Annotated in this window: 93 protein-coding genes, 1 tRNA gene and 5 pseudogenes (1 of these 99 running past the window's edge); 40 read left to right on the forward strand and 59 right to left on the reverse strand. The window is 71.1% G+C overall.

What is annotated here, in order from left to right:
* From ABZ452_RS26635 to ABZ452_RS26655, 5 genes and pseudogenes are all read right to left on the reverse strand, one after another.
* Positions 1-939, reverse strand: partial view of a DUF58 domain-containing protein gene (locus tag ABZ452_RS26635; RefSeq protein ID WP_357948287.1) — the 5' portion only. The gene continues 270 nt to the left of window position 1, outside the view; 939 of the gene's 1209 nt are visible here — the first part of the coding sequence; it begins with the start codon at positions 937-939; its stop codon lies off the left edge, out of view.
* A 3-nt stretch (positions 940-942) separates the two neighbouring features.
* On the reverse strand, positions 943-1938 hold the full coding sequence (locus tag ABZ452_RS26640) for a MoxR family ATPase (protein WP_357948290.1): 996 nt from the start codon (positions 1936-1938) through the stop codon (positions 943-945).
* A gap of 28 nt (positions 1939-1966) precedes the next feature.
* Positions 1967-4531 (reverse strand): fibronectin type III domain-containing protein, encoded by a 2565-nt coding sequence (locus tag ABZ452_RS26645; protein ID WP_357948539.1) that lies wholly within the window; start codon positions 4529-4531, stop codon positions 1967-1969.
* Between the two features lie 203 nt (positions 4532-4734).
* Entirely contained in the window at positions 4735-5835 is a 1101-nt protein-coding gene (locus ABZ452_RS26650) for a fibronectin type III domain-containing protein (protein ID WP_357948541.1), read from the reverse strand.
* A 1959-nt stretch (positions 5836-7794) separates the two neighbouring features.
* Positions 7795-8154 (reverse strand): annotated as a pseudogene (locus ABZ452_RS26655) (tetratricopeptide repeat protein); the annotation flags it as partial.
* A 94-nt stretch (positions 8155-8248) separates the two neighbouring features.
* Here ABZ452_RS26655 and ABZ452_RS26660 point away from each other — a divergent pair.
* Positions 8249-8332: transfer RNA gene (locus tag ABZ452_RS26660), tRNA-Leu, on the forward strand.
* A gap of 725 nt (positions 8333-9057) precedes the next feature.
* Here ABZ452_RS26660 and ABZ452_RS26665 read toward each other — a convergent pair.
* A complete protein-coding gene (locus ABZ452_RS26665; RefSeq protein WP_357948293.1) occupies positions 9058-9462 on the reverse strand; it encodes a hypothetical protein in 405 nt (134 codons plus the stop codon).
* 356 nt (positions 9463-9818) lie between these two features.
* Between ABZ452_RS26665 and ABZ452_RS26670 the strand changes: the two genes are divergently transcribed.
* The 6 genes from ABZ452_RS26670 (at position 9819) to ABZ452_RS26695 (ending at position 13676) form a co-directional block, all read left to right on the forward strand.
* The gene (locus ABZ452_RS26670) at positions 9819-10088 is read left to right on the forward strand and encodes a hypothetical protein (protein WP_357948296.1); all 270 of its coding nucleotides are present in this window, start codon (positions 9819-9821) and stop codon (positions 10086-10088) included.
* An 86-nt stretch (positions 10089-10174) separates the two neighbouring features.
* Positions 10175-10678 (forward strand): hypothetical protein, encoded by a 504-nt coding sequence (locus ABZ452_RS26675; RefSeq protein WP_357948298.1) that lies wholly within the window; start codon positions 10175-10177, stop codon positions 10676-10678.
* Positions 10679-10804: 126 nt separating this feature from the next.
* Positions 10805-11023, forward strand: a complete 219-nt coding sequence (locus ABZ452_RS26680) for a hypothetical protein (protein WP_357948301.1) — start codon at positions 10805-10807, stop codon at positions 11021-11023.
* Between the two features lie 164 nt (positions 11024-11187).
* The gene (locus tag ABZ452_RS26685; RefSeq protein ID WP_357948303.1) at positions 11188-12069 is read left to right on the forward strand and encodes a hypothetical protein; all 882 of its coding nucleotides are present in this window, start codon (positions 11188-11190) and stop codon (positions 12067-12069) included.
* A gap of 500 nt (positions 12070-12569) precedes the next feature.
* Positions 12570-12881 (forward strand): hypothetical protein, encoded by a 312-nt coding sequence (locus ABZ452_RS26690; RefSeq protein ID WP_357948306.1) that lies wholly within the window; start codon positions 12570-12572, stop codon positions 12879-12881.
* Between the two features lie 348 nt (positions 12882-13229).
* On the forward strand, positions 13230-13676 hold the full coding sequence (locus tag ABZ452_RS26695) for an MmpS family transport accessory protein (protein ID WP_357948308.1): 447 nt from the start codon (positions 13230-13232) through the stop codon (positions 13674-13676).
* Positions 13677-14021: 345 nt separating this feature from the next.
* On the opposite strand, the gene ABZ452_RS26700 is transcribed toward ABZ452_RS26695, so the two are convergent.
* Entirely contained in the window at positions 14022-15380 is a 1359-nt protein-coding gene (locus ABZ452_RS26700) for a LacI family DNA-binding transcriptional regulator (RefSeq protein ID WP_357948310.1), read from the reverse strand.
* A gap of 238 nt (positions 15381-15618) precedes the next feature.
* Here ABZ452_RS26700 and ABZ452_RS26705 point away from each other — a divergent pair, with 238 nt between their 5' ends.
* Positions 15619-15888: a hypothetical protein gene (locus ABZ452_RS26705; RefSeq protein WP_357948313.1), complete on the forward strand. Its 270-nt coding sequence runs from the start codon at positions 15619-15621 to the stop codon at positions 15886-15888.
* 367 nt (positions 15889-16255) lie between these two features.
* Here ABZ452_RS26705 and ABZ452_RS26710 read toward each other — a convergent pair whose 3' ends face one another.
* Positions 16256-17179 carry a hypothetical protein gene (locus tag ABZ452_RS26710; protein ID WP_357948317.1) on the reverse strand — a complete coding sequence of 308 codons (924 nt, stop codon included), beginning with the start codon at positions 17177-17179 and terminating at the stop codon, positions 16256-16258.
* Between the two features lie 290 nt (positions 17180-17469).
* Here ABZ452_RS26710 and ABZ452_RS26715 point away from each other — a divergent pair, with 290 nt between their 5' ends.
* Positions 17470-17676: a hypothetical protein gene (locus tag ABZ452_RS26715; RefSeq protein ID WP_357948319.1), complete on the forward strand. Its 207-nt coding sequence runs from the start codon at positions 17470-17472 to the stop codon at positions 17674-17676.
* Positions 17677-18070: 394 nt separating this feature from the next.
* Here ABZ452_RS26715 and ABZ452_RS26720 read toward each other — a convergent pair whose 3' ends face one another.
* Positions 18071-18505, reverse strand: coding sequence for a hypothetical protein (locus ABZ452_RS26720; protein WP_357948322.1), 435 nt, complete (start codon positions 18503-18505; stop codon positions 18071-18073).
* A gap of 231 nt (positions 18506-18736) precedes the next feature.
* On the opposite strand from ABZ452_RS26720, the gene ABZ452_RS26725 reads away from it, so the two are divergent.
* The 3 genes from ABZ452_RS26725 (at position 18737) to deoC (ending at position 21602) form a co-directional block, all read left to right on the forward strand.
* Positions 18737-19684 (forward strand): IS481 family transposase, encoded by a 948-nt coding sequence (locus tag ABZ452_RS26725; RefSeq protein ID WP_357948324.1) that lies wholly within the window; start codon positions 18737-18739, stop codon positions 19682-19684.
* 488 nt (positions 19685-20172) lie between these two features.
* A complete protein-coding gene (locus ABZ452_RS26730; RefSeq protein WP_357948327.1) occupies positions 20173-20901 on the forward strand; it encodes a GntR family transcriptional regulator in 729 nt (242 codons plus the stop codon).
* On the forward strand, positions 20898-21602 hold the full coding sequence (gene deoC, locus ABZ452_RS26735) for a deoxyribose-phosphate aldolase (RefSeq protein ID WP_357948331.1): 705 nt from the start codon (positions 20898-20900) through the stop codon (positions 21600-21602). The genes ABZ452_RS26730 and deoC overlap by 4 nt, the downstream gene beginning before the upstream one ends.
* Positions 21603-21764: 162 nt before the next feature.
* Here the strand turns inward: deoC and ABZ452_RS26740 are convergent.
* Positions 21765-22070 (reverse strand): annotated as a pseudogene (locus ABZ452_RS26740) (transposase); the annotation flags it as partial.
* Between the two features lie 131 nt (positions 22071-22201).
* Here ABZ452_RS26740 and dmpG point away from each other — a divergent pair.
* Positions 22202-23007: pseudogene (dmpG, locus tag ABZ452_RS26745) on the forward strand (4-hydroxy-2-oxovalerate aldolase); the annotation flags it as partial.
* A gap of 147 nt (positions 23008-23154) precedes the next feature.
* Here the strand turns inward: dmpG and ABZ452_RS26750 are convergent.
* The 7 genes from ABZ452_RS26750 to ABZ452_RS26780 all read right to left on the reverse strand — a co-directional run bounded on the left by ABZ452_RS26750 (position 23155) and on the right by ABZ452_RS26780 (position 27880).
* A complete protein-coding gene (locus tag ABZ452_RS26750) occupies positions 23155-24780 on the reverse strand; it encodes an alpha/beta hydrolase fold domain-containing protein (protein ID WP_357948334.1) in 1626 nt (541 codons plus the stop codon).
* A 276-nt stretch (positions 24781-25056) separates the two neighbouring features.
* On the reverse strand, positions 25057-25470 hold the full coding sequence (locus ABZ452_RS26755; RefSeq protein WP_357948337.1) for a hypothetical protein: 414 nt from the start codon (positions 25468-25470) through the stop codon (positions 25057-25059).
* Positions 25455-25859, reverse strand: a complete 405-nt coding sequence (locus ABZ452_RS26760; protein ID WP_357948340.1) for a Clp protease N-terminal domain-containing protein — start codon at positions 25857-25859, stop codon at positions 25455-25457. The genes ABZ452_RS26755 and ABZ452_RS26760 overlap by 16 nt, the downstream gene beginning before the upstream one ends.
* Positions 25742-26029 (reverse strand): hypothetical protein, encoded by a 288-nt coding sequence (locus tag ABZ452_RS26765; RefSeq protein WP_357948550.1) that lies wholly within the window; start codon positions 26027-26029, stop codon positions 25742-25744. The genes ABZ452_RS26760 and ABZ452_RS26765 overlap by 118 nt, the downstream gene beginning before the upstream one ends.
* Positions 26030-26130: 101 nt before the next feature.
* Entirely contained in the window at positions 26131-27141 is a 1011-nt protein-coding gene (locus tag ABZ452_RS26770; RefSeq protein ID WP_357948343.1) for a mechanosensitive ion channel domain-containing protein, read from the reverse strand.
* The gene (locus tag ABZ452_RS26775) at positions 27141-27299 is read right to left on the reverse strand and encodes a hypothetical protein (protein WP_357948346.1); all 159 of its coding nucleotides are present in this window, start codon (positions 27297-27299) and stop codon (positions 27141-27143) included. The genes ABZ452_RS26770 and ABZ452_RS26775 overlap by 1 nt, the downstream gene beginning before the upstream one ends.
* Positions 27300-27367: 68 nt before the next feature.
* The gene (locus tag ABZ452_RS26780; RefSeq protein WP_357948348.1) at positions 27368-27880 is read right to left on the reverse strand and encodes an SDR family NAD(P)-dependent oxidoreductase; all 513 of its coding nucleotides are present in this window, start codon (positions 27878-27880) and stop codon (positions 27368-27370) included.
* A 373-nt stretch (positions 27881-28253) separates the two neighbouring features.
* Here ABZ452_RS26780 and ABZ452_RS26785 point away from each other — a divergent pair.
* A pseudogene (locus tag ABZ452_RS26785) lies at positions 28254-28358 on the forward strand (transposase); the annotation flags it as partial.
* Positions 28359-29041: 683 nt separating this feature from the next.
* Here the strand turns inward: ABZ452_RS26785 and ABZ452_RS26790 are convergent.
* The 5 genes from ABZ452_RS26790 to ABZ452_RS26810 all read right to left on the reverse strand — a co-directional run bounded on the left by ABZ452_RS26790 (position 29042) and on the right by ABZ452_RS26810 (position 32104).
* Complete coding sequence (locus tag ABZ452_RS26790) at positions 29042-29929, reverse strand: alpha/beta hydrolase (RefSeq protein WP_357948351.1); 888 nt, start codon at positions 29927-29929, stop codon at positions 29042-29044.
* 200 nt (positions 29930-30129) lie between these two features.
* Positions 30130-30402, reverse strand: coding sequence for a hypothetical protein (locus tag ABZ452_RS26795; protein ID WP_357948354.1), 273 nt, complete (start codon positions 30400-30402; stop codon positions 30130-30132).
* Between the two features lie 206 nt (positions 30403-30608).
* Positions 30609-30770, reverse strand: coding sequence for a cytochrome ubiquinol oxidase subunit I (locus ABZ452_RS26800; protein ID WP_357948357.1), 162 nt, complete (start codon positions 30768-30770; stop codon positions 30609-30611).
* A gap of 32 nt (positions 30771-30802) precedes the next feature.
* On the reverse strand, positions 30803-31690 hold the full coding sequence (locus ABZ452_RS26805; protein ID WP_357948360.1) for a hypothetical protein: 888 nt from the start codon (positions 31688-31690) through the stop codon (positions 30803-30805).
* 231 nt (positions 31691-31921) lie between these two features.
* Positions 31922-32104 carry a hypothetical protein gene (locus ABZ452_RS26810; RefSeq protein ID WP_357948362.1) on the reverse strand — a complete coding sequence of 61 codons (183 nt, stop codon included), beginning with the start codon at positions 32102-32104 and terminating at the stop codon, positions 31922-31924.
* Between the two features lie 253 nt (positions 32105-32357).
* Here ABZ452_RS26810 and ABZ452_RS26815 point away from each other — a divergent pair, with 253 nt between their 5' ends.
* Positions 32358-32543, forward strand: coding sequence for a hypothetical protein (locus tag ABZ452_RS26815; protein WP_357948364.1), 186 nt, complete (start codon positions 32358-32360; stop codon positions 32541-32543).
* Between the two features lie 481 nt (positions 32544-33024).
* On the opposite strand, the gene ABZ452_RS26820 is transcribed toward ABZ452_RS26815, so the two are convergent.
* The gene (locus ABZ452_RS26820) at positions 33025-34200 is read right to left on the reverse strand and encodes a zinc-dependent alcohol dehydrogenase (RefSeq protein WP_357948367.1); all 1176 of its coding nucleotides are present in this window, start codon (positions 34198-34200) and stop codon (positions 33025-33027) included.
* Positions 34201-34211: 11 nt separating this feature from the next.
* Entirely contained in the window at positions 34212-35159 is a 948-nt protein-coding gene (locus ABZ452_RS26825; protein WP_357948369.1) for an SRPBCC family protein, read from the reverse strand.
* A 449-nt stretch (positions 35160-35608) separates the two neighbouring features.
* Between ABZ452_RS26825 and ABZ452_RS26830 the strand changes: the two genes are divergently transcribed.
* Entirely contained in the window at positions 35609-36292 is a 684-nt protein-coding gene (locus tag ABZ452_RS26830) for a TMEM175 family protein (RefSeq protein WP_357948372.1), read from the forward strand.
* 74 nt (positions 36293-36366) lie between these two features.
* Complete coding sequence (locus ABZ452_RS26835) at positions 36367-36774, forward strand: DUF2267 domain-containing protein (protein WP_357948375.1); 408 nt, start codon at positions 36367-36369, stop codon at positions 36772-36774.
* A gap of 225 nt (positions 36775-36999) precedes the next feature.
* On the opposite strand, the gene ABZ452_RS26840 is transcribed toward ABZ452_RS26835, so the two are convergent.
* The gene (locus tag ABZ452_RS26840) at positions 37000-37842 is read right to left on the reverse strand and encodes an aldo/keto reductase (RefSeq protein WP_357948377.1); all 843 of its coding nucleotides are present in this window, start codon (positions 37840-37842) and stop codon (positions 37000-37002) included.
* 245 nt (positions 37843-38087) lie between these two features.
* Between ABZ452_RS26840 and ABZ452_RS26845 the strand changes: the two genes are divergently transcribed.
* Positions 38088-38669 (forward strand): type 1 glutamine amidotransferase domain-containing protein, encoded by a 582-nt coding sequence (locus tag ABZ452_RS26845; RefSeq protein WP_357948380.1) that lies wholly within the window; start codon positions 38088-38090, stop codon positions 38667-38669.
* A 785-nt stretch (positions 38670-39454) separates the two neighbouring features.
* Here ABZ452_RS26845 and ABZ452_RS26850 read toward each other — a convergent pair.
* Complete coding sequence (locus tag ABZ452_RS26850; RefSeq protein WP_357948382.1) at positions 39455-40114, reverse strand: DUF1345 domain-containing protein; 660 nt, start codon at positions 40112-40114, stop codon at positions 39455-39457.
* 1131 nt (positions 40115-41245) lie between these two features.
* Entirely contained in the window at positions 41246-41458 is a 213-nt protein-coding gene (locus ABZ452_RS26855) for a GntR family transcriptional regulator (protein WP_357948544.1), read from the reverse strand.
* Here ABZ452_RS26855 and ABZ452_RS26860 point away from each other — a divergent pair.
* From ABZ452_RS26860 to ABZ452_RS26870, 3 genes and pseudogenes are all read left to right on the forward strand, one after another.
* Complete coding sequence (locus ABZ452_RS26860) at positions 41378-41638, forward strand: hypothetical protein (protein WP_357948553.1); 261 nt, start codon at positions 41378-41380, stop codon at positions 41636-41638. The genes ABZ452_RS26855 and ABZ452_RS26860 overlap by 81 nt on opposite strands.
* A gap of 8 nt (positions 41639-41646) precedes the next feature.
* Positions 41647-41889 (forward strand): annotated as a pseudogene (locus ABZ452_RS26865) (deaminase); the annotation flags it as partial.
* A gap of 158 nt (positions 41890-42047) precedes the next feature.
* Positions 42048-43265 (forward strand): low temperature requirement protein A, encoded by a 1218-nt coding sequence (locus ABZ452_RS26870; RefSeq protein WP_357948384.1) that lies wholly within the window; start codon positions 42048-42050, stop codon positions 43263-43265.
* A gap of 291 nt (positions 43266-43556) precedes the next feature.
* On the opposite strand, the gene ABZ452_RS26875 is transcribed toward ABZ452_RS26870, so the two are convergent.
* Positions 43557-44087: a helix-turn-helix domain-containing protein gene (locus ABZ452_RS26875; protein ID WP_357948386.1), complete on the reverse strand. Its 531-nt coding sequence runs from the start codon at positions 44085-44087 to the stop codon at positions 43557-43559.
* Between the two features lie 58 nt (positions 44088-44145).
* Here ABZ452_RS26875 and ABZ452_RS26880 point away from each other — a divergent pair, with 58 nt between their 5' ends.
* The gene (locus ABZ452_RS26880) at positions 44146-45699 is read left to right on the forward strand and encodes an MFS transporter (RefSeq protein ID WP_357948389.1); all 1554 of its coding nucleotides are present in this window, start codon (positions 44146-44148) and stop codon (positions 45697-45699) included.
* Between the two features lie 202 nt (positions 45700-45901).
* On the opposite strand, the gene ABZ452_RS26885 is transcribed toward ABZ452_RS26880, so the two are convergent.
* On the reverse strand, positions 45902-46510 hold the full coding sequence (locus tag ABZ452_RS26885) for a DJ-1/PfpI family protein (RefSeq protein WP_357948392.1): 609 nt from the start codon (positions 46508-46510) through the stop codon (positions 45902-45904).
* A gap of 127 nt (positions 46511-46637) precedes the next feature.
* Here ABZ452_RS26885 and ABZ452_RS26890 point away from each other — a divergent pair, with 127 nt between their 5' ends.
* A complete protein-coding gene (locus tag ABZ452_RS26890; RefSeq protein WP_357948395.1) occupies positions 46638-47123 on the forward strand; it encodes a hypothetical protein in 486 nt (161 codons plus the stop codon).
* Between the two features lie 414 nt (positions 47124-47537).
* On the opposite strand, the gene ABZ452_RS26895 is transcribed toward ABZ452_RS26890, so the two are convergent.
* From ABZ452_RS26895 to ABZ452_RS26935, 9 genes are all read right to left on the reverse strand, one after another.
* Positions 47538-48275 (reverse strand): hypothetical protein, encoded by a 738-nt coding sequence (locus ABZ452_RS26895; protein ID WP_357948398.1) that lies wholly within the window; start codon positions 48273-48275, stop codon positions 47538-47540.
* A 144-nt stretch (positions 48276-48419) separates the two neighbouring features.
* Positions 48420-48701, reverse strand: coding sequence for a cytochrome c oxidase assembly protein (locus tag ABZ452_RS26900; protein WP_357948547.1), 282 nt, complete (start codon positions 48699-48701; stop codon positions 48420-48422).
* Between the two features lie 33 nt (positions 48702-48734).
* The gene (araA, locus tag ABZ452_RS26905) at positions 48735-50234 is read right to left on the reverse strand and encodes an L-arabinose isomerase (RefSeq protein WP_357948400.1); all 1500 of its coding nucleotides are present in this window, start codon (positions 50232-50234) and stop codon (positions 48735-48737) included.
* Positions 50231-50929, reverse strand: a complete 699-nt coding sequence (locus tag ABZ452_RS26910; RefSeq protein WP_357948402.1) for an L-ribulose-5-phosphate 4-epimerase — start codon at positions 50927-50929, stop codon at positions 50231-50233. The genes araA and ABZ452_RS26910 overlap by 4 nt, the downstream gene beginning before the upstream one ends.
* Positions 50926-52590: a ribulokinase gene (araB, locus tag ABZ452_RS26915; protein ID WP_357948404.1), complete on the reverse strand. Its 1665-nt coding sequence runs from the start codon at positions 52588-52590 to the stop codon at positions 50926-50928. Before araB ends, ABZ452_RS26910 begins: the two co-directional genes overlap by 4 nt.
* Positions 52587-54587 carry a beta-L-arabinofuranosidase domain-containing protein gene (locus ABZ452_RS26920; protein WP_357948407.1) on the reverse strand — a complete coding sequence of 667 codons (2001 nt, stop codon included), beginning with the start codon at positions 54585-54587 and terminating at the stop codon, positions 52587-52589. The genes araB and ABZ452_RS26920 overlap by 4 nt, the downstream gene beginning before the upstream one ends.
* An 8-nt stretch (positions 54588-54595) precedes the next feature.
* Positions 54596-55564, reverse strand: coding sequence for a carbohydrate ABC transporter permease (locus ABZ452_RS26925; protein ID WP_357948409.1), 969 nt, complete (start codon positions 55562-55564; stop codon positions 54596-54598).
* A gap of 7 nt (positions 55565-55571) precedes the next feature.
* Complete coding sequence (locus ABZ452_RS26930) at positions 55572-56378, reverse strand: sugar ABC transporter permease (RefSeq protein WP_357948412.1); 807 nt, start codon at positions 56376-56378, stop codon at positions 55572-55574.
* A gap of 221 nt (positions 56379-56599) precedes the next feature.
* Positions 56600-57898 carry a sugar ABC transporter substrate-binding protein gene (locus ABZ452_RS26935; RefSeq protein WP_357948414.1) on the reverse strand — a complete coding sequence of 433 codons (1299 nt, stop codon included), beginning with the start codon at positions 57896-57898 and terminating at the stop codon, positions 56600-56602.
* Positions 57899-58216: 318 nt separating this feature from the next.
* Between ABZ452_RS26935 and ABZ452_RS26940 the strand changes: the two genes are divergently transcribed.
* Together ABZ452_RS26940 and ABZ452_RS26945 are read left to right on the forward strand one after the other, a co-directional pair.
* On the forward strand, positions 58217-59248 hold the full coding sequence (locus ABZ452_RS26940; protein WP_357948416.1) for a LacI family DNA-binding transcriptional regulator: 1032 nt from the start codon (positions 58217-58219) through the stop codon (positions 59246-59248).
* A 291-nt stretch (positions 59249-59539) separates the two neighbouring features.
* Entirely contained in the window at positions 59540-64813 is a 5274-nt protein-coding gene (locus tag ABZ452_RS26945) for a PxKF domain-containing protein (protein WP_357948419.1), read from the forward strand.
* Between the two features lie 79 nt (positions 64814-64892).
* Here ABZ452_RS26945 and ABZ452_RS26950 read toward each other — a convergent pair whose 3' ends face one another.
* A complete protein-coding gene (locus ABZ452_RS26950; RefSeq protein ID WP_357948422.1) occupies positions 64893-66134 on the reverse strand; it encodes a hypothetical protein in 1242 nt (413 codons plus the stop codon).
* On the reverse strand, positions 66131-66652 hold the full coding sequence (locus tag ABZ452_RS26955; RefSeq protein WP_357948425.1) for a SigE family RNA polymerase sigma factor: 522 nt from the start codon (positions 66650-66652) through the stop codon (positions 66131-66133). Before ABZ452_RS26955 ends, ABZ452_RS26950 begins: the two co-directional genes overlap by 4 nt.
* A 175-nt stretch (positions 66653-66827) precedes the next feature.
* Here ABZ452_RS26955 and ABZ452_RS26960 point away from each other — a divergent pair, with 175 nt between their 5' ends.
* Entirely contained in the window at positions 66828-67445 is a 618-nt protein-coding gene (locus ABZ452_RS26960; RefSeq protein WP_357948428.1) for an SUKH-4 family immunity protein, read from the forward strand.
* A gap of 72 nt (positions 67446-67517) precedes the next feature.
* Here the strand turns inward: ABZ452_RS26960 and ABZ452_RS26965 are convergent, their stop codons facing one another.
* From ABZ452_RS26965 to ABZ452_RS26980, 4 genes are all read right to left on the reverse strand, one after another.
* Positions 67518-68045 (reverse strand): hypothetical protein, encoded by a 528-nt coding sequence (locus ABZ452_RS26965; protein ID WP_357948431.1) that lies wholly within the window; start codon positions 68043-68045, stop codon positions 67518-67520.
* Between the two features lie 103 nt (positions 68046-68148).
* Positions 68149-69273 (reverse strand): DUF4236 domain-containing protein, encoded by a 1125-nt coding sequence (locus ABZ452_RS26970; RefSeq protein WP_357948434.1) that lies wholly within the window; start codon positions 69271-69273, stop codon positions 68149-68151.
* Positions 69274-69458: 185 nt separating this feature from the next.
* Positions 69459-69647: a hypothetical protein gene (locus tag ABZ452_RS26975; RefSeq protein WP_357948436.1), complete on the reverse strand. Its 189-nt coding sequence runs from the start codon at positions 69645-69647 to the stop codon at positions 69459-69461.
* Positions 69648-69685: 38 nt separating this feature from the next.
* Positions 69686-70507 (reverse strand): hypothetical protein, encoded by an 822-nt coding sequence (locus ABZ452_RS26980; protein WP_357948439.1) that lies wholly within the window; start codon positions 70505-70507, stop codon positions 69686-69688.
* 247 nt (positions 70508-70754) lie between these two features.
* Between ABZ452_RS26980 and lysX the strand changes: the two genes are divergently transcribed.
* Together lysX and ABZ452_RS26990 are read left to right on the forward strand one after the other, a co-directional pair.
* Entirely contained in the window at positions 70755-74090 is a 3336-nt protein-coding gene (gene lysX, locus ABZ452_RS26985) for a bifunctional lysylphosphatidylglycerol synthetase/lysine--tRNA ligase LysX (protein WP_357948442.1), read from the forward strand.
* Complete coding sequence (locus ABZ452_RS26990; protein WP_357948445.1) at positions 74087-74755, forward strand: DUF998 domain-containing protein; 669 nt, start codon at positions 74087-74089, stop codon at positions 74753-74755. Before lysX ends, ABZ452_RS26990 begins: the two co-directional genes overlap by 4 nt.
* Positions 74756-74812: 57 nt before the next feature.
* On the opposite strand, the gene ABZ452_RS26995 is transcribed toward ABZ452_RS26990, so the two are convergent.
* From ABZ452_RS26995 to ABZ452_RS27005, 3 genes are all read right to left on the reverse strand, one after another.
* Positions 74813-75220: a VOC family protein gene (locus ABZ452_RS26995; RefSeq protein WP_357948448.1), complete on the reverse strand. Its 408-nt coding sequence runs from the start codon at positions 75218-75220 to the stop codon at positions 74813-74815.
* A complete protein-coding gene (locus ABZ452_RS27000) occupies positions 75204-75995 on the reverse strand; it encodes an ArsR family transcriptional regulator (RefSeq protein WP_357948451.1) in 792 nt (263 codons plus the stop codon). Before ABZ452_RS27000 ends, ABZ452_RS26995 begins: the two co-directional genes overlap by 17 nt.
* Positions 75996-76124: 129 nt before the next feature.
* Entirely contained in the window at positions 76125-76679 is a 555-nt protein-coding gene (locus tag ABZ452_RS27005) for a nucleoside deaminase (RefSeq protein ID WP_357948454.1), read from the reverse strand.
* A 253-nt stretch (positions 76680-76932) separates the two neighbouring features.
* Here ABZ452_RS27005 and ABZ452_RS27010 point away from each other — a divergent pair, with 253 nt between their 5' ends.
* Positions 76933-78225 carry a GAF domain-containing protein gene (locus tag ABZ452_RS27010; protein ID WP_357948457.1) on the forward strand — a complete coding sequence of 431 codons (1293 nt, stop codon included), beginning with the start codon at positions 76933-76935 and terminating at the stop codon, positions 78223-78225.
* A 124-nt stretch (positions 78226-78349) separates the two neighbouring features.
* A complete protein-coding gene (locus ABZ452_RS27015) occupies positions 78350-78919 on the forward strand; it encodes a DUF3592 domain-containing protein (protein WP_357948459.1) in 570 nt (189 codons plus the stop codon).
* Positions 78920-78921: 2 nt separating this feature from the next.
* Here the strand turns inward: ABZ452_RS27015 and ABZ452_RS27020 are convergent, their stop codons facing one another.
* The gene (locus ABZ452_RS27020; RefSeq protein ID WP_357948462.1) at positions 78922-79863 is read right to left on the reverse strand and encodes a beta-ketoacyl-ACP synthase 3; all 942 of its coding nucleotides are present in this window, start codon (positions 79861-79863) and stop codon (positions 78922-78924) included.
* A gap of 114 nt (positions 79864-79977) precedes the next feature.
* On the opposite strand from ABZ452_RS27020, the gene ABZ452_RS27025 reads away from it, so the two are divergent.
* From ABZ452_RS27025 to ABZ452_RS27035, 3 genes are all read left to right on the forward strand, one after another.
* Complete coding sequence (locus ABZ452_RS27025; protein ID WP_357948465.1) at positions 79978-80556, forward strand: TetR/AcrR family transcriptional regulator; 579 nt, start codon at positions 79978-79980, stop codon at positions 80554-80556.
* The gene (locus ABZ452_RS27030) at positions 80553-81209 is read left to right on the forward strand and encodes a lysophospholipid acyltransferase family protein (protein ID WP_357948468.1); all 657 of its coding nucleotides are present in this window, start codon (positions 80553-80555) and stop codon (positions 81207-81209) included. Before ABZ452_RS27025 ends, ABZ452_RS27030 begins: the two co-directional genes overlap by 4 nt.
* A 129-nt stretch (positions 81210-81338) precedes the next feature.
* Complete coding sequence (locus tag ABZ452_RS27035) at positions 81339-81605, forward strand: hypothetical protein (RefSeq protein ID WP_357948471.1); 267 nt, start codon at positions 81339-81341, stop codon at positions 81603-81605.
* A gap of 43 nt (positions 81606-81648) precedes the next feature.
* Here the strand turns inward: ABZ452_RS27035 and ABZ452_RS27040 are convergent, their stop codons facing one another.
* From ABZ452_RS27040 to ABZ452_RS27060, 5 genes are all read right to left on the reverse strand, one after another.
* Positions 81649-84522, reverse strand: a complete 2874-nt coding sequence (locus ABZ452_RS27040; RefSeq protein WP_357948473.1) for a right-handed parallel beta-helix repeat-containing protein — start codon at positions 84520-84522, stop codon at positions 81649-81651.
* A 4-nt stretch (positions 84523-84526) separates the two neighbouring features.
* On the reverse strand, positions 84527-85714 hold the full coding sequence (locus ABZ452_RS27045) for a hypothetical protein (RefSeq protein ID WP_357948476.1): 1188 nt from the start codon (positions 85712-85714) through the stop codon (positions 84527-84529).
* Positions 85715-85916: 202 nt separating this feature from the next.
* A complete protein-coding gene (locus ABZ452_RS27050) occupies positions 85917-87086 on the reverse strand; it encodes a hypothetical protein (RefSeq protein WP_357948478.1) in 1170 nt (389 codons plus the stop codon).
* On the reverse strand, positions 87083-87598 hold the full coding sequence (locus ABZ452_RS27055) for a SigE family RNA polymerase sigma factor (RefSeq protein WP_357948481.1): 516 nt from the start codon (positions 87596-87598) through the stop codon (positions 87083-87085). The genes ABZ452_RS27050 and ABZ452_RS27055 overlap by 4 nt, the downstream gene beginning before the upstream one ends.
* A 289-nt stretch (positions 87599-87887) precedes the next feature.
* Entirely contained in the window at positions 87888-88685 is a 798-nt protein-coding gene (locus ABZ452_RS27060; RefSeq protein ID WP_357948484.1) for an inositol monophosphatase family protein, read from the reverse strand.
* 118 nt (positions 88686-88803) lie between these two features.
* On the opposite strand from ABZ452_RS27060, the gene ABZ452_RS27065 reads away from it, so the two are divergent.
* The gene (locus ABZ452_RS27065) at positions 88804-89301 is read left to right on the forward strand and encodes a YcxB family protein (RefSeq protein WP_357948487.1); all 498 of its coding nucleotides are present in this window, start codon (positions 88804-88806) and stop codon (positions 89299-89301) included.
* Between the two features lie 102 nt (positions 89302-89403).
* Here ABZ452_RS27065 and ABZ452_RS27070 read toward each other — a convergent pair whose 3' ends face one another.
* Positions 89404-90246 (reverse strand): LysR family transcriptional regulator, encoded by an 843-nt coding sequence (locus ABZ452_RS27070; RefSeq protein WP_357948490.1) that lies wholly within the window; start codon positions 90244-90246, stop codon positions 89404-89406.
* Positions 90247-90318: 72 nt separating this feature from the next.
* On the opposite strand from ABZ452_RS27070, the gene ABZ452_RS27075 reads away from it, so the two are divergent.
* Positions 90319-91539 carry an MFS transporter gene (locus tag ABZ452_RS27075; RefSeq protein WP_357948493.1) on the forward strand — a complete coding sequence of 407 codons (1221 nt, stop codon included), beginning with the start codon at positions 90319-90321 and terminating at the stop codon, positions 91537-91539.
* On the opposite strand, the gene ABZ452_RS27080 is transcribed toward ABZ452_RS27075, so the two are convergent.
* Positions 91536-91961: a nucleoside deaminase gene (locus ABZ452_RS27080; protein ID WP_357948496.1), complete on the reverse strand. Its 426-nt coding sequence runs from the start codon at positions 91959-91961 to the stop codon at positions 91536-91538. The two genes, ABZ452_RS27075 and ABZ452_RS27080, sit on opposite strands and share 4 nt — an antisense overlap.
* Entirely contained in the window at positions 91958-92809 is an 852-nt protein-coding gene (locus tag ABZ452_RS27085; protein WP_357948499.1) for an LLM class flavin-dependent oxidoreductase, read from the reverse strand. Before ABZ452_RS27085 ends, ABZ452_RS27080 begins: the two co-directional genes overlap by 4 nt.
* 94 nt (positions 92810-92903) lie before the next feature.
* On the opposite strand from ABZ452_RS27085, the gene ABZ452_RS27090 reads away from it, so the two are divergent.
* Positions 92904-93362 (forward strand): Lrp/AsnC family transcriptional regulator, encoded by a 459-nt coding sequence (locus tag ABZ452_RS27090; RefSeq protein WP_357948502.1) that lies wholly within the window; start codon positions 92904-92906, stop codon positions 93360-93362.
* Between the two features lie 45 nt (positions 93363-93407).
* Here the strand turns inward: ABZ452_RS27090 and ABZ452_RS27095 are convergent, their stop codons facing one another.
* Complete coding sequence (locus ABZ452_RS27095) at positions 93408-96128, reverse strand: AAA family ATPase (RefSeq protein ID WP_357948504.1); 2721 nt, start codon at positions 96126-96128, stop codon at positions 93408-93410.
* 355 nt (positions 96129-96483) lie between these two features.
* Positions 96484-97269 (reverse strand): alpha/beta fold hydrolase, encoded by a 786-nt coding sequence (locus ABZ452_RS27100; protein WP_357948507.1) that lies wholly within the window; start codon positions 97267-97269, stop codon positions 96484-96486.
* Between the two features lie 739 nt (positions 97270-98008).
* On the opposite strand from ABZ452_RS27100, the gene ABZ452_RS27105 reads away from it, so the two are divergent.
* A complete protein-coding gene (locus tag ABZ452_RS27105; RefSeq protein WP_357948510.1) occupies positions 98009-98650 on the forward strand; it encodes a hypothetical protein in 642 nt (213 codons plus the stop codon).
* A gap of 84 nt (positions 98651-98734) precedes the next feature.
* Here the strand turns inward: ABZ452_RS27105 and ABZ452_RS27110 are convergent, their stop codons facing one another.
* Positions 98735-101509, reverse strand: a complete 2775-nt coding sequence (locus ABZ452_RS27110; protein WP_357948513.1) for an AAA family ATPase — start codon at positions 101507-101509, stop codon at positions 98735-98737.
* A gap of 281 nt (positions 101510-101790) precedes the next feature.
* Here ABZ452_RS27110 and ABZ452_RS27115 point away from each other — a divergent pair, with 281 nt between their 5' ends.
* The 3 genes from ABZ452_RS27115 (at position 101791) to ABZ452_RS27125 (ending at position 104627) form a co-directional block, all read left to right on the forward strand.
* Positions 101791-102531: an NAD-dependent epimerase/dehydratase family protein gene (locus ABZ452_RS27115; RefSeq protein WP_357948516.1), complete on the forward strand. Its 741-nt coding sequence runs from the start codon at positions 101791-101793 to the stop codon at positions 102529-102531.
* Between the two features lie 26 nt (positions 102532-102557).
* Entirely contained in the window at positions 102558-103763 is a 1206-nt protein-coding gene (locus tag ABZ452_RS27120; protein WP_357948519.1) for a nucleotide disphospho-sugar-binding domain-containing protein, read from the forward strand.
* A 66-nt stretch (positions 103764-103829) separates the two neighbouring features.
* Positions 103830-104627, forward strand: a complete 798-nt coding sequence (locus ABZ452_RS27125) for an SDR family oxidoreductase (protein WP_357948522.1) — start codon at positions 103830-103832, stop codon at positions 104625-104627.
* Positions 104628-104709 lie beyond the last annotated feature (82 nt).

The following is a 104709-nucleotide window of genomic DNA, read 5'->3' on the forward strand; positions in this document are numbered from 1 at the left end:
CTCCGCCGCGGCGAGCCGGTCCAGCGGGCCGTGCGACACGGCCAGCTCGGCGTGCCGGAGACCGCGCGACGACCCGGAGCCGTCGGCAGCCTCGGCCGGACCCTCGGCGGGGGGCGCGACCAGCAGCAGGGTCACCGGCAGGTCCTCCCGGGTCGCGGCGGCCACCACGGACGCCGCCGCCTCGCACCCCGACTCGAACGACTCGGCCGTGCCGGCGTCCCGGTCCGGGTGGGCGGCCGCCCGGTTGTCCAGCACCACCACGAGCTGGGGCAGGCTGGTGTCCACGTTCTCCCGCACCATCAGCTCGCCGACCTTGGCGCTGGTCCGCCAGTGCACCCGGCGCAGCTCGTCGCCGACCACGTACTCGCGCAGCGAGTCGAAGGTGATCGAGCCGTGCGGCACGCTGTCGGTGCGCCCGTCCAGGCTCCGGCCCGCGCCCGTCGGCACCGCCGACAGCGGATGGATGCGCGGGTGCACCCACACCGGCACGGGCTCCCCGTACGCGCGGGCCAGCGACACCAGCCCGAGCGGATCGCGCCGGGTCACCCGCAGCGGCCCGACCGGCACCACACCCCGGCGCCGGGTCGGCACCGGATAGCGCACCTCGGTGTCCCGCCCCGGACGCAACCGCAGCAGCGGCACCGGCACCAGCCGGCCGCCGCACCGGTCCTCGGCCACCAGGTTCGCCGCCCGCAGCCGGCCGGTGTTGCGCACGGTCAGCACCATGGCCGCCGGCTCACCCCGGGCCACCCGGTCCGGGTCGGCCACCCGCTCGACCGTCAGCCGGGGCCGCCAGGCGGCCGTGACCAGCGCGTAACCGACGGCGACGCCGGCCGCCGCGCCGAGCACGGTCAGCTCCGGGTACGCGTACCGGAAGCCGACCCCGAGCAGCACCACGGCGGCGACGAGCAGCCCGACACCACGGGCGGTGATTCCCACCGCTCAGCCGTGGACCGGGGCGGGCTGGCCCGACGGCAGCGGCACCGGCACCGACGCGACCGCCTGGCGCAGCACGTCGGCGGGAGTAACCCCACGCACCTGCGCGTCCGGGGTGAGCAGCAGCCGGTGCGCGAAGACCGGCTCGACGAGCGTCTTCAGGTCCTCCGGCATGATCCAGCCCCGCCCGTCGATCAGCGCGTACGCGCACGCCGCCCGGGTCAGCGCGATCACGCCCCGGGGGCTGACCCCGACCCGCACCTGCGGGTGGGTGCGGGTCGCCGCGGCCAGCCGCACCGCGTACGTGTAGAGCGGCTCGGCGATGTGCACCCGCCGGGCCATCTTCACCATCTCCCCGACGGTGGCCGTGTCGGTCACCGCGGTGAGCGAGTCGGGGGAGCGGAGCGTGGCGCCGCGCAGCACCTCCACCTCGACGGCCTCGTCCGGGTAGCCGACGGAGAGCTTCACCAGGAACCGGTCGAGCTGGGCCTCGGGCAGCCGGTAGGTGCCGTCCATCTCCACCGGGTTCTGGGTCGCCACCACCAGGAACGGCTGCGGCACCGGATGGCGTACGCCGTCCACGGTGACCGTGCGCTCCTCCATCACCTCCAGCAGCGCCGACTGGGTCTTCGGCGAGGCCCGGTTGATCTCGTCGGCGATGACGATGTTGGCGAAGACCGGCCCCGGGTGGAACTCGAAACCCCGGCTGGCCTGGTTGAAGATCGTCACCCCGGACACGTCCGAGGGGAGCAGGTCCGGCGTGAACTGGATGCGCCGCCACTGGCCCTTGACGGTCGCCGCGACCGCCCGGGCCAGGGTGGTCTTGCCCACCCCGGGCACGTCCTCCAGCAGCACGTGCCCCTGGGCGAAGAGAGCGGTCAGCGCCAGCCGGACCACCTGCGGCTTGCCCAGCACGACCGCGTTGACGTTCTCGGCCAGCCGGGCGGCCAGGGCGGCGAAGCCCTGCACCTCCGGCTGGGTGAGCGGTTCGTGGGTTGTCACGTGCGCGGTGCTCCTCGAGGTGGCGCGGTCAGCAGGTGGGCAGGAGGTTGATGTTGTCGCCACCCTCCAGGTTCAGCCATGCCCACGGGATGTAGTTCTTGCCGGAGTACTCGACCTGCACCCACCAGGTGCTCTGCTTCTGGTTGTTGTAGATCCACGAGTCGACGTTGTCGCCCTGCTTCCGGCAGTACGCCTTCAGCCGGGTGCCGGGCTTCGCCCAGCCGACCTGCTTGGCGTTGAGCTGCCGCGCCACCGAGAAGATCTCGTTGCCGTTGCGGCCGTCCACCTCCGCGTCGCAGTACGTGCGCTGGTCGCCGTCCGGACCGTTGTTGCAGGTCGCGATGCCGTAGAGCGCGTCGGTGCTCTGCGCCCGGCTGCCGGTGCCCTTGCCGGCCGCGTTGCTGGCGGTCACCGTCACCGTGTACGCGGTCCCCGGCGTCAGGCCGGTCACCCGCAGGCTGGAGCAGCTCCCGCTGGCGGTCTTGCCGCCGGTGGCGGCCGTGCAGGTCGCCCGGCCACCGCCCGCGTCGACGGTGAACGTCACCGTCACCGAGGTGGCGTCGGCCGACGAGCCGGTCATGGTGACCCGGGGCGCGGCCACCGTGCGGGCCGTGGTGCTGGCCTCCGCGCCCGGGCCGGCCTCGTTGACCGCCTTCACCTTCACCGTGATGTTCTGCCCGTCGCCGAGCCCGCCGATCGTGGTTTGCACGTCGGTCACCTCGGTGGTCTTCCCGGCGGCCTCGACCACATACTTCGTCACGGGGCGGCCGTTCTCCACCGCCGGCGCCCACTGCACCGCGATGGTGCCCGGCTGGTCGGCCACCGTGGACGCGCGCAGCTCGGTCGGCGCCTTCGGCACGGTGAACGGCGCCACCGTGTTGCTCAGCGGCGAGGCCTTGGACCCGGCGCCCTTGTCGCTCACCGCGATCACGGTGAAGGCGTACTGCGTGCCGTACTCCAACTGACCGGCGGGGATGACCAGCTCGGTCTTCGGCGACTCGCCGGCGGGGGCCGTCGCGCCGGCCGAGCTGGCGGTCACCGCGTACCTCGTGACGGTGTTGCCCTGGCCGTTGGCCGCCGGCCACCTCACGAGCACCGTGCCGTCCGGACGGGCCTCGGCGGTGACACTGGCCGGCGGGTCCGGTACGGCGGCGGTCGGCGTGACCGGGTTGCTCCGGCGCGCCGGCCCGTCGCCCTTGGCGTTCACCGCGTGCACCGAGAACGTGTACGTCTCGCCGTTGGTCAGCCCGGTGATCTCGAGGGCGCGCTGGTTCGCGCCCACCTCGTGGCGCTGATCGGCGCCCTCGACCACGTACCTGGTGATCTCGGCGCCGTTGGACGCGGCCGGCTGCCAGCTCACCCGCGCCGACGCGTTCCCCGCGGCGGCGGTCACCGCGCGCGGCGCGCCCGGCTTGCCCACCTTCGGCTTCTTCGGCGGGGGCGGCGGCGGGGCAACCGGCGGCGGGTCGCCGCCGAGCACGTCGTTGGCGTACTTGTTGACCTCGCGCACCTGGTTGCGGTCGTCCACGACCTGCGCGGTCGACGAGTTCGGCGGGTTGATGAAGAGGTGGTTCTCGCGGACCTCCAGCTCCATCGGCCCGGGCCGCCCGGAACCCTTGATGGTGTCGACGAGCTGCCCGTTCGCGTCGAACGAGTAGACCGTGCCGGTGGTCTCGTCGGCGCAGTAGAACCGACCCGCCCACGCCACCGCCGGGCTGAGCTGCCCGCCCGCGCCGGGCACCGTGAACCGCTGCACCTCGGCGGCGTCGCGGACCACGTGCACCTTCCGCTCACCGCTCACCGTGACCGGCACCTGATCGCCGGTGGTGCGCGTCGGCAGGCTGCCCGGGGCGGTCATCGTCAGGTTGGCCCGCTGCGTCTGCCCGGCCCGCACGGTGACCAGCGAGGCGGAGGTGCGGTCGAGCACCGCCACGCCGTCGTCCAACGTGGACACCACCAGCTCGTGGGCGGGCTCCGCCACCTCGTACGTCTCCACCCGCTTCGGGCTGAGCCCGGCGGGTGGCGCGGCGCCCGGGGTGGCGGGCAGCTCGGCGGCGGTGACCGCCGAGACGGTGCCCTCGCTCGGCACCGCGATCCACAGCCGGCCGGCGCCGTCGAACGCGCCACCGGTGATGCCCGGCGGGTAACGCACCGGCTCGCCCACCGGGGTCAGCGACCGCGGGTCGAGTTGCCGGACGATGCCCTGCACCGCGTCGACGACGAACGCCGCGTCCTCGTGCAGCGCCACACTCACCCCGAGGCCCGGTGCGGTCGGCGTGGTCGCCGTGATCTGGAGGGTCGCCAGGTCCAGCGAGCTGACCTGGCCGGTGTTCAGGTCACGCAGGATCAGCAGCCGGTCGGTCTGGGCGACCTGCATCTGGTGCCGTCGTCCGCCGGGCACCTCCATGCGGGTGTCCACCCGGGCGGTGACCCCGTTGACCCGGGCCAGCTCGCTGCGGCTGGTGCTCCACAACCAGGAGGAGGCGTCGTAGTTGGCCACCGCGTTGTCGGCGGCGCCCAATCCGAGCACGGTCAACCCCATGGCGACCAGCAGCGCGGCCACGGTGCCGATGGTCACCAGCCCGCCCCGCATCCGGGACCGGGGGCGGGCCGTCTCCGGCCCGGTGCTCGTGACGCTCTCGATGGTGGTCACTGGCGGCTGCCTCCCCGCGTCGGTGAGGGAGGGCGGCGCGCGTGGTCGACCCTCCCCAGAGCCGGGAGCCATCATAGGGGCCGGCCGAGGCCGGTGAAACCCGCACCGTCCCCCTGTGGACACCGAGCGTGTTGCGGTGGCGGCTAATTCGGCGTCGTGCCGCCCTCCCGGTCGGTGCACACCTGACCCGAGGTGGCGTAGGTGTCCGTCGAGTAGACGGCCAGCACCGTGAAGCAGTAGTCCAACTTCGGGCTCAACCCGTTCACCGTGTAGCGGGTCTGCCCGGCGTCCACCGTGGCCATCACCCCCAACTTCTGCCCGGCCCGCCCGCCGGCCACCACGAACGGCACCCCGCCGTTCGTCGGGTCGGTCCAGGTGACCGTGATCGTGGTGGTGTCGTCCTGCAACCGCAGGTCACCCGGCGGCGGACCGCTCACCTTTGGCTTCGCCACGGTCGGCGCCGGCCCGGGCGGCGGCGCCGGATCCCGGTTGAGCAGCACCGCGCCCACCCCGACGGCGGCCGCCACCGCGACCACCACGGCGCCCGCCACCACGGCCACCACCGTCCGGTTGCGGCCGCGCGGCTCCGGCTCCTCCACCATCGGGTACGCGGCCGGCTGGTGGAACGCCGGCGGCACCGCCGGCCAGGCCCCCTGGCTCGGGTACGGCTCCGGGGCCGGCTGCTGCGACTCGGGGAAGTTCAGCAACCCGTCGTAGACCGGCAGCGGCCGCGGTGCGTCGTCCCCGCTCTCCGGCGCCAGGTCCGGGTCCGGGTCCACCGTGTCGGGCTCGTCCACGACCGGCTCCGGACGCGGGTCGCCGGGACGGTCGAGGGCCTGCGGCGGGGCGGCGCTGCTCCACGGCGGCGCGGTCATCCCCCACGGCGGCACTGGCGAGGCGCTGACCGGCGCCGCGGCGGGCGGCCCGCTCACCGACGGCGGGTAGCCGGGCGGGCCACTGACCGGGTATCCGGGCGGTGGGGGTGTGCTTGCCGGCGGGCCGCTGGCGGGCGGCGCGCTGAACGGCGGGTGGCCGGCGGGCGGCGCGCTGAACGGCGGGTTGCCGGCGGGCGTGCCCGTGGCCGGTCCGGCGCCGGCCGGGGGAGCGCTGAACGGCTGGTTGGCGGCCGGCGGGGTGGCGAAGGGTGTGCCCGTGCCCGGTCCGACGCCGGCCGGAGGAGCACTGACCGGCGGTGACGGGAAGGACGCGGCGCTCTCCTGCGGAGGCGACGCGGGACCATCCACAGGCGGTGGGACGGGGGCGCCGCTGACGGGTGGTCCGCTGATGGGCTGGGGTGGGAAGGGGGCGCCGCTGACGGGTGGTCCGCTGACGGGCTGGGGTGGGAAGGGGGCGCCGCTGACGGGTGGTCCGCTGACGGGCTGCGGTGGCAAGGAGGAGCCGCTCTCCGGCGGACCGCTCACCGGGGGCGCGCTCACCGGGGGTGCGCTCACCGGGGGTGCGCTCACCGGCGAGATGGCCGCCGGGGGCGCGCTGACGGGCGAGCTGCTCACTGGAGCGGTCGCACCCGGGGGCGGCGAGGCGGCGGTCCGCTCGGCCTCCTCCCGGAGCAGCGGGCCGATCTGCTGCACCTGGATGGTCGGCTTGTCCCACCCCGCTGCCGGGGCTGCGGGAAAGCTGCTCCCGTCGCCGGCGCCGGGCTCGCCGACCTCGGTGCCCGGCTGGCCGGGCGTCTGTTGTGGCGGGACGCTCGTCGCCGGTGGGGCCGAGGTCGGAGCCGGGGCCGGCGCCGCGGACACCGGGGGGGCGGAAACCGGGACGGGCGGAGGCGGAGGAAGCACGCCGGACGCGGGCGGGGCGGAGGTCGGAGCCGGGATCCTCGGAGCCGGCGGGACCGTTCCGGCGGGCGGAACCGATGGTCCGGGCACGCCGGAGACCGGCGCCGCCGGTGCGGGACCGGCGGCCGGCGGCGTCGAGACGGGTCGGTACGGGAGCGGGATGACCGGCGCCGGCGGCAACGGGATCGCCGCCGTGGCAGCCTGCGGCGGGGCCGCGACCGGCGGCATCGGCGTGGGAGGTACCGGCGTCGGCGTGACCGGGGGCACCGAGCGGTGGGTGGGGGCCGACGGCATCCCGGGCGGTGCCGGGCGCGGCGCGACCGGCGGGGGCTGCGTGGGCGGTGCCGGCACCACCTGGGCGGGCGGCGCAGAGCTGGGCGCGTGCGGCGCCGGGTGCGCGCCGTGCGGAACCGGTCCCGGCGGGGCGGGCGGCGTCGGGCTGGGTGCGTGCGGCCCGAGATGCGGGGCGGGCGGCGCCGGGCTGGGTGCGTGCGGCGCGAGATGCGGGGCGGGCGGGACCGGCCCAGGCGCGGGCGGTGCGGACCTAGGGGCGTGGTGCGGGGCCGGCGCGTCCAACCCCGGCGCCGGTGGGGCGGGGATCGGAGGCGGCGCCGGTGGGGTGGAGATCGGAGGCGGCGCCGAGACGACCGGAGGCCGGGGCGGGACCGGCGTGACCCCGGGTGCCGGTGGCACCGCAGCGACCGGCGGTGGCGGGACGGTTGGGGCCGGGCCGGCGACGGGCGGTGCGGGGAACCGCGTGGTCGCCTCTGTGGAGGCCGCCCAGCCACTCGACGCAGCGCCGCCGGGCGCACCCGGCCCGGAGGTCGGGGTCGGGGGAGCGGACGCCGGCGCGGGGATGATCGGGGGTGGTGGCAGCGGGGCCGAGGCGGGCGCGGCGCCCGTCGGCACGGGCGGAACCGGCGGCGGGGGCGGCAGGTGCGTCGCCGGACCGGGGCCAGGCGGTGCCCAGGAGGCCGGTCGGGCCGGCCCGGGCGGCGGCGCCCATTCGGCACCGGGCACCGGCGGGACGGGAGCGGGCGCCGCGGGTGCGCCCGGCCGGGGCGGGACGGGCTGCGGCGGGTACGGCTGTGGCATGGCGGGCAGCGACATGGTCGGCCCGGACAGCGCCCCCGGATCGGGTTGTGGGCCGGCAGCGGCGGCGGAGCCGCCGGGAGGCGGGCCGGGCGGGACGGGAGCGGCGGCGGAGCCGCCGAGGTACTGGTGGGCTGCGCGTACCGCGGGGTGGTCCGGACCGAGCACGGCGGGCCCGGCGGTGGCCACGCGGGTGTAGTTGCGGCGGGCCTCGTGCCGGTTGCCGAGCTCCTCCGCCACCCCGGCGAGGTCGAAGCTGAGCGCGAGCATCAGCGGGTCGGCGTCGCCGCGGCGACGCTCGCCGGCCGCGTAGGCCTCTTCGAGCACCCGACGGGCGGCGGCCGGATCGTCGGCCTCGCGGTGCAGGCGGGCCAGCAGGTGGCCGGTGGCCAGTACGTCGGGGTGGTCCTCCCCGTACGCCGGTCGGGCCGCCGCGATCGCGTCGGCGAGCAGGTGGCGGGCGGTCGCCAGGTCACCCGCGGAGCGCAGCGCGAGGGCCTGGTGTTGAGCGGCGGTCAGGGGGGAGGGGTGGGACACGTGAGCAATGCTGCCCGGAATCGGCGGTTCCCCGCTACCCGGCCCCGGGGATCCGGTACGGGACGGCGGTGCCGGCCGCCGCGTTGTTGCCCTGACCTGGGGAAACCCCGGGACGTGGCGGCGATGTGCATGATCCACCTGGGCCGTGTACAGTAATGCCCCGTGCGGCCCACCGGGGCGGCCGAACCGGTGAGAAGATCACCTCGGCTGACAGGGTAGGCTGGACGAGCAGGTCCGGGTGGCGGAATGGCAGACGCGCTAGCTTGAGGTGCTAGTGCCCGTATAGGGCGTGGGGGTTCAAGTCCCCCCTCGGACACAAACCATTACCCCACGGTGCGCGCTTAGATCCACTGAAGCGCGCACCGTTTGCGTTTCCGGCTGGTAGGTGAGCCGAAGGCCGAGTTGGCGGTAGACCTCGGCCTTGTCCGCGGGGTCGGCCTCGCGAAGGGGCCGCGGCGATATCGCCGATGGCCTTCACCAGGTTCCTAATTTCCGCTCGGCTCATCCGGCGTGGCCTGTTGCCCGCGTTCGCGTCAAGATCCGCTTCGGCGCGGGCGCGTTCGGTCTGGGGTTGAGCGATCCACCCGGTGACTACTGCCGGGTCGGCGCCGGCGTCGAGGGCCGCTCGGTAGCGTTCCAGCTTCGCGTCGCATTCGTTGATGATCGTCTGGGCTGCCGTGGCCGGAGCGGGCGAAAGATTCAGGGTAGATGCGTGAATCCGGGCCATCGTGGACGGCAGGCAAAGGCCGTGCTGGGCCGCTCAGCGGATTCGGGGAACCGGCATGGGGCCGGTGCGATCGAGAGCCGGCGGGACGTGACCCGTAACAGCGGCAGGAAGGCCGCTCGGCATTTCTGATGTCGAGTCCAGCGATCCGGAGGGGGGCCGCGCTGGCCTGCTCGACGAGCGCCAGACTAGACCGCGTACCGACACGTCAACCCGCCGTGATTCTCCAGGGCGCGGGCAGGACAGCCACCTGCCGGCCGTGGCGGGTTTCAGGACGTGGGTCACAAATCCCCTCAGGGCCTGGGTGACACGTCCGGCTAGGCGATCATGTGCGAGTCAGGGTAGGAATCGAAGCGGCTCGCGCGGGCGGGCGGTGGGTCAGCGCGCTGTTGCTGAGGGGTGTCGAGCGCAGCCTGGACGACGGGCTTCCACTGGGCAGCGAAGGTGTCGGCAAATCGCTCATGGTCCGATCGTCGCTGTACATTGCCCACCTTCCGGGCACGGTGCTGGAGCAGATGATGGCCAAGCTCGTGCAGCAGTACGTCAAATCGCATGAAGTCTCGCAGCCGTGCCGCCTCGTGTGCCGGTTGTTCGTAGAGGAAGATCTCGCCCGGTGCTCTGGTCTTGCCGTAGACCACCAGTCCGGGGTCGAAGTCCTCGGTCTGTCGCAACTCGATGACTCGTAGCCCGTACCATGCGAACGCCCCGATGGCCTCCAGCACCTCACGGACGTCACGTCCGCTTGCCGGATGCACGAATCCAGGTCGCGCTGCATGCACGTGGATCCGCACCCGGTCTGACCCCGGAGCGCGGCGGAGCGCCTGGCGCCACCGGGGATCTGATCGCAGGCTTCGGCTCACATCGCCCATGTTCGGCGGCCCCACGACATGCAACAACCGATTTCACCGCGGGACTCACCTCTCCTCCATGAGTCAGGGGTCGCGAGACCGACGCCCGGGCTCGATGTGCCATGCACGTCCCCGAGGCCGCACAGCCGGCTGCTGACCGTGTCGGGTCCCAGGGCCTGCGTGACACGTCCGGCTAGACGATCTTCGAGTGTTACTGGGATCCTGCTCGGATGAGCCAGGAGCAAGCGCAGGTCCTGTCCCGTGGCACCAACTGTGCAGTCGTGGAGTTGGCGGGTCGAGCATTTCCCGGCCTTCACTTGCAGGGCGATACGTTTGCTGCCCTTTGGATACAGCTCGCCGACGCGGCTCGCACTCTCCGCGAGGATCCTGGCAACGGTGAGGCTCTCGATGATTTGGACTACGCCATCCAAGAGGCACAGGGGTTCCTCGGCTTCTACGAAGCGACGCTCTCGGAGCAAGGGATTCGGCGGCCGTACTGATAGGGCGGCCGCCGGGGCAAGTCACCTCCTGCGGGCTAGGCCCGGCGTGTGCAGGGACCAGTCAGCGTTGGCCGTAGGCTTTGAGCATGAGCCGGAGCCTGACTGGGATTGCGGCCGAGCTGGAGGCGCTCGCGCTGCTCGACTTCGACCCGATGAACATCAACGCCGACGGCGCCGGTCGGCTACAGGAGATCTGTGCCGAGCTGGTCGAGCGGGACGACCCGGAGCGGTGGGCACCGCTGCTTTACTCACTGATGGAGCGCCTTGACGCCGCGGACATGGGCAGCCCAGGCCCGATCGTGCACCTCTTGGAGGCATGGGGTGGGCATCCTCCGCTGCTCGCCGAATCGTTGCGCCGCAAGCCGACCCCGATGACCGTCTGGATGGCCAATCGTCTACTCAACACCGGCCCTTCCGACGCCCCCGAGTGGCTTGAGCTGCTGCGACGCGCAGTCTGGCATTCGGCGGCGTCGCCCGAGGCCCAAGCAGACGCGCGAGACTTCCTCGAACACCAAGCACATGCGGGGCACAAGACACCGTCAAACGTCGTCAACCAGCCACCAATGCTGGCAGCCGGGGACGGCGTGTGAACAGGCGTCGGACACTCTTCCCGCTGGTAGCGAGGCAGCGGCTCTTAGTTCCGCTTCAACGTATGACGGTCGGGCCGGGAGAGCGGGGGATGGGCCGGCAGTAGGTGGGCGTGCTTCCATGAGTGCATGACCAAGCCCGGCGTGCGGCCGACTTCCAAGCAGGTTGCTCAGTTGGGTGTGTGGTTCCTGGTCTTCGGCCTGGGTGTCCTCATGATCGAGGTTTGGGTGGGCGACCATCCGTTTAGAGGGAGCCCGGCGTCCTGGGGCCTCGGGGAGGTCTTCTCTGTCATGGGGGGCGCGTTCCTCTGCCGGGCCGCCGCGCTGCGTCTCCGACAGCAGCGGTGACAGCAACCGGACCTTGACGAAGACGACCAGGGCCGACGTCGCACGGACGGTCGGCCGAGGCGGGAGACGGTCCGGGACGCCGCCGGACGACACGCCCAGAACTTGTAAGCGAGACGTCTGGGCCCGGCGAGGGGACACCCGTCCGTTGCCGGGATGATGGACGGGTGACAGTTGGCACGGCTCCGCAGGACCTGGACGCGCTGATGGCCGCAGCCTCGGAGGTAGTCGTACGAGAGAGGTTCGGCGGCGTTCTTGCCGCCACGTCCGATCCAGAGGCGCTGGCGCAGTTGCGTGTCGCACTGAGGGTCGGGAGCGTCTTGGACGGCTTCTGCATGTGCCTGGGTGAGTACGGCGTTGACTTCCTAGACGGCGCGGGCCGACTCTTGGCTGCGGTCAGTTATCACCATGCGGAGACGCTGCGCTGGGATGGGTTCACCGGCGATGGCGAGCTCGTCGACGGAACCGCGCTCCTGTACTGGCTGGCCAGGCGGGGCTGTCAATCTCCGCTTGACCGGTTCCGTGCTCAGAAGAGCGAACTCGTGGCTGCCGAGGCTAGATCGAGGCGGGCCGAGGATAGCTGGCGGGCTGCTGCCCCGCTGCCTTCCTCGGTGGTTGACGCGCTCGTTGAGACGTCGCGTTCCGGCAGTCTCACCAGCGGTGAGCAAGTTGACTCTCTCTGCGAGCAGCTAAAGGCTGCCTACCCCGAGGCCATCCAGCGGGCTCTGGTACTGCTTGCCTGGCGTAGTGCTGGCACCGGTCGGATCTCCGGTAATCCCTCTTACGAGGAGGTGCCAGATCAAATGCTTGCCAGGCTGCCCCTCGCCACCATCACGCAGGCGTTGTCGTCGCCGGCAGCCGCGGACGGGCACTTCGTGGGGGCGGTATCTCACCTCACAAGCTGGCACTCACGAAATCGGCGAAGCCGCGACCTGGACCAGCTGCCTCCGGAGATCCGCGCCAGGCTTCTCGCCGTCGGGCTTCAATCGCACGACGTGGCGATCCGTCGTCGCGCACAGCGAAAACTCGGCCGAACGCACAGCAAGTAGCGACACGCCGGACACAAGCGCGATCCGGAACATGCGCGGAATAATCTAGTCCGTCACCGGCAGAGGGTTGGTCGTATGTCCTGTTAGGGGCCAGGTCGACCGGCGAGCGCTACTCCCTTCCTAGACCGTGGGTCGCAGGCGAGCAGCCAACGGAGCAGCCAAGCCGGCGACCGACGGCGGACAGCGGCGGACCGCAGGCGTAGGTGGACAAGGACCAGGACCACGCCGACCAGCAGACCGCGACCGACTCGTAATGCGTAGGTCGCCCGCAACCGGGGGGGCGGCCCCCAGAGGTGGAGCCCGGGTCAGGCGGGCGAGGTGAGGCAGCAAGGAGGCAGCGAAACCAGCAGCGACGGCCGGCGGCGGGCGATACGGGACAGCAAAGCAGCCATGGTCGGCAGCACCGAACGGTGTCCGACAGCACCCAACGGTGAGGCCCGTCCGCGTTCACACCGAAGAGGTCGCCGTAGACCAGCGGCACACCAGCTAACCTGGCCCGCATGTCGGACGATCAAGTGACGATCACGCTCAGTCGAGACCAGGCCCTGGTGCTCTCGCACTGGCTAGACACAGTCATGGGCACGAGGTCGTTCGACAGCATCGTCGACGAAGATCCCGCTGTCTGGTCCGCGCTTCACCGCATCAGCGGAACCCTCGACAAAGAGCCGCTCATCTTCGCGCGCGACTATGGCCAGCGACTTGACGAGGCACGGGGCCGGCTGTGCAGCGACCTGGGAGAAGAGTTCGTAGCGAGTCGGGCCGCCTCCAAGGACGACGACCAGCGGTCGACGAAAATCCGGCTGAGTGACTAACTGAGTGACGACCGGAGCGCACGCTGGCGGACGAGCACGGACGCCAGGGGGTGATTGCAGCAGTTCACCTGCGTTCGGGCCGTCCCTGGGCCGCCTGGGCCGTCACCGGGCCGTCAAACGCCGACCAATCATGACCGTGGACAACCAGCAGCGCCCGAAGAAACAGCAGGTCAGCCACCATGCGCGGGCGGCTGACCTTGTGGGCGACGGACGAGTCGACCTGTACGCCGGATTCAGTGACCCTCACCGCTAGCAGCTGGCGGCGCGGGAGAGACGCACCGAACGATCAGCCATCGCGGCCCGAGTGATGGATGACCAGAACGATCCTGACATGCGCTAATCTGCCCCGTGATCAACAACCCTACCGATGCCAGCCGTCGTCGTCGGCGTGCCGCCATCCCCATCACTGTGGGCATCGCACTGTGCCTGGTCGCGCTCGGTGTCTGGCTTACCTTTGCCGTGCGCGGCGAGGATGGACGTGGCGGACACGCTCGTGAAATCGAGCTGGAAGTCACCTCGGGGGCCGGCCAGGTGAAGGGCATTGTCTGGCGGTACCCGGATGACGGGAACAAGATCCATGACGTGAGCGACTCTTCTGGCATGATCAAGACGCCCTGGTCACGGCGGATCGACGTCAAGTCTTTGAAGGGGCCGATCATTCTCAACGTCATCCATGACCCGGACTCCAGCGGGGCGACCTGCCGGATACTGGTCAACGGCAAGGTGACGGAGGAGCAAAGTGGTGTCTTTCCGCATTGCATGACCACGGTCCAGCGGGCGTTCCCAGCGTCGTGACTTGTCAACCGGCTTGGCCAGGCATGGCCGGGTCACGCCAGCTGACCCCGGGGCGAAGGCCGCGGCGGGCGAAGCTAGACATACTCGCCCGAGGCGAGACGGGGGAGCTTGCAAGCGAGGCATCAGCGCGGGCCGGGGCGCGCCAGCTGCGGGCGGGTCGACGAGGACCAGGTCCAGGCCGTCACCAGGCCGCCGGAGGCCGATCGCGAGCGACCAACGACGACCACTGGTGACGACGTCTGCCCAGGTAACAAGGCGTGGTGTGCCCGCTGACCAGGTTGGCCGGGGCCTCCTTACCTGTAGTTGGTGAACTGAAGCGGAACGACGACGCATGCCAGATCCCTGTCAGGTGGACAGGTCCGGGGGTTGACGGGGGACTGGCGGGGAGAGTTGCCGCCTGGACCGGGCGGCTGGTTCGGCTTCGGGAGTCATGATTCCCCTGGACTGCTGGTTGATGACGCGGACCCAGTTCGGCCACGTCGTACCCCGGACCACGAGGGTGGGGGAAAGGAGCTGGCTCGGCATGACGTCGGCGCCGTCGGCCGGTTGGTCGAGGAGCAGCCGGACCGCTACCCGGGCGCACTCCTCGATCGGCTGACTCAGGGTGGTCAGAGGAGGATCCACGACGGCCGCGATCGGTGTGTCGTCGAAACCGACGACGGCAACGTCGCGGCCGATGGCGAGTCCTCTTGCCCGCGCCGCAGTCATGGCGCCCACCGCGATGGCGTCGCTGACGCAGACCAGTGCTGTGGGCGTGAAGCCGTCAGCCTGATCATCGAGCACCCGATCAGCGAGTCTCCGCCCGCTTCCCACCGTGCCCGGCTCTCCAAGCGCGGCCACTTCGGCTGACAGCCCGTGTCGATCCAGCGCCCGACGCCAGCCTGCCATCCGGTCGTCGCTGACGCTCGAGCCCCTCTCCCAGCCGAGGTAGGCGATCCTGCGGTAGCCGCGCTGGACACAGCGGTCGACCGCCTTCTCTGTGCCTCCCGCGCCGTCGACGTCCACCCATGGATATGCCTGGCTGCCGTCAGCGCCCCACGGTCGACCGAACGCGACGAAGGGGACCCCTATCGCCTGCAATTGGGCTGGCCGGGGATCGTCGAGGTGAAGTTCCGTCAACACGACGCCGTCGATATTCCCGCCGTAGTAAAGATCCTCGTACGCCCGCACCTCGACGTTTCCCCACGACGCGGTGACCAGCCGGACGTCGTGGTCTCGACGCGTCATCTCGCCGCACAGCTCCTTAACGAACCGGTCGAAAATCGGTCCGTTGAACCCCTTCGGCACCGGCGTAATCCGCATCGCCACACACCGGGCGGCGCTACGGCGCATCGCCCGCGCAGACGAGTTCGGCCGGTAGCGTAGCTCCGCCACGGCGTCCAGCACCCGCCGTAGCGTCGGCGGCGCCAACCGCTCAGGAGCGTTCAGAGCGTTGGAGACGGTTTGCCGAGATACTCCGGCGTGCCGGGCCACCGTTTCGATTGTCGGACGCCCTCCCTCGCGCGTCCTCCGCCGGGCCGGCGGAACATCATCCATGACGGATATTCTGCATAACTCGGCCCCAGCACCGGGCACCCAACCGTGCCCGGCATCGCGAACTGGCGCCCGGGTCATGATCCCAGCGCGACCGCAACCGACCGCAAGACAAGCACCGTCGGCACGACAGCCCCAGCGAGACGAGACAAGGCCAGCGAGCAGGACCATGACCGAGGGGCGGCACTCTTACCCGAGGGAAGGCGACCGAACCGTATGTGGCTGCCGACAGCAACGGCGACAGCAACGGACTCGGACGAGGACGCCCAGCGGCCGCCGGGCGCAGACAGCCGCCCGAGGTCGTGGATGCGGGCGGACTCTGCCGGACGGAGCGCCCAGAATTTGCAAGCGAGTCGTCGCACCGGCCGAGCAGTTCCGCGTCGACGCCTGAACGTCCGAGCATGCGGGCGTGTCAGATGATCCGATCTTCACGGCAGTGCTCGACAGCCTGCTCGACTGTCTGGCGTTCTTCGAGCTGTGCGACGACGAGACACTCCACCCGGACATCGCCGTTCAGCAGCCCGAGAACGCGGCTGACCGCCTCGGCGGTCTGGAGCCGTCCGACCGGGCACGTCTAGCCGTAGCCATCGCAGCCAGAGCAGAGAGTATTCGGCCGCAGTACCGCCAGTTTGTGGAGGATGCGCCGGAGGCGTTCGGCCTCCTGGACGAGGGCGACTGACCCGAGCGCCATCGCCCAGCTGCCGAGCGGTAGCAACCGGCGCGGGCGGAGCTGGCAGTACACCGACGTCGGACTGTGTCTGGAGGCAAGCGACGCCGACGGACCCCGCCGGACGAAGCGCCCAGAACTGTAAGTGAGGCGTCAGGCAGGAGCCTTGCTGCGAGCCGGCCGCGAACGTCAAGCGACGATACCCGGCACCTGCTCGTTGACGTGGGCCGCCAGCAGTTGGCACCAGGCGGCAACCTGAGTCCGCATCCCCCCGGCGGGGGTCGTCCCCTTCGTGGGCATCAGCAACGCACGGACCGTCAGTAACCGCCTCGCCGGCATCCATAGTTAGCTGACCAGAGGTTTCCGAGAGGCCCGGGAGCTACGCGGTGGGCTCGTGGGGATAACCGCACCGTTGCGGAGAGCAGTTTGCCTCGTGGTCCCGGTACCACAGGTAGTAGTCCCGCTCTAGCATTCGAGCAGTCAACGCGAGTCGGCGTTGCCGCATCCGGGGCAGGGTCGATGGCAGTGCGGTGAACGTGTCCGGGAGCACGGCCAGCGAACCCGTGGTCTGCTCCCCGTCGATCATGCGCAGCAGCACCCGGCACTGCCACCACGGGCGGTCGTCGTCAGGCCAGTAGTAGGCGGCCGGGTCCGGGAAAAGATAGTGGAGGGCGTCGGGGTCCAGGTGAGCCCGGAGCCGAGGGCTGGCGGAGCCTAGGCCGAGCCGCCGGCGACCCGCCTCCTCGTACAGGGCGTAGATCCCATCACGGTCCAGTGCCTTCAATACCTGTGCCTGCCGAGGAAGGGGCCGCCGGCCAGGTGGGGTGCGGACCGGCCATCCGGCCAGCAGACGGATCCGTTGCCGGATGCCCCAATCGGAGTGGCCCTTGAGGGGCGTCGGCAGTGGAGGAGGTGGTGTCCACCGGTACCCGGCCCGCCCGATGTGGCGCAGCATCCACTCTTGTCCCGACGGGCCGCTGGTGTTCCAGGTCCAGCTCATCGGTCGGTCCCGCATCGCCCGCTCCCGACGGCTGGTTGGCCTCGGGCGAGAGGGCCGCCTGCCTTGTGGCTGGGCGACCAAGGGCAGGTTGTGCGTCAGGTTCGCCAGGAATCGGATGCGCTCGAGGATGTCGTCGGGGGGCGCCTTCTCCCGCTGCCGGTGTGGCTGCCCGGCCAGCCGCCGGATCTCCACCAGCGCCTGATAGGCGAGCAGGCCGGCCACCTTGCGGTCGTCGACATCGTCGGCGCGGGCCCGGAAAGGCCGGGACCAGCCACGTGAGCGGGCCGGCTTCTGCTCGCCCACAGAGGGGTTCTCATCCGGTGACACTCCGGCATTATTGCTGTCCCGGTCCAGGGACATGGAGGCAGCCAGGAGGCGGCGAGCCCCGTGGTAGCGGTTGGCATTGCGTCACAGCATTCCGTACACCGAGCTTGCTGAGTAGCGTGATCCCGTAACAGACGGCCGACGAGACGACGCACCCGCGTTCACACCGAGGAGGTCCCCGTCAGGCAGGCGGTAGCGTTCTTGCTCGTGAACTGGCCTGCCGCAAGCGCGGCCCTTGTGTGTGACCTCATCGGGAGGCAGTTGCTGGCGTGACCGAGGCTCGCCACTGGCACGAAGGCAGGAGGGACGGCGATGCTGCCAGTCTGATCCACTTCTGGCTGCACTTTGAGGGCAAGTTGCCTCTCATGGCTCACGGCACCGGCGAGTATCTGCTTCTGGAATTCAGTGAGCCCTACGCGTCGTACGACATGCAGGAGCACGGTGAGCGCATCACTGAACTGGGACTATTGGCCTGACCCAGGGCCGTGGCGTGAGCCGGAGTGCCGAGCCTTCAACGCTGCTGCCCGGCGGGCGCTCGATCAGCTGCGGGTCGAACTCGGTGACCGGTGGGTGGTCGTGGACGGATTCCAGGAGGAGCACGGGGATCCGAACCTCGATCGGTACCTCGCCGACCCGGTCGGCTTCCGGCGGTGATCTGCCTCGGCCCGTAGCAGCAGGCCGCCGGTGTGAAGCATCTAGTAAGACGCGACTGTCAGGCATGTCCAATGACGGGACACCAAGCCGCGCGGTGTCTGTGATCCGACAGCTGATGTGCGACGCAGCTCCGCCAGGTGACGTGCGACAGATCCAGCAAGCTAGGGGCGACAGAATGTTCGCCGTGGCGGGCACTACCGGCCGGGTCCTCAGCTCCTAGCTGGGCTCGTTCCGTAGCTGCCCGTGGAGCTGGCCGGCGGCAGTGAGCACCGCGACGAAGCCGAACACCTCAATTCGATCGACGTCGAAACTTCCCGTGATGATCGGCGGTGGCGCGTAGGCGTAGATCTGGCTGGCGTCCAGTTGAAGCCCACGCCGGTGGTATGCGCCCATGGCGAGGGGGCCGAGAAGATACCTGTCCTGGCCACCCTCGGTGTCCAGCTCGGCAGTCAGGTCGGCACGGGAGTTCCACCCCCGTACGAGCTGCCCTTCGAAGGTGTCGAGGAACCACCACGCGCCGTCGGCAGACTCAAGGAACACATCGCCGAACAGCGAGGTAAACCGCGGAGCCTTGCCGTCGAGGTCCAGCCAGGCCCATGACTCCAGCGCCGCAGCGTACTGCTGCTCACTGAACTGCTTGGTGAGTTCCACCGCGCCATTGGATCACGTGCCTGCTCAGGTTGCCCCCACCGGTGGCAGCAGCCGACGCATCTGGCCAGCTCGGCGCTGCGACCGCTTGTGGCCGCGTCAGCGCGCCGAGGTGTCGCAGATCAGTTGGCGGACGCGTGTCGCGCATCAGCCGACGGAAGACAAAGCCGCGTGGTATCTAAAACTGACGGACATCGTTGACACCTGGGTCTCCGGCGAGTACGGAGACCATCTATGTCTACCCCTCACCCGCCGCTTGATCGGGAGGCCAAGCGGCGCCTGGCGATCATCCGGCATCTCGAAGAGGTCAGCGGCAATGTCGCGCTGACGTGCCGGTACTACGGGATCAGCCGGCAGGCCTACTACATCTGGTACCGCCGCTACCAGGCCGAAGGCGTCGACGGGCTGCGCAGCCGGTCCAAGCGGCCCAAGACCAGTCCCAACGCGACCCACGTCGAGATCGTCGGGAAGATCATGTACCTGCGGCAGAACTACCACTTCGGCCCCGAGAAGATCGCGATGTACCTCAAGCGGTACCACGACGTCGACATCAGCCACTCCGGTGTGTGGCGGATCCTCAAGCGCTTGGACATGAACCGGCTGCCGACATCGCAGCGATACAAGCGCCACGACAAGCGGTGGAAGCGGTACGAGAAGCAGCTGCCCGGCCACCGGGTCCAGATCGACGTGAAGTTCATCGAGCCCATCGCCGCAGCCGGCGGCCGGCGCGGTGGGCGCAACAAGTACTACCAGTTCACCGCCATCGACGACTGCACCCGCCTGCGGGTACTGCGCATCTACCCGCACCTCAATCAGAAGACCGCGATCCAGTTCGTGGACTACGTGCTGCAGCGACTGCCGTTCCAGGTGCAGGTGATCCAGACCGACAACGGCGCCGAGTTCCAGTCCGCCTTCCACTGGCACGTGCTGGACAAGGGCATCGCCCAGGCCTACATCAAACCCCGCACACCGCGGCTCAACGGCAAGGTGGAGAGATCTCACCGCATCGACGCCGAAGAGTTCTACCGCATGCTCGAGGGCGTCGTGATCGACGACGCGCAGGTCTTCAACGACAAGCTCCGCGAGTGGGAGGACTACGACAACTACCATCGCCCCCACGGCGGCCTCGGCGGCCAGACCCCCTACGAACGCCTCAAGCAGAAGACAACGACCCAGGCGTAAACGATCACCGTCGGTTGCACAGCCGTCTGAAAGCGCGTCGCCGTAGCGGATAGTCGCTAAGGCTAGATGGTCGCGAAGGAATGGAGCTGTACCTCTCCCGGCGGTGGTCCGGGCCGGTTCCGCTCGTCGCGGGAAGCAAGCGAGTATGACTAACGACGACCAGGGATCAGGACCTCTGTCGAGGTCACTGCCCGTGACCGGCCGCAGGGCTACGGGACCAGCCCTGCCTTCCCTGTAGAGGGTGATCTGGTGGGCTGGCGTCTGGCCATTGGGCCAGCGGCGGTGGAGATGGACGCGAGCCGAGGGCCTCCCGAATCTAGCCGGTATGTCGATGACCGGTGAGCGCGGCGGGTACGCGCGGCCTGTGCTGGTCCTACCTGAGGGCTGCTCCCCGCCACGACGGGTGGTCGGTGCTGTACCGCACAGCGGCTTGACGGGAACCCTGGATTGTGGCAACTTCTAGGTTGTCTAGACGACCTGGAGGAACTGTGGCGAAGGTGCCGCTGTACGTGCGGATCGAACGGGAACTGCGGACGCGTCTCGCCCAGGCACAGCCCGGTGACGTGGTCCCGGCGGAGTCGGTGCTCGCAGAGGAGTTCGGGGTCGCTCGGATGACTGTCCGGGCGGCGCTCAACGCTCTCGAATCCGACGGGCTCATCGAGCGGATCCAGGGCCGGGGTACGTTCGTGCGGCAGCGGCCCGTACCGCGGGCCGCCGGGACCTTGATGAGCTTCCAAGACCAGGTGCGCAGTTGGGGGCGTGTTCCGGCATCGCGGCTGGTGGAAGCCGAGGTCCGGGCAGCTTCCCCAGCGGAAGCGTCGGCTTTACAGCTGACCGCGGCAGCGCCGAGGGTGACCTCGATCGTGCGGGTGCGGCTCGCCGATGACGTGCCCCTGGCCATCGAGTACGCCTGCTTCCCGCCACACCTGAGCACCCTGCTCGACCTCGACTTGGAAACCGACTCGCTGCACCGCGCCCTGCGCGAAAGGGGGCTGCACCCCACGCTCGGCTCCTCGACGCTGACCGCCCAGCGGGCCGGCTCCGACGGCGAGTTGCTGCACGTGCCGGCGGACGAGCCGCTGCTGGTCGAGACCCGGCTCATCGTCGAGCAGCATTCGGCGCCGCTGGAGTACACCGTCAGTCGCTACGTCGGCGACCGCTACGACCTGCACGTCACCTTTGACGTGCAGCCACCCCGGACCGGAGAACCCCGATGAACATCGCCAAGATGATCGACCATTCGCTGTTGCGCCCCGAGCTCACCACCGATGACATCCGGCGTGGCTGCGAGATCGCGGCATGCCGCCAGGTCGCCTCGGTCTGCGTACGCCCCTCCGACGTCGGACTCGCCAAGGCCGCCCTCTCCGACACCGGCGTGCTCGTCGGTACCGTGGCCGGTTTCCCGCACGGCGACACCCGCACCACGATCAAGGCCGCCGAGACTCGGGAACTGGTCGACGCGGGTGCCGACGAGGTCGACGTCGTGCTGCACATCGGCCGCCTGCGCAGCGGCGAGACCGCGTACGTGTACGACGACATCGCCGCCGTGGTCGCCGCCGCGCAGGGCCGGGTGGTCAAGGTGATCCTGGAGAACGCGTACCTGACCGACGAGCAGAAGGTCACCGGCTGCCGCATCGCCGAACAGGCCGGGGCGCACTTCGTCAAGACCAGCACCGGCTTTGCTCCCGGCGGCGCCACCCTGGCCGACATCCAGCTGATGCGCGCCGCGGTCTCCCCGCACATCGAGGTCAAGGCCGCTGGCGGTGTCCGCAGCCTCGACACCCTGCTCACCCTGCAGGAAGCCGGAGCGACCCGGTTCGGCGCGACGGCTACCGAGACCATCCTCGACGACTTCGCCGCCCGCGAACGTGGCGACCGCCCCACCACTGCTGCGCCACCGTCCGGCGGCGACTACTGACCTTCCCGATCAAGATCGGCGGCAAGCGCATGCACTGGATCTGCTCGGCGGCCACCCTGCGCGGCGACCGCCCCACCAATCAGGACCAATACGTCGTGGTCGACGGCGCTGCCGCCGTCCTCGACGGCGCGACCTCCTGGTTGCACACCTACCACGGACGGCGCGGCGCACCCCCTTGGGCACCAGCCGCGGCTCGAAGCTGCCCGCCCGATCCCGTGGCACGTCCAGACTCACCGGACCCACCTCGGTTTGCACCGTCTTCGGTGTGCTGCCGTTGCGCGAGTTCGGCGACCCCCGCCCGGCCGGGTCGCCCTTCTCATCACCCAGATGCCCGGTCAGCTCCGCCTGCAGGCCCCGCTGCAACACCGCCTTGAGCATCTCTGGCAGAAGCCCGCCCTCCCCGGTCAACGCCACCTCGCCGGCGTCGACCCGGCGCATCAGCTCATCGAGCAAGCCGGCGTCGATCATCTCCTCCACCGCCGCACGAGCCACCGACGGCGAAGATTCACTCCCGCGCTGATCACCAGTCACGGTCATCTGCATACTCCTTCAGCTCACGCTGATCTCGTTACACAGACCATCTGACACGCCCAGGCCGGGCAGCCGACAACATCAAGACCGCCACGCTCACCACCCTGCTGCCACCCGGCATCGGCACGATTGCAGACTCGAGCACGCCTACCAGCTCGGCGTCCGCTCAGTGCGGATCGGAACCCACTGCACCGAGGTCGACGTGTCCGCCCAGCACATCGCTCACGCTCGCGACCTCGGCATGAACGTTTCCGGCTTCCTGATGATGAGCCACATGGCCCCGGCCGACGAGCTGGCGAACCAGGCGAAGCTCATGGAGTCCTACGGACCGCACTGCGTCTACATCACCGACTCAGCAGGCCACCTCACCATGAACGTTGTCCGCGAGCGGATCCGCGCCTACCGGGACGTCCTCGACCCTCAAACCGAGATCGGTATCCACGCCCATGAGAACCTTTCGCTGTCGGTGGCCAACTCGGTGGTCGCGGTCGAGGAGGGCGTAACCCGCGTCGACGCCTCACTCGCCGGTCATGGTGCCGGAGCCTGCAACTGCCCCATCGAGGCGTTCATCGCCGTGGCCAACCTGCACGGATGGACCCACCGCTGCGACCTTGCCGCGCTCCAGGACGCCGCCGAGGACCTCGGCCGGCCACTCCGCGACCGCCCGGTACGCGTGGACCGTGAGACCCTCACTCTCGGATACGCCGGTGTCTACTCAAGCTTCCGCCGACACGCCGAGGCAGCCTCGATGCACTACGGCGTCGACGTACGCGCCATCTTGCACGAGGTCGGTAGGCGGCAACTCGTCGGCGGACAGGAGGACATGATCGTCGACATCGCGCTCGACCTGCTGGCCTCCCGCACGGCGAGCTGAGTCTCGCCTGGGGATGGTGTCCGTCGTTGTAGGGCGCCAAAACGGCATGGCCCGCCATTCTCCCGCCAGCGGATCGCAGTCGGGGACCTGCCGTCGGATGCGGTCGTCGGGCCAAACAGGGCCTCATCCGCGACATGGCAGCCCGCGTCACCCGATGACCTTGGCCCCTCGCATTGGCGCACCATCCAACGGATGTGCGGCCGGGGCCTCCCCGAACGCTTGGCGCAGGTGCAGAGCGACCTCCTCTTGGGCGTGCGCGGCCTTGTCCAGCACCGCGGCAAGGCCGAAGAAGTCGTGCATCACTCCCCCGTAACGGACCGACGTGGCCCGCACGCCGGCGGCCTCCAAGCGGGCGCACCACTCGTCGCCTTGGCTCTGCAGCACGTCGCGGTCGGTGGTGACGATCAGTGTTGGCGGCAGACCGGCGAGGCCCTGCGCGGAGAGCGGAAGCAGATCGACCCTGGGGTCTTTCAAGCTGTCGGTCACGCCATGGAAGGCGTGCATCATCATCCAGGACAGCAGTGGACGATTCAGCGGCCGGGCGTCTGCGGCGTCCCGCATGGACGCGCCGTACTGGGCGGTGGTGGTCAGCGGGCAGACGAGCACCTGCGCCACGGGCAGTGGCTCACCTGCCTGCTTGAGCTGACCGCAGGTCGCGGCCGCCATGTTCGCCCCGACGCCCTCGCCACCGATGGCGAGGCGTGACGGGTCGCCGCCGAACCCGGTGGCGTTGGTCCGGAGCCACCGGTAGGTGGCCAGCACGTCCTCGTGGGCGGCCGGGAACACGTGCTCGGGAGCCTTGCGATACTCCGGCGACACCACGATCGCGCCCGTCCGGTTGACCAGGGCACGGCAGGACGCGTCATAGTCGTCGTTCGTGAACAGGATCCAACCGCCACCGTGCACCCACATCACCACGGGCACCGGATCGGGGGTCTGGCCGAGCGGCTTGTAGACGCGTACGACCAGATCACCACCCGGGCCGGGCACGGTGACGTCCGCTGCCGATCCGACTTCCTCGGGGTCCGTCGGCCGCCCGTCCTGCTGCAGGATCTCCATCGCCGCGTCGGCGAGGCTCGGCTGCTGGCGGGCCTGCTCGAGGGTGAGGAGCTCGTACGGGGCCAGTACCAGTCGGGACCAGGTGTCGAGGATCCGCTGCGCCTGGGTGTCGAGCAGCCAGGAGGCGTCGGTCGACAGGACGTTGCTGCGGCCGGATACCCGGTCGCGTACCTTGTCCATGAACCCGGCGGCGTCCATGAACCCGGCGGCCACGTGCATGAGCCCGCGACGGCGTCCGGTGGGCGCGACGGTGGGATGCGAGCGGGCCGGGGCCGACCGCTTGGCGGCAAGGTACCGCTCGCCGAGCCGACCCATCTCCTCCGCGCCCACCGCCCGACGCAGCGCCGGCAGGAACTCCCGTTCCTCCTTCTCGATGTGGTGCCGGACACCGCCGATCAGCTGGTTCAGCGCCCGCTCGAATTTATGGCTGCCGGGATCCGCATGGTCAAGCAGGACGAGCAGCCTCTTGAGGGCCTGGTGCTCGTCCCGACCCTCCTCGGCGTCCGCGGCGGCGCCGATCTCGGCCAGCGCCGGATACAACACCTCCTCCTCGGCGTGGGCGTGCAGGGCACGGCCGTAACTCACCTGGTCGACCAGCATGCGCCGGTCACCGCGTCCGGCCTCGAGGTGCTCGAAGAGGCGGTTCGCCACCACGTGCTCGTCGGCGATCAGGTGGTCGAGGTCGCCCGGCAAGGTCGCGTACGGCAGCGTCATCGGACACCTCCTCCTCCACACTTACCGCAACCGGCGCCGCCCTCGCGGCATAACCTGGCATGTCGCCAAGAACCCGAACGGGCGGGTCGACGCTGGTCAGCGCACATCCCAGCCAGGCGTTGGCGCCCGGCTGCACCCGCAGTGAACATGGGTCGGCCGCGTACACTCACTCCTGTCTTCCCGTCAGCAGAGCCCGCGTGGTCATCCGGCGCGTGCGCCCTCGGAGGGGGTACGGACGGCCCGCGGCGAGCGCGGCCGACCCGGCTGACCGGGGAACTACCTGGTCGTCGCCGCCTGGAACGCTTCGCCGTACCACCGCCGCAGATCCCGCGACGCCTCGATCAGCCCCACCACGACCCACGCTCGCTCGCTGTCGGACATCTCGTGGAGCGCGCGGAGATCGGCACGCTGCCAGTCGAGTTCCCGATCCGAGAGCGAACGTTCCGCCCACCACCTCAGAGCTTCCGGCCGGTGGTCGGCCAGCTCACGGTCGAGGAATTCCACCGAGCGCTCCACCCGGCTCAGGCCGCCGCCCGGAGCGCGGTACGAGATACCCGCCTCCCCGGCGACCAGGGCCGGCATCACCCTGGCGGCGGCCACGTACCGCCTCACCATCCACAACAACCGGGTCTGGGACAGCCAGCCCAACCAGACCCCGACCCACGGCCTACAGATCACCGACACCGGCACCTGCGAATCAGGGTGGGTCCACGACAACCCAGTGGGAAGGCAACGCCGTCGCGGCCACGCACTTTGAGACCACGCGGTCCGGCGAGCGCGCGCAACGCCCGGGCCGCGGTCGTCTCCGGGTTCGCGGCGATGCCCAGCAGGATGTGTTCGGGGCCGATGTACGTGGCACCGGACCGTCGCGACTCGCGGTGCGCGTCGAGCAGGGCGCGCTTCGCCGCTGGCGCGAGCGGAGGCGTGTCCTCGCATGGCCTGCCCCTGGGGACGGCCGCCTCTATCTGGCGGGCCAGGTCGTCGGGGTCGGCGCCGCTCGCGTCGAGGATCCGGCGGGTGGGGTCGGACTGGCGGCGGCCGACAGCAGGTGCTCGACGTTGAGGTACGGGCTGCCCCACGCCGCAGCCTGCTCGGATGCCCGTTGCAGCAGTTGCCGCGATTCGGTGGAGAGCAGCCGGGACAGGTCCACGCGCTCCACCGGACGTCCCGCGAACGGGTCTCCGCCGAAGAACCAACTGATCAGGCCGTCCAAGGAGCCGCCGGGGATGCGGAACGCGTCGAGCGACATCTCATACCTTCCTATCGATGGGATGGGTCCTCGGCGCAAGCCCGCCTGAACGCTACGCACCTTTCGCCCGCCAAGGCGGGTTTTGTGGGTTTGCGGGGAGGTCAGGGTTTGTACTCGCTGCGGGTGCGGGGGAGCCACTGCGGGTGGTTGTCGCGGATGTAGCGGATCAGGCCCTCGCGGAGGTCGCAGCGGAGGTCCCAGGCGCTGGCCCCGTCGGCGGCTGTGGCCTGCACCTCGATCACGACGCTCGATGCGGTGGCGTCGACCATCTGCAGAACCCACCGGCTCCGGTCCCACAGCGGTGAGGACTCGACCAGCCTTTGCGCCTCCGTGCGCAGGTCCTCGAGGTCGGCGGTGTGGTCCACGTGGATCTGGACCTTGCCGACCACCCGCGCCTCGTGCCGGGACCAGTTCTGGAACGGGCGCTCGGTGAAGTACATCGTCGGCAGGATGAGCATCCGGTCGTCCCACAGCCGGACGACGACGTTGGTCAGCTTGACCTCTTCGACCCGGCCCCACTCGCCCTCGATGACCACCACGTCGCCGACGTGCAGACCGTCCGAGAAGGCGACCTGAATACCGGCGAACGCGTTGCCCAGAGCGGTCCGGGCGGACAGGCCGATGAGCGCGCCGACGACGCCGGCCGAGCCCAGGACGGAGATCCCGAACGCGCGGATGGGCGGGAAGGTGGTCATGATCAGGCCGATGGCCACGATCGTGACCACTACCGCGGTGAAGCGTCGGACGGGGCGGATCTGGGTTCGGGCCCGCCGGATCCGGCGGTCCGCGACCACCTCCGGCGGCAGCCGGCTGAAGGTGACGCCCTCGGCGACGTGCAGCGCCTTGATCACCAGCCAGGCGACGCTGCCGATGAGCAACAGCCCGATGGCCTGTCGGACGTCGCCGAGCCATCCGGTCGGCCGCGGCGGCAGTGCGAGGTACAGCCCGGTGAGGAGCAGCACGGCAGCCGTCGGACGGCGGCAGGCCTTCCGCAGTGGTCCCAGGACCCACCGGTAGCGACCGTGGTCGACGCGACGGACGAGCCTGCGTGTGCCGATGTCCAGCAGCACGGCCACCGCCAGCGTGGCCAGCATGATCAACGCCGCGCGCATCAGGCGGCGACCGCCGTGGTCTCGACCGTCATCCCGCTGCGCTCCTCGCCCACGTCATGACGTACTTGTGCGCCGACCGTCTGCATCCAGGTGCCGATGTTGGCGACGAGCAGGGCCAGCCAGAAGTGCGGTAGACCGCCGTCCGCAGCGGCGACCACGCCGAGACGGGAACCTCGGCGGGGATGCCTCCGGGCGCCACCACCGCCCGTCCGCGCGCAGCACGCGCTCACCGGAGACGTAGAGGCCGTCGGGGGCGAGCAGAATCAGCCGTACGACCTCCCCGGCTACCTCCTCCGGCTGCCCGTAGACCTCGTCCAGGAACTCGTCTCCGACCCGCTCCTGCAGCCGGGTGGGCATCGGCCCAGGATGCAGCTGCATCACCTTGATCCGGTTGCTGTGCTGCGCCTCGGCCAGCGACTCGACGAGGCTCGTGCCGTAGCTCTTGGTGGCGCTGTAGACCGAGATGCCGAGTCACCGCCATCGCGCCGGTGTACACCACGTTGCCGTAGCCCTGCCGGTGCAGGTGGTGCAGGGCCTCCTTGAGCACGTACGTCGTGCCGAGCGCGTTGACCTCCACCTCCCGCCGGATGCGCTCCGGGCTGAGGCTCTCCAGGTCGCCGCCCGCCCACACCGAGGCGCAGGCGGCCACCCCGTCGATGGTGCCGCACATGTCGACCACGCTTGCGAATCCGTCCCGCACCTGCTCATAGGAGGAGACATCGCAGACGGCGCGGCACAACCCAGGTCATTGATCACCGCGACAACCTCGTCCGGCCGGTCGCTGAAGACGGTGACCCGGTGCTCGTGCACGAGCAGATGGGCCACCGCCAGCCCGAGACCGCTGGTGCCGCCGATCACCACCAGGTTTCTGGCAGCCATGTCCCTCCAGTCGTCGTCGCACAAGAGCGGATGTGACTTTCCCGCTCGGGCCGGCTCCACACCCCGGGCTGCTGCTCCGAATGCGGCCGTCGGTCCCGCATCCGTGAACGCCGCGATTTCGGGAAGCCGGGCCCCGGGTCGGCAGGTAGGGCGACCGCCGCCGGATTGAAGCGAGGACAGCTGGGTCGGAAAGCACGGTTGCGTCCACTGGAGTGGTGTAAGACTTGCCCGTGATTTGCGGCGCCGCCTGGGGGGAGCGCAGCGATCAGCGGGTGACCTCCCGCAACGGCTACCGGCATCGGGAGTGGGACACCCGCGCCGGGACGATCGACCCGGCCCCCTGCCGCGATGGTGCCGGACCGGCATGGCCCCGCGGGCGCAGATCGGACAGGGCGAATGGCTTAGCAGCCTGAACACGGCGACGGCTGTGGGTGCCCGCCGTCGTGGTGGCGCCTGCATGTATCCCGGGAGCCGAGGCTCGAATCCCAACCGGCAACCGTCTGAGCGGCGCTTCTTGCTCGGTGCCTCTTCGGCGAGTCCGAAAAGACCAAGGCGACTAAACTTGCGTGAGCTTCAACGTCTCGCCGATGGTCATCGGCGGTGGGGCATTGGCTCGTGTCGCCCTCGGACACCAGCGAAATCCAACGGTGCGTGGCAAGATCTACACTTGCCCGCACCGTTTGTGTTTCCGGGTTGTAGGTCAGGTTCAGCCCGAGGCTGCGGTAGACCTCCAGCTTGTCTTAGGTTCGGCGTCCCGCAGGGCCGTCACGAGGTCGCCGAGTTCGAGCTTGCCGGCCGGGCGTCGCTAGTCCGCGGACTCGTGCGGGTGTGAGTACCCGGACCATCTCGGCCACGGCTTGGTCGACATCACGGCTGTCCATCGCGGGGCATGACGACGAGCCTCCCAGATCTTGCGCCGCCTCGCCGTACCGCCAAACACCCGCTCATCGGTCACGACAGGGCGGCACCCAACGCGCGCGGTCGGCGGCAGAAGCGGATGCCCCACGGGCATCATCGCGGGCTATGTTCGACTCAGGGGCTGTTCGAGAAATTGCATGAGCTGTGCGGTGAGCTCGGCCGGCTGTTCCTCGAAGATCCAGTGACCAGAGCCCTCGATGACGCCACCGGTTACCGTCGTGGCGTACTGCGCGACCTGGGTCGGTACCGCCTCCCCGAGGCTGACTCGGGCGCCGAGTGCGAGAACCGGCATGGTCAGCTTCGTCTTGCCGTACTCGGCGTTGTCGGCGACATCTTGGGGCAGTGCACGGAAGTAGTCGAAGCTAGCCCGCAGATGAGCCTCGTCTTGCAGGTACCGGGCGTACTCGCGGACATCGTCATCGCCGATGGCGGTCTTCTGGACCTTCATCGAATCGGTGAACCGATCCACCCATAGGGCCTCGCGACCGTCCACGATCTGTTCTGGCAGGCCGTTGGGGAGGCTGAAGAATCCGAAGTTCCAGAAGCCCGGTCCCTCCGGGGTCAGTGACGGGAACTGGTACAGGCTCTGGTCGGGGATCGGCGCTTCCGTGAGCACGAGCTTGCGCACGTGATCGCGGTGAGCGGCGGCATACGCGTACGCGACCATGGTCCCAATGTCGTGCCCCACCATGCTGACGTCGCGATCAAGGCCGAGTTGGGTGAGCAGGCCGTACACGTCGCCGGCGAGAGTCTTCTTGTCGTAGCCTCCTGCCGGGGCGTCGCTGCCGCCGGCTCCCCGAAGGTCAGGCGCGATGACTGTGTAGTGCTTGGCGAGCTCCGGCAGAACCTTGCGCCACATGTACCACGTCTGGGGATAGCCGTGCAGCAGGACCAGGGTGCTGCCCCGACCGCCCCGAACATAGTTGATCGTGACGTCGCCGACCCGCGCCGTCTGCTCCGTGAAGGAACCCGGAATCCGCTCGCCGCCCATTGCCACCCCCTCTGATGACACACGCGGTTCGCGGGCTACCCAACCCCGGGCCTCGTACACCTCACAAGCGCCGGCGCATACCAGGGCCGTACCCGACGGGCTGGGCAACCCGACGCCCGCAAGCGATGCCGCGGGGCCGGCTGGACGGATAGCCACACCTCATCGGCATGTGAGTGCGCAGGGTCGGGTCGATGCGTGTGCTAGTTGCTACGAAGGTGGACGGGAGCTCGGGTTGTGCCCTCGTCGGGGACGTCGGCGACGGCCAGGCGGGCGACGACGGCGTTGTGCGCCAGGGTCAGCAGCACCAGCGGCAGCGCGGGCCCAAGCAGGTCGGCGAAGAGATCTGGTGCGTCGGCGGCGACCACGGCCAGGCCGGCCAGGACCCGGGCGCCGACCACCACGCCGCTGGCGAGGGCGCGGCGGCGGAGCAGGGCGACCAGATCGGCGGCGCCGGCCCGCCGGGCATGGTGCACGAGAAAGACCGCAGTCAGGTAGCGCAGACCCAGGCCGCGAGCAGACCGCTGTAGATGGACGTCGGGTTGAGCCAGCTGTGCCAGTTGTCGCCCTTCGCAATGCCGGCGGTAGCCGCCGGGACGCGAGCGCGCCGACGATGGCCTCCGCGGAGAAGGCGAAACCCTGCAGCGTGAACGGGAACCCGACGACGTGCCGAACCGCCCCATCATCCCCGGCCAGAGCAGCACATCTCGAACGAGAGGATCGTCCCGGACACCGCACCCACGGCGAAGAGCAGGCCCATCACCGTGACCCATCGGCGCGCCAGGCGGGTGTAGACGACGTCCCCGGTCCGCAGTCCGCGCCACCCGGCGAAGACCGTGACCATATTCAGCATTCAGCGCGACGGCGCGGCGTCGATCAGCTCTGCCGCTGTTGGCCCTGCGGTCCTACCAGCCATCCCGTGACCTGCCTCAGTGGCTGGCTGCTGTTGACCACCTTCATCATCCGTTGCCACGCCGCTCGGGCCGGAGATCCGCCCAGCACGCCGCCCAGACCCCCACCGCCGCCAGCCCCCGCCGCGCGGTTCTGAGCCAGTTGCTGGGTGGTCTGCCCGAGCTGTTGACCGACCTGCTGGGTAGTCTGCTGCAGCGTCTGCGACAGCGGTCCATCGGGCCCCAGCGCCTCCTGTGCCGTCTGCCCGACGTGGTCGAGCGTCCGCGCTAGCGGCCCCTGCGGCCCGAGCACCTGCTGAGCTGTCTGCCCGACCTGGTTCACGGCAGTATCCACGGTCTTCACCAACGACTCGATGATCTGAGGATTGCGCTCGATGGTGCGGAGGGCGCTGTCGAGAATGCCGCGGAGTTCCTCGAGCCGAACCTCGAGCATCGCGTCGGCCTCAACGCCCCTAATGTCGATCTTCACCGTGCCGAGGTGCGCCTGGACGCCCACGTCGAGCTGGAGCAGGCTACCCAGCCGGGCTCGCAGTGAGACGGAGGCGTCCAGGTTGTCGACCTCGACGTAGATCTGTTCGACCTTGACCTGCGGGAGCTGGAGGACGACGTCCGGATCTGACATCGTCTTGCTGCTGTGCCCGCCAGCCGGCTGGGGTAGGCCGTGCTCACTACGCTGCGAGACGGACGGGCGTTTGCCGCGGTCAGCATCCGTCGAGGCGTCGGCAGGACCGAGGTTCTGGCCCCGAGCGGCGACTTGGGCGCCCTCCTCGGCGTCGCGCTGCCGATCGACCTGCTCGCGCGGTTGCGCGGGGGACCCCCGTGCGCCCGTCTCCCGGCTCTCCGGTTCGGCCATCCCGCACTCCTCGGGCCTCGCCTAGCATGCGGACCGGATGGAGCCCACCATCGTTTGTGGCTCCGATCCTCGGCCCACCCCCTCGGACCGGGTCGCGGTGTACCCGTGTGCCGACGCGTCAAACCGTTCAGGGTTGCGGTCGAGGAGACGGCGGATCAGCTGCGCCTGAGACAAGGGCCGAGCAGGCGAGCAGGCGAGCAGGGGAGCAGCCGCTCCCACCCGTGTCCGTGCTCACGACGATCCCAACGACAGGTCGGCGTGCCAGTACCGATCGGTGTCGTCGTTGCTGGCCATGGTCGCGCTGGTGACGCCTGCGTGGGTCGTCACGTTGTTGAGATCGGCGACAGGCTGTCCCGGATGACCGGCGTACCACGGCCGTCGGGGAAGGCCGAGCTGCGCCACCAGGTTGTTCATGGCCGTGTGCACCGGGGGTTGGCCGTCAATCAGGCGATCCAGGGGATCGGCAGCGGTCGACGTTTTCGCCTGGGTCTGTCACCGACGCCGTCGGACTGGTCGGTGCCTTCTTCGCGGCCGCCGATGCTGGTCGCGGCAGTGACGTCCCAGATCTGGCCGCTGCCCGAGCTGCGGGGGGTGAGCAAGGACCCGTACGTGCCGGTACCCGGCTGCCTGCCGGGGCGATGCGCTGGGAGCTGTTCCGTGAGGGCGAGTGCCGCAATCACATCTCCGAGGCGTACCTGGTGCCGCCCTGGACGAGCACCTGCGCCAGCACGGCGGGCGGCTGACCGGCGCCGACATGCGGACCGAAGTACGGGTCAAGAAGCTCGCCGAGGGCGCGCCGGAGGCGCGGCACCTGCTGCCCGCCGCCGGACCCGCGCTGACCGACAACCGGTAAGGGCGCTGAGAGCGCTCACGGTTTGTACTCGCTGCGGGTGCGGGGCAGCCACTGCGGGCGATGATCGCGCACGTAGCGGATGCAGCGCCTCGATCCCGGCGACGATGAAAAAGAACGACGAGATGAGGTAGAGCAGGCCGACTCTGCTTGGCATCGGTGGTGCCCCACAGCTTGATCAGCTTGTTGCCCCGCAGAGCTCGCAGCGGGTCGCCGAGCCCCGCCGGCGCCAGGACCGCGGGCTGATGGTCCTGGCGAAGCTCGGCGCTTGTCTGGTTGGCCATGCTTACCCCGCTACGGGCGAAACGGATCAGTCACCGACCCTACGTATGCGGCGCAGACGGAGGTCGCGTCTCCGGCCGAAACCACACTTCCGCGTAGTGCTGGGGCAGCCACGCGGCCGGCAGCCGCTCACACCGCACGCGAATGCATATTGTCGTCGCCCCCGGGCAGAGTGATCCGGAGGCGACGACGAGGCGAACCACTACGCCTTGAGCACCACCTTGACGCAGTCCTCCTGCTTGTTCTTGAAGATGTCGTAGCCGCGGGGAGCATCGTCCAGTTGCATCGTGTGGGTGATGATGAAGCTCGGGTCGATCTCGCCCTTGCGGATGCGTTCCAGCAGCGGCCGCATGTAGCGCTGTACGTGCGCCTGTCCCGACCGCATCGTCAGGGAGCGGTTCATGAACGACCCCATCGGGAACTTGTCGATGAACCCGCCGTACGCGCCGATCGCCGAGACGGTCCCGCCGTTACGGCAGCTCAGCACCGCCTCCCGGAGCGCGTGTGGGCGGTCCGTCTCCACCTTCATCGCCTGCTTGGCCCGGTCGTAGGCGTGCAGCGCAGCGGACGGGTGATGCCCCTCCATGCCGACCGCGTCGATGCAGGCGTCCGGCCCGCGGCCGGCCGTCATGTCGCGCAGCGCGTCCATGACGTCGGTCTCCTCGTAGTTGATCGTCTCCGCGCCCGCCTTCGTCCGCGCCATCTGCAGCCGGTACGGGAACCGGTCGATGACGATGACCCGTTCCGCCCCGAGCAGGTACGCGCTGACGGCGGCGAACTGGCCGACCGGCCCGGCACCCCAGATGGCGACGATGTCCCCGCGTTTGATGTCGCACATCTCGGCGGCCATGTACCCGGTCGGCAGGACGTCGGACAGGAACAGCACCTTCTCGTCCGGCAGGTCGTCCTCAATCTTCAGGGCACCGACATCGGCGAAGGGCACCCGCACGTACTGCGCCTGGCCCCCCGCGTATCCACCCATCAGATGGGAGTAGCCGAAGATGCCGGCCGGCGAGTGGCCCATCGCCACCTCGGCTATCGCCGCATTCGGGTTGGAGTTCTCGCAGACCGAGTACAGGCCCCGTTGACAGGACATGCAGTTGCCGCAGGCGATCGGGAACCCGACCACCACGCGGTCGCCGATGCTCAGCCCGTCCCGTACGCCGGGGCCGAGATCCACGATCTCGCCCATGAATTCGTGCCCGAGGATGTCGCCCCTCTTCATGGCCGGGATGAAGCCGTCGAGCAGGTGCAGGTCCGAGCCGCAGATCGCCGCCGAGCTCACGCGCACCACGGCGTCTCGAGGACTGAGGATCTGCGGGTCGGAAACGTCTTCGACGGCGACCTTGTTCGGGGCGACCCAGCAGTTGGCTCTCATCGATCTCCTCCTCAACCGACCCGCGCCGTCGCCAGCGGCCGCGCCGGCCGCTGCTTCGCCTGCTGCTGCATGCTGGTCCCCTGCGGGCTTCCGTCCGAGCGCACGATCTCACCCGTCTCGATCATCTGCTTGAAACGCCGCAGGTCGTCGCAGACCTGCTGCTGGGGGTCCTCGCCGAAGACCTTGGCGACCAACGCCCCGGGCTTGCCCCCCGGCACCGAGTACTCGAGCTCGACCCGCACCTCCGTGCCGTGGCCGCCGGCCGCGCGCATGAAGCGCACACATCCGGAGTTCGGCACGGTCGCGCCCCCGGTCGAGCGCCACCTGATCAACTCGTTGGGCCGGTCCTCGACGACCTCCGCGTCCCACTCCACGCTCCGCCCGGCCGGAGCCTTCGCCGTCCAGTGCGACTGCCGGACCCCGGTCATCCGCACCGACTGGAGGTGGTACATGAAGCGAGACAGGTTCTCAAAGTCGTGCCAGAACCGGTACGCCTCCTCGATGTTTCGGTTGATCGTCACTGCGCCATGTGCCCGGTTGCGCCCTGTCATCGGGCGGCCTCGCGTCGTCCGTAGCGCCGTGTAGAGGTCGACGACGGTGATCCCGGCGAGCGCGCCGGTGGTGTACATCAGGCGCCGCCGTCGTTCCCCCTTGCGGTGGCTCATGGCCCGGCCGCAGGCCGCCAGGTCCATGATGTCCCCGGCGACCCGCGTCCATGTTCCCCACCCGGCCCGGCGGGGGATCAGCAGTGCGGCGGCGTGGCCCAGCTCGCGTACCCCGGCGGCCCGCAACACGGTCCGCGCCGTCCGGGAGTCGTCGACGCCGCACAGCCGGCTGAGCCTCGGCGTGGCGGCGATGGCGGCCGCGCCGAGGCCGAGACTGAACCAGCCCAGCACCCGGGCTGTGCCTTGTGATCGGCGGTCAGGAGTTTCCCGCTCGATGCCCAGGGCGTCGGTCACCGACCGGACACCCATTGTTGTGCTCTTCCGACCCATCTCATCCCCATCTCAATCCCACCGACGACGGCTCCGATGTCGGCCCGGCGCTGGCTTCCCGCAACCGCGGGATTCACGCACCGAGTCAGCGGCGACCGTCGGGGCGCAGCAGCTTCATCAGCTGGCGGTTGTAGAGCCGCGGATGTTGGTCGTGGTATCCGGACGAGAGCGTCCGTCGGCCGCTCTATCCGGGCGTCCGGCATCTCCTTCACGCTCACCGTCTTCGGTCCGTCGTAGACGACAGCCTTCATTCGTGCCCCCGTGATGCCGGCTTCTCCGGGGTGCCAAGAACTCCTGGCACCCAGATTGTGGCCCTCTGCTACGCCGCCTAAGTCATGATCCGCACTATTGCTTCACATCTGGGCGGCTATGCCTGGCTGTTTGCCGCGGACACCCCTGGGTAGGCCCGCTCGGTGAGCGGGCCAGAAACGGACCTCGGCACGAGGTCGGACACCAGCCGTGCCGTGGCGTTCAGCGACGCAATCTTCGCCATCATCATCACGCTGCTGGTCCTGGACCTCCGGGTGCCGGACGTCCCGCCCGGCCGCCTCCTGTCCGGACTGCTCAGCCAGTGGCCGTCATACATCGCGTATCTCGCGTCCTACTCGTACGTGGCCGTCGTCTGGCTCAACCACAAGGCGGCATTCAACCGCATCCAGCAGAGCGACCGCGGCCTGCACTGGATGAACCTGCTCGTGCTGTTCACCACGGCGCTGCTGCCGTTTCCGACCATCGTCGTGTCGCACGCCCTGCAGGAGCACGACAACGCGGACCAACGGGTGGCCATCGCCTTCTACGCGCTGATCGGCGCGTCGCTGTGCGCGGCTTGGCTGGCGTTCTACCACTACCTGGCCCGGCACCCCGACCTGCTGAAGGAGCAGGTCAGGGACCAGTTCTTCCACGTCGAGCGGTTGCGGGCCCTCGCCGGGGTCGTCCTGTACGTCCTCGCGGGGGTGCTCGGCTACCTGGTGACGCCGCTGGTCGGCCTCGTCATCTTCCTCCTGCTGCCCGCCTTCTACGCCGTCACCAGCGCCGGCCTGTACCAGTTTCGGGTGACCCGCCGGATCACCCACCGCCCTCCGCCACCAGGTGGCTGAGGGCGGGCGAACCGCCGTTTCACCCCCGGCGGGCGCGGGTACCCGCCGCAATCCGGTTCGAGAGGGGATCCGAGGTGGACTACACCGAGTTCATCCAGTCCGTGGCAGCGAGACCGAAGGTTCCGCCGGGGCAGGCGGAACCAATCACCCGCGCCGCGCTCGAGACGTTGGCAGAACGGATCACTGGTGGCCAGGCGAGGGACCTCGCCTCCCAGCTTCCTGAGGAGCTACGAGGCCTGGTGTATAGGCCCACCGAAGATCCGGAACGGTTCGGGCTTGCCGAATTCCTCGAACGGGTGCAGTCACGGGCCGGGGTGGATCGCCAGGTGGCCACCGACGGAGCACAGGCCGTGCTGGATACCCTTCGTGAGTCGGCCAGCGCGAAGGAGTACGGGGACCTTGTCGACCAGTTGCCGCAGGAGTTCTGGCAGTTGACCGGGCCGGGGACGGGACAGCTCGAGCCCCGCCGGGTCGGCACCTAGCTCGGGCGCGCGGACCGGCCAGAAAGCGCCGGCGGTAACGGCAGAGGCGCCGCTACCTACCGAGGTGCGGGCCAGTACTCCGCCGCGTACAAGCTCGCGTCGGTCGGTCGGCCCGAAGGCTGACCGACCGACGGCGATGACCGTCACCGTCGGCCCGGCGCCCACCGCCGGGCGGATGGCGCCGCTCGATCTACCAGGCGCCGTCCGCCGAAACGGTCGGTGACGCTACAGCATCTCCAGCGGTTGCGGTCCGGTCGGCGGCGGGAACGCCGTGTCGAGTGCCGCCACGTCCTCTTCAGCCAGATACAGGTCGTGCGCTTCCGCGTTCTCCCGGGTGTGTTCGGGATTGGCCGATCGGGGGATGGCCGCGATCCTCTCCTGCCGAAGTAGCCAGGCCAGCGCAACCTGGGCGGGCGTGGCTCCGTGTCGGGCGGCGACCTCCGAGATCTGGGGGTGGCCGAGCAGTCGGCCCTGCTCGATCGGCGAGTACGCCATTACCGGGATTCGGTGCTCGCGTAGCCACGGCAGCAGGTCGTACTCGGGACCGCGGCGGGTGAGGTTGTACAGGACCTGGTTGGTCGCGCAGGAGTTCCCGCCCGCCTCGAGTAGGTCCGTCATGTCGGAAAGATCGAAGTTGCTCACGCCCCACTGCCCGATGTCACCGGCGTCGACGAGTTCGGCGAACGCCTCGATGGTCTCCGCGAGTGGATGCGTGCCGCGCCAGTGCAGGAGGTAGAGGTCGATGTGGTCGACGCCGAGTCGTTGCAGGCTGCGGCGGCAGGCCTGCACGGTTCCTCGTCGGCTGGCGTTGGAGGGCAGCACCTTGTCGACCAGAAAGACGTCGGCGCGTCGTCCGATGATCGCCTCGCCGACGAGTTCCTCGGAGGCGCCGTCACCGTACATCTCCGCAGTGTCGATCATGGTCATGCCCAGGTCCAGCCCGGCGCGTAGGGCGGCTATCTCGTCCCGCCGCCTTCCGGGGCGCTCGCCCAGGTACCACGTTCCCTGGCCGAGCACGGGCATTGTCTGGCCGGATGGTAGCTCGATCGCAGCAGCAGCGAGGGTCATGGCGGCCCTTTCCGGGAGCCTGAGTACCAATGGGTTGGGTGCGTTACCCGCTGCGACAGGCAGCACGCTCTCGTAGCGCGGCCGTTCTTCGCGCAGGCCCTGTCTGAGCGGCGGGCATATGGGTGGATTGTCCATCCCCGAGCGGCGTTCGATGGACTGTTTCCCGGTGCCCGCACCGGGAAGGCGACCGCGAGCGAACGATGCGCCGCCGACGGGGCGGCGCCGCAAAGGGGAAGGCCGCGGAAATGGCGCAGAGCCAGCAGCCACTGACCGGGAAGCGAGTCGCTTGTCTCGCCGCCGACGGGGTGGAGGACGTGGAGTACACCCAGTCCCGGGCCGCCGCGGAGCAGGCGGGGGCGGAGGTGCACCTGATCTCATTGAATTCCGGCGAGATCCAGTCAATGAACCAGGACATCAACCCGGCGAACCGCTATCGGGTGGACCGGACCGTCAACGAGGCCAATGCGGCCGACTACGACGCCCTGCTGCTGCCGGGCGGGACGGTCAACCCCGACCGGCTCCGGATGAACCCGCAGGCGATGGATTTCGTCCGGGCGTTCTTCCAGCAACAGAAGCCGGTGGCAGCGATCTGCCACGGCCCCTGGTCGTTGGTCGAAACCGGGATGGTCAACGGCCGGACCGTCACGTCGTTCCCCAGCCTGCGCACCGACATCCGCAACGCGGGCGGGAACTGGGTGGACCAACAGGTGCAGGTCGACAACGGCCTGGTCACCAGCCGCAGCCCCAGCGACCTTCCGGCCTTCTGCGCCAAGATGGTCGAGGAGTTCGCCGAGGGCAAACACGTCCGCCAGATGGCGACAGCCTGACCCGGGTGGGGGCTCCAGGCCGGGAGGATCAGCCCGCCCTGGAGCCACGACCCGGCGGGTATCCCCGCCAACCGGATCTCGCACCGCTTCGGATGCTTCCCGCCACCTCCTGCCAGCCTGCTGATCCAGGAGTACGGCTGCGCTTGGGCCCTGCCGTGCGCGGCGTCGAGGCCGAACAGCATGGGAATCAAGGGAGGTAGCCGGCCGTTGCCGCCAGCAAAGTTGATCAAGATGCTGGTCGGTGAGACAGTCAACCCCGCCGCTGTGCGTGAGCCCGTCGTGAGGGGCGGAAACGTCTGGATCATCGGCTTGGCGCTGTCCGGCTTGACATCATCCTCGGGTCAGTCAACCTGATCGCCGCCTGCGCCCACCCGGGATGACCATCCGCTCCATTGCCACGAACCACCGGCTGGCCAACGGATCGCGGCACCACGACGACCCGCCGGCCGATGTGGTGTCCCGCCGCCAGGGTACGCGCGGATTGCGACGTACAGCCCCGCGAGGAGCAGCACCGCGACGGCGGGGCCCGGGACGCGTGGTACAGCGGCGCGAGCAGCCAGCGGGTAGCGACGCACACCTGCACAACGCTCCTGCGGCGACCGTGATCCTGCGCTCCCATCCGTTCTACAAGGCCACGTGGCCCGTCGGCCAGGGGCGCAGTGGCGATGCAACCAGGTACCGTCGGCCCTTCCGGAATCCAACTCCGTCCCCTCCGCGGCTTCGGCTTCGCCTAGCATCTCCACCCTCTCGCCCTGCTTCCTGAAGTCGCAGCCGGCGAACGGGGGTCATGACTGGCCCAGGTTGGTGACCAGATTGACGGCGACGGCCAGGACGCCGGTCCCGAAGGCGTACGAGAGCAGCGCGTGCCCGAGCGCGATCCGGCGCATGCGGTTGCTAGTCGGTTCGCTCTCGCCCGGGGAGAAGGACATACCAACCGTGAAGGCGACGTACGCGAAGTCGGCGTACGCGGGCGGCTCTTCCCACTTGAAGTCAAAGCCGCCGTCGTCCTCGCGGTAGTACAGCCGGGCGTACTTGAACGCGAAGACGGTGTTCACCAACGCCCACGCCAGAACCACCGCGACGACGCTGAGGATCACCAGCGTGACAGCCGCCATGTCGTGTTCGTTCGAACCGCGAACAAGCGCCTCGGCCACGGCGGCGAGGCTGATCACGGACGCGATCAGGATCGCCGTGTCGGTGGAACGGGAGTGTCGCTCCGCCTCGGCAAGCTCCTCGGTGCGCTCCGGGCTCGCCGACCAGCAAGCCCGCCACACCCAGACGAGGATCGTGCCCGCCGCGATCGTCCAGATCACCAGCGGCGTCAACTCCGGCGCCCCGACCAGCGCGGTGGCCGCCCCGGCGACAACACCGACGGCTAGCGACCACAGGGCACGCCCGACGGACAGCAGGCGTCCCAGCGCCGGTCGTCCCGATCGCTGCTTCACCCGTACAGCGTTCCCACTTGACCGGATCATGCAGGGGAAACGCCGAGCGATCACCGGATCGGGCTGCATCGAGGACGGCGAGAATGCAGCGATGCACGCTCGGGCCCTGGGCGATTACGTCAACCGCCAGGAGGCCCGGGCGCCTCACGCTAACCCGACAGAGCTTGTAATCGAGGCGTCGGGCAGTAGCGAGGCAGCGAGAAGCCGGCACCAGCGGCGACCTGACATCAGCCATTGACATCAACGGTGGCAGCCGAGGTCGGACCAGCGCGGACGGGTGCCGTCTCCGGGCGGGCCCGGTGGACATCCGCGGACGCTACGGCTCTCCCGGGAAACGCCTTGTAAGCGAGGCGTCCGGGCCAGGCGCGCCGAGCGGGCATGCAGGTCAAGAGACCATTCACCCAAGGGTTGACAACCCTGGTTGTCGAGCTGATTCTGGGTGAGAGGCGATTGGCGAAGGAGCCCATGATGCGGGAACTGACGTCGGACGAGCGGCACGAACTACGGCGGGAACTGAGTGCTGTCGCCACTAGTTGGGCGCAGCGGCTGAATGCGTCTGGCATGGACGCCCAGCATGGAGCAGAACACGAGCGGAGCCGCCAGGACGGGATGCGGGCTCACCTGGCCCGCATGGCGGCTGGGGAGCAGATGCGTCGGCTCCTCGCCGACCTCGTATCTGCCAGCGCGGAGGAAGCGGCGATGTGCGGGGCCGGGTATCCCGAGCTTGGGGCAGCGGTAGGCGCCAGCCGGCAAGCGGCGCGCAAGCGTTGGCCCAACCTGTCGATCTCGAAGCGGCGCGCCAACGAGTGGAAGCAACCGCCCGGGAGCATCGGCTGGGCCGGCAGCCATCTGGGGTACCCAGGACCACCCGGGACCTGAGCGGCCTGATCGGCTGAGGCCGAGTGGGACAGGGCGGACGAGCAGCCATTGGAGCAGCCAAGCCGGCGATTACCAGCGGACAATCTCGGACCAGCGCGGAAGACCACAGGACCGGAACGCCTTCGCCGACGTCCAGCTCCTTGCGTTCTGCGGGGGTGGGCATCCGGGCTGAGGCGGTGTCGCCCTTGAGCAGGCTCACCGTCTCGGTCGCTTCCGTACTGCTGACGAAGGTGCCGCGCGGGGGTTGGACGATCACGAGCCCTTCCGGCGGAGCAGGGAGATGGTCTGCCGGACGCTCGTCCGGCTCAGTCCATACTCCTGAGCCAGTCGCAGCTCACTAGGCAGCGACGCGCCGGGCGCGAGGTCACCGGACGGAACCCCGCCATGACCACACGTGTACGCCGGGCGCGCCCGGCCGAGGTAGCCGCAGTCACCGCACTGCTCGTCGACGCCCTGTCCCGCGATCCGGTCGCCGAATGGCTGGTCCCGGACGCCGGCAACCGACCGGACGTCCTGCACCGGCTCCTCGCCGTCGACATCGACCACGCCATCGAGACCGGCCACGTCGACGTGGCAGGGGACTGGTCAGCGGTCGCGGTGTGGCGCCGCCACGACCTGGACACGCCGGACGAGCGGTGGGTGTAGAGGCGGCCACGCGTCTTTTGAACGAGTGCGGGGCAACGCTGTGGGGTCGCGTCACCTACGAGATGATGGAGAGCTACTGGCCAGCCGTCGCGCGCGGCCACCAGGAGGCGCCGCCGGCCATGCGCGAGTGGGCGGTCAAGCTGGAGGCCAAACCCAAGTACGTGGTGTCGTCGACGGGTAACGACTTCCCGTGGACCAGCAGCCACCACATCGCCGACGATCTGCGCGAGAGCGTGCAGAAGCTCAAGGATCGCCGAACGACTCCTGACCAAGGACCACAAACCTCGACAGGTACGCGTAGGTGTCATCGGTGCCTGGCTCGCATCAGCGTCTACCGCCCTCACCAAGCGGTTCGATGGAACGGGTGAAATCAGTGCGGGCAAGACGATGTTCCGGCGACCATGGGCGGGTGGGGCGACCATCGGAGCCGGCGCAGACCGGGGGCATCATGCGCGGCGAGGAGGACGCCCAGCAGGCCAGCTTCCTGGAGCTGTTCTTCGACCTCGTGCTGGTCTTCGCTCTGGTCGGGGTCGTTAGCCGGATGGGGCCGGACCTTCTTTCCGACGACGTGGGCGTGCGCTGGCTGTCGCTGCTGTACGCGGCTGTGCTGGCCCTGCCGTTGCTGTGGCTGTGGACGACCACCGCGTACCTGACCAGCCGGTTCGACTACCGCAACGGCTGGATTCAGCTGCTGGTCCTGGTCAGCGCGTTCGGCCTGCTGATCATGGCGACGTCCCTGTACGAGTTTGAGCAACACGGCGCCACCTTCGCCATCGTGTACGTGGTGCTGCACATCGGACGCCCCTTGCTGCTCCGGCCTTTGTTACGGAAGCACGAGCAGGTACGGGCGCTCTACACCCGCCTGGCCATCTGGGCCGGCATCACTGGCGTCATCTGGCTCGCCGGGGCGGTGGTGCGCGGAAACCTCCGGCTCGCCCTGTGGTTGATCGCCATCACCGTGGACCTGGTCGTGGCGCGGGTCAGATGGCCGGTACCCGGCATGGGCCGACCACCGACCAGCGCGTGGGCGACGGCCAGCAGCCGATACCTCCCCGAGCGCTACCAGCAACTGTTGTTGATCGCGCTCGGCGAGACGGTGCTGTCCATCGGCCTCACCTACGCCACCCACTCCACCACGCTCGCCGCGAAGGCGGCCCTGGTGGTCACGTTCCTGTCGTCCGTGCTGATGTGGCGGATCTACTTCTACCGCGCCGGCCAGGTGCTGGCCGAGGCCGTCGAGATGTCGACGAACCGGGCAGCCGCCGGCGGAATCATCGGCGTGGCCCATCTGCTCATGGTGCTCGGCATCACCTTGGCCGCGGCTGGCGCGGAAATCGTGTTGGCGAATCCCGAGGGCCCCTCCGTGCCGGCCTGGCTCGCGGTCATCCTCGGCGGGCCGGCGCTCTTCCTGTTCGGCCGCAGCCGGCTGGAACGCATCGTCTTCAACCGGCTCGCCGTGCGCCGGCTCGTCGGCATCGGCGTTCTCCTCCTGCTGGCACCGCCGCTGTTCTTCGCCCCGCCGCTGCTGGCCGCCATCGCCGCCGCGGTGGTGCTGCTCGGGGTCGCCGTCGCGGACGCGCGCCGCGCCGCCGGCCGCCCACTGGAGGCCCCGTCCCCGTCCGCCTAGCAGAGGCGGTCCGCAAAGGGCCCGGCGAAATCGTGGTGGCCGACGAAGAGGGAGTTGTGGTCACTCCCAGCGCCTGTCAAGAGCAGGTGTTCCGGAAGTTAAGACAGATGGCAAAGGAGGCCAACGAATCCCTCGATGCATGGGCCCTCTCCCCGGGCGAGATGGAGTCGACCGGAGCTCCGCACGGCTTCACTCTGCCAACAAGGCGTCCCCGCGACCGTGGATCGCCTCATCCAGGGGGTGGGGGATGGTGTCAGCACAGACCCCGGCGGCAGGGGCTGGCGATCCCCGTTACCGGAGGTCGGCGCCGTTTCCGTCCGTCACTAGTCGGGCGGCCGTGTCGGGTGGCGCCACTTCGTGCCCCTTTGCGCACTTCACCACGGCACCGAGCGGGCTCCCACAGCCGGCGTGCACGAGTTCGACGCCGCCCTCCCGGCCGAGGCGCTCCCCCCACTGCATCAGGGCGACGAGCACGGGGAAGAGCTCTCGGCCCAGCTCGGTGGGGACGTACTCGTACCTGGTCCGCTTGCCCGGCTCCTGGTAGGGCCGCCGCCGCAGCAGGCCGTCGGCGACCAGCTGCTTGAGCCGCTTGGCGGCAACCGCCTCAGTCAGGCCGGTACGTCGGGCCAACTCGTCGAAGCGCCGGCCACCGTAATAGATCTCCCGCATGAGGACCATCGCCGACCGGGTGCCGATCAGCTCCAGCGCGTGCTCGATGCGGCACCAGCCCTCCGCCTGCCACGCGTCGCGATCGGCGAAGCGGCCGGTCAACGTGATGATGGCGTCGGTGTCGGACCCGGCCGACCCTGCTGGCCGTGTCATGGCTACCACACCCCTCTGGCTAGGCATTTGCATAGCCAGGGGTGTTACCGTTCTGGCTATGCTTTCCAATAGCCAGCTTATCACCGCGGCAGGGCGCCACCCCGCCCCCACGATCGAGAGACGCCGACGATGGTTCGCCCTGTTCGTTGTCTGCCTGGGCGCGATGATGACCTTCGTCAACGTGTCGTCGACCATCTCGGCGCTGCCGCCGATCCAGGACGACCTGCACATGTCCGCCAGCACGCTGGTCTGGGTGAGCAGCGCCTTCAGCCTCGCCGTGGTGAGCCTGGTCCTCTCCGCCGGCACGCTGAGCGACCTGTTCGGGCGGCGGCGGGTCTTCTGCTACGGCGTCGCTGTGTTCACGCTCGGCAGCGCCTTCGCCGTCGCCGCGCCGAACGTGGGTCTGCTCATCACCGCCCAGGCCGTGATGGGGCTCGGCGCCGCGGCCGTGTTGCCGTCGAGCCTGTCGATCGTGAGTCACGCCTTCCCCGACCAGCACGAGCGGACCGGCGCCATCAGCGTATGGGCCGGCTGCTCCGGCCTTGGGCTGGCGATTGGCCCTCTGGTGGCGGGAGCGCTCCTGGGCCGAGCCTCCTGGCACGCGGTCTACCTCACCAACCTGGTCCTCGGGGTGCTCGCCCTCGTGCTCACCCCGCTGTTCGTGGCGGAGAGCAAGCATCCGACCCGGCGACTCGACCCCGCCGGCGTGCTGCTGGGCACGACCGCCATCGCGTCGGCGACCTACGCCATCATCCAGGGCGGCGCCAGCGGCTACGGCCGGCTGCCGACCGTCGTGGCTTACGCAGTCTTCGCCGTCTCGCTGGCGGCCTTCGTCCGGCTCGAACTCCGCCACCACGACCCCATGCTGGACCTGCGGCTGTTCAAGAACGCCTCGTTCGCGACCGTGATGACCATCGGCGCCGTCACCATGTTCGGCTTCGTCGGCATCTGCCTGCTCACCGTCCTTTACCTGGAGCGGATCGCTCACGCGAGCGCCCTGGAGACCGGGGTGAAACTGCTCCCCATGTTCGTCCCCTACATCGTCGTCAGCGCATTCGCCGGACGCCTGGCCCACCGGGTCGGCATCGCCCCCGTGCTCGCCACGGGGCTCACCCTCATGGGCGCCGCGGCCCTCGCGCTGCTGCTGGTCGGCCCGAACAGTGGGTACGGAGTGATGTGGCCGGGGCTCTTCGTCGCCGGCGTCGGCTCGGCGCTGCTCGTGGCGCCCTCGACCGCTGCCGCCGTCAACAGCGTGCCGCCGCTCCAGGCCGGCATGGCCGCCGGCTCGGTCAACATGTTCCGCCAGCTGGGTAGCGTGCTCGGCCCGAGCATCCTCGGCACCCTCGCGACGACCCGCTTCCCGAAGTACCTGCACGAGCAGCTCGCGTCGGCCGGAGTGCCGTCCGGCACGGCCGAAGCGGTCGTCGGGGGAGCCGCCCACCACAGCAGTGCGGGTCAGCTCCCGGCCCCGCTGGCACACACGCTCTCCGTGGCCGTACCGCGGGCCTTCACCGACGCCCTGCACCTCGGCTGGCTCGTCGGTGGCGTCGTCCTGTTCCTTATGGTGATCCCGACGGTGCTGTTCGTCCGGCAGCGCCCGGCAACTCCCTGATCCACGGTTGACTCGGCCCGTCACCGGCAAGATGCCGCCGTCGCCGCGCCGAGCGTGAGCCTGCGCAGCGCCCTGGTCCGCCGCCCAGGAAGGCGCGGTTCAGCGTCGATCACGGTATGGGGATGCGGGCAGGAGCACCCTCAAGTGCGCCTGGACATCGTGCCAGGACCGAAGGCGGCCGCGAAAGGATGATCGCGCTGCGTCAGCGCACTGCGACCTCGCCCGCGTGGACGGCACGCATGGCGCGCTCGACGGACTCCTGGTTCTCGCCGACCGGCGCCACGTAGTCGATGACGTCGCGCGCAGCGCCTTCCCCGAGCATCCGGGTGATCACCCATGTGGCGAGATACTGGGACGCCAGGCAGCCGCCTGCCGTGGCAATGTTCCCCTCGGCGTGGAACGGCGCGTCCAGCACTGTGACGTCGCAGGCTTCGACAAAAGGCCGGCTCTTCATGTCCGTGCAGGCCGGCATGCCATCCAGCAGCCCGAGCCGGGCAAGGACCAGCGCGCCGGAGCACTGCGCACCGATCAGCTGTCGCGACGGATCGAGGAGCAGCCTGGAGATCAGCCGGTCGTCGGCGACCACCTCGCGCGCCTTCACTCCGCTGCCGATCAGCACAACGTCGGCGTCGGTCACGAACTCGATCGGGCGCTGCCCGGTCACCTCGACGCCGTTCATCGATGTGACCACGGGCGTCGGCGTCGTGATGAAGGCTTCCAAGCCGTTCTTACGACACCGGTTGATCAGCGCCGAAGCGATGAAGCTGTCGAGCTCGTTGAACCCGTCGAAGGTGACCACGGCTACCTGCATCACAACTCCCCTGAGTACGGCACCAGGATCCCCACTCTCCCTGGCGCGCCGCTCCGGGCCGAGTGCCAATCGGCGGCTCGCGGCATGCAGACCTGCGCTCCGCGTCTCGAGACGCACACGCTGAGAAGTGGGCTTTGAGAGGTACGAGCCGGAACAAGAGCTTCACCCGTTAGAGGGTGAATGTGATAACGCCGAGACGATCTGGGCCGTTCTGCGTGGACCCATCCTGATCACCAGATTTCTCAGCACGGACGGCGTCGGTGAACTCGTGGATTTCATGCCGGTCGCGGGGGACCAGGCCACCGACCGCCAGCGCGTGGTGCGGATGCTGCGCGTCGTCCGAGGCACGATGCAGTTCCGGGTCGCCTGCGAACCGCGCTTCAACTATGGACGGGACCCGCACGAGCTCGACGTGTACCCCGAGGGACAGGTGTTCCGCAGCCCCGGGCTCTCCCTCACCGTGAGCCTCGTTCGATACTCCGATATTGGGCCCGGCGAGCAGGACCTGCGGCGTAGCCGCGCTGCACCTCGAGCAGGCGCTGCTGCTCGAGGTTACCGCCGCCTGAGGTGCGGCCCGGGTGCGGATGCCGCGGGCGATAACCGCACCCGGTGACGTCAGCCGGGCAGCCGGTCCGTCCACCCCGCGGTCAACGTGAACATTGTGCGACAACTCCGTCCGCCGCCTGTCAGGGCTGCCCGGAGGTCCTCCACCGCTGTCCGAGGGCCTTCTCCTGCCGGGTGACAACGTCCGCACCGGTGTCCGAGACGAGTCGAGCGAGGTGGGTGAGCTCTGCGGCGTACCCGGGGCGGGACTGGTCATCATTGCGCCAGGGTCACACATGCCACCATGCATGGAGGAGATGATCGTCGATACGATGTCGCACACCGAGGCATCCATCGACGTTCATCCAACCGATCGAAGTGCGTAAGCTCTGCACGGTCAGATCTGGGGAACCTACCGAGGAGGTTCCATGGATCGTCGAGCAACGCGTCCGGTACTGGCGTGAACCGCCGCGGAGCCGCGAGATCACACGGTGATCCGGGCCGCGTGCTCGGCGGCCTGTTCTGCGGCAGGTGGAGGTCGTCGGCGTTGGTAGATCAGCAGGACCACGAGCAGGAGCACGAGTAGCAGCGTTCCCTCGATCAGCCACAGCAGCCAGGACGGCAGCGCCGGGCTGCCGTCCGCCGCGCCCGGCTTTCCCAGCCAGCGCAGGTCACCCGTGATCACCAGCGGCTGACCGGCGACCGTTGCGTGCACCGTCCAGTCACCGATCGGATGGGGATGGCGGGGGTCTGCGGCGACCACCGGCGGCCGGGCCTGGCCCATCCAATGGATGCGGTGGTCGTGCCAACGCTTGGTGCCGCTCGTGCTGGTCGTCTTCCAGGCCGGAGCCAGCGTGCCCCCGTCCTGTCCGGTGGGCACGCTGTCGGCGAACAGGCTGCGGTTCAGGTACGTCGTCTGGGAGAGTTCGTTCTCCTGCACGGCCGTGGCGGTGATGCGCAGGTACGGCTCCCGCGTGTAGCCGAGAACGATCAACTCGTCCGGACCGTTGTTCGTCAGCTCGATCCACTCGCCGCCAGGATCGACCCGCACCTGGATGTCCGGCCGGGCCGGCGTTACGGCATGCAGCTCGGCTCGGTAGTAAGCGGCATCCGGGATCGGCTGGCCGCCGATGTGTGCCTGAGCGACGCCCGGCGTGAGCCCACCCAGCAGAACGGTCAGCCCGGCCAGCAGTACGGCGGACAGGCGCTCAGGTCGGTCCATAGCTGCGATTCTGACCACCGTGACCCTGCTGCGGCTCGCAGATGACCAGACTGTCATCGGCCACCCCCATGCCGGCAGGCGAGCCAGGCCGGCGCATCGGGCGGCGGAGTTCGGTTCCTGGCCGGTACTGCCGAGGGGCCGTTCCTATCCGGGCCCCCGTACATCCGCCCTTCGGACTGGCTCGGCAGCAGCAGGGCTGCGGTCTGCGCTGTCCTGCTCGCCGGCTGCGGCGAGAAAGGCGTTGTAGCGGGCCAGGCCGTCGTCCTCGCCGGTGGCCTCGACGCGGTCGGCAGTGCGGTCGAGGCGGCGTTGCTTCCGCCGGTCGGCGTGGATCCATCGGCGGACGAGGAGGATCATGACGACGGCGGCGGGGATCTCGCCGGAGGCCCAGGCGATGCCGGCGCCGAGCTTCTGGTCGTCCAGCAGGGACGACGCAAGGGCGTCTCTTCACCGCCAGGGTCAGAGACCCTGCGCGAGCCGGTGGTAGGCGTTGTTCCACCTCAACTCCCGGGCGAAGCCGCGCGTTGTGGTGGTCTCGTCGATGTAGGCGAGCTCGACGCCCGCCATCTCGGCGAAGTCCTCCAGGTGCTCGCGGCTCAGCGCGGTGGAGAGCACGGTGTGGTGAGGGCCTCCGGCGGTGAGCCAGGAGGTGGTCGAGGTGCGCAGGTCCGGACGGGGCGCCCAGACCGCTCGGGCGACGGGGAGCGCGGGGAGTGCCTCGAGCGGCCGGACGAGGTCGATCGCGTTGCCCACGAGGCGGAAGCGGTCGCCCATGTCGGCCATGCCGACGACGAAGCCTTCACGAGGGGCGGCGTCGAACACGAGCCGTACGGGGTCCTCGCGGCCGCCGATACCGAGCGGGTGGATTTCGAGGCGGGGCCGGGTGGCGGCGATGGACGGGCAGACCTCGAGCATGTGCGCGCCGAGCACGAGCTGACGGCCGGGCTCCAGGTGGTAGGTGTAGTCCTCCATGAAGGAGGTGCCGCCGGGAAGGCCGTCGGCCATCATCTTCAGGGTGCGCAGCAGGACGGAGGTTTTCCAGTCGCCCTCACCGCCGAAGCCGTAGCCGTCGGCCATCAGCCGTTGAACGGCCAGGCCGGGCAGCTGGCGCAGGCCGCCGAGGTCCTCGAAGTTGGTGGTGAACGCCCCGTAGCGGCCCTCGGTGAGGAACTGCCGCAGGGCCAGCTCGATCCGGGCGCCGTAGCGCAGCGACTCGTGCCGCTCCCCACCGGCCCGCAGCTCGGGGCTGACGTCGTACAGCTCGTCGTACTCCTTGACGAGGGTGTCGACGTGGGAGTCGGTGACGGCGTCGACGACGGCGACGAGGTCGTTGACGCCGTGGGTGTTGACCGAGACGCCGAAGCGGCGCTCGGCCTCGACCTTGTCGCCCTCGGTGACCGCGACGCCCCGCATGTTGTCGCCGAAACGCACCAGCCGGAGGCCGCGCACCTCGGCGAGCCCGACGGCCGCGCGGGCCCAGACCGCGACGGCGGCAACGGTGTCGGGATCGGAGACGTGGCCGGCCACGGTCTTTCGCACGACACCGAGGCGGGACTGGATGTAGCCGAACTCGCGGTCGCCGTGTGCGGCCTGGTTCAGGTTCATGAAGTCCATGTCGATCGTGCGCCACGGCAGGTCGCGGTTCGCCTGGGTGTGCAGGTGCAGCAGCGGCTTCTGCAGGCGCTCCAGACCCGAGATCCACATTTTCGCGGGGGAGAAGGTGTGCATCCAGGCGATGATGCCGGCGCACGCGTCGTCGCTGCTGGCGTCGAGCAGGACCCGGCGGATCGCGTCGGCGTCGGTGAGCACCGGCTTGGCGACGACGTCGGCGACGATCTCCCCGCTGGCCGCGAGGGCGTCGGAGATCACCTTCGACTGCTGGGCGACCTGGGCGAGGACCTCCTCGCCGTAGAGGCCCTGACTGCCGGTGAGGAACCAGATCTGGGGGCGCGCGCTCATGGGACGGCGTTTCCCTTCTGTCCGTAGACGTTCTGATAGCGGTCGTAGAGACTGTCGATCGCGGCGGGGGCGAGTCGCGGCGTGACGCCGAGCTGCTGGGCGATGTGGACGGTGCGGGCGACGTCCTCGAGCAGCACGGCCGCCTTCACCGCGTCGCGCGGAGTCGCGCCGATGGTGAACGGGCCGTGTCCGCCCATGAGCACGGCCCGCGAGCGGCTGTGGCGGAGGGTCTCGACGATTCCGCGGCCGATCGAGTCGTCGCCGATGAGCGCGAACGGCCCGACCGGTACGTCACCGCCGAACTCGTCGGCAACCATGGTGAGCACGCACGGGATGGGCTCCCGCCGCGCGCACCACGCGGTGGCGTAGGTCGAGTGGGTGTGCACCACGCCGCCCACCTCGGGCAGGTGCCGGTAGACGTAGGCGTGCGCCGCGGTGTCGGATGACGGTTGGTGCTCGCCGTGCACCAGACGTCCCTGGAGGTCGGTGACGACCATCATCTCGGCCGACAGTTCGTCGTAGGAGACACCCGACGGCTTGATCACCATCAGGTCGGCGTCCGGCACCCGGGCCGAGACGTTGCCCGCGGTCCAGATCACCAGCTCGTTGCGGGTCAGCTCGGCGTGCAGCCGGACCAGCTCCTCGCGCAGCACCTCGATGGCGTGCCGCACCGCCGCGGTCGTGGTGGTGGTCACCGGAGGGCCCTCCTGCGGATCGCCTTGAGCCGCCGCATGACGTCGGTGCCGCCCCGGCCGAAGTGGTCGTGCAGCGCGCGGTACTCGGCGTAGAGCTCGTCGTAGGCGGCCGAATTCTCGGCCACCGGCCGGTAGGCACCCACCTCGCGGCCGCCCATGGCGGCCGCCGCGTGGCGGATGTCGGGGTACGCGCCCGCGGCGACCGCGGCGTGGATCGCCGACCCGAGCGCCGGGCCCTGGTCGGAGGTCACCACCGACAGGGGCATGCCGAGCACGTCGGCGTAGATCTGCATCAGCAACGGGTTCCTGAGCAGGCCGCCGGCGACGATGAACTCCGCCACGGGTACGCCCGCGTCGCGGAACGCCTCGACGATGGTGCGGGCGCCGAATGCCGTGGCCTCCAGGAGCGCCCGGTAGGTGTCCTCGGGGCGGGTGGCGAGGGTCTGGCCGACGACGAGGCCGGAGAGTTCGTGGTCGACGAGTACCGACCGGTTGCCGCTGTGCCAGTCGAGGGCCATGAGCCCGTGCTCGCCGATCGCCTGCTTCGCGGCGAGGTTGGTGAGGTGCTCGTGTACCGAGATGCCCTGCTCCCGGGCCGCGGCGTGGTACTCCGGCGGCACGCCGGTCCGGACGAACCACCCGAAGATGTCGCCGACACCCGACTGACCGGCCTCGTAGCCCCACAGGCCGGGGACGATCCCGCCGTCCACGACACCGCACATGCCCGGGATCTCGCGCAGCACGGCGCCGCTCATCACGTGGCACGTCGAGGTGCCCATGATCGCGACCATCTGGCCCGGCTCCACCGCCTGCGCGGCGGGAGCGGAGACGTGGGCGTCGACGTTGCCCACCGCCACCGCGATGCCCTCCGTCAGCCCCGTCCACGCCGCGGCCTCGGCGGTCAGCCGACCGGCCGCCTTGCCGAGCTGGCCGATCGGCTGGGCGATCTTCTCCGCGACGAACCCGGCGAAGTCCGGATTGAGCGCGGCGAGGAACTCGCGGGACGGGTACGACCCGTCCTGGTAGATCCCCTTGTAGCCGGCCGTGCACGCGTTGCGGACGTACCGGCCGCACAGCTGCCACACGATCCAGTCCGCGGCTTCGGCGAACCGGTCCAGCGCGCGGTACACCTCGGGGGCTTCCTCGAGGATCTGAAGGCCCTTGGCGAACTCCCACTCGGAGGAGATGAAACCGCCGTACCGGGCCAGCCACGGCTCCCCGCGCTCGGCGGCGAGGGCGTTGATCCGGTCGGCCTGGCCCTGCGCCGCGTGGTGCCGCCACAGCTTGACGTACGCGTGCGGGTTCGCGGCGAACTCCGCCGTCTCGCACAACGGGGTCCCGTCCGCGAAGGTCGGGACCATCGTGCACGCCGTGAAGTCCGTCGCGATCCCGATGACGTCGGCCGGGTCCACGCCCGCGGCGCGCACCGCCTGCGGGACCGCGGTCCGCAGCACGTGCAGGTAGTCGGCCGGCACCTGCAGCGCCCACTCCGGCGGCAGCTTGTCACCCGTGCCCGGCAGCACCGTGTCCACCACGCCGTGCGGGTACTCGCACACCGCCGAGCCCAGCTCCGCACCGTCGGACACGCGCACCACCACCGCGCGGCCGGACAGCGTCCCGAAGTCCACGCCCACCGTGCAGGTCTCGATAGGTGCTGTCATGACTCCTCCGAGCCCGGGCCGGGGTTCGGTTGCGCGGCGACGGGCAGCCACACGCGCATGGTGGACGGTCCCCGCTCGGCCCAGTCGTGGTACGGGATCAGCGGGACGTCGAACGCCCTCGTGGGCACCGGCTCCAGCGAGTGCCCGGCGTAGGGCCAGGGGAGATCGGGCCCGGGTTCCGTCGCCGCCACGAGACGTACCCGTGGTCGGCCGTCGTGGTCGTCGAGGCGGGCTCCGGCGTCGATCCGGACGTCGGCGACGTCGGTGACGGTCCCGTTGCTGACGACGTCCAGGTCGATGGATTCGAGGCAGTAGACCTCCGGCCCCCGTTCGACGGCGACCTGGCCGCGCACCGCGTCGATGCGGGGATCGGGGTGGGTCAGGCGCGGTCGCATCGGCAGGACCAGCTCGACCACGTCCCCGGTGTGGAAGGACCGACGCGCGGTGACCCACCCGGGGTCGGCGTCCGTGGTGCTGACCTCACCGGCTGCCGTGGTCACCGTGAGCCGGGCCCCACCGGCCCACTGCGGCACCCGGATCGAGAGGGCCCACGGGGCAGCGGCGTCCCGGGTGGCGGTGAGGCGAACGGACCCCGAACGGGGGTAGTCGGTCTGCACGTCGAGGGCGACGAGTTCCCCGTTGTCCAGCCGGGTCCGGATGCTGCAGCTGGCGAACTGGTGGATCTGGATGCCCTGTGCGTCCGCGGTGGCGACCAGCGCGTCGAGGCTGGCGAGCGTGCGCGCGACGTTGGGCGGGCAGCAGGAGACCGAGAACCAGGGCGCCCGGAGGGAGGATTCGGCGCGCAGTGAGACGGTGTCCGGGTCCGGTACGGCCCCGGGACTGCGCTGGTGCAGGGTGTTGGCGTAGTAGAACGCGGTCCCGGACGCCGAGGGGGACGTGGCGACCACGTTGTAGAGCGTCCGCTCGATGAGGTCGCCGTGGCGCGTTTCGCCGCAGGCCAACAGCAGGCGCCAGCTGAACATGATCGAGGCGATGCTCGCGCAGGTCTCCGAGTAGGCCCGGTCGGGTGGGAGCACCCAGTCGTCACCGAAGGCTTCGTCCTGATGGTGGGAGCCCTGGCCGCCGGTGAGGTAGGTACGCCGGGCCACCGTGTTGTCCCACTGGGTGGCCAGGGCGGAGAGAAGCTCGTCGTCGCCGGTGTCGACGGCGACGTCGACCGCGCCGGCCGCCAGGTAGTTGGCCCGGACGGCGTGCCCGCGCAGCACCTCGGCCTGGCGCACCGGGATGTCGTCCTGGAAGTACTGCTGGCCCCATTCGATGGGGCGCAGCGTGCCGGTGCCGCGGCGGGCGATGAACAGCTCGGCCTGCCGCAGGTAGCGCTGCTCTCCGGTGACGCGCGCCAGCTCCGCGAGCCCGACCTCGATCTCGGCGTGTCCGCACACGCTCCGGATGCCGTCGTCGCCGAAGACCTCGCAGACCAGGTTGGCGGCGCGGCAGGCGATGGCCAGCAGGTCGTCGCCGGCGTCCGGTCGCGTGCGGGCTCGGGCTACCGCGGCCTGGAACAGGTGCCCGAGGCAGTACAGCTCGTGGCCCCACTCGAGGTCGGACCACCGTGGTGCCTGTCCGGGCCGCCCGAAGTTGGTGTTGAGGTACCCGTCGGGTTCCTGCGCCGGGGCGATCCGGCCGACCACGTCCCGGAAGGCGGCCTCCAGCGTGCCGTCACCGGTACGCCCGATCTCCCAGGCCAGTGCCTCGAGGTACTTGTAGATCTCCGAGTCGGCGAACTCGCGCCCGCGCCGGCCGTCGGGCAGGGAGCCGGCGGCGGCGAGCTCGAAGTTGCTGATCCAGCCCTCCCGCTCGAGCCAGTGACCGATGTGCGCCAGGGTGCGCTCGCCGTTGACCGCCTGGCGCTCGGCCCAGAAACCCCCGGTGATGCGGACCTCGTCCAGGCCGAGCGGGCGCAGCCGTCCGGCCCTGGGGGCGGCGGGGACGAACCCGGTCCGACGGCGGCCGGTCGTGGGATCTGTGATCGTCATCGTGGGGTTCATCCTTTGAAGGCGCCGGACATGAAGCCGCGGACGTAGTGGCGTTGCAGGAGGAGGAACAGGACGATGCAGGGGAGGGCCAGCACCACGACCCCGGCCTCCGTGGCGCCGTAGTCGATGACTCCCTGGACCTGGACGCGCAGGTTGGACACGGCCAGCGGGAGCGTGAACTTGTTCGAGTCGTTGATCAGAATCAGCGGGGCCATGAAGTCGTTCCACGCCGTCAGGAAGGCGAAGAGGCCCACGGTGATCAGACCGGGCTTGACCGCCGGCAGCAGCACCCGCCACAGCGCGGCCCAGGAGGAGCAGCCGTCGACGAGGGCCGCCTCGTCCAGCTCGCGGGGGATGGCCTCGAACGAGATCCGCATCATGAAGGTGGAGAACGGCAGCTGGAACATCGTCAGGACCAGGGCTACGCCGATGAGCGAGTTCTGCAGGCTGAGCTGGTTCAGCAGGACGTAGAGCGGGATCAGCATGGTCGCGTAGGGGACCATGAGGATCGCCAGGGTGGTCAGGAACAGGAGGTTCTTGCCGGGGAAGTTGAACCGGGCGAACGCGTACCCGCCCAGCAGGGAGATCGCCAGGGTGAGGAAGACCGTGGTCAGGGAGACGAAGGCCGAGTTGGCGAGGTACTGCCAGATGCCGGCCTGATAGTGGGTCAGCGTGCGGTAGTTGCCCAAGCCCCACCCGTCGGTCTGGTTGGTGCCGGCGTGCGGCGACACGGAGGCGATCGCCGTCCAGGCCAGCGGGAACAGGAAGATGACGGCCAGGCCCCCGGTGAAGATCCAGTACGGCGTACGGAGGACCAGGCCACCGATGCTTGTCGTGCGAGGACGGCGCTCGGGGCGGCGACGCCGGGTCGCCGTCGTGACGGCGGTGGCACCGCGGGCCGGGGAACGGTCGGGCCGGCGCGTACCCGGGTCCGTTGCGGCATGAGCGCCGGCCGGCGTCGGTGCGTGGGTGCTCATGTCGCTCTCACTTCCCGTCCGGGTTGTGGAAGGCCCGTAGCTGCACGGCGTTGATGACGACCAGGGCGATGAGGGCGATGACCGACAGCGCGGCGGCCACGCCCAGGTCGTTCTGGCCCTGGAAGGCCATCGTGTAGATGAGTTGGACGACGGTGATGGTGCTGTTGTCCGGGCCGCCCTTGGTGAGGATGTAGAACTGCTCGAAGGCCAGCAGGGAGCCGGTGACGCACATGATCGTGGTCAGCGCCAGCGTCGGCCGCAGCAGCGGAAGGGTGATCCGGCGGAAGGTCTGCCAGCGGGACGCGCCGTCGATCCGCGCCGCCTCGAAGATCTCGCCGGGGATGCCCTGCAGGCCGACAAGCATGAGGAGCATGTAGAAGCCGGCGAAGCGCCAGACGATGAGGAACACCGTGGAGAACAGGGCAGCGTTGGGGCTGCCGAGAAACGTCCAGCCGAGCTTGTTCATGAGATCCGCGGCGGGACCGGCGATCGGCGAGTACAGCACGTAGAACAGCAGGGACGCCGAGGCGAGCCCGAGCGCGCTGGGGATGAGGAACGACGCCCGCAGCAGGCCCTTCCACCGGGTGGATTCCTGCACCAGCAGGGCCAGTCCCAGGCCGAGACCGATGAGCAGGACGGTGGCCACGATCGTGTACTTGACCGTGAAGACGACCGAGTCGGCGAAGAAGCGGTTGTCGAGAACCTTGCGGTAGTTGTCCGGGGCGTTGACGCCCTGGTCGCCGCTGAGCAGCGGCCAGCGCGAGAGCGACATCTTGACCACCAGCAGCAGCGGCAGGATGAACAGGATCGCCACGAACACCGCGGTGGGCGAGACGTAGAGCCACCCCTTGACCGCCTCACCGCGGCGCGCGGGTGATGCCGCGTTCGAGCGTCGGCGGGAGCGTCTGGCTCGGCCGGACATCAAGGACATATTCACGGCACGGCCCTCCAGTAGACGTGCGCAGCGCGGGGGAGTGGGTCACCCGCTGCCGGACCCGGTCGCTCGACGACCGAGTCCGGCACCAGGGCGGTGGACTACTGGGACAGCACCGAGGTGATCTGCTCGTTGTTCGACTGCAGCTTGGTTCCCTCGCCGAGGACGGCGTCGCGGACGAGGCTGAGCCACGGGCTGTTCGCGGCGTTGTACGCCTGCTGGAAGTTCAGCGCGACGGGCGTCTGCCCCTTGCCGGCCACCTCGTTGATGGTCACCAGCCGCGGGTCCTTGACGGCGTACTTGTTGCTGGCCAGGTCGCCGCGGGAGACCACGTCGTTGTCCTTGGCCAGGACCTCGACCTGGGCCTCCTCCGACATCATCCAGTTGAGGAAGTTCCAGGCCTGTGCGGCCTTCTTGGAGTCCTTGGAGATGCCGAGGCCGTCACCGCCGACGAACGTGGACGCCCCGCCGCCGGGTCCCGGGATGCCGGCGACGCCGACGTCGAACTTGGTCGACGACAGCAGCGTGGCCGGGTAGAACATCAGGCCCACCTTGCCCTCGGTGAATCCCGCGGTCCAGGTGGCGCCGGTCTCGTCCTTCGACGAGGGCAGAACGGCGCCGGACTTCCAGAGGTCGCGCCAGGTGTCGAAGATCTTCTTGCTCTGGTCGCTGGTGTAGTTCGCCTGCGTGCCGTCGGCGTTCATCACCTGGCCGCCGGCGGCCCAGATGCTGGGGAACCAGGTGAAGACGAGACACCCGCCGCAGTTGAGTCCGGTCGCGGTGCCGTACACGTCCTTCTTGCCCAGGGCCTGGATCTTCTTGGCGGCGGCGGCGTACTCCTCCAGGGTTGAGGGCGCCTTCTCCGGGTCGAGCCCGGCTTCGGTGAACAGCGCCTTGTTCCAGAAGAGCATCGACAGGTCCAGCACGAACGGCAGGACGTGTTCCTTGCCGTCGACGGTGCCGGCGCCGAGGTGTCCCTTGTTGATCGAGTCCTTGAAGCTCAGCCCGTCGACGTTGGCGCTGATGTCGCGGAACAGGCCCTGCTTCACCCAGTTCGGCACGTAGACGATGTCGGCGGCGAACAGGTCCGGCAGGCCCTTCGACCCGGCTGCGGCCCCCACCTTGGCGACGTAGTCGTCGTTGGGGACGACGGTGAGGGTGACCTGGTTCTTGTGGCTCTTGTTGTAGGCCTCGACCAGAAGCTTGGCCTGCTTCTCCAGGGGTGCTCGCGTCCAGAGCGTGAGCTGGCTGCCGTCGTCGGTGCCGTCCGGGCCGACGCTGACCGCTGCCCCCGGCGACCCGTCGCTCCCGCCGCCACACGCGGCCAGCGCGAGGACCGCCGCACTGAGGCCGGCTGCCAGGACGGCGCGGAGACCGTCCCGCCGGTGGAATATCTTCATCGCTACTCCTCTGCCCATCGATGAGCGGGAGCCGCTGCACGGCCCCGGTGGTGGTGTGGTGAGAGCCTTGCCGTGTGCTTTTGTCGCTGACAGGTCGACGCCGGTACGGGTCGTGGCCCAGGAATGCGTCCGGGTCCCCGTGGTGGTGGGAGGATCGCGGGACAGGCGGTGACTGAGGTGTCGCTGTGAAAAGACCGAAACCCTTTTCGTTGCGTGTAAAGTAGTGGCCGACGTCACCGTCGTCAAGCACTTGGTGCGGCGGCTGACGCAGGCTCGGCCCGTTGGCGAACCGTGGGCCGGAACGATGGAGGGGTGCGCATGGCGGGCAGGGACCAGGTCGGCGGGAGCAAGGCGGTGACCCTGACGGAGGTGGCCCGGCTGGCCGGCGTCTCGGTGGCCACGGCGTCGAAGGCCCTCAACGGGCGCAGTCAGGTTGCCGCACGCACCCGGGCGCGCGTGCTCCAGGCGGCCGAGCAACTGTCCTTCGTGCCCAACACGCTCGCGCAGGGGTTGCTGGTGGGCCGCACCGGAACCGTCGGTCTGCTCACCAGCGACCTCCAGGGCCGGTTCGTCCTCCCGATCCTCATGGGCGCCGAGGACGCGTTCGGCGCGGGCCGCGTGAACGTCTTCCTGTGTGACGCGCGCGGGGACACGATCCGCGAGCAGCACCAGCTCAAGGCGCTGCTGAGCCGGCGGGTCGACGGTCTCATCGTGGTGGGGAGCCGGACCGACTCGCGCCCCTCCGTCGGTCACGACCTTCCCGTCCCCGTCGTGTACGTCTACGCGCCGTCCGACGATCCGGAGGACCTGTCGCTCGTCCCCGACAACGTGGCGGCGGGGAGACTCGCGGTCGAGCACCTGATCAGCTGCGGGCGGAGCCGCATCGCGCACGTGACCGGTGACCCCTCCTACGCGGCCGCGCAGGACCGGGTCACCGGCGCCCGGGCGGCGCTCGACGCCGCCGGGCTGGAACTGGTCGGCGAGGTGATGTACTCGGAGTGGTCCGAGCGCTGGGGTCGGGACGCGACCGCGGTGCTGCTCGAGCGGTACCCGGACATCGACGCCGTCCTGTGCGGCTCGGACCAGATCGCCAGGGGAGCGTTGGACACCGCGCGTGACCAGGGGCGGAAGGTTCCGGGCGACATCGCCGTCATCGGGTTCGACAACTGGGACGAGATGGTCACCAACTCCCGGCCGGAGCTGACGAGCATCGACCCCAATCTGCAATTGCTCGGCCGGTCCGCGGCGCAGCGGGTGTTCGCCGCCCTGGACGGCGAGGAGCTGGGCAGGGGCGTGCACACCCAGGCGCCCCGCCTGGTCATCCGTGGCTCCACGGTGGCCCGGCGGTGAGCTGAGCCTTCACCCGTTCGGCTGGGTCGCCCGACCGGCTCGGGTGCCCTCGGTGGGTACCCACCGGCCCACCGCAAACCCTTTCGGACGTCGTTCGTCGGCGGTTCGGCCGGCAGGCACGAATTGACCTGGCCTGACATCTTGCCGAAAAGGTTTTCGTAGGTCAGGGTGGGCGCTAGTGACCGGGGTCACGCCAACCAGCCGGAGATGACGCACGTCAGCTTCCGACCCCACCGGCGGCTGGCCGGTGACATCTCCCGCGGGACCGCACCGCCACCAAGGAGATTGAGCATGATCAGTAGATGCAGAAGGAGACTGCCCGTCTGGTCGGCCGTGGCCGCGCTGGTGCTGGGAGGGGTGGTCGGCCTGCCGTCCGCGGCGCACGCCGACACCCCGATCCTGCCGGGCAACGAGGGCGACGTCGGGCTCTACACCAACGGGCAGAACCACGTCATGGAGATCGGGGACCCGGCCTACACCAACGTGGGCGACGTTGCCGCGCAGCTCGCGCCCGGCGTGCCGTTCACCGCGAAGAGCATGCACCAGTCCATCTTCGACAAGGACCTCGCGGCCGGCGGCACCGACTACTACCTCGACCGCGTGCTGGGCGTGCGGGGCACCCTCGGGCCGGCGGTGCTGATGACCAGGGGCCGCTCGCTGTACCTGCGCGGCGCGAGCAACAACAACTTCACCACCATGGGCTTCGCCGGCAGCACCTACGTCGGCGGCCCGAACAACCTCGGCAACCTGTACACGGTCACCGTGCCCGGGCAGACCGTCACCGAGGTCAGCGCGAACCGGTTCAACGCGCCCAGCCACGCCAAGGGCCGCTACACGATCGGCGCCACGGGAGTCACCGCCGATCTGACGAAGTTCATCACCTACGACAACGTCGCGGTCACGGCCATCGACTTCACCAACCCCGGTGGCTCGGCGGCGACGTTCACGGTCCGGGCCGCCTCGCCACTGGCCACCCAGGCCGGAGACGGCGCGGCCGAACTGACCGGCACCCGCACCATCACCAGTGGCGCCAACAACGGCCTCATCGACACGCCGTGGAACACCGTCACGATCGACCTCACCGGCGCCGGCTTCACCCGCAGCGGCGCCAACCTCGACCGCCAGATCACCGTGCCCGCCGGCGGCTCGGTGGCGCTGTCGGTCGTCGGCGCCGTCTCCTCGGCCACGCTGCCCGGCACGGTCGAGAGCTACCAGGAGTACGCCGCGATGCCGCCGGCCCAGGCCGTGCGCACCGGCATCACCGGGTTCAACCGCCGTTGGGCCGAGGACATCCCCTACATCGACGTCCCCGACCCCGCCCTGGAGAAGGCCATCGTCTACCGCTGGTGGGGCGAGCGCTACAACACCCTCGACGCCAACGCACCCGGCTACGCCTACCAGTACCCCACCACCGTCGAGGGGTCGAACCTCTACCAGAACGCGATCGCGCTGACCCAGCCGATGCACCTGCAGGACACCAAGTGGCTGCGGACGCCCTACCTGCCGTACGGCCAGATCCTCAACATCGGCGAGCTGTCCGGTTCCTCGGCGTTCCTCGACAGCCCCGGTCACACCAGCTGGAACAACCACTACTCGCAGTACATCGGCACGGCCGGCCTTGAGGCCTACAACGTGCACGGCGGGGGCAAGGAGATCGCCGGCAGGTTCGCCCGCTACTTCGAGGGCGACGGGGTCGGCCAGCTCGAGCACTACGACGGCAACAAGAACAAGCTCATCGCCTACGACACCAACTTCATGCCGGGCAACGACGCCGACGCCATCTCGTTCGGGTTCCCGAAGGCCAGTGCCGGCGCCCCCGGCGCACGCACGATCGAACGCCCCGAGTCGGCATACGTGTGGGGCGCGCTCGACGCCGCCCGGCAGCTCTACCAGATCGCCGGCGCCGGCCAGGCCAAGGTCGACGAGCTAGCCACCGCCGCCGACGGCACCCGGGACGCGATCCTCAGCCAGCTGTGGAGCCCCGACATGCGGATGTTCCTGGCCCGCACGTCCTACGGCGCGACCAGCGCGGCCAGCTCCAACGGCAGGGCCAACCCGCTGCCCGCGTCGGCCCGTGCCCTGATCCCGGCCAAGGAGTCGAACCTCTACGACGTCTACGCCGAGGACCTCATCCCGTTCGACCAGTGGCAGAACTACGTCGACGGATTCCGGTTCCTGACCTACGGCGACAACTTCCCGATCTTCCCGTTCTACACCGCCAACCAGTACGACCGTGCCGCCTACGGGATCGGCGGTTCGAACAACTTCTCCAACATCAACTTCACCGTGCAGTACCGCGGCGTCCGCTCGGCGCTGCGCCACTACGACCCGGAGCAGAAGTACGTCACCCCGGCGTACGCCAAGCGGCTGCTGGACTGGATGGCCTGGAGCATCTACCCGAACGCGGACCTGCGCGCGCCGAACCAGGCCGAGTACTACTCCAACTGGAACCCGACCGCGAAGACCTACAACCGCAACAACCCGAACCACGTGATGCTCGGGAACATGAACTACATCTTCGTCGAGGACATGGCGGGCCTCCAGCCGCGCTCCGACGACAAGATCGAGCTGTGGCCGATCGCCTTCGGCTACGACCACTTCATGGCCAACAACCTGCGCTACCACGGGCACGACGTCACGATCGTCTGGGACCCCGACGGCAGCAGGTACGGTCTGGGCGCCGGCTACACCCTGTTCCTGGACGGCGAGAAGAAGGTCAGCACCGACAAGCTCGGCAAGCTCACCTACGACCCGAACACCAACAACGTCCAGGCCGAGGACGGCTTGACCGTCACCTTCACCGCGACGGCCGGGACCACCTTCCCGAGCGCGGTGGACACCGCCATCAAGGACGACCGCGTCGTCGGCTACCTCAAGACGGCCGGCATCGACCTCACCGAGGACGCGCCGAACCTCGCGACGGGCGCCACCCCGCACTCGTCGTACACCCAGCAGGGCGCACGGCCGACGCCGTGGCGCCAGTTCCACACGCCCGGCTGGAGCACCACCACGATGAACTACACCCCCGGCGCCATCGCGGAGACCGAGCGGCCGGTGTCGCTGGCCGCCGTGACCGACGGTGCCACCGCCAACGAGCCCTACTGGGGCAACTACGGAACCACCGAGAAGAACGGCTACGTCGAACTCGATCTGGGCTCGGCCAAGGCGTTCGACAACGTGAAGGTGACCTTCGTCAGCGACCGTCAGGCCGGGGGCTACCACGAGCCCGCGCGCTGGTGGGTCCAGGTGCCCGACGGCAGCGGGGGATGGAAGGAGGTGCCGAACCAGTTCAAGAACCCGACGGTGCCGGCAGCCAAGTTCAACGAGGCGCTCTTCAGGACCGTGACGTCGAACAAGGTGCGCATCGCCTTCACGAACAGCCCGACCTTCTACACCGCGATCGCCGAGATCCAGGTGTTCGACTCCGGCCGCGAGGTGCCTCCCGTCGCCAACCAGGCGCCCGTCGTCACCGCCACGCGTGACGGCTCCTCGGACGGCAACCTGTCCACGCGCCTGGTCGGTACGGCCTCCGACGACGGCATCCCCTACGACAGCGAGCTCAGCTTCGGCTGGGAGACCGTCTCGGCGCCCCAGGGCGCGGGCGTGATCTTCGCCGACCCGAAGGCGCTGGCGACCCGGGTGACCGGCACGGTCGCCGGTGACTACGTGTTCCGATTCGTCGCCAACGACGGCGACAAGCGGTCGGAGGCAACCGTGGCGGTGACCCTCACCAAGCGGGCGGTCGCCGCCGAATTCGGCTCCTCGGCGACGGTCACCACCAGCGGCACCGCGTCCTGGGAGAACCACCAGCGCGTCAACGAGGCCAGCAACCCGAGCAACTCCAACCCGGGCACCGGCAACGGCTGGGGCAACTGGGGCCAGACGCAGAACGGCACCAGCGTCGCGCGGGAGGCCTGGATCCAGTACAGCTGGACCTCGCCGGTGCGGCTGTCGTCCACCGACATCTACTGGTACGACGACAACGGCGGTACCCGCCGACCGACCGCCACGACCTACGCCGTCGAGACCTCCTCGGACGGCACCACCTGGACGCCCGTCACCCTCACCAAGGGCTCGACGTACGCGGGCGGGGTGGCCGTCAACGCCTACAACCACTTCGACTTCGCACCGATCACGACGACCCGGTTGCGCATCCGCATCTGGGGCGTCATGGGTGCCGGCGCGGGCACCGGCGTGCTGCGCTGGCGCGCCAACGGCGAGACGGTCGACTCGGTGCGTTCGCCGGTGCTGATGCGGACCGGCGTGGGCCAGGTGCCCACCCTGCCGAGGGAGCTCGACGCGGTCTACGCCGGCGGCGCCCGCGGGAAGGTCGGGTTCACCTGGCAGGAGATCACGCCCGAGATGGTCGCGGAACCCAACGTCGATCCGTTCGTGGTCTACGGCACGAACGACGCCTACGGCCTGATCGCCGAGGCCCGCGTCTACGTACGGCCCGAGATGTCCCAGGGCGGCATCTCGATCCAGGGCGCCGAGACGTTCGAACAGACCCTGGAGGTCGGCGAGCTGCCCTACCTCCCCGACAAGGTGGCGGTCTCGTACAACGACGGCTCCCGGGACAACCAGGCGATCGGCGTCGACTGGAACTTCGACGAGACCATCGTCAGGACCCCCGGCCGCCACACCGTCCTCGGTGACCTGATCCTGCCCGACTACGTCAGCGAGGCCGGCACCACGCGGACCACGCTGACCCTCACGGTGGGCACGGACACGGTGGCCCCGACGACGACCCTGACCTGGTCACCGGCGGAGCCGAACGGCGACAACGGGTGGTACACGACGGCCCCGTCCTTCACCCTCCAGGCGCAGGACGCGTTCGCCGTCGCCAGCACCCAGTACCGGCTCGACGGCGGTCAGTGGACGGCCTACCCGGGTACGCCCGTCACGGTCGACCGGGACGGCGCCACCCGGGTGGAGTTCCGCTCGACCGACACCAGCGGCAACGTCGAGGAGCCGAAGGAGTCCACGGCCAAGGTCGACACCACCGCCCCGACGGTGACGTTCTCCTCGGCGATCGGCGAGGTGTACTTCGGCTCGGTGCCGCCCGCCCCCACGTGCACGGCGAGCGACGCCCTCTCCGGTCCGGCGGGATGCGTCGTCAGCGGCTACCGCACCGACGTCGGCACGCACATCCTCCTTGCCACGGCGACCGACGCCGCGGGCAACGTGGGCACCGCCGTCCAGTCGTACACCGTGCTGCCCTGGACGCTGAAGGGCTTCTCCAGCCCGGTCGACATGGGCGGGGTGTACAACACGGTCAAGGGCGGCAGCACCGTGCCCATGAAGTTCGAGGCCTTCTCGGGCACCACCGAGCTGACCGACCCCGCGCTCGTCACGATGAACGCCAAGCAGGTCACGTGCGCCACCGGCGCACAGGCCGACGAGATCGAGGTGCTCGCCGCCGGTGCCACCTCGTTGAGATACGACCCGACCGCCGGCCAGTTCGTCTACAACTGGAAGACCCCCGCCACACCCGGCGCCTGCTACACACTCAGCGCCACGACACGTGACGGGTCAAGCCTGACCGCACTGTTCAAGCTCCGGTAACCGCCGACGAACGCACCGGAGGGGCTGCTGTCCGCAGCCCCTCCGGTCCGGGGGCGGTGCGGGACCGCCCCCGGACCGGTCACCGGCAGGTCCAGCGCACCGGCCGGACCTGGTCGTCGGACTCGAGCTTCCCGCCGAGCACCCGGCCGTCGTCGCTGAAACTGGTCACCGCGCCCTGCCGCTCGCCGCGCCAGCCGTCCGGCACGGGCAGTTTCACCGACCTCGTACCGATGATCACGCCGGGCACGTCACCCGAGACCGCACCGGCCAGCCAGCCCTGGCCGTTGCTCGCGCCGACCCAGCGGACGCCCGACAGCACCTCCGCCCGACCGGTCCGCAGGTCGATCCGCACCGCGTACCTGGGCAGGCCGTCGCGGGGGACTACCGTGACGTCGCGTTCCGCGGTGCCGGTCACCCAGCCACCGGCAACGGACGCGGGAAAGAACCTGGTGGCCTTCCCGCCGGGCACCGTTGGCAGCGGCAGCACCTCCGGCCGGGTGGCGCCCGGACGCCACACCACCGCACGGGTGGGCCCGTCCGGGCTCCCGTTCGACATCGCGGCCAGGACGGTGCCGTCGGAGTCGACGTCGACGGCCGTGCCCTCCCACTGCGGGCCGGGCAGTGGCAGGTCGACCGGCTGGCTCCGGTACGAGTCCCAGACCACCGGCCGTTGGATCCAGGGTTTCCCGGGAACCAGATTGCGGTAGCCGACGATCCGGCCGGCGTCGTTGACGGCCGTCGCGCCCCCGGACCTCACCACGGGCAGACCGATGACCTCACCGTCGCGTACCGCCCACGCCCGCCAGTCACGGCCGGACGCTGACGACGAACCCACCGCCAGGCCGGCCCGGTTCACATCCGTCAACCTCTGCAACGAACCCGGCAGCTGGACCTCCCGGGCCCGGTCGCCCTCCCAGATCAGCAGGCCGAAATCCGTGCGGCTCTGCCCCTGCGGGGCCCGACGGCCGACCAGCCACCGGCCGTCCGGGTCACCGCCGGTGACCGCGCCCTGTGGATCGCCCGGCATGGGCAGCAGTGTGGCCGTGCACACCCCCTGCCACGGACCGGTCGGCGCCGGCGTCGACGGGCTGGGGCTCGCGGCCGGCGCAGGCGCCGCCCGACCGTCCCCGCCCAGCACCGCCGGCAGCGCGGCCATCGTCAGCACACCCAGCGCGGCCGCCCCGGCCGCCGCCACCCGGCGGTTGCGCCGCCGCCGGCGGGCCTCCCGGATCGCTCCCGGCAGGTCGATCCGGGGCGGGCCGGCCGGCTCGTCGTCCAGCCAGCGCAGCCGGTCGGCGACGTGTTCGTCATCGGTCCTCATGCCCATCGCTCCTTTCCGGTCCGGCCGGCCATCTCGCGGTCCCCGAGCAGCCGTCGCATCGCCGCCAGGCCGTGCGAGGTCTGGCTCTTCACCGTGCCGGGCGAGCAGCCCAGCGTCCGGGCCACCTCCTCCACCGGCAGGTCGTGCAGGAAACGCAGCACCAGCACCGCTCGCTGGCGGGGCGGCACCCTGGCCAGGGCGTCACGCAGCACGGTCTGCTCCTCGACGCCGCGGTCCTCGGTGGACCGCACATCGGGTGGCCCGCCGAACAGGTGCACCCGCCACCAGCCGCGCCGCCGGGTGTCCAGGAAGTGCCGGACCAGCACCGTACGGACGTACGCGTCGAGCTGCTCGACCTCAGCGATCCGGGCCCAGCGCAGGTAGAGCCGCGTGGCGGTCTCCTGCACCAGGTCGTCGGCCAAGTCGCGGTCGCCGCAGAGTCCGTACGCGAGCCGCCGCAACGCCGGCAGGCGCGCCGTGACGTACTCGACGTATTCCTGGTCCGATGCATCCGGCATCCGGCCACCTCCCTGGGGTTCACCGTTCCAGACGGCAGTGCGCCGGAAACGGTTGTACGCGATCACGGAACAGGCCCCGGGAATGGCCGGACGGAGGTGCCTGAGAGCCTGTGGTGGACCGACCAGCTGACAGTCGAACGGCGCCCGTGTGGCCGCCGAGTTCGGAGTTCCGGCAGTGCTCTTCGATGTCACCCGCAGCGAACTCGTCGACATCTTCGGCGAGGACCGGCTCGCGACCCTGCCCGCGATCGCCTTCCCGCCCGCCGCCGCGGGCACCGAGGGCGCCCGCCTCCTGCAGACCGTCGGCGTCCCGACCGGGACGCTCTGGCTGCGGGTGCCCGACGAGGACTCCGGCCGGCTGCCCCTCGTCCAGGACGTCGTCGACGTCGAGGACTTCGAGGACGTCTCGGAGGACGCGGGCGAATGGCCCGTCATCGGCTGGCTGCTCAACGCCCACCTCGCCCTCGACCCCGGTTCCGGCAGGGTGCACGCCTTCGACGCCGACGAGGCGACCGCGCAGGAGGTCCACACGGACGTCTCCTCCCTCGTCCGGGTCACCGTCCGGTTCCAGCGCCTGCTCGACGAGTTCACCTTCAGCGGCGACGACGGCGACGAGGAAGCCGACTTCGAGCGCCTGGATCGCGAGGTCGAGCGGGTCCGTCAGGAGACGAGCAGCATCGACCCGTTCCCTTTCCAGGACGACGAGACCGTCTGGTCGGTGGTCGGCGACGAGATCGCGGCGGGCCAACGCTTCACGGGCAACAGCCCGGCAGGCCGCTCGCTCCACGGGTGACCGCCGGCAGCTGTCGCCCCCGCACCGCGCGAGCCCCGCGCGCCGGCCTCGATCGCGTGGCGGACCGTGACGTCAGTCGCCGGAGTATCCGGAGAAGTGGATGTGGTCGGGCTGACCGTCGCGGTAGCTGATCACATACGTGCCGGACCAGCGCTCCCGCAGACCCCCACCGGCCCGCATCCATTCCTGGACCTGAGCTGACGGCGGCGTCGTGCTGCCGAAGGCCCTGATCAGCTCTTCACCGGTCAGCGGGGCCACCGTGGCGAAGCCGGGGCTGTCGGACCGGCCGTTGATCATGTCGATGATCGAGTGTGTGCCCGAGTGCGGTTGCGCGGCAACCAGGGTGTCCGGGTCGACGGGCACCGGGCGGCGTTTGCGTTCCCGCCAGTCCTCGATGATTGCTTCGCTGAAGCCGTCGTCGTCGTCGCGCGGATCCAACCGGGCCCGAAACTCCTCCTCCGTCAGGTCCAGGTCGGAGTCGCGCTCGACGGGCTCCCGGTAGTACTCGCCGCGGTCGTACACCTCTTGGCGCAGTTGTTGGAGGGCGGCGCCCACGTCCGCCTGGTAGGCCACCACGTAACGCCACTCCGAAGCACCCATTGGTGTGTCCTTCCCCGGCCGATCCGCAGGACGGCATCCTGGCATGGGCATACGACGCTTCCGGCCCTGGTGCCCGGTCGCCGCCACGCCGGCTCGCTTGCCGTTACCGGCCGCCGGCGAGTTCGGTCAGGTCGACCGCGGCGACGAGCTGAGCGAGGGCGGGTTCGGCGGCGAGGTCCAGCGGGAGCAGTTCCCCGGTCCGTGCGCGGGAGTTGAGCAGCAGTTCCCGGTTGGTGTCGTGCACGATCGCCGTGGCGTCGGCGTTCTGCCACCGCACCCCGTGCAGGGCGGCACGGTCGAACGTCGCCGCGAGCAGGCAGGACATCCGCGGCCGGCCGTAGGCGTCGTGGCCGTCCTGGCGCAGGACCGCCACCCGCGCGGCGGCGATGCCGGGCGCGACGGCCAGAGCCTCCCGCACGGTGACCAGGACCTGGCCGCAGACGAACTGCTTGTAGTAGGCGGCGCGGTCGCGCTGGGGCAGCTTGCGCAGCGTCAGGTTGCCGGCCTGCGTCGTTGCGGGCATCCGCTCGGGCACCACCTGCTCAACGCCGGGTACGAGCACGGCCAGGGAGACCTCGTCGGCGCTGACTCCGACGGCGGCGCTGGGCGCCTCGTTGTCCTCGAAGGCCTCCTCCAGGGTTTCCAGCACGACCTCGGGCACGTTCGTGCGGAGTTGGTGCCACCGCTGGTCGAGGTACTGCTGCCACCCCGCCTGCTGCTCGAGCCGGCTGGCCCACTGACGTTGCATTTCCGCCTCGGTCCACTGCGCCGCCTGCTGCTTCGCCTGGGCCCGTCGGCTGCGCTCGAACAGCCCGATGCCGGCCAGCGCGTGGTTCTCATAGTGCTTGCGGATGCTGTCCCGATCCGGTGGCGCCGGTTGGGGCGCGATCGGCCGGGCGGCGGCGGGGAAGTCCACCCGGTGCAGCTCGAGGATGCGCTGGAACGCCTGGGCGAGGCGCTGGGCTTCCTCGGCTCGCTGCGCCTGCGCGGCCTGGCGCTGCTGCGCGGCGACCTGCCGCTGGTAGCTGGCCGCGGACGAGGACCGGGCACCGGCTCGGCGACCGCCCCCGAGGGAGCTGTAGAAGCCGACCGGTCCGACGCCGCTGGAGAAGCCGGTACGGCCGCCCCCGACGTGGATCCGGGCGGCGCGCGGCCCGACACTGGTGCGGATCCCTCGGGAGGAGGCCCGGATACGCACGCCCGGCGCCAACTTGATCGAGAACCCCATTCGCTGACCGTAGACCGCCACGACCTCGGCCCTGTTCATCCGGCGATCCGAGGTTGCCTCGCCGGTCGGGCCAGCTGGACCGCCAGGTCGGCGTCACGCTGGGTCAGAACGGTGACACCTGTGGTGGACGATCGGGTGTCGACAGCGAAATCCCGGCCTCCGCAGGCGGCGGCCAGCGGGGACCCTCAGCTGATGCGCAGGCTCGCGATCAGGCCGTCGCGGAGGCGGAAGGTCATCGGACCGGTGCCGTTGAAGCCGTTGCCCGAGACCTTGAGGGTGACGACGTAGCTGTCGGAGTCGGTGCCGGGCTGGACCTCGACGAGCTCGAAGTGCGACTGCACCCCGATGTTGTCGGTGCGGTCCCAGGAACGCACGCCGTCGCGGCGGGTGGACGTGCGCCGCGCGATGCGCGTCAGCGAGCGGTGCCGCGGTGCGGCCGCCCGGCATCGCGACGGGGGCGGCGTCCGGCCCGGCCGGCGAGCAGGTTCAACCCCAGGGCGTACGCCGCGGCGCTCACCAGGAGGGCGGCGCTGGCGCCACGCCCCCAGTCGCCCACCAGCACGGGCGGCACGACCCAGACATCCACCGAGAGCCCCGCCAGTGCGATTGCCGTGCCGGCCGCGATCGGTGGGACGGCCCACAGCAGCACGTATGGCGCATTGAACTGGTCGTCCTGCAGCAGCCCGGTCATGGTGGTGACGGCCCAGCCCGCCAGGAGTAGGAGCGCGAGCGACCAGCGCACTGCGGGCCGCCGCCCCTTGAGCAGCGCGCCGAGGCCGACGCCAGCGGCGGCGTAGAGGGGGTAGGCGGCCAGCTCACACAGGAGGACCCGGGCCAGGACCGGGTCGTCGAGTGGCGGGGTCGTCCAGGAGGATCCCTCGCGGGCCCGGGCGAGGGGGTACGCGACGGCGAAGGTTGCCCCTGCCAGGAGTGCCGCAAGCGGGACTGCCACCGCGAGCGCCCTTGCCTGCGTGGTGCGGCGGGCGAGGGCGGCGCCGGCCAACAGCGCCAGAACCTGCCCGCAGAGGGATCCGGAGGTGTACCGGAAGATCCGCGTGGCGTGGAGCGACTCATGCTGCTGTGCGCCGCCCTGCGCGTCGTAGTTGACCCAGAAATTGTAGAAACCGTCGTTGAACGGCATGGCGACGAGCGCGAGCAGGGCCACCGCCGGCAACGACCAGACGGCCGGGTGCGTCACCGTCCGCCGCAGCGCCGGCAGATCGACGCCGGCCATCCCCCGAAGCATGTGCCAAGCCTCGCCCGTCCTGGTCACGGTTGGGCCACGCCACCGCCACCGATCGGGGCGACCCGCTGATCCGACCGCCAGCGACTGTCGATGCCTGGCGCCCACGCTGTCGGCCCGGGGAACGTCCCGCCCGGCGTGTCGGCCGGGGACGGGTGCTTCTCAGCAGGCCCGACGGCGGGCGTGGCTACGATGAGGCCGGTCGACACCGGGCGTCACCGGCACGAGGGAGGCCACGTTGACCCCGAGCACCGCGTCGCGGACGGTGGCGGACGCCCGCCGCACCGACCGGGACTGGCGGCGTCAGGTGCCCCGGGCCTTCGCCACGCTGCTCTGGGTGATCGCGGTGGTCTGCGCGCTGGCCGCGCTGAGCAGCGCCGTCCGCTCCGACATCCAGCCGGTCCGCACCGCCATCGACGCCCTGCTGCTACCGGCCCCGGCGAACCTGGCGTACGCGGTCTTCCTCGGCACCCTCGCCTCGGCGGTGCTGCGCCGCAAGCGGCTGGCGTACTGGGTGCTGGTCGTCTACTTCACCCTCAGCCTGGCCGTCGGCGTGCTGGCCGGCGTGCTGCTGCTGGTGGTCGGCAGCAACGACCTCACCGACGACGCCGGGGAGCGGCTGTTCACCTCGCTGGAGACGGTCGGCGTGTGGATCGGCATCGCCTTCGCCGCCGGGGCGCTGGCCCTGCTGCTGGCCGCCCGGCGGGAGTTCTACGCCCGGGTGCGTAGCGGCAGCACCCGACGCGCCCTGGGGGTCTTCCTCGGGCTGGCGGCCGTCGCGGTCGGGCTCGGCTACCTGCTGCTCCTGGTCGAGCCGGGCAGCCTGCGCACCTGGGTGGACCGGCTCGGCTACGCCATCGAGAAGGTGTTCGGCGGCGCGATCACCCTGGACGTCACCCGGCAGGGGCAGGCGCCCGGCTGGGTCAACCTGCTGCTCGGGGGGTTCGGCGCTATCGCCTTCGTCGCCGGCCTGTTCACCCTGCTCCGGTCGCAGCGGGCCGCCGCCGTGCTGCACCCCGACGAGGAGGAGCGGATCCGGGAACTTCTCGCCCGGCACGGCGGGGGCGACTCGCTCGGCTACTTCGCCACCCGCCGGGACAAGGCGGCGATCTTCTCGGCCAGCGGCAAGGCGGCGATCACCTACCGGGTGGTCAACGGGGTCAGCCTGGCCAGCGGGGACCCGGTGGGGGACCCGGAGGCGTGGGGGCCGGCCATCGAGGCGTGGCTCGACCAGGCCAGCACGTACGCGTGGACCCCGGCGGTGATGGGCACCAGCGAGGCGGGCGCCAAGGCGTACCACCGGCACGGGCTGAAGGTGCTGCACCTGGGGGACGAGGCGATCCTGCTGGCCCGCGAGTTCGACCTGGACGGCCGGGACATGCGCCCGGTCCGCCAGGCCGTGCACCGGGTGGAGCGGGCCGGCTACACGGCCCGGGTGCGCCGGCACGCGGAGATCCCGGCGGCGGAGCTGTCCGAGCTGGCCCGGCTGGCCACCGCCTGGCGCGACACCGAACACGAGCGGGGCTTCTCGATGGCACTGGGCCGGCTCGGCGACCCGGCCGACGGCGACTGCGTGCTGGTCGAGGCGCGGGACGCGGGCGGCCGGGTGCGGGCGCTGCTGTCGCTGAGCCCGTGGGGCGCCGACGGGCTCTCGCTGGACCTGATGCGCCGGGACCGGTCGGCCGAGAACGGCATCACGGAGTTCCTGGTCGCGGCACTGATGGGCGCGGCGCCCCGGCTCGGCGTCGAACGGGTGTCGCTGAACTTCGCGGTGTTCCGGTCGGTCTTCGAGCAGGGCGCCAGGATCGGCGCCGGCCCGGTCATCCGACTCTGGCGGCACACCCTGCTGTTCTTCTCCCGCTGGTGGCAGCTGGAGTCGCTGTACCTCTCCAACGCCAAGTACCAGCCGCACTGGACGCCGCGCTACCTGTGCTTCGCGGAGCGCCGGGAGTTGGCGCGCGTCGGCCTCGCCGCGGCGGTCGCCGAGGGCTTCGTCGCCCTGCCGGGCGGCCGGCCCACCCCGCTGCACGGCGTGCCGCCGGCCGGCGGCGGGGTGGGATACGTGCCGCCGGCCGCCGCGACGGTCCGGGCCGTGTCGCCGGAGCCGCCCGCGGTGCGCCTTTCCGAGCAGAGCCGGGTACGCCTGGCGAAACTGGACCGGCTGCGCGCCGAGGGTGTCGACCCGTACCCGGTGGGCTTCGCGCGTACCGACACGTGTGCGGCGGTGCGGGCGCGGCACGCCGGGCTGGCGCCGGACACCGGCACGGGGGAGACCGTGTCGGTGGCCGGACGGGTGTTGCTGGTCCGCGACCACGGGCGCATCTGTTTCGCGACGATCCGGGACGGCAGCGGCGACCTGCAGTTGATGCTGGAGCACGACCTGGACCGGTGGCGTGCCACCGTCGACGTCGGCGACCACGTGGGCGCCACCGGCGAGGTGTACGCGACGCGGCGCGGCGAGGTGTCGGTGCGGGTCGCCGACTGGCGGCTGACCGCCAAGTGCCTGCGCCCGCTGCCGGACAAGCACCACGGGCTGGCCGACCCGGAGGCCCGGGTCCGGCAGCGCTACCTCGACCTCGCCGTGGATCCGGCGGCGCGGGACCTGCTGCGGGCCCGCGGCGCCGTCCTGCAGAGCCTGCGGCGCTCCCTGGCCGACCGGGATTTCCTGGAGGTGGAAACGCCGATCCTGCAGCGGGTGCACGGCGGCGCGAACGCCCGCCCGTTCGTCACCCACAGCAACGCGTACGACCTGCGGCTGAGCCTGCGTATCGCCCCCGAGCTGTATCTGAAGCGGCTGGCCGTGGGCGGGATGGAGCGGGTGTACGAGCTGGGCCGGGCGTTCCGCAACGAGGGCGTCGACCACAGCCACAACCCGGAGTTCACGGTGCTGGAGGCGTACCAGGCGTACGCGGACTACCACGTGATGCGCGAGCTGGCCCGGGAGCTGATCGTCGCCGCCGCGATCGCGGTGCACGGGTCGCCGGTGGTGCGCCACCCCGGGACGGGCGAGACCGTGGACGTCGGCGGCGGGTGGCCGGTCCGTACGGTCAACGAGGCGGTGTCCGCGGCGCTCGGCGAGGAGGTCTCCGCCGACACCGACCTGGCCGCGCTGCGCAAGTTCTGCGACGCCGCCGGGGTCGCGTACGACCCGCGCTGGGAGCGCGGCGCGGTGCTGCTGGAGCTGTACGAGCGGCTGGTCGAGGCGCGCACCGAGGCGCCGACCTTCTACCTGGACTTCCCGACCGACGCCTCGCCGTTGACCCGACAGCACCGGAGCGACCCGCGGCTGGCGGAGCGGTGGGACCTGGTGGCGTTCGGAATGGAGGTGGGCACCGCGTACTCGGAGCTGGTCGACCCGACGGAGCAGCGGCGCCGGCTCACCGCCCAGTCGTTGAAGGCGGCCGGCGGCGACCCCGAGGCGATGGAGCTGGACGAGGACTTCCTCACCGCGCTGGAGTACGCCATGCCGCCCACCGGCGGCCTGGGCCTGGGCGTGGATCGGCTGCTGATGCTGCTGACCGGTCGGTCGATCCGGGAGACGCTGCCCTTCCCGCTGGTCCGGAAGTCCTCGTGAGCCGGGTCGGCCGGGTCCGGGCGCTGCCGGGGCTGGCGCTCGGGCTCGCCGGAGTCCTCTACTCGTCGTGGCTGATCGGGCCGCTGCTGAACCCGGCGTTCGGCCTCCTCGACGGGTACGCCAGCGAGCTGGCCGCCCGGGACCAGCCGTACCACCTGGTGTTCGGCCTGGGCGACCTGGTCGTCGGCGCGCTCGCGTCAGCGACCGGGTTGGCGCTGGCCCGGCGGGCGGGGGGCTGGCCGCGGTGGGCGTGGTGGGGGCTGGTCGCCTTCGGTGTGGCCACCGCCCTGGACGGCACGGTGAGCTCGATGGACTGCGCGCCCTCGGCCGACGCCCGCTGCGCCCGGCTGGCGGAGCTGGGCGCGCTGTCCTGGCGCGACCAGGGGCACTCGGTCAGCTCGGCGGTGGCGATCGCCGCCGCGCTGGCCTCACTGCTCGCGCTGCTGCTGGGCCAGCGCGATCACCGCGTGTCGTTCCGCTGGGGGCTGGCGGTGGCCGCGGTGCTGGTGGTGGGCACGGCCGGCACGCTGCTCGAGCTGATCCGCCCGGGCGCGGCGCTGGGCGCCTGGCAGCGGGTCCAGCTGCTCGGCCTCTCCGGCTGGCTGCTCTACGCCGGCGGCATCGTCGCCACGCAGGGTGCGTGCTCGCCCAGCTCAGCGTGCTGACCGGTCACGGAGCCCACCCCATGACCCAGGTGGCGGCGCCCGCCGGCGACCCGGCGGTCACGGTGCGGCTGTCGCCGCGCGCGCCGGACCGGCCGGTTGGAACAGTTCGATCAGGTTGCCGGCGGGGTCGGCCAGCAGGATCTGCTGCCCACCCGGGCCGGCGACGACCTCGCTGCGGAACGGCAGCCCGGCTGCCCGGTGCCGCTCGACCTCGGCGGCCAGATCGTCGACGGTGAGGTGGATGCGGTTGCGGCCGGGTGCTGCGGCGTCCTCCGGCGTGGCTCGGGCGCCCGAGCTGGCGGGCCCGGACAGCAGCAGTCGCAGGGGGCCGCGGAGCACCTCGGCGAAGGCGGGTGCGGCGTCGGCGCCCAACTGGAAGTCGAGGTGGGTGGTGTAGAAGTCGACGGCTGCCGCGACGTCGTCAACCAGGTAGCGGACGCTGGCGTACTCATGGCTTCCGGTCATGGCGCGAACCTCCTTGCTCAAGGACGGGTAGCAGATGGCGGATGCGGGTGTCGATGTCGGCCGCGGTGCGGGTGAAGGACCGCTGGCCGGCCTCCTCGCTGTCACCGGCCGACGCGGGGTCGGGAATGCTCCAGTGGATGCGGCGCGGGTGCTGCGGGAACTCGGGGCAGACCTCGCGGGCCCGGTCGCACAGGGTGATCACATAGTCGAACCGGCGGCCGGTCAGCGTGTCCAGGTGGCGCGGGCGCTGATCGGCGACGTCGATGCCGTACCGGTCGCGTAGTACCCGCACGCCGCCGGGATGCAGTCGTGGCCCCGGCCGGCTCCCGGCGCTGATCGCCTCGACGTGTCCCGCCGTGTGCTGGCGGAGCAGGGCTTCCGCGATCGGTGAGCGACCGGTGTTGCCCGTGCAGACGAACAGCACGCCGAGGCGGCGCGACCGCTGCGGGCGGACAGAAGGCGGCGGCGTGCCGATGCCCGGACGCAGGGCCGGGTGCAGGGCGGCGCCGGCACCGGCGAGCCCTTCGGCGCAGCGGTCCAGATCGAGGTGGTAGTAGCTGTCGCGGCCGTCGAAGCTGCTCCGGGTGGCGGCGACCAGACCGCCGTCCCGCAGCAGCCGCAGGTGGTAGGAGACCAGGTTCTGCGGCTCGCCGGTGAGCGTGGCCAGCTCGCGGACCCGCAGGTCGCTGGCGCCAAGCTCGGTCATCAGCCGCCAGCGCAACGGATGAGCGGCCAATCGGAGGAACGCTGGGGCGGCTTGCCCGGACGCACTCATGACGTGGACAATACATCAAACCGCTTTGATCGATAGTGCGATCGCGGCGGCTCGGGGCCGCTCCGCGTCGACCTGCGTGGGTTCGACCGTGGCGAGGTGGCCGTGCGACCCCGAGGTGCCCGCGTGTGGCTAGTGTGCGGCTCGCCGTTTCGCGGCGCGTTCGTGGAGAAGCCGCATCTCGTCGTCCAGGGGAGCGACCGGGCCGGCAACCGTGAGGGCCGGCGCGACGGTGGTGACGGGAAGCACGGCCACGGGCCCGTCCGGCAGGCCCCACTCCGCCCGCCAGGTGGCGAGCTGCGCGCTCGATGCGGCGTAGACGATGCGGCCGAGTCCCACCCAGGCATGCGCGGCCGCGCACATCGGGCAGTGCTCGCCCGAGGTGTACACGGTCGCGCTGGCCCGCACCGCCGGCGGTAGATGTCCGGCCGCCCACTGCGCGAGGGCGAGCTCAGGATGCGCCGTGGGGTCCGCCGAGGACGTCTCGCGGTTCCGGGCCTCCGCCAGCACGTCCCCGCTCGGGCCGACCAGGACGGACCCGAACGGGTCGTCCCCGGCCGCCAGGGCTTCTGCGGCGAGCGCTACGCAACGCCGCAGATGAGTGATGTCCCGTTGGTCGGTCGTCATGGCCGGCCCTCCGTTCGACTGGGTGATCATCGCCAGCTTCGCAGACTCGGCGACCACCACGCTCCCGCTCGCCCGCCGCCACCGAGCCGGGCAGGTCCGCCTGCTCGCGGACCACGCCGCCGGCCGGATGGGGGGTGCCCGATGATCTTTCGGGCGAGCGGTGCCTATCCGTTACGCTCTGTCGGAATGACCGGCGTCCCGATCGGCACGCCTGCTGCGGGAGAAGCAGGCACAGGGGAGTCTCGACGGCCGCGAGGCGGAGTTCCGGATTGCCACGCCGGTCACCCGGCACGGCAGAGAGGCGGACCACGACATGACGGCGGTAGCAGGCCAGCAGCCCACTGCTGCGGATTCCGCGATCGCCGGCCATGGGGCGGAGGAGGATCTGCGGTCGTTGTTCGGGCAGTCCATCGCCGTCTTCGCGTCGCTGGCGGGGCCGACGCACCGGGTGGAGAGCGCAAATCCCGCGTTCTTCGCCGCCATCGGCGAGGAGCGGGCTCGCACCGGTACGGCGCTCGTGGACCTGATGCCCGAGTTGGCCGGTCAGGGCTTCATCGCCCTGCTGGACGAGGTCTACCGCACGGGCGAGGCCTATACCGGCCGTGACGTCCGGGTGGTGCTGGGCGCCGGGCCGCAGGCGCGGGAGGCGTTCTTCGACTTCACCTACGAGCCACGGCGGGACGCCGACGGCACCGTGACCGGGATCCGTGTGATCGGCGTGGAGACCACACAGGTCAAGCATGCCCAACGACTGATGGCCGAACACCGCGCCCTGGTGGAGCAGATCGCCCGGCAGGCGCCGCTGACCGAGGTGCTCGACGGGATGGCCCGGTGTATCGAGAACCTTGCCCCGCAGGAGGTTCTGGTCTCCGTTCTGCTCGCCGATCCCGACGGTCGGCACCTGCGCCACGGCGCCGCACCCAGCCTGCCTGACTTCTACAACCAGGCCATCGACGGGATCGCCACCGGTGAAGGCGTGGGCTCGTGCGGCACCGCCGCCCACCGGCGGGAGCCGGTCATCGTCACCGACATCGCCACCGACCCGTTCTGGGCCGACTTCCGGGACCTGGCCGAGCGGGCGGGACTGGGCGCCTGCTGGTCCACGCCGATCCTGGCCCGGGATGGCAGCCTGCTGGGCACCTTCGCCATGTATCACCGCTTCCCGCGCATCCCGCAGGACGCTGACCTGGCCCTCGCCCGGGTCTTCACCGGCACCGCAGCCCTGGCCATCGAACGCCACCACATCGAACAGGCGAAGGCGGCCGCCGACGCGCGGGCCAGAGCGGCCCATGACGAGCTGGCCAAGGTGGTGCAGGCGGAGCGGGAACTGCGTGCCGAGGCCGAGCAGCGCGCCGCCGCCGCCGCGGAACTCACCGCCCGGATGCGTGCCGCCGCCGCCGCGCAGGCCGCCACACCGCGCCCCGAGCAGTGCCAGCTCGGCGGCACCGGCGGGTGCACCGCACCGGCCGAGATCAAGCTCGCCGATTCGTGGGGCGACTCGGCGTGGGGCTGCCCCACCCACGTCGAGGAAGCCATCATCAACGTGCGCTCGGTGTTCATCGCCAACGAGGAACTCGGCGGCCTGGCCGCCTACCTCCGCCGTTGAACCTCGTCCGGGCCGCCGACGGCGGGCGCACGCGGACCCGTGAGCGGGTCAGCGCCCCAGGTCGACGCCATGACGTTCCCGGCGTGAAGTAGGGCAGCTTGCGTCCTGCCCGCATGATGATCGGGTGATCACGCTGCCACGCTCGCCGGCCTGGATGACGCTCGGCTCTGTGTTGCTGGTGCTGGCGGGTGGCGCGTTGCTGTGGCTGCCGTTCCACACCCAGAACGAGCTCGACGACTGGACGACCGAACTGCGAGCCACCGGCGTACCGACGCGAGCCATCGTCTACGACCGGGTGACGAAGAGCGGCGGCAACCGGACCAGCCCGTCGACCACCATGTATTTCCGGTACGAGCTGGCTGGCCGGACGTACGAGCAGGAGGTCGGCTGCGTCGAGGTGTGCCGGTCAACCGGCGAAGAGGTGTCGATCTGGGTGAACCCGGCCGACTCCGGTGACTTCGTCACCGACTTCGACCAGCTCAGCGGCCACCGGGGCCGCGTACAGGGAGGGCTGGGTGTGGCGGGGTTCGCGACCCTGGTCGTGGCGATTCCTCTGCTGCTCTCCCGCATCCCGTTCCAACGGTGGTTTCCCCCGCGGAAGCCGCGGCGCCGGCCCGGTGCGCCGGCCCGGGGAGGTGCCGGGTTCACGATCCGCTTCAAGCACAAGCGGGGCGCTCGCAACCCGCAGCGGTAGGTTCACGGCTGTGGGCAGCGGATGATCTGCCCGGCGTAGGACAGGCCGCCGCCGAAGCCCAGCAGCAGCACCGGTGCGCCCGGCTCGAGTTCCCCGCGTTCCAGCAGCTTCGACAGCGCGATCGGGATGCTTGCCGCCGAGGTGTTGCCCGATGTCGTGACGTCACGGGCGATGACGGCCTTCGTCGCCCCGATCCGCTGCGCGACCGGCTCGATGATGCGCAGATTGGCCTGGTGCAGGACGATGCCGCCGAGGTCCTCCGGCGTGATGCCGGCGGCGGCGCAGATGCTGCGGGCGATGTCCGGCAGGGTGGTGGTGGCCCACCGGTAGACGGTCTGTCCCGCCTGGGTGAACGGGCGGTCGACCTCGATCACCACGGCGTCGCCCAGGTGCGGGTAGGACCCCCACACCACCGGGCTGATCTCGGGCTGCTCAGCGGCGGTGAGCACCACCGCGCCGGCTCCGTCGCCGATCAGCACGCACGTCGTCCGGTCGGTCCAGTCGGTGAAGTCACTCAGCCGCTCCACACCGATCACCACGGCGTTCGTCGCCGAGCCGAGCCGAACTGCGCCGTCGGCAAGGGCCAACGCGTGGGTGAATCCGGAACAGGCGACGTTGACGTCGATCGTCGCAGGTGACGGCAGTCCGAGCCGGCGCGCGACCCGCGCGGCGATGTTGGGACTGCGGTCGACCGCTGTGCAGGTCGCCACCACCACCAGGTCGACCGCCTCGGCGGCCACGCCGGCACGGCGCAGGGCCTCGGCCGCCGCCTCGGCCGCCATGAGGTCGAGCGGCTCGGCGGGCCCGGCGATCCGCCGTTCCTGGATGCCGACCCGGCTGCGGATCCACTCGTCGCTCGTCTCCACGACAGTGGCGAGGTCCTCGTTGGTGAGCACTTTCGTGGGCTGGTGGTGACCTGCGCCGACGACTCTCGAACCGCGCACCAGCGCCTCCCTTCGGGCCCCTGCCAGGAGCAGTGGATGGACCTTGCCTGTCGGTCAACGTAGCCGTCGCAGGCCCGGTAGACAATGTCTACGGCCGCCTGGTAGACACTGTCTATGCACGTTGACGAGGGCCTCCGCGATCGCCTCATCCGTGTCGGCGGCGAGCTGCTCGACCACCAGGGTCCGTCCGCGGTGTCGCTGCGAGAGATCGCCCGGCGCGCCGGCGTCTCGCACGGTGCGCCGCGCCGCTACTTTCCCACCCACCTGGAACTGCTGTCGGCCATCGCCCGCGACGGGTTCACCGACCTCGCTGCCCGCGTGAACTCCGCCCTGGCCGAGGCGCCCGGCCACCCGCGCGCCCGGCTCGCCGACATCGCCCGGGTCTACCTGGACTTCGCCGCCACCCGTCGAGGCCGCTACGAGCTGATGTTCCGCCACGACCTGCTGGAGAGCGGCCACCTGAGGCTGCGCGACACCAGCCTGCCACTGTTCCGGCTCCTCACCGACCTGGTGGCGCAGGCCCGGCCCGAACCCGAACCGCCGGCCCAGGTCGTGGCGGGAGCACTGTGGGCCAACCTGCACGGGATCGCCCAACTGTGGAACTGGGGCAGCCTCACCCTCGCGACCGGCGCCACCGATCCGAACCCGCTGCTCGACGCCGCTCTCACCGCCCACCTCGGACCCGCCGCATGACCCGCACCCCGCCCCTCTACGCCCTGGCCCGGCACACCATCGGCCGGTACCTGCACCACTCCTGGCGTCCCGCCGTCACCGGCCTCCACCACCTTCCTGACGCCGGCGGCGCGATCCTGGCCGCCAACCACCTGTCGGTCGCCGACCAGTTGTTCCTGGGCGTCCTGACGCCCCGACACATCGCCTTCTGGGCCAAGGCCGAATACTTCCGCGCCCCGGGGCCCCGCGGCTTCCTCACGCGGCGCGTCGTCACCGGCATGGGCGCCATCCCCGTCGAGCGGGGCGGCGGCCGGGCGGCCCTCACGGCGTTCGACGCGGCCGTGCCCGTCCTCCGCTCCGGTGGTCTGGTGGCCGTCTTCCCCGAGGGCACCCGCTCCCCGGACGGCCGCCTCTACCGCGGCCGCACCGGTGCGGTCCGCCTCGCCCACCAGGCCGGCGTCCCCATCATCCCGGTCGGCATCCGCGGCACGGACCGGGTACGCCCTCCCGGCTCCCGCTTTCCCCGGCGTCACCCGATCAGCATCACCTTCGGGCCGGCCATCCCGGTGCTCATCGAGACGCCGGCGGACATCCGCCGACACACCGAGACCCTGATGGCCGCCATCCAGTCCCTCACCCGCCAGGAGTACGTGCAGCACTACGCCCGGCCCTGACCGCAACGTCTACCGCGGGCCCCGCCGATGCCTGCCTCCCGTCGCCCTGGGAGGCGGCCGTGGTGGAAGCGGGACCGATTGCGCTGACGAGTCATGCTGAGGCAACCCCGCCGTCGATTGGAGCGGACCATGACGATGCCCTGGCTCTTCGTCCTGGGCGGCGTAGCGCTGCTGCTTCTCGTCACGTCAGCTGTTCTCGTTGTGCGGCACCGCCGGGTGGCCCGCGCGTCGTTGGCGGGTGACCCAATCATGCGCGACGCGCGGCGAGCCATGGCCGAGATGCAGGATCAACGCCGGCGTTCCGGCAAGGGCACGATCCGGGGCCAAGGCGGCGGCGGGAACGCGGGGACGATGTATGACGCCGCCTATGGCTCGGACACGTCCGCCGGAGCGTAGTCGGACCCTCTGGGGTCGGTATCGCGCCCGTCCTTCGGCCGGGTCAGGTTGAGACGCGGGCTTCGATGCCGGCGGGGACGGGCAGCGCGCGGACGCCGGCCTGGCCGGCGGGTGCGTCGACGGCCAGGGACAAGGCGGCGGCTACCGGGTAGACAGGGCAGTACACGACGGCCGCGGCCTCCGTGGTGCCCGCGTCCTTCGTCTCGAACTCCTCCCGCGCCCGGCCCAGGCTGGCGAGCAGGTCCGAGACCGAGGACTCCGCGGGCGCGGGCGTGGACGGGGCAACGACAGTCGCGGCGTCCGGCGTCGGCAGGTGCGAGACGCCGAGGCGGCTCGCGGCGGCGCGCAGGAGTTCGGCCGGCAGAACCGCCGGCAGCGCGGCCAGCCGCTCGATGGCCGACTGGGCGAACGTCCGATCGACCGGCAGGGCCGGCAGGTCGAGCCGGTTGCCGTCGAGCGACCCGAACGGGGTGTCCAGCACCGCGCGCTCCCAGGCCGTGGGATCGATCAGCACGTTCCGCCCATCGAAGACGTCGGCGTACAGGTTGGCCGCGATGATGTTGCGGTCAAGCCCGAGGTTCTGGCCCGCGAGGGCGGCCCGGACGGCGATCCCGTCGGCGAAGCCGAGCACATTCGACTCGACCCGTACGAGGGCCCGTCCGCCGACTTCGAGCAGGCATCCGCTGGTCGACTGCCCGGTCGACGCCCGATCGGTCGGGTCGGCGGCGAACAGGACCGTGTTGTCCCGCACGACCCAGGGGCCGGCGCCGGGCGTCTGCACGCGTACCGCCGTGCCGCTCGTGTTCACCACCACGTTGTTCTGGAACACGCCGGAGCCGCTACTGATCTGCACCGCCGCGTACGCCGCGTTGGCGAAGGTGCAGTTGCGCACCGTGATGGTGCCGCTGCCGCCCCGCAGGTCGAGCATGGCCGCCGACTGCGAGTTGCCGATGTCGAGGGCGCCGCTGTCCGAGTACGCGTTGTAGGTCGATCCGTCGAAGACGAACCCGTCCAGCACCAGGCCGTCGCAGGAGTCCTCGACCGTCAGAATGGGATCGCTCGGAATGCCCTTGGCTTTCGTCTCCGGATTCAGCACGAAGCGCACGGCACGGCGCCAGGGGTCCCGCGTCGCGAAGTCGGCACTGTAGCCGCCCAGCATCGTCAGGTGCTTGACGGGGATGCGCCAGGCGCCCGAGCGCAGGCGGCCGGAATACTCGCCCTCGGCGACGTGGACGCGGTCGCCCACCGCGGCCTTCTCCAGCGCCTGCCACGGATCGCGGAAGGGCGCCTCCCTGCTCCCGTCGCCGCCGGACGTGCCGGCGCACACGAACCAGTCGCGGCCGGCCGGTGGCGGCGGAGTTGTGGCGGGCAACCCGAGCGCCGGTGCGATCGAGTCGAGGACGAGCGTGGCCGCCTGCCGGGCACCGGCGGTCAGGTCGGCCCGGTAGGTGCCGCGTAGCAGATAGGTGATCTCGACATCCAGCCCGCGCTGGTAGCGGGTCGCCTCCTCGATCAGGCGGTGGGCGAGTGACCACCGTCCGCAGAGCACATGGAGCGGACGGTCGTCCTTACCCGGCTCGTAGATCGCGACCCCGACGTGCGTGGCCGAGCCGGCATCGGGCAGCAGCTCGATGTTCTGGTCGAACCCGAGGCCCGCCCGGACCTCGACCGCGGTCCCCGACAGGCCCTGTTCGGGCTGAGTGAGCCGGGTCCACTCGATGGACTGGTAGGTGGGCAGCGCCCGTCGCGCCTGGAACGCCTCCGTGGCCGGCAGTTCGGCCGGGTGGCAGCCCTGCGTCGCGTCGCTGCCGATCGCGAGCACCTCGGACGGGGTCAGCCGCCACATCGCGGGAGCCTGCGCGTCCCCGCCACCGCTGCCGGCGGGCAGGTCGCCGAGCCCGACGGTGGCTCGCAGCGCGTTCAGGGCGGCCACCGGCGGGCGAACGTAGGTCGCCACGGTGTCGAGGGTGTACGAGTCGATCCACCGGGCGGGCAGCCCCGACAGGTGCGGATCGCCAACGGTGTTGCCGCCCGCCGACTGCAGACCGACGTCCTCGAGCTCTTCGACGTACTCCTCGGTGATCTCCGCCTCGGCGGAGGTGGCGCGGCTGCGGACGACGTCGCGCAGGGTCAAAAAGAACAGGTTGCGATCGACCGCGACGCGGTCGATGTCGCGGTAGCAGGCGATGGCCGCGTTGCCGCAGCCGACGAAGAGGTTGTCCTCGATCACCGCGGCGCTGTTGACCCGGACGCCGATCGCCCTGTCGGCGCCCGCGCCGCGCGGCGGATCCGCGTCGTCGTCGTGGGCGAAGCAGAAGGTGTTCCCGGCGACGATGATCGGAGCGCTGCTGTCGCTGTCGCGGACCGTGAGCAGCCCCGATCCGAGGAAGTTGACGACCAGGTTGTTCTCGAACCGGCCGCCGTTCCCGGCGATCTCGGCGGCACCGGCACTGCCGTTGGCGAACACGCAGTTGCGTACGGCGATCCGCTCGCCGCGGAGGCTGATGATTGGGCCGTCACCGTAGTGGGACCGCCGCAGTGCCCCCTCCTCGTCGTACTCGTTGCGACCGGCGGCGTCGAAGAACAGCCCGTCCAGGACGGCGCCGTCGTGCGCGCCGAGGCCCTGGATCATGTTCGGCTCGCGCTGCACCCGGAGTCCCGGCCGCGCGCCCAGGATCGAGGGCGTGCGCCACGGCGTACGGGTGGCGAAGCCGGGACCGTAGCCGCCGAGGACGGTCAGGTCGGGGCAGTCGAGCACCCACGACGAGCGCTCGTGGCGGCCGGTGTAGGTGCCTGCCGCGAGATGGATGCGGTCGCCCGGTTCGGCGTACTTCAGGGCGAGCCAAAGGTCGTGGAAGGGGCGCTCGCGTGAGCCGTCCCCGGCCTGGAGACCGGCGGCCACGAAGAAATCGGTCATCGGCTCACCGCTTCACTTCGTCGTCGGCGTCCTTGGTACGCGACGTGGCCAGCGCCCAGCTGGCCTTGACCGACGTCCATACGGTTGCGAGCGTCTCCTGGGCCGCCTGCTTGCCGGCTCCGTCGACCAGCTCATCCTGGAACTGCTTCTCCCCTTCGAGCAGGTCTTCGAGCGACTCGAAGGTGTCCTTCAGGTCGTTATTGAAGCGTTCCAGCGTGGCCGGGTCGTCGGTCAGTGCCCCGAAGGCATTCGTGCTCTCCTTGACGAAGGTGGGCAGCAGTTCGTCGTAGATCTTGCGGGACTGCTCCTTGGCGGCCTCGGACCGCGTGTCGAGCGCCTCGATGCAGGCGTTCTTGAATTCGTCCCAGTCGGTGGCCTCGTAGTAGCCGGTCCGGCCGGTGCCCTGCCAGCCGGCCGCGGCCTCCGCGCCCCGGGCGAAAAGCTTGTCGACCCAATCCTCGGAGAGCTGCTCCCTGGCGTCATTGAGCAGCTTGACGTTGTCGAGCACGACCTGTTTGGCGACGCGCTTCTGTTTGGCGGCGTTGTAGTTCTCCTCGGCCAGCTTCTCGATCGCCTTGAGCGCCTCGGTGGCCGCTTCCTTGGCGGAGGGGTCCTTCATCAGTAGCACCAGCAGCCGTGGGACGCCGGTAACGGTGTACTTGACGAGGAGGTTCTTGGCCGTGGCGGTGATGGAGCCGAAGTTCTTCACGATCAGGGCCTCGACAACCTTGTCGTTGTTGCGCGCCTCCTTGAGGTCCTCCTCGCACTTCTTGATCACCGCGAGATCGGCCTCCAGCACCTTGCCCATCAGCGTGGCCGCGTCGGGGACGTCGCCCTTGGCGACCTGCTGCCAGATCCTGCGCTCCCCGGCGATGAGATCGACCGGGCCGACCGCGGCCATACGCTCGCTCGCCGACATGGCATTGGCCTGGCTGTCCCCCAGGACATCGACCATGTCCTCCTCGAGGCGCTCCAGCAGGGCGTCGGCCTGCGCGCAGTTGGTCGACCACCGGTCGCGAAGACCGTCGTAGCCGGACGCCTCCAGCTTGTCGAGCATCTCCTCGAACAGCTTCTCCCGGTCGGTGTCGAACCGCTCGAGCAGGTCCGTGATCCGATCGAAGATCGACTCCTCCATGCCCGTGGCGCGCATTCGCTGCTCGACCAGTTCGCGGGCGTCATCGACGTCTTCCACCGGGCCGCCTCCTGCTCCGTGCCCGGTGCGCGACGCGACCGGGGGCCCAACAAGCACCGCCTGGATCGTATGGGCCGCAGGTGTGCCCCGGCCGTCGCGAATTGGTGCGAAGGGCGTCGTGAAGTTGACGTAGCAACGTGATCGCGGGCGAGCGACCGTACGCGCGACCCGGCGTCGGCGGCATGGACCGGGCGCGCGACCTTCAACGGCGGCAGCGCCACACCAGCGGCCGGTGCACCTGGTTCTCGTAGACGGCACCGACCAGGGTCAGACCGTCGTCGCTGATCCCGTTGGCCGTGTACGTGCCCGCCTCGGTCGCCCGGACCTCTGGCCGGCCCGGCAGCCGGCGGGACGTGCCGTCCGGGGCGACGACCAGCGGCGCACCGTCGCCGACCAGCAGGTCGCCGTTGCCGGCGATCCCGGTCGCCCCCGGGAACGGCAGCAGGCTCACTGCCCCGGTCGTGAGGTTCCACCGTACCGGCAGCATCTGCACGGCGCCGCCCTGCCGGACGCCGGGGACCGTGCCGATCGCCCATTCGCCGCGCGCCGATTCGACCGAGGCGCGCGGGTAGCCGTCGGGCACCGCCAGTGCCGCCCCGGTGCCCTGCGGCGTCCATCGGTAGGGCAGTTGGCCCGTCGCGCCGACAACCGTGCCGTCCTCGGTGATCCCGGTGGCGGTGGATCCCGGCTGGCCGACCAGCCGGTACTCCTGTGGACGGTCCGCCGACCACAGCACGGCGTGGTGCGAGTCGCCGGCTCCGCTGGCGGTGCCGGCGATGTCGCCCCGGCCGTTGACCGCGTTGATGAGGACCCCGTGGTAGCCGCGCGGGGTGGCCAGGAAGCGCAGCTTCCCGTCCCGGTAGAGCCAGCCGGTGCCGTCGCCGTTGGTGCCGACCACGACACCGCCGGCGTTGACCGCGGCCGCGTGACGCGCGCCGGCCGGCAGGACGTCTGCCTGGCCGTCGGTCCACAGCACGACCCGCCCGTCCTCCTGCCCGGTGCCGATCTCACCGACGACGTACCGCCCGGTGGGGTCGACGCCGCTCGCCACCGCGACCGGACCACCGATCGGTTGCGGCAACCACGACGCCTCGCAGGTGACCGGCGAGGCCGGGGCGGTCGACACGGTCCCGGATGGTGACGCCGCGAGGACCGGCGTGTCCGGAACCGGCCGGCCGGCCGCCCCGCTGAGCTGGACGGCGCCCACGACGCCGAGCCCGCCCAGCACCGTCACCGCAGCGATCCCGCCGACGCGGCGGCGCCGGCGGCGACGCCGGCCGTCCCGGACCGCACGGCCCACGTCAACCCGCGGCTCGGGAACCGGCGCCGCCCGCAGCAGCGCGGCAATCCGCTGATCGTCCAACGTGCTCATCTCGAATTCCTCCCGGCCGTCTCGGTGACGTCGAGCACCTGGCGGACCGCCACCAGCGCCCGGGCCGTCTGTGACTTCACGTTGCCTTCGGAACAGCCCATCGCTGCCGCCGTGTCGGCGAGCGACATGTCGCACAGGAACCGCAGGACCAGTACGGTGCGCTGGCCGCGGGGGAGGTGGGCGAGCGCGGCGACCACGCTGTCCCGCTCGGCCAGCGCGTCATGCGGCGTGACCGGCGGGCGCTCCGGCTCCGGCACCGACCCCAGCAGCCGGACCTTCGCCCAGCTCAACCGCTTCTCGTCGACCAGCTTGTGGACCAGCATCCGGTGCACGTACGCGTCGACGTTGTCGGCCCGGCTGACCCGGCGCCAGTTCACGTACAGCGCCGTGATCGTCTGCTGCACCACGTCGTCGGCCAGGTGGGCGTCGCCGCACATCAGGAACGCGGTCCGGTGCAGGCTCGGCAGTCGCGCGGAGACGTACTCCACGAACTCATGCTCGGCATCCGCCATCGAGGCTCCCTCCTCCGCTCGCTTGACGGGTCCGGACGACCATCGGGTTGCGTCATCGCCGTGACGAGATGATCCGCGAGATGTGGGAGCCGGACGGCATGTCGCCTGCACTGCTTCAGTCAGCCACGGCCGGCTGTTCACCTCGTGCCCGCTCATCATGCAGCCGGGATTCAGACGTCTCGCCGACACAGCGTGGGAGCTGCCCTCAGGGCGGCCGCGGCCGTTCCCCTTCCGCCGCCGAGCGACCGAAGGGGAACGAGCCGCGGGCCGGAAGGATGTGATCACCTAACTAGCCTCGGCCGCGGATCATCGACATCAGCAGCCCGTGGGTCTCGGCGTCCCCGGCCACCACAAGCCCGCGGCCTGCCGGCCCGATGGGGGCGCCGTCGATCCCGGTGACCACGCAGCCGGCGGCCCGGCACAGCGCGATCCCGGCGGCGAAGTGCACGCTCCCGGTCAGGTCACCGCCGTCGGTGACGTACGCGGCGCGCTTGCCGGCCGCGACCCAGGCCAACGCCAGCGTCGTGGACACGACCCGCGGCCGGAACCGCTCGACGAACCCGGGGTGGGCCAGCAGGTCGACGGCCCGGAATCCGGGCGCGCTCGGAAACGGCGGGTCCAGGTTGACGTCCACCAGTTGAGTGGCGGGAGTGGGCGTCAACCGCGCGTCGACACCGTTCTGCCGTACCCAGGCGGTTTCCCCGTCGGTGCAGAAGACCTCGCCGCTGAACGGGTCGGCCACCGCCGCCGCCCCGTCGCGCAGCGCGACGTTGACGGCCACCAGCATGTTGCCGACCGCGTAGTTCAGCGTGCCGCACAGGGGATCCACCAGCCACTGGCGTGCGGCGTCGGCCGCGCCCTGCTGCCCGCCTTCCTCGCCGAGCACCGCGTCATCGGGGCGAGCGGCGCGGAGGACGCCGAGGATCGCCTGCTCGGCCTCCACGTCGGCGGCGGTGGCGAAGTCGCCGGCGCCCTTCTCGATGCGGCTGAGCCGTTGGCCGTACCTGGTGCGCACCACGTCGGCGCCGGCACGGGCCGCGGCGATCGCGACTTCGGCATCGTCGAGGCCCGCGTACGAGTTGATCATGTTGGGCACAATATCGGGGCGAGGCTGTCTCCCGGTCGGTCAGGGCAGCGTGGCCCCGAACTCAGTGGGGTAGGAGTCAGCGCTGCCCGGGGGCGGGTGGGGGCACTATCGTTCGGGCGTGCACATCCGTTTTGACGTCCCCGCCGATCCCGCCTACCCGGGCCGTGTGGCCGCCGCGCTCAGCAGTGTTCGGCTACGCAGGTACGGCTATGTCGGCGCGGTGCTGGCGGCGGTCGGGGCGATCGGCTTCGCCGTTTCACGGGGGTTCACGTGGGGCGACAAGGTCTCGTCGCTGTGCACGGCGCTGGTCGCGGGTGGCCTGCTGTCGATGCTGTACGCGCCGTGGGTGCGGTGGCGCGCCCGGCGCCGCTCCGGTCGCTACGCCGTCGAGGGCGCCTACGACATCACCGACGACAACATCATGATGCGCAGCGGGTCGGAGTCCGGCGGCATCGCCTGGGACGGGGTCGCCCAGGTACGGGACACCCCGGACTTCTGGATCGTGTACGTCGGCCGGATGCCGGCGACGGTGATCCCACGCCGCTTGATGTCCGCCGAGGACGCCGAGACGTTGCGAGCCTTCATGGCCGAACGCGGGCTGCTCCAGCCTCGGTGAACCGGTCTGCCGCGTAGACGCTCGTCACGGGCCGCGGACAGTGCCGGGCGGAATTGCTGCCACGGGCCGGACGGAGAGCGGCGCGCAGGCCAGCCGGGGAACTCAGATCATGCGTCGTAGCGCGGTCTCCACGGCGTCGATCAGCGGATCACCTTCGGTCCGTGGGTGCCGTGCGAGACCGAGCTCGACGTCCGGCAGGGCGGGCAGGGCGTCCACGTCGTGGCAGGCCATGGCCGGTTCGAGGTTCGCGGGCATGAGCGCCGAGACGCCGAGCCCGGCCCGTACCGCGGCGAGCACGCCGAGCAGGCTGTTGCTCTCGAACGCCACCCGCCAGCGCCGATCGGCACGGTCCAGCGTTTCCAGCACCGACGTACGCCAGAAGCACGGGTTCGAGAACAGCACCACCGGCAGCGGATCGGCAGCCACGTCCACACACTGGCCGATCGCCCAGACCAGGGGGCGGCGTACCGTCCAGCGCGGCGGTCCGGGAACGTACGGCACCTCGTCGAGCACGAGTTGGACGCGGCCCGCGTCGTAGGCCTCGCGCATCGCGGCGCTGGGAAGGGTGAGCACCTCCAGCGTCGCGCCGGGGTGCAGCCCGGCGAGGTCGGCGAGGGCCTGTGGAAGCTGGGACGCGGCGAGGTCTTCGAGCAATCCGACGCCGCAGCGGCCGGTGAGCGCGTGACCGGTTGCGGTAAGTGCCTGTGCGGAGAGCGAGAGAATGCGCTCGGCGTACGGCAGGAGTTCCTCACCCGCCCGGGTCGGCGAGACGCCGGACGGCGACCGGTAGAGCAGCGGGCGGCCGACGGCGCTCTCGAGCTTGCGCAACTGCTGGCTGAGCGCGGGCTGGGTCTGTCCGAGCGCGGTCGCGGCGCGGCTGATGCTGCCCGCCCGCACGGCGGTGACGAACGACCGCAGCAACGCCGTCTCAAGATCCCTTGCCATAAGCATTCATTATGCCGGGCCAAACAAATTAGCCAGTTCCTACGAGCTGAGGGATGACCTAGCGTCCGGCAGGTGACCGGATACCGCCAGGTGCTCGCCGTGCCAGGGTTGGCACCGCTGCTGGGCGTTTCGCTGCTCGCCCGCACCGCGATCACGGCCGACGTGATGGCGCTGACGATGTATGTCGTGCTGGGCCTGGGCATGAGCTACGCGGCCGCGGGTGGTGTCGCGGCGGCGCTGACCGCCGGGGTGGCGCTGGGCGGGCCGCTGCTTGGTCGCCTGATCGACCGGCGGGGTCTGCGCACCGTGCTGCTGGCAACTGTCGGGGTGCAGGCCGTGTTCTGGCTGAGCGTGCCGATCCTGCCGTACGGGATCCTGCTGGGCGCCGCCTTCGCGGCGGGGCTGCTGATGGTGCCGGCTCAACTGGTGACCAGGCAGGCGATCACCGCGATGACGACGACGGGGCAGCGCCGGGCCGCGTTCGCGCTGGAATCGGTGCAGGGCGAGCTGTCGTACATGGTGGGCCCGGCCGTCGTGATCCTCGGTGCGGCGACGATGTCCCCCGGCCTGGTCGCCTGGGGCGTCGGCGCCGCGATCGTGGCCGGCGGGGCCGGCATTGCCTTGCTCAACCCGCCGCTGCGTACCGAGGACGAGGCGGATCCCGGCACGGCGGGACGGCCCCCGCGCCGGGAGTGGCTCGGCGCCCGCATGATTGCCGTACTGACGATGGCGTTCGGTGCCACGATGCTGCTCAGCGGGGTCGACCTCGCCATCGTGGCCACGCTCAGAGAAGCAGGTCAGGTGTCCTGGGCCGCTGTGGTCGTGGCCGTGTTCGGCGTGGCCTCCGTCGCCGGCGGGCTGATCTATGGCGCGCAGTCCCGGCCGCTGCCCACGTGGCTGCTGCTCGGCCTGCTCGGACTCGTGACGATTCCCGCCGGGCTTGCCCACGACTGGCGCTGGTTGTGCGTGGCAGTCGTCGGCGCCGGGCTGCTCACCGCGCCGACCCTCGCGACGGTGGCCGACGCGGTGAGCCGGCTGGCGCCGGCCAGCGTGCGGGGTGAGGCGACAGGTCTGCAGTCCTCGGCGCTGAGCGCGGGTTTCGCGCTCGGATCCCCGATCGTCGGGCTGGCGATCGACGTCTCCGTGCCGGCGGGCGGCTTCGCGGCAGCCGGGCTGGCCGGCCTCGCCGCCGCGCTGGCCGGATGCCTGCTGTCGCGCCGACCGCCCGCTCGAACGCGGCCTCCGGTGCTGTCTCGCACGGCGGTGCCGGCCACGACCACCCAAGGGCTCTAGTAATAGTTGTCGATCGGCTGGCGTGCCTCGTCGAACAGTGCCGGCCCCTCGTACCGTACCGGGGGCAGCGGCGGGGCAGCCGGCTTGATCTCTTCGAACTGTTCGGCGGACAGGGCGTACACCACCCGGCCGAGGCCAGACCGGTCGATTGCGGTCGCGCACATCGGGCAGGGCTGGCAGCTGGTGAACATGGTGGTCCGTGCGGCCACGTCGGGGGCGAGTTCCCGAGCGGCCCAGCGGGCCAGCTTGAGTTCCGGATGAGCGGTGATGTCCGAGTCGGAGACCACGGTGTTGTGGTCCTCGATCAGGACGGTGCCGTCAGCACCGGCCAGCAACGAGCCGAACGGCCGTTCGCCGGACGCCCCGGCGCTGTTGGCGAGTTCCACGGCACGGCGGAGAAGCTTCTCGTCGTCGGGAGTCATCGGTCCTCCTGGGTTTTGTGGTACGCGGCCACGGCCGCAAGGGTCTGCCAGGCGCGTTCGGGCTGACGGATCTCGGCCAGATCGCCGTTGAACGGGTCGAGCACCACCGTCTGCGCGCCGAGCAGACGGATCTGGTCGAGGTCGGCGATGATCTGGTCGATGGTGCCGACACCGGCGAGCCGGTCCGGGGCGGTGACCGCTTCCCGGGTCTCCTGGAGCTTGATACGCGGCGTCAGCGCGGGCGCCGGGCGGCCCAGTTCCTCGGCGGTGGCCTTCAGCCGCCCGGCTGCGTCCGCGAGCCATCCGGCCGTGACCCGCAGCGGGTGCCAGGCGTCACCGAGCAGCACCGCGCGACGGATGCCGGCGTCGCTGTTGCCGCCGACCCAGATCGGGATCGCCGCCGTGTCGTAGTCGTCGGTGTTCCGCCAGGCGTCGCGCATGGCATGCAGGTACTCGTCGGTCAGCGCGCCGCGTCGCCGGAACGGCACGGCGAGCGCCTCGAACTCCTGCCGGGCCCAGCCGACACCGACACCGAGGACGAGCCGGCCGCCGCTGAGTCGGTTGAGGTTCGCAGCCATCCGGGCGGTGAGCAGTGGGTGCCGGTACGGGACGATGAGCACCGTGGTGCCCAGCCGGACCCGGCGGGTCACCCCGGCCAGCCAGGACAGCGTGGTGAACGGCTCGTAGAACGGCGCCGGATACTGCTCGGCGACGTCCGGGGTCACCGCGATGTGATCGGAGACCATCAGCAGATCGAAGCCGAGGCCCTCGACCGTCTGTGCCCACTGTCGCAGCACCTCGGGGTCGGTACCCGGGCCGAAGTTCGGTACGTTCACACCAATTTGCACGGCTCCCACGCTAGTCACGGCGGGTGCGGGCTGTGAACAACGTCTTCCCGGCCTTGGCTGGTCTGCGCCGTGAATCCGCCGGTAGATTGGCCCCATGGCCGAGGATCTTGATGCCATCGATTGGTCCATCCTGACCGAGCTGCAGGGCGACGGCCGCCTGCCCATCACCGAGCTGAGCCGCCGGGTCAAGCTGAGCGCATCGGCCACCACCGAACGGGTGAGGCGGCTGGAGGCGACCGGTGTGATCACCGGTTACCGCGCCGAGGTCGACCTGCCCAAAGCGGGCTTCGCCGTGCTCGCGGTGGTCCGGCTGAAGTATCCCGGCAGCCGGCACGACCCGCTGCACAAGCTGCTGGAGCGCCGGCCGGAGATCCTGGAGTGCCTGCGCACCACCGGAGACGACTGTTACGTGCTGAAGGTGGCCGCGACCTCGATGGCGCACCTCGAACAGGTCGTCAACGAACTCGCCGCGTTCGGCAGCACCACCACCAACGTGGTCTACAGCGCCACCCTGCCCTATCGCGGCCCGCGCCTGGCACCGCCCCACTCCTGACCCTGATCGAGGACCTCAGCTACCACCGATGACGCGCGGGTCCGGTCAGGACGGTCCCGAGGAGGCCGCGCCCAGCCGGTACGGCAGGTCGGCCCGCCGCCGGACCCGCAGCTTGCGATAGACCCGGGTGAGGTGCTGCTCCACGGTGCTGACGGTGACGGACAGCTGGTCGGCGATCTCCCGGTTGGTCAGGCCCTGGGCGGCCAGGGTGGCGACCCGGCGTTCCGCCTCGCTCAGCGCGGCGACCTGCTCGGCGTCGACGCGGAGCGTGGCGGTGCCGCCGCCGTCGTCGTGGGTCCGCCGTCCGGAACCGGGGAACCCGCCCTGCTCGGCCACCTGCCGGGCGCGCCGGGTCGACATCCGGCCCTGGATGGTGTTGCCGACCGCGTGGTGCGCCGCGGCCTCGTCGTTGAGGGCCCGCACCAGGGCGAGGCGGTCGCCGGCCTCCTCCAGGATGTCCACCGCCTCGCGCAGCAGCGGCAGCCGCTCCGGCAGCGGGCTGACGGCCGCGGCGACCAGCAGGGTGAGCCCGCGGCTGCGGCTGCGCCGGTCGCCGACCATCCGCATCTGCTCGTCGGCAAGCCGCGCCGCCTCGGCGGTGCGGCCCAGCGAGAGGTAGACCCGGGCCGCCTCGGTGCGCCAGGGGACCAGGGCGGGCAGGTCGACCTCCCAGACGCGCATCAGCTCCCCGCACGTGTGGAAGTCGACCAGTGCGGCGTCGGGGCGTTGGGTGGCGGCGTAGTAGCGGCCCCGGGCGTGCAGGAAGTGCAGGCCGAACGGTGTCTGGAAGGTCGCCGGGGGCAGCGGCTGGTTGACCACCTGAGCGGCCTCGTCCAGGTGCCCCGTGGACACCAGCGTCAACACCCGGGTGGAGACCGGCCCGCCGACCGCCACCCCCCAACCGTCCCGGTCGACCAACGCCAGCGCCCGCTCGGTCTCGGCGGCGGCGACCCGCAGGTCACCCTGCCGGCGGGCCGCCTCGCCGTGCAGGGCCGCCAGGATCGCCTGCCAGGTCGGCGGGAACCGCCTGCCCCGTCCGGCGGCCAGCCGTGCGGCCCACCGGGCCGCCCGGTCGGCCCGGTCGTCGCACACCAGCGCGATCAGCGCCGCCGTGAGGTCCACCGGGTTCAGCCGGTCGTAGCGCTGTTCGAGCAACCGTTCGAGCTGCCGGTGCCGGCCGGTCACCCCGTCGACGGCGGCGAGGAGCAGCTCCGCCGGGTCGCCGTCCGGGGCGGCGTGCGGCGCCGGCGCCGCACAGGGGTCGCCGAGCAGCGTGCGCAGCCGCCGCCCGACCGCCGGGTACGCGTACGCCAGGAGGTTGCGGGACCGCGACAGCAGGCGGGCCGTGCGCGGGTCGTCGACGGTGAACCGGGCGTGCCGCAGCACCTCCATGGCCTCGTCCACCCAGCCGTGCCAGAGCAGCTGCTGGGCGGTGGCCACCCCGGCCCGGGGCCCGAACCCGCCGTCCCGGGCCGTCGCCGCCAGCCCCTCCAGGTGCCGGGCGGCGAGGGACGGGTCGAGCTGCCACTCGACGCTGCTCATCAGCACCTTGAGCCCGATCCGGTCGCCCGCCTCGGTGGCGCCGGTGTGGGCCAGCTCCAGCAGGTCGATGGCGCCGTGCAGGTCGCCGTCCACCACCGCCTGCCGGGCGGCCTCGCGGAGCACCGGCACCGCCCAGTCCTCCGGGGGCGTGCCGGCGGCGACCAGCTGCCGGGCCACCTCGGCCGGAGCCGCGCCCTCCCGGTGCAGCAGCTCGGCCGCCCGCCGGTGCTGCTCCGGCCCCTCCTCGGCGATGAGGTGACGCAGCACCACCTCCCGGGCGGCCGGGTGGCGGAACCGGCCCTCCCGCAGCAGCCCGGACGCGGTGAGCAGGTCCAGCGCGGACCGGGTCGAGTCGGCGTCGGCGTCGGCCAGCCAGCTCAGCGTGGTCGGTCGGCTCGCGTCACCCAGCACGGCGAGCGCCCGCGCCACCCGCAGCGTGGTCGGCGTGCCCTGGTAGAGGCAGTCGAGCACGGCCTCGGTGAAGGCGTCCCCCACGACGACCGACCCGGGCCGGCCGCCCGGGCTGTTGCGGGCGTCCTCGACGAGGGCCTTGACCAGCAGGGGATTGCCCCCGCTGACGGCGTGGTGGTCGGTGGCCAGGGCCGCGTCGATCAGCCCGTCGGTGTGCTGCGCCAGCAGTGTGGCGACCCCGTCGACGGAGAGCGGTTCGAGCGGCAGCAGCTGCCGGCCCGGCGCGTCGATCAGGGGCGCGTACGCCCCGCCGGCGCCGGGCGAGGCGGCGAGGAACAGCAGGATCCGGTGGTCCTCGAGCCGGCGCCCCAGCTCGACCAGGCAGTGCACGGAGGCGAGGTCGGCGTGGTCCACGTCGTCGGCGGCGATCACCAGCGGGGTGGACCGCGCGGCGCGCAGCACCTCGGCGCAGATCCGGTCGACCAGCGACGGGTCGGCCCGCTCGGGCGGACCGGACATGGTGCCGAGGGCGATGGTGCCGTCCAGGAAGCGGGCGGCGGAGGCGAGTGCCGGGTCCTCCGCGCCGCTCGCGAGCAGCTGCCGGATGACGCCGTAGGGGAGCCCGGCCTCGCGCCGCGAACCGGTGGCGAGCAGGACGGTGGCGCCGGCGGCCCGGGACTGCGCGGCCAGCGCGGACAGCAGCGCCGTCTTCCCGGTGGCCGCCGCGCCGACGGCGACCACCTGCCGGCCGTGGCCGGCCAGCGTGTCCCGCAGCGCCGCCCGCAGCCGCGACAGCACCTCGTCCCGTTCCACCAGCCCCACGGCAGCCCCCAGGTTCCGCTCAGGCGGGGGGAACGGTTCGGCCGGCACGGGTGCTCAGCCGCCGGGAGGCGGCGCCCCCCGGAAGGCGTTATTCACCTCCCCCTCTGCGGCGCAATTCCGGACATCATGAAGCGATCCGCAGCTCGGTGAATGCGACTGAACTGCGGGCGGCAAAACAATTCCTCCCCAGGGCGATCATTTTGCCACCGCGCCAGTTGGCGGGCAACCGACGTCGGATTGTTGTCGCTGCCCAGTATCTGGACGACAAATCGGCGGGCGAGTGGACCTTCGCCTCTACAGTGGACACGTCTCGTTTCGCGGCGCCGGGCAGGCGGCGGCCGGGTGGTCAGTCCCGCTCGCCGGGTGCGGCGTGGGCGACGCCCCGCCGGGCGCCGGCCGCGGCCAGCGACCGGCGCAGGGCGCCGAGCAGCACCGGGGCCGAGTCGCGCAGGAAGAAGTGACCGCCGGGGATCGGCTGCAGCTCGAACCCGCTCGTGGTGTGCCCGGCCCACGGCGTCGCGTCGTCGGGCGTCATCAGCGGGTCCCGGTCCCCGACGAACGCGGTGATCGGCGTGGGCAGCGGTGCGTCCGGGACGTGCCGGTAGCTGTGGCACACCCGCAGGTCGTCGCGGACCAGGTCGATCGCGGCGTCGCGCCACTCGGGGTAGTCGAGCAGCATCTCCGACATGCCGCCGATGCGGACCAGCAGCGCGGCGAGATCGTCCGCCGCCATCCGGGGCACGTCCGTCATCAGTCCGGGGCGGTCGGGGGCGGGATAGGCCCCGACCGCGAGCAGCGTCGGCAGCGCGGCGCCCCGGTCGCGCAGCCGCTGGGCGACGGCGTACGCCAGCAGGGCACCCATGCTGTGCCCGTAGAACGCGAACGGCGGGCGGAAAAGGTCCCCCAGCTCGCGTACCAGCTCGTCGACCAGCCGGGTCATGTCGGTGGCCCGGGGCTCGGACAGCCGTCCCTCCCGGCCCGGCAGCTGCACGGGCAGCACCTCCGCCCGGGGGCCGAGCCCGCGCTGCCACGTGGCGAACGCGGCGGCCGAGCCGCCGGCGTGGTGGAAACAGAACAGCCGCAGCCCGTCGGCCGTGGGGGCGGGGGCCCGCAGCAGGTACGGGGTCAGCATGCCCGCTCCGTTCCGCCCCGGGGGAGCGGCCACGCCCCGCCCGGGATCCACGACGAGTCGAGGTCGGTCACCGGACCGCCTCCTTCCCTGTCGGTCGACGTCGGCCCGCCGATGGTGGCCCGGCTCGCCAAAGCCGCCCCAAACGGGCCGTTGCGGGTCCACTCTCGACGGCCGGCGGCGGCACCTCGCAGGGTGTCCGCACCGCTACTTTGCGGTAGTCAGTACTTGTTGACGAGCCCACAAATTCGCCATAGGCTGACCGCATGGCGGCAATTCGTACGTTCGGCCCTTAGTACGTCAGCCAAACTATGAATTCACGGTCTTCGTCCGCAGTAAACGCCGAGGCGTGGCAAATGGGGCGGCCGCGCAATCGGGACCATCCAGCGCCGTGTCGAATGGTCGACTGACGGTGTGCGGTTGCGCCTGCGGACCTGGTGGGGAACTGCCCGGCCACGATTCCCGCGGTCGGGAGGAGTCCCTCCCACCGAGCTGACACCGCCGGCCCTCCCGTGCGCACCACGACGGGATGTCCGGCAACGCCCCGACCGGCGCGCCGGTCACCACCGTCTCCGCGAGCGGGTGGACACCGCCCGGGCCGCGACCGGCGGGGTGTGGCCGCGTGGGAACAGGGGAGGACTGGCATGGCCGACATCCGCGCCCGGTGGGACGGACGCATCCGGTGGGCGGGCCCGGCCCGGACGACCGGTGTGGATGGAGCGCTCCGCCCAGGGCACGGGTCGTGAGGCCGGGCCCGGTCGAACTGGACGAGGTGATGGCGCGGCTGGCCGCCGGTCGGCTCTGGGCGGTGCGCCGGCTGCCGTCGGCGGCGAGCGCCGTCCTGGCCGTGATCACCGCGGTGTGCCCGGCGCCCGACGTCGGGACCGGCAGCGCCGTCCAGGATCCGCGCCCGACGGCCTTCCCGGCTGATCCCCGCTGGGTCGCGTACGTCGACCCGGTGACCGTCCTGCTCACCCCGGTCGAGGAACTCGGGTGGTGGCTGCTCCACCAGGTGGGCCACCTGCTGCGCGGGCACGCCACCCGGTCGCCCCTGCGGTCCGGCCCGGCCGCCGGCGCCGATGTGCGGCTCGGGCGCCGCTGGCGGGTGGCCGCCGACGTCGAGGTGAACGAGGATCTGGCCGACCACGGGCTGCGCCCGCCAGCCGGTCAGCCGACGGCTGCGTCGCTCGGGCTGCCGCCCGGCCGCACCGCGCAGGAATACCTGGCCCTGCTCGTCCGCGACGACCGGGACCCGGTGCCCGCCACGGACTGCGGCAGCGCCGTCGACGGTGTCCGGCGCCGCTGGGACGACGCCCGGATCGACGGTCTCGACGCGCTCACCCGGGCGGCGCTGCGGCGCACCGGGCCGGGCCGGCCGAACTAGACCGCCCTGGTGCGGCGCGCCGGGCCGGCTGAACTAGACCGCCCCGGTGCGGCGGGCCGGGCCGGCCGAACCGGACCGCCCCGCTCACCCCCGCCGACCGCCCTCGGTCTGCAGCTCCCACGGCAGGTCGGTGCGGCGCCGGACGTTGAGCTTGCGGTAGACCCGGGTGAGGTGCTGCTCCACGGTGCTGATCGTGACGAAGAGCTGGTCGGCGATCTCCCGGTTGGTGTGCCCGGACGCGGCCAGGCCGGCGACGCGCCGTTCCGCGTCGCTCAGGTCGGTGACCCATTCGTCCGGCACGGTCGGCAGCGCCTCCTCGGTCACGTCCACCCGCACCGTCGCCGGCAGCAGCCTCCGTACGCTGGCCTCCGCACCGCACTCGCGCGCCCAGAGCTGCGCCTGGCGGGCGGCGGCCTCGGCCTGCGGCCGGGCGCCGAGCAGCTCCTGGGTTCGGCTGATGTCGGCGAAGACCAGGGCCAGGTTCAGCCGGTCACTGCACGCCTCGAAATGGGTCAGCGCGTCGTGGAGCAGGGCGGGCCGCTCGGCCGGCGCGACGGTGCCCGCCAGCACCCGCAGGGTCAGCCCCCGCGCCCGGTGCTGCCCGGGCGCGAGCAGGTCCAACTGCTCGCGCAGCAGCTCCCGGGCCCGCTCGGGGCGGTCGAGCGCCAGCAGGGCCAGGGCGGCGTCGCTGCGCCACGGCAGCACCGCCGGTTGGTCCCGATCCCACCGGCGCAGCATCTCGCCGCACCGCTCGAAGTCCGCCAGGGCGGCCGGGAAGTCCCGCGCGGCCAGATGGTAGCGCCCCCGGGCGTGCAGGTAGGTCAGGCCGAACGAGGTCTGGAACAGCCCCGGCGGCATGGCCACGCCGAGGCACGCGGCCGCGTCCTCCAGGTTGCCCAGCCCCACCGCGGTCAGGATCAACGTGGCGATGGGGATGGCCAGCGCGACGCCCCAACTGGCGGCCGGGAGCAGCTTCAACGCGTCGCGGGCCTGCCGCTGCGACTCCCGCAGGTCGCCCTGCCGGCCCACGATGCCGGCCCGCATCGCGGTGAGCAGGGCCTGCCACATGGGCGCCCGCCGGCCGTCGAGGGCACGGAGCAGGCGGTCGCACCACGACCCGGCCTTCTCCAGCTCGTCGGCGTACATCAGGGCGGCCAGCGAGGTCACGATCGTGCCGAGGGTCAGCTCGTCCGGGTCGCACTTGGCCAGCAGCTGCTCGGACCTGGCCACGTCGTCGCCGCGGGGCGCCGCCCCGGCCAGAGCGTCCACGCCGTGCAGGGTCGGGTCGGCGAGGACGCGCGGCGGGCGCAACGCGGCGGAACGCGGCTGGCGGCTCTCCAGCAGCTGCCCCAGCTCCGGGAAGGCGTGGCCGAGCCACGGGCGGAGCGCCGCGATGGTGACCGCCGCCTCGCCGGTGGGCGGCCCGGGCCGCTCCACGAGCCGGGTCAGCGCCGCCCGTGCGGTGTCGATCTGGCCGGACCAGAGCAGGAACTCGATGACGATGGCCTCGTGCCGCCCGCTGATGAGGCCCTGCCGCAGCGCGTCGACCAGGTCCGGCAGGTGCCGGCTGGCGGTGCCCGGGTCGATCCGCCACTCGATCGCGGCCAGCGTGGTGCGGATGGCGGCCCGCTGCCGCGCGTCCGAGCACTGGTCGTCGGCCAGGCGCAGGCAACTCAACGCCAGGTCCAGCTCGCCCTGCGCGAGGGCCTGCTCGGCGCCGTCGGTGAGCACCCCGATGGTCCATCCCGCGCTCGGATGGCCGGCGGCGACCAGGTGCCGCGCGACGGCCAGCGGCGGGCCGCCCTGCCGGTGCCGCAGGACGGCGGCGCGGGCGTGCAGGTTCACCAGGTCGTCGGGGTCGAGTGTCTCCAGGACGGCGGCCCGGGCACGCGGGTGCCGGAAGCCGCCGGGGCCGAGCAGGCCGGCGGCGCGCAACGCGGTCATCGCCTCGTCGACCAGCACGGGATGCACGTCCAGCAGGTCGGCGACCAGCGCCGGGTCGCCGTCGTCGCCGAGCAGCGCCACGCCCTGGCCCACCCGGCGGACGATCCCGTCGGTGCGGTGCAGACAGGACACCACCGCGCGGGTGAACCCGTCACCCACCACCAGCCCGGGCCCCGCCTCCGCGCCGAGGCGCCGGTTGTCCACCAGCAGACCGCGGGCCAGCAGCGGGTTGCCACCGGTGAGCGCGTGCGCCTCGGCGGCCACCGCCGGCGGCTCCCGCACAGCCGACACCTCGCCGAGCAGGGCAGCCAGACCGGCGCGGGACAGCGGAGCGAGCCGGAGCCGCCGGCAGTGTGGCAGCCGCAGCAGCTCACCGCGGAGTGCGGACCGCCCCGGATCGGCGTCGGCCGAGAGCGTGAACACCAGCATCACCCGGCCGGTGCTGGCCCGGCGAGCCAGGAACAGCAGGGTGGTCAGCGACGGAACGTCGGCGTATTGGAGGTCGTCGACCACGACGACGATCGGCCGGGCCCGGGCCAGGGTGGCGAGTTCGGTCCAGAGCCCGTGCAGGACCGCAGGACGGACATGGTGCGCGTCGTCGGCGCCGTGCATGTGCAGCGTCGCGGTCAGCACCGCGTTCTCGGTGAGCTGCCGCAGCTGCGCCGAGTGCGGCTCGGCCTGCCGCATGAGCTGGGCGACCAGCCCCAGCGGGCGGTCCCGGTGGCCGCGCGTGGCGGTGGCCGAGAGCAGCACCGCGCCGCGTTCACCGGCGGCGCGGGCGAAGGCCTGCACCAGCTCCGTCTTGCCCACGGCCGTCGGGCCGCTCACCAGGACGACCCGCCCGTCACCTCCCGTCGTGCTGCACAGCTCGCCGATCAGCGAGTTCATCTCGTCGGTCCGCTCGATCAAGGTCATCGTCGAACGCCCCCGGTCGACCCGTCGTTGTTCCCCCGCGACGGCTCCGAAGAGTGACCGCGCGACAGTGCCGAGTGAAGTTTGCCCGCCGCGTGTTTCCACCGCAATACCCGTCGATGGCCGCCGCGGAACGGCGGATCGGCGCCACGGTGACCCGCCCGCCCCTCCTGGCTGGCCCGCCCGGCGGCGACGAGGGCGGTTGGGTCCGCTTTGTGGATCCTTCAGCTCCCGATGGTCGGCTCGACGGCGACACGCGGCCAACGGGCGAGGGGCGGACAGGCATGGAGGTGGTGGGACGGGGCTTCCTCGGCCGCGGCCTCGCCCGCCTGGCCGACGCGTACCCCGACGTGACGGTCCTGGCCGCCGGCGTCTCCAGCACCCGCACCGCCGCCGACGACGAGTACCGCCGCGACCGGTGCCGGGTGGCCGAGGTCGCCGGGCGGTGCCGCCGCGACGGCCGGCTGCTGGTCTACCTCTCCTCGGCCGCGGCCGACGTGTACGGGGCACCCGGCTGCCGTGGCCGCGAGGACGAGCCGGTCACCCCGCGCTCCGCGTACGGCCGGCACAAGCTCGGCCTGGAACGGCTGGTGCGCGATTCGGGGGTGCGCCACCTGATCGTCCGCCTCGGCTACGTGGTGGGCCCCGGCCAGCCCGACCACCAGCTGCTGCCGGTCCTGACCCGGGCGGTCCTCGCCGGGCAGGTCGACGTCTTCCGGGGCGCGTACCGGGACCTCATCGCGTTGGACGACGTGGTGCGCATCCTCGACCGCCTGCTCGACGCGCGGGTGGACGGCCAGGTGGTCAACGTCGCCTCCGGCCGGGCGGTGCCGGTGGAGGACATCGTCGACCACCTGGAACGGCGGCTCGGCGTGGTCGCCCAACGGCGCTTCGTCGACGGCCACCAGCGCTACCAGGTGTCGCTGGCGAAGCTGCGCCGGCTGGTGCCGGACCTGGCCGGGTTCGGCCCGCACTACTACCGGGACGTCATCGATCGGCACCTCGCCCTGAGCCGGTCGGCCTGACCGGTCGCCCCACCGAGGAGGTACCCGTGCGAGTCCTGTTCATCCCCATGGGCTGGTCCAGCCACTACTACCCGATGGTCCCGCTGGCCTGGGCGTTCCGCGCCGCCGGCCACGAGGTGCGGGTGGCCGGGCAGCCGCCGGTGATGGAGCCGGTGCTGCGCTCCGGGCTGGTCGTGGCGCCGGTCGGTGCCGGCTACGACCTGATGGCCGGCGTGGCCGGGCTCAACGACCGGATCCGCCAGGCCCGGGGCCGGATGCCGGCCAGCGTGGAGGGCATGCGCGCGCTGCCCCCCGAGGTGCTCCGCGACTTCCGCAACCTCCAGTACACCCCGCACGTGGCCGCCGCGACGGCGATGGCCGACGAGGTGGTCGACCTGGCCCGTCGCTGGCGCCCCGACCTGGTGGTGACCGACCCGGTGACGCTTGTCGGGCCGGTGGCCGCCGCGGCGGCCGGCTGCCCGCTCGTGCACCACCTGTGGGGCCCGTACATGCCGGGGCTCGACCACTTCCCGGGGCTCGGGTCCGACCCGGCCGACTGGCCCACGGAGCTGCGCGCCCTCTACGCCCGGCTGGGCGTAACCGAGCGGACCCGGTACGCGGCGGCCACCGTGGACCCCTGCCCGGCGAGCCTGCAGAGCGTCGGCGTGCCGGACCGGATCCCCGTGCGCTACGTGCCGTACAACGGCTCGGGCGCCGTGCCGTCCGGGCTGGCCGAGCCGGCCGGTCGACCCCGGGTGTGCGTGTCGTGGAGCATGTCGAACACCCTCGCGGTCGGCGCCGACGGCTTCCAGGTCCCGGAGATCATCACCGCGCTGCGCCGGCTCGACGTCGAGGTCGTGGCCACGGTGAAGGAGTCCGACCGGGCGGCGCTCGGCGACCCGGGCCCCGGGGTCCGGCTGCTGACCGAGACGCCGCTGCACCTCATCCTGCCCGGCTGCGCCGCGGCGGTGCACCACGCCGGCGCCGGCACCATGCTCACCGCCGCGGCCTGCGCCGTGCCGCAAGTGCTGGTCACGCCGGTGCCCGACCAGACCTTCAACGCCGAGCGGCTCGCCGCCACCGGCGCCGGCATCGCCCTGAAGGCCGACGGGACCACGGTGGACGACATCGCCACGGCGGTCTCCACGGTGCTCGCCGATCCGGGTTGGGCGGGCGCGGCCGCCCGGCTGCACACGGAGATCGTCGCGCAGCCTAGCCCGGCCGAGGTGGTGTCCGCGCTGGCCCGGCTGTGAGCCGCCGGCGCACCCAGATGTGGAGCTGGTCCGCGGCCGCACGCCCGGACCGAGGAAGGGGTTGACGTGACGGAACGACAGGTCTTCGCGCCGGACGCGCTGGCCGGCCAGGTCGCGGTGGTGACCGGCGGCGGCACCGGCATCGGGTACGGCATCAGCCGGGCCCTGCTTCGCCACGGCGCCACGGTGGCGATCGCCTCCCGCAACGCCGAACGGCTCGCCGCGGCGGCCGAGGCGCTCAAGGTCGACACCGGCGGCACCTGCGTGGCGGTGCCCTGCGACGTACGCGAGGAGGGGGCCGTGCGGGCCCTGGCCCGCGGCGTCCGCGAGCAGCTGGGCCCGGTGTCCCTGGTGGTGAACAACGCGGCCGGCAACTTCCGGATGGCGGCCGAGAAGGTCAGCGCGCGGGGATTCCGCACCGTGGTGGACATCGATCTCTTCGGCACGTTCCACGTCAGCCAGGCATTCGTCCGCGACATGATCGCCGCCGGCGGCGGTTCCATCATCTCGATCCTGATGCCGGACCCGGAGCGGGGCTTCCCGCTCTACTCGCCGGCCGGGGCGGCGAAGTCGGCCATCCTCTCGCTGACCCGCTCCTGGGCGCGGGAGTGGGGGCCGCACGGCATCCGGGTCAACGCCATCGGCCCCGGCCCGATCCCCACCGAGGGCGTGGCCGTGAACATGATGGGCATGTCGTCGCAGGAGAGCGCCGACGTGTTCGGCAACATGCGTGACACCCTGCCGCTGCGCCGGCTCGGCACCGCGGACGACGTGGCCGCCGCGGTGGTCTTCCTCGCCTCGCCCGCCGGCTCCTGGATCACGGGAAACCTGCTCAACGTGGACGGCGGCGTCTCCCTGCCCTGACGGGGACGGCTCCCGCCGCCCGGCCGGGCGGCGGGGGCCCGCGCCGCCCCGCGGGGTGTTGCCGGGGGGGGCGCGACGGGCC

The sequence above is a fragment of the Micromonospora sp. NPDC005707 genome (assembly GCF_040631005.1).
In the GTDB taxonomy this organism is placed as follows: domain Bacteria; phylum Actinomycetota; class Actinomycetes; order Mycobacteriales; family Micromonosporaceae; genus Micromonospora.

What these genes read in the sequence shown, in the direction of transcription:
- ABZ452_RS26790 (WP_357948351.1), bottom strand. Translation starts at nt 29,929, where the DNA reads ATGGGCGGCGAGCGGATTCCGGGTTCCTTCACGGAGCAGACGGCGCGG.
- ABZ452_RS26965 (WP_357948431.1), bottom strand. Translation starts at nt 68,045, where the DNA reads ATGGGTGCTTCGGAGTGGCGTTACGTGGTGGCCTACCAGGCGGACGTG.
- ABZ452_RS27025 (WP_357948465.1), top strand. Translation starts at nt 79,978, where the DNA reads ATGCACGTTGACGAGGGCCTCCGCGATCGCCTCATCCGTGTCGGCGGC.
- ABZ452_RS26860 (WP_357948553.1), top strand. Translation starts at nt 41,378, where the DNA reads ATGACCACACGTGTACGCCGGGCGCGCCCGGCCGAGGTAGCCGCAGTC.
- ABZ452_RS26940 (WP_357948416.1), top strand. Translation starts at nt 58,217, where the DNA reads ATGGCGGGCAGGGACCAGGTCGGCGGGAGCAAGGCGGTGACCCTGACG.
- ABZ452_RS27010 (WP_357948457.1), top strand. Translation starts at nt 76,933, where the DNA reads ATGACGGCGGTAGCAGGCCAGCAGCCCACTGCTGCGGATTCCGCGATC.
- ABZ452_RS26645 (WP_357948539.1), bottom strand. Translation starts at nt 4,531, where the DNA reads ATGCGGGGCGGGCTGGTGACCATCGGCACCGTGGCCGCGCTGCTGGTC.
- ABZ452_RS26845 (WP_357948380.1), top strand. Translation starts at nt 38,088, where the DNA reads ATGGCGCAGAGCCAGCAGCCACTGACCGGGAAGCGAGTCGCTTGTCTC.
- ABZ452_RS26670 (WP_357948296.1), top strand. Translation starts at nt 9,819, where the DNA reads ATGAGCCAGGAGCAAGCGCAGGTCCTGTCCCGTGGCACCAACTGTGCA.
- ABZ452_RS26805 (WP_357948360.1), bottom strand. Translation starts at nt 31,690, where the DNA reads ATGGCCGAACCGGAGAGCCGGGAGACGGGCGCACGGGGGTCCCCCGCG.
- ABZ452_RS27080 (WP_357948496.1), bottom strand. Translation starts at nt 91,961, where the DNA reads ATGACTCCCGACGACGAGAAGCTTCTCCGCCGTGCCGTGGAACTCGCC.
- ABZ452_RS27070 (WP_357948490.1), bottom strand. Translation starts at nt 90,246, where the DNA reads ATGGCAAGGGATCTTGAGACGGCGTTGCTGCGGTCGTTCGTCACCGCC.
- ABZ452_RS27090 (WP_357948502.1), top strand. Translation starts at nt 92,904, where the DNA reads ATGGCCGAGGATCTTGATGCCATCGATTGGTCCATCCTGACCGAGCTG.
- ABZ452_RS26690 (WP_357948306.1), top strand. Translation starts at nt 12,570, where the DNA reads ATGTCGGACGATCAAGTGACGATCACGCTCAGTCGAGACCAGGCCCTG.
- ABZ452_RS26770 (WP_357948343.1), bottom strand. Translation starts at nt 27,141, where the DNA reads ATGCGCGCGGCGTTGATCATGCTGGCCACGCTGGCGGTGGCCGTGCTG.
- ABZ452_RS26810 (WP_357948362.1), bottom strand. Translation starts at nt 32,104, where the DNA reads ATGAACAACCTGGTGGCGCAGCTCGGCCTTCCCCGACGGCCGTGGTAC.
- ABZ452_RS27115 (WP_357948516.1), top strand. Translation starts at nt 101,791, where the DNA reads ATGGAGGTGGTGGGACGGGGCTTCCTCGGCCGCGGCCTCGCCCGCCTG.
- ABZ452_RS26980 (WP_357948439.1), bottom strand. Translation starts at nt 70,507, where the DNA reads ATGGCCGGCGTCGATCTGCCGGCGCTGCGGCGGACGGTGACGCACCCG.
- ABZ452_RS27050 (WP_357948478.1), bottom strand. Translation starts at nt 87,086, where the DNA reads ATGAGCACGTTGGACGATCAGCGGATTGCCGCGCTGCTGCGGGCGGCG.
- ABZ452_RS27110 (WP_357948513.1), bottom strand. Translation starts at nt 101,509, where the DNA reads ATGACCTTGATCGAGCGGACCGACGAGATGAACTCGCTGATCGGCGAG.
- ABZ452_RS27000 (WP_357948451.1), bottom strand. Translation starts at nt 75,995, where the DNA reads ATGAGTGCGTCCGGGCAAGCCGCCCCAGCGTTCCTCCGATTGGCCGCT.
- ABZ452_RS26875 (WP_357948386.1), bottom strand. Translation starts at nt 44,087, where the DNA reads ATGACACGGCCAGCAGGGTCGGCCGGGTCCGACACCGACGCCATCATC.
- ABZ452_RS26700 (WP_357948310.1), bottom strand. Translation starts at nt 15,380, where the DNA reads ATGGTCCTGCTCGCTGGCCTTGTCTCGTCTCGCTGGGGCTGTCGTGCC.
- araA (WP_357948400.1), bottom strand. Translation starts at nt 50,234, where the DNA reads ATGAGCGCGCGCCCCCAGATCTGGTTCCTCACCGGCAGTCAGGGCCTC.
- ABZ452_RS26820 (WP_357948367.1), bottom strand. Translation starts at nt 34,200, where the DNA reads ATGAGAGCCAACTGCTGGGTCGCCCCGAACAAGGTCGCCGTCGAAGAC.
- ABZ452_RS26885 (WP_357948392.1), bottom strand. Translation starts at nt 46,510, where the DNA reads ATGCAGGTAGCCGTGGTCACCTTCGACGGGTTCAACGAGCTCGACAGC.
- ABZ452_RS26950 (WP_357948422.1), bottom strand. Translation starts at nt 66,134, where the DNA reads ATGAGGACCGATGACGAACACGTCGCCGACCGGCTGCGCTGGCTGGAC.
- ABZ452_RS26765 (WP_357948550.1), bottom strand. Translation starts at nt 26,029, where the DNA reads ATGTCGCTCGACGCGTTCCGCATCCCCGGCGGCTCCTTGGACGGCCTG.
- ABZ452_RS26945 (WP_357948419.1), top strand. Translation starts at nt 59,540, where the DNA reads ATGATCAGTAGATGCAGAAGGAGACTGCCCGTCTGGTCGGCCGTGGCC.
- ABZ452_RS26675 (WP_357948298.1), top strand. Translation starts at nt 10,175, where the DNA reads ATGAGCCGGAGCCTGACTGGGATTGCGGCCGAGCTGGAGGCGCTCGCG.
- ABZ452_RS26680 (WP_357948301.1), top strand. Translation starts at nt 10,805, where the DNA reads ATGACCAAGCCCGGCGTGCGGCCGACTTCCAAGCAGGTTGCTCAGTTG.
- ABZ452_RS26955 (WP_357948425.1), bottom strand. Translation starts at nt 66,652, where the DNA reads ATGCCGGATGCATCGGACCAGGAATACGTCGAGTACGTCACGGCGCGC.
- ABZ452_RS26920 (WP_357948407.1), bottom strand. Translation starts at nt 54,587, where the DNA reads ATGACGATCACAGATCCCACGACCGGCCGCCGTCGGACCGGGTTCGTC.
- ABZ452_RS27055 (WP_357948481.1), bottom strand. Translation starts at nt 87,598, where the DNA reads ATGGCGGATGCCGAGCATGAGTTCGTGGAGTACGTCTCCGCGCGACTG.
- ABZ452_RS26970 (WP_357948434.1), bottom strand. Translation starts at nt 69,273, where the DNA reads ATGGGGTTCTCGATCAAGTTGGCGCCGGGCGTGCGTATCCGGGCCTCC.
- ABZ452_RS26925 (WP_357948409.1), bottom strand. Translation starts at nt 55,564, where the DNA reads ATGAGCACCCACGCACCGACGCCGGCCGGCGCTCATGCCGCAACGGAC.
- ABZ452_RS27100 (WP_357948507.1), bottom strand. Translation starts at nt 97,269, where the DNA reads ATGCTGACCCCGTACCTGCTGCGGGCCCCCGCCCCCACGGCCGACGGG.
- ABZ452_RS27060 (WP_357948484.1), bottom strand. Translation starts at nt 88,685, where the DNA reads ATGATCAACTCGTACGCGGGCCTCGACGATGCCGAAGTCGCGATCGCC.
- araB (WP_357948404.1), bottom strand. Translation starts at nt 52,590, where the DNA reads ATGACAGCACCTATCGAGACCTGCACGGTGGGCGTGGACTTCGGGACG.
- ABZ452_RS27035 (WP_357948471.1), top strand. Translation starts at nt 81,339, where the DNA reads ATGACGATGCCCTGGCTCTTCGTCCTGGGCGGCGTAGCGCTGCTGCTT.
- deoC (WP_357948331.1), top strand. Translation starts at nt 20,898, where the DNA reads ATGAACATCGCCAAGATGATCGACCATTCGCTGTTGCGCCCCGAGCTC.
- ABZ452_RS26935 (WP_357948414.1), bottom strand. Translation starts at nt 57,898, where the DNA reads ATGAAGATATTCCACCGGCGGGACGGTCTCCGCGCCGTCCTGGCAGCC.
- ABZ452_RS26895 (WP_357948398.1), bottom strand. Translation starts at nt 48,275, where the DNA reads ATGGACCGACCTGAGCGCCTGTCCGCCGTACTGCTGGCCGGGCTGACC.
- ABZ452_RS27030 (WP_357948468.1), top strand. Translation starts at nt 80,553, where the DNA reads ATGACCCGCACCCCGCCCCTCTACGCCCTGGCCCGGCACACCATCGGC.
- ABZ452_RS26995 (WP_357948448.1), bottom strand. Translation starts at nt 75,220, where the DNA reads ATGACCGGAAGCCATGAGTACGCCAGCGTCCGCTACCTGGTTGACGAC.
- ABZ452_RS26840 (WP_357948377.1), bottom strand. Translation starts at nt 37,842, where the DNA reads ATGACCCTCGCTGCTGCTGCGATCGAGCTACCATCCGGCCAGACAATG.
- ABZ452_RS26725 (WP_357948324.1), top strand. Translation starts at nt 18,737, where the DNA reads ATGTCTACCCCTCACCCGCCGCTTGATCGGGAGGCCAAGCGGCGCCTG.
- ABZ452_RS26880 (WP_357948389.1), top strand. Translation starts at nt 44,146, where the DNA reads ATGCTTTCCAATAGCCAGCTTATCACCGCGGCAGGGCGCCACCCCGCC.
- ABZ452_RS27040 (WP_357948473.1), bottom strand. Translation starts at nt 84,522, where the DNA reads ATGACCGATTTCTTCGTGGCCGCCGGTCTCCAGGCCGGGGACGGCTCA.
- ABZ452_RS26750 (WP_357948334.1), bottom strand. Translation starts at nt 24,780, where the DNA reads ATGACGCTGCCGTACGCGACCTTGCCGGGCGACCTCGACCACCTGATC.
- ABZ452_RS26800 (WP_357948357.1), bottom strand. Translation starts at nt 30,770, where the DNA reads ATGGTCACGGTCTTCGCCGGGTGGCGCGGACTGCGGACCGGGGACGTC.